General features: G+C 60.2%; 86 protein-coding genes, 3 tRNA genes and 17 pseudogenes (2 of these 106 running past the window's edge). 54 read left to right on the forward strand and 52 right to left on the reverse strand.

All coding sequences use genetic code 11. The features are described 5' to 3' along the window. A protein-coding gene (gene recN, locus ACZZZP_RS02260) for a DNA repair protein RecN (protein WP_463381669.1) crosses the window boundary here: on the reverse strand, positions 1-1035 show its 5' portion. Its footprint begins 645 nt before the window's first position; 1035 of the gene's 1680 nt are visible here — the first part of the coding sequence; the start codon lies at positions 1033-1035; its stop codon lies beyond the left edge, outside the window. Positions 1036-1171: 136 nt separating this feature from the next. Here recN and grpE point away from each other — a divergent pair, with 136 nt between their 5' ends. The 8 genes and pseudogenes from grpE (at position 1172) to ACZZZP_RS02300 (ending at position 11437) form a co-directional block, all read left to right on the forward strand. After that, positions 1172-1801: a nucleotide exchange factor GrpE gene (grpE, locus tag ACZZZP_RS02265; protein ID WP_277342729.1), complete on the forward strand. Its 630-nt coding sequence runs from the start codon at positions 1172-1174 to the stop codon at positions 1799-1801. Between the two features lie 100 nt (positions 1802-1901). After that, complete coding sequence (dnaK, locus tag ACZZZP_RS02270) at positions 1902-3818, forward strand: molecular chaperone DnaK (RefSeq protein WP_122493075.1); 1917 nt, start codon at positions 1902-1904, stop codon at positions 3816-3818. Positions 3819-3941: 123 nt separating this feature from the next. After that, positions 3942-5075: pseudogene (dnaJ, locus tag ACZZZP_RS02275) on the forward strand (molecular chaperone DnaJ). A 61-nt stretch (positions 5076-5136) separates the two neighbouring features. Continuing rightward, positions 5137-5940, forward strand: coding sequence for a 4-hydroxy-tetrahydrodipicolinate reductase (gene dapB / locus ACZZZP_RS02280; RefSeq protein ID WP_463381671.1), 804 nt, complete (start codon positions 5137-5139; stop codon positions 5938-5940). Between the two features lie 197 nt (positions 5941-6137). Further along, a complete protein-coding gene (gene carA, locus ACZZZP_RS02285) occupies positions 6138-7274 on the forward strand; it encodes a glutamine-hydrolyzing carbamoyl-phosphate synthase small subunit (protein WP_122493073.1) in 1137 nt (378 codons plus the stop codon). A 35-nt stretch (positions 7275-7309) separates the two neighbouring features. Continuing rightward, entirely contained in the window at positions 7310-10531 is a 3222-nt protein-coding gene (gene carB, locus ACZZZP_RS02290) for a carbamoyl-phosphate synthase large subunit (RefSeq protein ID WP_463381672.1), read from the forward strand. Beyond that, positions 10528-11004: a transcription elongation factor GreA gene (gene greA, locus ACZZZP_RS02295; RefSeq protein ID WP_463381673.1), complete on the forward strand. Its 477-nt coding sequence runs from the start codon at positions 10528-10530 to the stop codon at positions 11002-11004. The genes carB and greA overlap by 4 nt, the downstream gene beginning before the upstream one ends. A 70-nt stretch (positions 11005-11074) precedes the next feature. After that, the gene (locus ACZZZP_RS02300) at positions 11075-11437 is read left to right on the forward strand and encodes an MFS transporter (protein WP_463381674.1); all 363 of its coding nucleotides are present in this window, start codon (positions 11075-11077) and stop codon (positions 11435-11437) included. 13 nt (positions 11438-11450) lie between these two features. Here the strand turns inward: ACZZZP_RS02300 and yhbY are convergent, their stop codons facing one another. Beyond that, on the reverse strand, positions 11451-11759 hold the full coding sequence (gene yhbY, locus ACZZZP_RS02305; protein ID WP_122493069.1) for a ribosome assembly RNA-binding protein YhbY: 309 nt from the start codon (positions 11757-11759) through the stop codon (positions 11451-11453). A gap of 103 nt (positions 11760-11862) precedes the next feature. Here yhbY and rlmE point away from each other — a divergent pair, with 103 nt between their 5' ends. From rlmE to ACZZZP_RS02390, 17 genes and pseudogenes are all read left to right on the forward strand, one after another. Further along, positions 11863-12492, forward strand: a complete 630-nt coding sequence (gene rlmE, locus ACZZZP_RS02310; RefSeq protein WP_463381675.1) for a 23S rRNA (uridine(2552)-2'-O)-methyltransferase RlmE — start codon at positions 11863-11865, stop codon at positions 12490-12492. A 201-nt stretch (positions 12493-12693) separates the two neighbouring features. Beyond that, positions 12694-14608: pseudogene (gene ftsH / locus ACZZZP_RS02315) on the forward strand (ATP-dependent zinc metalloprotease FtsH). A gap of 27 nt (positions 14609-14635) precedes the next feature. Then, a pseudogene (folP, locus tag ACZZZP_RS02320) lies at positions 14636-15470 on the forward strand (dihydropteroate synthase); the annotation flags it as partial. Positions 15471-15486: 16 nt separating this feature from the next. Continuing rightward, positions 15487-16825, forward strand: a pseudogene (gene glmM / locus ACZZZP_RS02325) (phosphoglucosamine mutase). Between the two features lie 65 nt (positions 16826-16890). Further along, positions 16891-17647 (forward strand): annotated as a pseudogene (gene tpiA / locus ACZZZP_RS02330) (triose-phosphate isomerase). Positions 17648-17650: 3 nt separating this feature from the next. After that, positions 17651-18034 (forward strand): preprotein translocase subunit SecG, encoded by a 384-nt coding sequence (gene secG, locus ACZZZP_RS02335; RefSeq protein ID WP_122493063.1) that lies wholly within the window; start codon positions 17651-17653, stop codon positions 18032-18034. A gap of 11 nt (positions 18035-18045) precedes the next feature. Next, a tRNA-Leu gene (locus ACZZZP_RS02340) sits at positions 18046-18131 on the forward strand. 324 nt (positions 18132-18455) lie between these two features. Then, positions 18456-18914, forward strand: a complete 459-nt coding sequence (gene rimP, locus ACZZZP_RS02345; protein WP_108098208.1) for a ribosome maturation factor RimP — start codon at positions 18456-18458, stop codon at positions 18912-18914. 47 nt (positions 18915-18961) lie between these two features. Further along, a complete protein-coding gene (nusA, locus tag ACZZZP_RS02350; RefSeq protein WP_463381678.1) occupies positions 18962-20443 on the forward strand; it encodes a transcription termination factor NusA in 1482 nt (493 codons plus the stop codon). Between the two features lie 25 nt (positions 20444-20468). Then, the gene (gene infB / locus ACZZZP_RS02355) at positions 20469-22973 is read left to right on the forward strand and encodes a translation initiation factor IF-2 (protein ID WP_122493061.1); all 2505 of its coding nucleotides are present in this window, start codon (positions 20469-20471) and stop codon (positions 22971-22973) included. A gap of 108 nt (positions 22974-23081) precedes the next feature. Further along, the gene (rbfA, locus tag ACZZZP_RS02360; RefSeq protein WP_122454051.1) at positions 23082-23480 is read left to right on the forward strand and encodes a 30S ribosome-binding factor RbfA; all 399 of its coding nucleotides are present in this window, start codon (positions 23082-23084) and stop codon (positions 23478-23480) included. A gap of 4 nt (positions 23481-23484) precedes the next feature. Continuing rightward, positions 23485-24402 (forward strand): tRNA pseudouridine(55) synthase TruB, encoded by a 918-nt coding sequence (truB, locus tag ACZZZP_RS02365; RefSeq protein ID WP_122493059.1) that lies wholly within the window; start codon positions 23485-23487, stop codon positions 24400-24402. A 143-nt stretch (positions 24403-24545) separates the two neighbouring features. Then, the gene (rpsO, locus tag ACZZZP_RS02370; protein WP_010447232.1) at positions 24546-24815 is read left to right on the forward strand and encodes a 30S ribosomal protein S15; all 270 of its coding nucleotides are present in this window, start codon (positions 24546-24548) and stop codon (positions 24813-24815) included. Positions 24816-25040: 225 nt separating this feature from the next. Beyond that, positions 25041-27143, forward strand: coding sequence for a polyribonucleotide nucleotidyltransferase (pnp, locus tag ACZZZP_RS02375; protein WP_122493058.1), 2103 nt, complete (start codon positions 25041-25043; stop codon positions 27141-27143). A gap of 128 nt (positions 27144-27271) precedes the next feature. Further along, positions 27272-28687 (forward strand): hypothetical protein, encoded by a 1416-nt coding sequence (locus ACZZZP_RS02380; protein WP_463381679.1) that lies wholly within the window; start codon positions 27272-27274, stop codon positions 28685-28687. A gap of 198 nt (positions 28688-28885) precedes the next feature. Beyond that, positions 28886-29257, forward strand: coding sequence for a BON domain-containing protein (locus ACZZZP_RS02385; RefSeq protein WP_122454056.1), 372 nt, complete (start codon positions 28886-28888; stop codon positions 29255-29257). Between the two features lie 93 nt (positions 29258-29350). Continuing rightward, positions 29351-29548 carry a CsbD family protein gene (locus tag ACZZZP_RS02390; protein ID WP_122454057.1) on the forward strand — a complete coding sequence of 66 codons (198 nt, stop codon included), beginning with the start codon at positions 29351-29353 and terminating at the stop codon, positions 29546-29548. A 400-nt stretch (positions 29549-29948) separates the two neighbouring features. Here ACZZZP_RS02390 and ACZZZP_RS02395 read toward each other — a convergent pair whose 3' ends face one another. The 19 genes from ACZZZP_RS02395 to dksA all read right to left on the reverse strand — a co-directional run bounded on the left by ACZZZP_RS02395 (position 29949) and on the right by dksA (position 53836). After that, positions 29949-31397 (reverse strand): rhomboid family intramembrane serine protease, encoded by a 1449-nt coding sequence (locus tag ACZZZP_RS02395; protein WP_463381680.1) that lies wholly within the window; start codon positions 31395-31397, stop codon positions 29949-29951. Positions 31398-31474: 77 nt separating this feature from the next. Beyond that, positions 31475-31771: a DUF2845 domain-containing protein gene (locus ACZZZP_RS02400; protein WP_122493055.1), complete on the reverse strand. Its 297-nt coding sequence runs from the start codon at positions 31769-31771 to the stop codon at positions 31475-31477. 37 nt (positions 31772-31808) lie between these two features. Further along, the gene (locus ACZZZP_RS02405) at positions 31809-32120 is read right to left on the reverse strand and encodes a DUF2845 domain-containing protein (RefSeq protein WP_463381681.1); all 312 of its coding nucleotides are present in this window, start codon (positions 32118-32120) and stop codon (positions 31809-31811) included. A gap of 108 nt (positions 32121-32228) precedes the next feature. After that, positions 32229-35213, reverse strand: coding sequence for a DUF748 domain-containing protein (locus ACZZZP_RS02410; RefSeq protein ID WP_463381682.1), 2985 nt, complete (start codon positions 35211-35213; stop codon positions 32229-32231). 162 nt (positions 35214-35375) lie between these two features. Then, on the reverse strand, positions 35376-36392 hold the full coding sequence (locus ACZZZP_RS02415; protein WP_463381683.1) for a class I SAM-dependent rRNA methyltransferase: 1017 nt from the start codon (positions 36390-36392) through the stop codon (positions 35376-35378). A 165-nt stretch (positions 36393-36557) separates the two neighbouring features. After that, positions 36558-37739 carry an acetyl-CoA C-acetyltransferase gene (locus ACZZZP_RS02420; protein ID WP_463381684.1) on the reverse strand — a complete coding sequence of 394 codons (1182 nt, stop codon included), beginning with the start codon at positions 37737-37739 and terminating at the stop codon, positions 36558-36560. Between the two features lie 101 nt (positions 37740-37840). Beyond that, complete coding sequence (locus tag ACZZZP_RS02425; protein WP_463381685.1) at positions 37841-38719, reverse strand: oxygenase MpaB family protein; 879 nt, start codon at positions 38717-38719, stop codon at positions 37841-37843. Positions 38720-38774: 55 nt separating this feature from the next. Then, a complete protein-coding gene (gene acs, locus ACZZZP_RS02430; RefSeq protein ID WP_463536228.1) occupies positions 38775-40712 on the reverse strand; it encodes an acetate--CoA ligase in 1938 nt (645 codons plus the stop codon). A gap of 267 nt (positions 40713-40979) precedes the next feature. Next, positions 40980-42644, reverse strand: coding sequence for a glucose-6-phosphate isomerase (pgi, locus tag ACZZZP_RS02435; RefSeq protein WP_463381686.1), 1665 nt, complete (start codon positions 42642-42644; stop codon positions 40980-40982). 178 nt (positions 42645-42822) lie between these two features. After that, positions 42823-43203: an aspartate 1-decarboxylase gene (gene panD / locus ACZZZP_RS02440; RefSeq protein ID WP_122454067.1), complete on the reverse strand. Its 381-nt coding sequence runs from the start codon at positions 43201-43203 to the stop codon at positions 42823-42825. Between the two features lie 93 nt (positions 43204-43296). Then, positions 43297-44157, reverse strand: a complete 861-nt coding sequence (gene panC / locus ACZZZP_RS02445; RefSeq protein WP_463381687.1) for a pantoate--beta-alanine ligase — start codon at positions 44155-44157, stop codon at positions 43297-43299. Then, the gene (panB, locus tag ACZZZP_RS02450; protein WP_122493146.1) at positions 44154-44954 is read right to left on the reverse strand and encodes a 3-methyl-2-oxobutanoate hydroxymethyltransferase; all 801 of its coding nucleotides are present in this window, start codon (positions 44952-44954) and stop codon (positions 44154-44156) included. Before panB ends, panC begins: the two co-directional genes overlap by 4 nt. A 167-nt stretch (positions 44955-45121) precedes the next feature. Next, positions 45122-45613 carry a 2-amino-4-hydroxy-6-hydroxymethyldihydropteridine diphosphokinase gene (gene folK, locus ACZZZP_RS02455; RefSeq protein WP_463381688.1) on the reverse strand — a complete coding sequence of 164 codons (492 nt, stop codon included), beginning with the start codon at positions 45611-45613 and terminating at the stop codon, positions 45122-45124. Next, the gene (locus tag ACZZZP_RS02460) at positions 45613-47013 is read right to left on the reverse strand and encodes a polynucleotide adenylyltransferase PcnB (protein ID WP_122454070.1); all 1401 of its coding nucleotides are present in this window, start codon (positions 47011-47013) and stop codon (positions 45613-45615) included. Before ACZZZP_RS02460 ends, folK begins: the two co-directional genes overlap by 1 nt. Before the next feature lie 720 nt (positions 47014-47733). Continuing rightward, the gene (locus tag ACZZZP_RS02465) at positions 47734-49161 is read right to left on the reverse strand and encodes a sigma-54-dependent transcriptional regulator (protein ID WP_463381689.1); all 1428 of its coding nucleotides are present in this window, start codon (positions 49159-49161) and stop codon (positions 47734-47736) included. A 4-nt stretch (positions 49162-49165) separates the two neighbouring features. Continuing rightward, complete coding sequence (locus ACZZZP_RS02470; RefSeq protein WP_463381690.1) at positions 49166-52138, reverse strand: sensor histidine kinase; 2973 nt, start codon at positions 52136-52138, stop codon at positions 49166-49168. After that, on the reverse strand, positions 52122-52298 hold the full coding sequence (locus ACZZZP_RS02475; RefSeq protein ID WP_122454073.1) for a hypothetical protein: 177 nt from the start codon (positions 52296-52298) through the stop codon (positions 52122-52124). The genes ACZZZP_RS02470 and ACZZZP_RS02475 overlap by 17 nt, the downstream gene beginning before the upstream one ends. 148 nt (positions 52299-52446) lie before the next feature. After that, on the reverse strand, positions 52447-53334 hold the full coding sequence (gene gluQRS, locus ACZZZP_RS02480) for a tRNA glutamyl-Q(34) synthetase GluQRS (RefSeq protein ID WP_463381691.1): 888 nt from the start codon (positions 53332-53334) through the stop codon (positions 52447-52449). 58 nt (positions 53335-53392) lie between these two features. After that, entirely contained in the window at positions 53393-53836 is a 444-nt protein-coding gene (dksA, locus tag ACZZZP_RS02485) for an RNA polymerase-binding protein DksA (protein ID WP_122454075.1), read from the reverse strand. A gap of 199 nt (positions 53837-54035) precedes the next feature. Here dksA and ACZZZP_RS02490 point away from each other — a divergent pair, with 199 nt between their 5' ends. Together ACZZZP_RS02490 and sfsA are read left to right on the forward strand one after the other, a co-directional pair. Further along, positions 54036-55208, forward strand: coding sequence for a pyridoxal phosphate-dependent aminotransferase (locus ACZZZP_RS02490; RefSeq protein ID WP_122493041.1), 1173 nt, complete (start codon positions 54036-54038; stop codon positions 55206-55208). Continuing rightward, positions 55208-55915 (forward strand): DNA/RNA nuclease SfsA, encoded by a 708-nt coding sequence (gene sfsA, locus ACZZZP_RS02495; protein WP_463536229.1) that lies wholly within the window; start codon positions 55208-55210, stop codon positions 55913-55915. Before ACZZZP_RS02490 ends, sfsA begins: the two co-directional genes overlap by 1 nt. Before the next feature lie 3 nt (positions 55916-55918). Here sfsA and ACZZZP_RS02500 read toward each other — a convergent pair. Then, positions 55919-56241, reverse strand: a pseudogene (locus ACZZZP_RS02500) (Rieske (2Fe-2S) protein). 52 nt (positions 56242-56293) lie between these two features. Continuing rightward, complete coding sequence (locus tag ACZZZP_RS02505) at positions 56294-58525, reverse strand: TonB-dependent hemoglobin/transferrin/lactoferrin family receptor (protein ID WP_463381694.1); 2232 nt, start codon at positions 58523-58525, stop codon at positions 56294-56296. 135 nt (positions 58526-58660) lie between these two features. On the opposite strand from ACZZZP_RS02505, the gene ACZZZP_RS02510 reads away from it, so the two are divergent. The 11 genes and pseudogenes from ACZZZP_RS02510 to ACZZZP_RS02560 all read left to right on the forward strand — a co-directional run bounded on the left by ACZZZP_RS02510 (position 58661) and on the right by ACZZZP_RS02560 (position 68801). Beyond that, positions 58661-59383 carry an energy transducer TonB gene (locus ACZZZP_RS02510; protein ID WP_463381695.1) on the forward strand — a complete coding sequence of 241 codons (723 nt, stop codon included), beginning with the start codon at positions 58661-58663 and terminating at the stop codon, positions 59381-59383. A gap of 18 nt (positions 59384-59401) precedes the next feature. Further along, on the forward strand, positions 59402-60481 hold the full coding sequence (locus tag ACZZZP_RS02515; protein ID WP_463381696.1) for a hemin-degrading factor: 1080 nt from the start codon (positions 59402-59404) through the stop codon (positions 60479-60481). A gap of 108 nt (positions 60482-60589) precedes the next feature. Next, positions 60590-61489 carry a heme/hemin ABC transporter substrate-binding protein gene (locus ACZZZP_RS02520; RefSeq protein WP_463381697.1) on the forward strand — a complete coding sequence of 300 codons (900 nt, stop codon included), beginning with the start codon at positions 60590-60592 and terminating at the stop codon, positions 61487-61489. After that, positions 61486-62522, forward strand: a pseudogene (locus tag ACZZZP_RS02525) (FecCD family ABC transporter permease). Before ACZZZP_RS02520 ends, ACZZZP_RS02525 begins: the two are co-directional and overlap by 4 nt. After that, a complete protein-coding gene (locus ACZZZP_RS02530) occupies positions 62522-63289 on the forward strand; it encodes a heme ABC transporter ATP-binding protein (RefSeq protein ID WP_463381699.1) in 768 nt (255 codons plus the stop codon). The pseudogene ACZZZP_RS02525 and the gene ACZZZP_RS02530 overlap by 1 nt, the downstream one beginning before the upstream one ends. 22 nt (positions 63290-63311) lie before the next feature. Then, positions 63312-64184: a ChaN family lipoprotein gene (locus ACZZZP_RS02535; RefSeq protein WP_463381700.1), complete on the forward strand. Its 873-nt coding sequence runs from the start codon at positions 63312-63314 to the stop codon at positions 64182-64184. A gap of 119 nt (positions 64185-64303) precedes the next feature. Next, complete coding sequence (locus ACZZZP_RS02540) at positions 64304-65125, forward strand: energy transducer TonB (protein ID WP_463381701.1); 822 nt, start codon at positions 64304-64306, stop codon at positions 65123-65125. Next, a complete protein-coding gene (rimI, locus tag ACZZZP_RS02545) occupies positions 65118-65591 on the forward strand; it encodes a ribosomal protein S18-alanine N-acetyltransferase (protein ID WP_463536230.1) in 474 nt (157 codons plus the stop codon). The genes ACZZZP_RS02540 and rimI overlap by 8 nt, the downstream gene beginning before the upstream one ends. A 109-nt stretch (positions 65592-65700) precedes the next feature. Next, positions 65701-67638: a bifunctional metallophosphatase/5'-nucleotidase gene (locus ACZZZP_RS02550; protein WP_463536231.1), complete on the forward strand. Its 1938-nt coding sequence runs from the start codon at positions 65701-65703 to the stop codon at positions 67636-67638. Between the two features lie 83 nt (positions 67639-67721). Next, positions 67722-68366 (forward strand): carbonate dehydratase, encoded by a 645-nt coding sequence (can, locus tag ACZZZP_RS02555; protein WP_122493028.1) that lies wholly within the window; start codon positions 67722-67724, stop codon positions 68364-68366. Between the two features lie 39 nt (positions 68367-68405). After that, on the forward strand, positions 68406-68801 hold the full coding sequence (locus ACZZZP_RS02560; protein ID WP_463536232.1) for a hypothetical protein: 396 nt from the start codon (positions 68406-68408) through the stop codon (positions 68799-68801). An 11-nt stretch (positions 68802-68812) separates the two neighbouring features. On the opposite strand, the gene osmE is transcribed toward ACZZZP_RS02560, so the two are convergent. After that, entirely contained in the window at positions 68813-69202 is a 390-nt protein-coding gene (osmE, locus tag ACZZZP_RS02565; protein ID WP_463536233.1) for an osmotically-inducible lipoprotein OsmE, read from the reverse strand. Positions 69203-69320: 118 nt separating this feature from the next. Between osmE and ACZZZP_RS02570 the strand changes: the two genes are divergently transcribed. The 3 genes from ACZZZP_RS02570 to ACZZZP_RS02580 all read left to right on the forward strand — a co-directional run bounded on the left by ACZZZP_RS02570 (position 69321) and on the right by ACZZZP_RS02580 (position 70816). After that, positions 69321-69677, forward strand: a complete 357-nt coding sequence (locus ACZZZP_RS02570) for a hypothetical protein (RefSeq protein ID WP_122493027.1) — start codon at positions 69321-69323, stop codon at positions 69675-69677. Positions 69678-69735: 58 nt separating this feature from the next. Next, entirely contained in the window at positions 69736-70017 is a 282-nt protein-coding gene (locus ACZZZP_RS02575; protein WP_122493026.1) for a PsiF family protein, read from the forward strand. A 370-nt stretch (positions 70018-70387) separates the two neighbouring features. After that, positions 70388-70816, forward strand: coding sequence for a GreA/GreB family elongation factor (locus tag ACZZZP_RS02580; protein ID WP_463536234.1), 429 nt, complete (start codon positions 70388-70390; stop codon positions 70814-70816). Positions 70817-70918: 102 nt separating this feature from the next. Here ACZZZP_RS02580 and ACZZZP_RS02585 read toward each other — a convergent pair whose 3' ends face one another. The 17 genes and pseudogenes from ACZZZP_RS02585 to ACZZZP_RS02665 all read right to left on the reverse strand — a co-directional run. Further along, complete coding sequence (locus tag ACZZZP_RS02585; RefSeq protein WP_463381705.1) at positions 70919-72184, reverse strand: Hsp70 family protein; 1266 nt, start codon at positions 72182-72184, stop codon at positions 70919-70921. Positions 72185-72394: 210 nt separating this feature from the next. Next, positions 72395-72994, reverse strand: coding sequence for a MarC family protein (locus tag ACZZZP_RS02590; protein ID WP_122454095.1), 600 nt, complete (start codon positions 72992-72994; stop codon positions 72395-72397). Positions 72995-73027: 33 nt separating this feature from the next. Beyond that, positions 73028-75814 (reverse strand): hybrid sensor histidine kinase/response regulator, encoded by a 2787-nt coding sequence (locus ACZZZP_RS02595; RefSeq protein ID WP_463381706.1) that lies wholly within the window; start codon positions 75812-75814, stop codon positions 73028-73030. Between the two features lie 125 nt (positions 75815-75939). Continuing rightward, on the reverse strand, positions 75940-77229 hold the full coding sequence (purD, locus tag ACZZZP_RS02600; RefSeq protein ID WP_463381707.1) for a phosphoribosylamine--glycine ligase: 1290 nt from the start codon (positions 77227-77229) through the stop codon (positions 75940-75942). Positions 77230-77412: 183 nt separating this feature from the next. Next, positions 77413-79020 carry a bifunctional phosphoribosylaminoimidazolecarboxamide formyltransferase/IMP cyclohydrolase gene (gene purH, locus ACZZZP_RS02605; protein WP_463381708.1) on the reverse strand — a complete coding sequence of 536 codons (1608 nt, stop codon included), beginning with the start codon at positions 79018-79020 and terminating at the stop codon, positions 77413-77415. An 82-nt stretch (positions 79021-79102) separates the two neighbouring features. After that, a complete protein-coding gene (gene fis / locus ACZZZP_RS02610) occupies positions 79103-79423 on the reverse strand; it encodes a DNA-binding transcriptional regulator Fis (RefSeq protein WP_108098422.1) in 321 nt (106 codons plus the stop codon). Next, positions 79420-80418, reverse strand: coding sequence for a tRNA dihydrouridine synthase DusB (gene dusB / locus ACZZZP_RS02615; protein WP_463381709.1), 999 nt, complete (start codon positions 80416-80418; stop codon positions 79420-79422). Before dusB ends, fis begins: the two co-directional genes overlap by 4 nt. A 168-nt stretch (positions 80419-80586) precedes the next feature. After that, positions 80587-81948, reverse strand: a complete 1362-nt coding sequence (locus ACZZZP_RS02620; protein ID WP_463381710.1) for a DUF3426 domain-containing protein — start codon at positions 81946-81948, stop codon at positions 80587-80589. 68 nt (positions 81949-82016) lie between these two features. Then, positions 82017-82895: a 50S ribosomal protein L11 methyltransferase gene (gene prmA, locus ACZZZP_RS02625; protein WP_122493017.1), complete on the reverse strand. Its 879-nt coding sequence runs from the start codon at positions 82893-82895 to the stop codon at positions 82017-82019. 53 nt (positions 82896-82948) lie between these two features. Next, positions 82949-83800 (reverse strand): EI24 domain-containing protein, encoded by an 852-nt coding sequence (locus ACZZZP_RS02630; protein ID WP_463381711.1) that lies wholly within the window; start codon positions 83798-83800, stop codon positions 82949-82951. 204 nt (positions 83801-84004) lie between these two features. Next, positions 84005-85347: pseudogene (gene accC, locus ACZZZP_RS02635) on the reverse strand (acetyl-CoA carboxylase biotin carboxylase subunit). A 17-nt stretch (positions 85348-85364) separates the two neighbouring features. Beyond that, positions 85365-85823 (reverse strand): acetyl-CoA carboxylase biotin carboxyl carrier protein, encoded by a 459-nt coding sequence (gene accB / locus ACZZZP_RS02640; RefSeq protein ID WP_463381712.1) that lies wholly within the window; start codon positions 85821-85823, stop codon positions 85365-85367. Positions 85824-85847: 24 nt separating this feature from the next. Further along, positions 85848-86293: pseudogene (gene aroQ, locus ACZZZP_RS02645) on the reverse strand (type II 3-dehydroquinate dehydratase). 128 nt (positions 86294-86421) lie between these two features. Continuing rightward, the gene (locus ACZZZP_RS02650; protein ID WP_463536926.1) at positions 86422-86988 is read right to left on the reverse strand and encodes a thioredoxin family protein; all 567 of its coding nucleotides are present in this window, start codon (positions 86986-86988) and stop codon (positions 86422-86424) included. 13 nt (positions 86989-87001) lie between these two features. Beyond that, a pseudogene (gene dsbD / locus ACZZZP_RS02655) lies at positions 87002-88351 on the reverse strand (protein-disulfide reductase DsbD); the annotation flags it as partial. A gap of 180 nt (positions 88352-88531) precedes the next feature. Further along, a complete protein-coding gene (locus ACZZZP_RS02660) occupies positions 88532-90496 on the reverse strand; it encodes a methyl-accepting chemotaxis protein (RefSeq protein ID WP_463381714.1) in 1965 nt (654 codons plus the stop codon). Between the two features lie 145 nt (positions 90497-90641). Further along, positions 90642-92236, reverse strand: a pseudogene (locus ACZZZP_RS02665) (diguanylate cyclase); the annotation flags it as partial. A 348-nt stretch (positions 92237-92584) separates the two neighbouring features. Between ACZZZP_RS02665 and ACZZZP_RS02670 the strand changes: the two are divergent. The 6 genes and pseudogenes from ACZZZP_RS02670 (at position 92585) to ACZZZP_RS02695 (ending at position 97806) form a co-directional block, all read left to right on the forward strand. Further along, positions 92585-93658, forward strand: a complete 1074-nt coding sequence (locus ACZZZP_RS02670) for a DUF2333 family protein (RefSeq protein WP_463536235.1) — start codon at positions 92585-92587, stop codon at positions 93656-93658. After that, positions 93658-94239, forward strand: coding sequence for an NUDIX hydrolase (locus tag ACZZZP_RS02675; protein ID WP_463536236.1), 582 nt, complete (start codon positions 93658-93660; stop codon positions 94237-94239). The genes ACZZZP_RS02670 and ACZZZP_RS02675 overlap by 1 nt, the downstream gene beginning before the upstream one ends. A gap of 169 nt (positions 94240-94408) precedes the next feature. Beyond that, positions 94409-94594 carry an SUI1 family translation initiation factor gene (locus ACZZZP_RS02680; protein ID WP_463536237.1) on the forward strand — a complete coding sequence of 62 codons (186 nt, stop codon included), beginning with the start codon at positions 94409-94411 and terminating at the stop codon, positions 94592-94594. Between the two features lie 14 nt (positions 94595-94608). Beyond that, the gene (locus ACZZZP_RS02685) at positions 94609-94833 is read left to right on the forward strand and encodes an SUI1 family translation initiation factor (protein ID WP_463536238.1); all 225 of its coding nucleotides are present in this window, start codon (positions 94609-94611) and stop codon (positions 94831-94833) included. An 88-nt stretch (positions 94834-94921) separates the two neighbouring features. Then, a pseudogene (speA, locus tag ACZZZP_RS02690) lies at positions 94922-96836 on the forward strand (arginine decarboxylase). Positions 96837-96936: 100 nt separating this feature from the next. Then, complete coding sequence (locus ACZZZP_RS02695) at positions 96937-97806, forward strand: alpha/beta hydrolase (RefSeq protein ID WP_122493006.1); 870 nt, start codon at positions 96937-96939, stop codon at positions 97804-97806. Positions 97807-98380: 574 nt separating this feature from the next. Here the strand turns inward: ACZZZP_RS02695 and ACZZZP_RS02700 are convergent. Further along, positions 98381-98741: pseudogene (locus ACZZZP_RS02700) on the reverse strand (YdcA family protein). Between the two features lie 118 nt (positions 98742-98859). Here ACZZZP_RS02700 and ACZZZP_RS02705 point away from each other — a divergent pair. Continuing rightward, positions 98860-99165 carry a HigA family addiction module antitoxin gene (locus ACZZZP_RS02705; protein WP_463381720.1) on the forward strand — a complete coding sequence of 102 codons (306 nt, stop codon included), beginning with the start codon at positions 98860-98862 and terminating at the stop codon, positions 99163-99165. A 175-nt stretch (positions 99166-99340) separates the two neighbouring features. Here ACZZZP_RS02705 and ACZZZP_RS02710 read toward each other — a convergent pair. Further along, positions 99341-99417: transfer RNA gene (locus tag ACZZZP_RS02710), tRNA-Met, on the reverse strand. Between the two features lie 86 nt (positions 99418-99503). Next, positions 99504-102371, reverse strand: coding sequence for a bifunctional diguanylate cyclase/phosphodiesterase (locus ACZZZP_RS02715; protein WP_463536239.1), 2868 nt, complete (start codon positions 102369-102371; stop codon positions 99504-99506). Between the two features lie 404 nt (positions 102372-102775). Here ACZZZP_RS02715 and tssB point away from each other — a divergent pair, with 404 nt between their 5' ends. From tssB to ACZZZP_RS02735, 4 genes and pseudogenes are all read left to right on the forward strand, one after another. Continuing rightward, on the forward strand, positions 102776-103270 hold the full coding sequence (gene tssB, locus ACZZZP_RS02720; RefSeq protein ID WP_463381721.1) for a type VI secretion system contractile sheath small subunit: 495 nt from the start codon (positions 102776-102778) through the stop codon (positions 103268-103270). A 25-nt stretch (positions 103271-103295) separates the two neighbouring features. Beyond that, positions 103296-104206, forward strand: a pseudogene (gene tssC / locus ACZZZP_RS02725) (type VI secretion system contractile sheath large subunit); the annotation flags it as partial. A gap of 272 nt (positions 104207-104478) precedes the next feature. Beyond that, on the forward strand, positions 104479-105618 hold the full coding sequence (locus ACZZZP_RS02730) for an OmpA family protein (RefSeq protein WP_463536240.1): 1140 nt from the start codon (positions 104479-104481) through the stop codon (positions 105616-105618). Positions 105619-105717: 99 nt separating this feature from the next. Continuing rightward, positions 105718-106440 (forward strand): acid phosphatase, encoded by a 723-nt coding sequence (locus ACZZZP_RS02735; protein ID WP_463381724.1) that lies wholly within the window; start codon positions 105718-105720, stop codon positions 106438-106440. 96 nt (positions 106441-106536) lie between these two features. Here ACZZZP_RS02735 and ychF read toward each other — a convergent pair. From ychF to ACZZZP_RS02775, 8 genes and pseudogenes are all read right to left on the reverse strand, one after another. Then, positions 106537-107636, reverse strand: a pseudogene (gene ychF, locus ACZZZP_RS02740) (redox-regulated ATPase YchF). Positions 107637-107676: 40 nt separating this feature from the next. Beyond that, positions 107677-108261: an aminoacyl-tRNA hydrolase gene (gene pth, locus ACZZZP_RS02745; protein ID WP_122492981.1), complete on the reverse strand. Its 585-nt coding sequence runs from the start codon at positions 108259-108261 to the stop codon at positions 107677-107679. A 31-nt stretch (positions 108262-108292) separates the two neighbouring features. Further along, positions 108293-108904, reverse strand: a complete 612-nt coding sequence (locus tag ACZZZP_RS02750) for a 50S ribosomal protein L25/general stress protein Ctc (RefSeq protein ID WP_463381725.1) — start codon at positions 108902-108904, stop codon at positions 108293-108295. A 127-nt stretch (positions 108905-109031) separates the two neighbouring features. Then, a complete protein-coding gene (locus ACZZZP_RS02755; protein ID WP_108098481.1) occupies positions 109032-109973 on the reverse strand; it encodes a ribose-phosphate pyrophosphokinase in 942 nt (313 codons plus the stop codon). A 46-nt stretch (positions 109974-110019) separates the two neighbouring features. Further along, positions 110020-110094 (reverse strand) — tRNA-Gln (locus ACZZZP_RS02760). Positions 110095-110127: 33 nt separating this feature from the next. Then, positions 110128-110980, reverse strand: a pseudogene (gene ispE, locus ACZZZP_RS02765) (4-(cytidine 5'-diphospho)-2-C-methyl-D-erythritol kinase). Continuing rightward, positions 110980-111597 carry a lipoprotein insertase outer membrane protein LolB gene (gene lolB / locus ACZZZP_RS02770; protein WP_463381727.1) on the reverse strand — a complete coding sequence of 206 codons (618 nt, stop codon included), beginning with the start codon at positions 111595-111597 and terminating at the stop codon, positions 110980-110982. Before lolB ends, ispE begins: the two are co-directional and overlap by 1 nt. Beyond that, positions 111598-113326, reverse strand: a pseudogene (locus ACZZZP_RS02775) (tetratricopeptide repeat protein). Positions 113327-113523: 197 nt separating this feature from the next. On the opposite strand from ACZZZP_RS02775, the gene hemA reads away from it, so the two are divergent. After that, the gene (gene hemA, locus ACZZZP_RS02780; protein WP_463536241.1) at positions 113524-114801 is read left to right on the forward strand and encodes a glutamyl-tRNA reductase; all 1278 of its coding nucleotides are present in this window, start codon (positions 113524-113526) and stop codon (positions 114799-114801) included. After that, on the forward strand, positions 114798-115343 hold the 5' portion of the coding sequence (gene prfA, locus ACZZZP_RS02785; protein WP_463381728.1) for a peptide chain release factor 1. 537 nt of this gene lie beyond the right edge of the window; only the first 546 of its 1083 coding nucleotides appear in the window; its start codon is at positions 114798-114800; its stop codon lies off the right edge, out of view. Before hemA ends, prfA begins: the two co-directional genes overlap by 4 nt.

Here is a 115343-nt window from a genome sequence, read left to right on the forward strand (position 1 = left end):
TCGCTCGGTGGCTTGGTCGTCTGCATTGAGGCTTTCCAGCTCCTCGAACAACTGCTGCTGCAGGTTCGCCAGTTCGCTGGGCAGAATGCGGTGCTTGCGCGCCAAGGTATAAATAGTATCGAGGCGTTCTTCCAAGAGCTGGAGACGCTCGGGGTCGGCGTCGAAGTGGTCAAGGAAGCGATTCAGTTCGCCAACCGCTTCTTCCACTTGAATCTGCGCGCTGGCGAGCAGGTTTACCGCTTCACCCAGCGAGCCCGGTTGGCTGCGGAAATTGCTCAGGCGGCTCACGCTGCCGGTCAGCGCAGACAGCACGTTGCCACCGTCATTTTCGCTGCATTGCTCAATGACCAGCCGGCAGGCGCTCAGAAGGCCCTCCGCATTTGTCAGGGTTTTGTGTTCCTGCTCAAGCTGTTCCAACTCATTTTCGCCGAGGCCCAGGTTGTCCAGTTCCTCTAGCTGATAGCTGAGCAACTGATGGCGCGCGCGTTGCTCATCGCTGGCGCTGGACAGTCGCTCCAGCTCGTTTCGAGTTTGTTTCCAGCGCTGCGCAGCTAGTTGCACCTGGCGCGCCAGCTCCTGGCTACCGGCGAATTCATCCAGCAGGCGGCGGTGTGTTTCCGGCTTTAGCAGGGATTGGTGTTCGTGCTGGTTGTGGATATCGATGAGCAATTCACCGATGGCTTTCAGGTCGCCTTGCGGGCACGGCGAGCCGTTGATGTAACCGCGTGACCGGCCTTCGGCAGTGATAACGCGGCGCAGGATGCACGGGCCGTCATTGTCCAGGTCGCGCTCGGCCAGCCAGGCCTTGGCTTCGGGAATGTCGGCGAGATCGAAGCTGGCGAGAATGTCGGCTTTATCGGCGCCGGGGCGCACCACGCCGCTGTCTGCGCGGTCGCCGAGCGTGAGGCCGAGGGCGTCGAGCATGATGGATTTGCCGGCGCCGGTTTCGCCGGTGATCACGCTCATTCCGCCATTCAGCTCGAGGTCGAGGTGCTCGACGATGGCGTAGTTGTGTACGGAAAGATGTACCAGCATGGCGGAGGCTCCAGGCATAAAGTCTGGTTATTTATACAGTGTTTGTTTTATGCCTGACAATCCTCTCCTGCTCTTGAATCGTCAGATTGTGGCCCCATATAAGCGGCAGAACCGTGAGTTGAGGCTCGCGACGTGAATACTCACCGCTCGGAACGGTTTAGCCCGAGCAGGCAAGCGATATAAAGAGGAGAACCGCATGGCCGACGAACAGACCCAGAACGCCCAGAATCCAGACATTGAAAATGCTGCCGAGTCGGCAGTGGGCGAAGACCTGGCGGCCCGCGTGCAAACGTTGGAAGAGCAGCTCGCTGCTGCTCAAGACCAAGCGTTGCGCGTTGCGGCTGACATGCAGAACGTGCGCCGCCGCGCCGAGCAGGATATTGAAAAGGCGCACAAGTTTGCGCTGGAAAAATTCGCCAACGACCTGCTGCCGGTTGTCGACAGCCTTGAGCGTGGCCTTGAACTGTCCAACCCCAACGACGAGGCGATCAAGCCTGTACGTGAGGGCATCGAGCTGACGCTCAAGCTGTTCCAGGACACGCTCAAGCGTTACAACCTCGAAGCCATTGACCCGCACGGCGCGCCGTTCAACGCCGAGCATCATCAGGCGATGGCAATGCAAGAGGCCACCAACGTTGAGCCCAATAGCGTGCTCAAAGTGTTCCAGAAAGGTTATCTGCTCAATGGCCGTTTGCTGCGCCCCGCGATGGTGGTGGTCAGCAAGGCGCCAGCCGAGCCGCAACCTTCGATTGACGAGCAGGCTTGAAATTCGCCGTAAGGCCCCCATTTATCAGTCAAGCGTTTAAGTGCTACCGCAGTTAGCCACCACTGCTGCGGCAACCAAATTCAGTTTCAGGAGAGCAAACATGGGCAGAATTATCGGTATCGACCTGGGGACCACCAACTCCTGCGTCTCGATCCTCGAAAACGGCAGCGTCAAGGTGTTGGAAAACGCCGAGGGCGCGCGTACCACTCCTTCGATCATTGCTTACACCAACGACGGCGAAATCCTTGTTGGTCAGTCGGCCAAGCGTCAGGCAGTCACCAACCCGCACAACACCTTGTATGCGGTGAAGCGTCTGATCGGTCGTCGTTTTGAAGAAAACGTCGTACAGAAAGACATCGAGATGGTGCCGTACAAAATTGTCAAAGCTGACAACGGCGACGCTTGGGTAGAAGTGAAAGGCCAGAAGATGGCACCGCCACAGATTTCCGCCGAAGTGCTGAAGAAAATGAAGAAAACCGCCGAAGACTACCTCGGCGAGCCAGTGACCGAAGCGGTAATCACCGTTCCGGCCTACTTCAACGACAGCCAGCGCCAGGCCACCAAAGACGCCGGCCGCATTGCTGGTCTGGAAGTTAAGCGCATCATCAACGAACCAACCGCAGCCGCTCTGGCTTACGGTATGGACAAGGCTAAGGGCGATCACACTGTGATCGTTTACGACCTGGGTGGGGGTACCTTCGATATCTCGGTAATCGAAATTGCCGAAGTCGACGGCGAGCACCAGTTCGAAGTGTTGGCCACTAACGGCGACACTTTCCTGGGTGGTGAAGACTTCGATATTCGTCTGATCGACTACCTCGTTGACGAATTCAAGAAAGAAAGCGGCATCAACCTCAAAGGTGATCCGCTGGCCATGCAGCGTCTGAAAGAAGCTGCTGAAAAAGCCAAGATCGAGCTGTCGTCCGCTCAGCAGACTGACGTCAACCTGCCGTACATCACTGCAGACGCTAGCGGTCCTAAGCACTTGAACGTGAAGATTTCGCGCGCCAAGCTGGAGTCGCTGGTTGAAGACCTGGTGCAGCGCACCATCGAGCCTTGCCGTATTGCGTTGAAAGACGCCGGTATCGACGTCGGCGCGATCCACGACGTGATTCTCGTCGGTGGTCAAACCCGTATGCCGCTGGTGCAGAAGCTGGTTACCGATTTCTTCGGTAAAGAAGCGCGTAAAGACGTCAACCCGGACGAAGCCGTGGCCATGGGTGCTGCGATTCAAGGCGCCGTGTTGGCTGGCGACGTGAAAGACGTGTTGCTGCTTGACGTTAGCCCGCTGACCCTGGGTATCGAAACTATGGGCGGCGTGATGACCGCGCTGATCGAGAAAAACACCACGATTCCTACCAAGAAATCTCAAGTGTTCTCGACCGCTGACGACAATCAGGGCGCAGTGACCATTCACGTGCTGCAGGGCGAGCGTAAGCAAGCCGCGCAGAACAAGTCGCTGGGCAAGTTCGACCTGGCCGAGATTCCGCCAGCACCGCGTGGCGTGCCGCAAATTGAAGTGACGTTCGATATCGACGCCAACGGCATCCTGCACGTGTCGGCGAAAGACAAGGCCACTGGCAAGCAGCAGTCCATCGTGATCAAGGCCAACTCCGGTCTGTCCGAGGAAGAAATCGAACAAATGGTGCGTGATGCCGAGGCCAATGCCGAGGAAGATCGCAAGTTTGAAGAGCTGGCTGGTGCTCGTAACCAAGGCGACGCATTGGTTCACGCCACCCGTAAGATGATCACCGAAGCGGGCGACAAAGCCACTGCGGATGAGAAGGCTGCGATTGAAAAGGCGCTGGGTGAACTTGAAGTCGCGATCAAAGGCGACAGCAAGGAAACCATCGACGCCAAAGTGGCTGCGCTCTCCGAAGCGACCGCTCCGCTGGCTCAGAAAATGTACGCCGAGCAGCCTCAGGCTGGCGAAGCGGCACCTGGCCAGGAAGAAGCCAAAGGCGGCGCTGACGATGTAGTCGACGCCGAGTTTGAAGAGGTCAAGGAAAACAAGTAAGCGTCCATTTGCTTGCTCTCCAGCCCGGCCAACTCACCAGTTGGCCGGGCGTTATCCGCCACGCGGGAGCTTGCTCCCGCGTTGGCGTGTCTGGAGAAGCCGATTTAAGAGTGTTGAAGAATTATGGCTAAGCGTGACTTTTACGAAGTGTTGGGTGTTGAGCGTGGCGCGAGCGAAGCCGAGCTGAAAAAGGCTTACCGACGCCTGGCGATGAAGCACCACCCGGACCGCAACCCTGGCGATAAAGAGGCTGAGGAGCGCTTTAAAGAGGCCAATGAGGCCTATGAAGTGCTGTCGGACGCCAACAAGCGCGCAGCGTTTGACCAGTATGGTCACGCCGGCGTCGACCCGAGCATGGGTGGCGCAGGTGCTGGCGGTGCCGGCTTTGGCGGCGCGAACTTCTCCGATATCTTCGGTGACGTATTCAGCGATTTCTTCGGCGGCGCCCGTGGCGGTTCGCGCGGCGGTGCGCAGCGCGGCAGCGATTTGCGCTACACCCTGGAACTCGATCTGGAAGAAGCCGTACGCGGCACTACCGTCACCATTCGCGTGCCGACGCTGGTCAACTGCAAAACCTGCGATGGTTCGGGTGCCAAGAAGGCACCAGTCCGGTTACCTGTACGACCTGTGGCGGTATTGGTCAGGTGCGCATGCAGCAGGGCTTCTTCTCGGTGCAGCAAACCTGCCCGCGTTGCCATGGTAACGGCAAGATGATCGCTGACCCGTGCGGCACCTGCCATGGTCATGGTCGTGTTGAAGAACACAAAACCTTGTCGGTTAAAGTGCCGCCGGGCGTGGACACTGGCGACCGCATTCGCCTGTCTGGCGAAGGTGGAGGCGGGCGCTATGGGCGGGCCGGCTGGCGACCTGTATGTCGTGGTGAATGTGCGCGAGCACGCGATTTTCCAGCGTGACGGCAAGCACCTGTACTGCGACGTGCCAATCAGCTTTGCCGACGCGGCGCTGGGTGGCGAACTGGAAGTGCCGACCCTTGATGGTCGCGTGAAGTTGAAGATTCCGGAAGGTACGCAAACCGGCAAGCTGTTCCGTCTGCGCGGCAAGGGCGTTGCACCGGTTCGAGGTGGTGGTGCTGGGGACTTGATGTGCCGGGTTGCGGTGGAAACGCCGGTGAATCTGGACAAACGTCAGCGCGAGTTGCTGGAGGAATTCCGCAAATCGCTTGCCACCGACGACAGCCATTCGCCCAAGGCGAGCGGTTGGTTTGAAGGCGTGAAGCGTTTCTTCGGCGACGTGTAAACGGAGCTGGCGAGGTCTGAGTGCTTCGCCGGTTGCAAGTTATTAGCTGGGAGCTGAATGAATGCAACGTATAGCCGTAGTGGGCGCCGCCGGGCGCATGGGCAAAACCCTGATTGAGGCGATTCAGCAGGCCGATGGCGCCAAGCTGACAGCCGCAATTGATCGCCCGGACAGCAGTCTGATCGGTGCTGATGTCGGCGAGTTGGCTGGCATGGGCAAGTTAGGCGTAATTCTGGTGGGCGACCTCGCCGAGGTGGTTGAGCAGTTCGATGTGCTTATCGACTTCACGCATCCCACCGTAACCCTGAAAAACCTGGAAGTCTGCCGCAAGGCTGGCAAATCCATGGTGATCGGCACTACCGGTTTCAGCGTTGAGGAAAAACAGCGGCTGGCCGACGCGGGCAAGGACATCTCGATCGTCTTCGCCGCCAACTTCAGCGTCGGCGTCAATTTATGCTTGAAGTTGCTCGATACCGCCGCGCGCGTGTTGGGCGACGACGTGGATATTGAAATCCTCGAAGCGCACCACCGGCATAAAGTCGACGCGCCCTCTGGCACAGCCGTGCGCATGGGCGAAGTGGTCGCGCAGGCGCTTGGGCGTGATCTGCAGAAAGTGGCGGTATACGGTCGTGAAGGTCAGACCGGAGCCCGTGACCGCGAAACTATCGGCTTTGCTACCGTGCGCGCTGGCGACATCGTTGGCGACCACACGGTGCTGTTTGCGGCCGACGGCGAGCGCGTTGAGATCACGCACAAAGCATCAAGTCGCATGACCTTTGCCCGCGGTGCGGTGCGTTCGGCGCTGTGGCTGAATGAGAAGCCGGCGGGGCTTTACGATATGCAGGATGTGCTTGATCTGCACTGAGGCGACTAAACGGTTGTCATCGTGGGTAGACCAAAAATGCCTTTTTCTGTAAGCTACAGCTTTAGTGTGTCCACTAAAAGCGCGCAGTTAACTTGAAAAAGTGATTCTCAAAAAAGCGGGGTGACGTGTCTAAGCGTCATCCCGCTTTTTTTACAACCTGCGTACGCCCCGTCAGGCTTGATTTACCGGAGGTCTTCTTGACTAAGCCAGCCATACTCGCCCTTGCTGATGGCAGCATTTTTCGCGGCGAAGCCATTGGAATCGACGGTCAAACCGTCGGAGAGGTGGTGTTCAATACTGCTATGACCGGCTATCAGGAAATCCTCACCGATCCTTCCTATGCCCAACAAATCGTTACCCTGACTTATCCCCATATCGGCAACACCGGCACCACGCCGGAAGACGCCGAGTCGAACCGCGTCTGGTCCGCCGGCCTGGTGATACGCGATCTCCCATTGGTGGCAAGCAACTGGCGTAACACCATGTCGCTGTCGGATTACCTGAAAGCCAACAACGTTGTGGCTATCGCCGGTATCGACACGCGCCGCCTGACCCGCATCCTGCGTGAGAAAGGCGCCCAGAACGGCTGCATCTTGGCTGGCGACAACATCTCCGACGAGCAAGCCTTGGCAGCCGCGCGTGGCTTCCCCGGTTTGAAAGGCATGGACTTGGCCAAAGTGGTCAGCTCCACCGAGCGCTACGAATGGCGCTCCAGTGTCTGGAACCTGAAGACCGACAGCCACCCGGATATCGACGCCAGCGAGCTGCCGCACCATGTCGTCGCCTTCGACTACGGCGTGAAATTGAACATTCTGCGCATGCTGGTTGAACGCGGCTGCCGCGTCACCGTGGTGCCGGCGCAAACGCCAGCCAGCGAAGTGCTAGCCCTTCAACCGGACGGCGTATTCCTGTCTAACGGCCCTGGCGATCCGGAGCCGTGCGACTACGCGATTCAGGCGATTAAAGAAGTGCTGGAAACCGAGATTCCGGTATTCGGCATCTGCCTCGGCCACCAATTGCTGGCGCTGGCCTCGGGCGCCAAGACCGTGAAAATGGGTCATGGTCACCACGGTGCCAACCACCCGGTTCAAGACCTCGATACCGGCGTGGTGATGATCACCAGCCAGAACCACGGTTTCGCAGTGGACGAAGCAACCTTGCCGTCCAACCTGCGCGCTACGCACAAGTCGCTGTTCGACGGCACCCTTCAAGGCATTGAGCGCACCGACAAGGTTGCCTTCAGCTTCCAGGGCCACCCTGAAGCGAGCCCGGGTCCGCTGGACGTTGCTCCTTTGTTTGACCGATTCATCGAAGCCATGGCCGCGCGCCGTTAAGCCTGCCGACTGACCAAAGGATTCGAGAGTAGAAAATGCCAAAACGTACAGACCTTAAAAGCATCCTGATCCTCGGCGCCGGCCCCATCGTTATCGGCCAGGCGTGCGAGTTCGATTACTCCGGCGCCCAGGCCTGCAAGGCCCTGCGCGAAGAGGGTTACCGGGTCATTCTGGTGAACTCCAACCCGGCCACCATCATGACCGACCCGGCCATGGCCGACGCCACGTACATCGAACCGATCAAGTGGCAAACCGTTGCCAAGATCATCGAAAAAGAGCGTCCAGACGCACTGCTGCCAACCATGGGTGGCCAGACCGCACTGAACTGCGCCCTGGACCTGGAGCGCCACGGCGTTCTGGAAAAGTTCGGCGTGGAAATGATCGGCGCCAATGCCGACACCATCGACAAAGCCGAAGACCGCTCGCGTTTTGACAAGGCCATGAAAGACATCGGCCTGGCCTGTCCGCGCTCCGGTATTGCCCACAACATGGAAGAGGCCAACGCGGTGCTCGAGAAGCTCGGCTTCCCGTGCATTATCCGTCCGTCCTTCACCATGGGCGGCACGGGCGGCGGTATCGCCTACAACCGTGAAGAATTCGAAGAAATCTGCGCCCGTGGTCTGGATCTGTCGCCGACCAAAGAGCTGCTGATCGACGAGTCGTTGATCGGCTGGAAAGAGTACGAGATGGAAGTGGTCCGCGACAAAAAGGACAACTGCATCATCGTTTGCTCCATCGAGAACTTCGACCCGATGGGCGTGCACACCGGTGACTCCATCACCGTGGCTCCGGCGCAAACCCTGACCGACAAGGAATACCAGATTCTGCGCAACGCCTCGCTGGCAGTGCTGCGTGAAATCGGCGTTGAAACTGGCGGCTCGAACGTGCAGTTCGGTATTTGCCCGGACACCGGTCGTATGGTCGTGATCGAGATGAACCCACGGGTTTCTCGCTCCTCCGCGCTGGCCTCGAAAGCCACCGGCTTCCCGATTGCCAAGGTCGCCGCCAAGCTGGCAGTTGGTTACACCCTCGACGAGCTGCAGAACGACATCACTGGCGGTAAAACCCCGGCCTCGTTCGAGCCGGCTATCGACTACGTCGTTACCAAGATTCCTCGTTTCGCCTTTGAGAAATTCCCGAAAGCCGACGCCCGCCTGACTACGCAAATGAAATCGGTCGGTGAGGTGATGGCCATCGGTCGCACCTTCCAAGAGTCCGTACAGAAAGCTCTGCGCGGTCTTGAAGTGGGTGTGAACGGCTTTGATCCGAAGCTCGACCTGAGTAATCCGGAAGCCAAGGGCATTCTCAAGCGTGAGCTGACCGTGCCGGGCGCTGAGCGCATCTGGTATGTGGCCGACGCCTTCCGCGCTGGCATGAGCTGCGACGACATTTTTGCGCTGACCAAAATCGATCACTGGTTCCTGGTGCAGATCGAGGACCTGATCAAAGACGAAGAGCGCATCAAGACCATGGGCTTGTCGTCCATTGATCGCGACGTGATGTACAAGCTCAAGCGCAAGGGCTTCTCCGACGCCCGTTTGGCCAAGCTGCTGGGTGTGACCGAGAAAAACCTGCGCAGCCACCGTCACAAGTTGAAGGTGCTGCCGGTCTACAAGCGCGTGGACACCTGTGCGGCCGAGTTCTCCACCGACACCGCTTACATGTATTCGACCTACGAGGAAGAGTGCGAAGCGAATCCGTCGACCCGCGACAAGATCATGATTCTGGGCGGTGGTCCGAACCGTATCGGTCAAGGGATCGAGTTCGACTACTGCTGCGTCCACGCCGCCTTGGCGATGCGCGACGATGGTTACGAAACCATCATGGTTAACTGCAACCCGGAAACCGTTTCGACTGACTACGACACCTCGGACCGCCTGTATTTTGAGTCGGTAACCCTGGAAGACGTGCTTGAAATCGTCCGTGTAGAACAGCCGAAAGGCGTGATCGTGCAGTACGGCGGTCAGACTCCGCTGAAACTGGCTCGCGCGCTGGAAGAGGCTGGTGTTCCAATCATCGGCACGTCGCCAGACGCCATCGACCGTGCTGAAGACCGCGAGCGCTTCCAGCAGATGGTTGAACGCCTGAACCTGCGCCAGCCGCCAAACGCTACCGTGCGCAGCGAAGACGAAGCCATTCGCGCTGCCAACAAGATTGGTTACCCGCTGGTGGTGCGTCCGTCCTACGTGCTGGGCGGTCGGGCGATGGAAATCGTCTACGAAGAAGAAGAGCTCAAGCGCTATCTGCGTGAGGCCGTGCAGGTCTCGAATGACAGCCCTGTGCTGCTTGATCACTTCCTTAACTGCGCCATCGAAGTCGACATCGACGCGGTGTGCGACGGCGAGACAGTAGTTATCGGCGCCATCATGCAGCACATCGAACAGGCCGGCGTTCACTCCGGTGACTCGGCTTGCTCGCTGCCGCCGTATTCGCTGCCAGCCCACATCCAGAACGAGATCCGCGAACAGGTCAAAAAGATGGCCTTGGAGCTCGGTGTGGTGGGTTTGATGAACGTGCAGATGGCCGTGCAGGGCGAGGACATCTTCGTTATTGAAGTGAACCCGCGTGCTTCGCGTACCGTGCCGTTCGTGTCCAAGTGCATCGGCGTTTCCCTGGCGATGATCGCGGCTCGCGTCATGGCCGGCAAAACCCTGAAAGAAGTCGGTCTGACCGAAGAGATCATTCCGAACTTCTACAGCGTGAAAGAAGCCGTGTTCCCGTTCGCCAAGTTCCCAGGCGTAGACCCGATCCTCGGCCCAGAAATGAAGTCGACCGGTGAAGTGATGGGCGTGGGCGACACGTTCGGCGAGGCGTTCGCTAAAGCTCAGATGGGCGCCAGCGAAATCTTGCCAACGGGCGGCACCGCCTTTATTAGCGTGCGCGACGATGACAAACCGCTGGTTGCAGGCGTCGCTCGCGACCTGATTAGCTTGGGTTTTGAAATCGTCGCTACTGCTGGCACTGCCAAGCTGATCGAAGCGGCTGGCCTGAAAGTGCGTCGTGTGAACAAGGTGACCGAAGGCCGTCCGCACGTGGTCGACATGATCAAAAATGACGAAGTCACGCTGATCATCAACACCACCGAAGGTCGTCAGTCGATCGCTGACTCTTACTCCATTCGCCGCAACGCGCTGCAGCACAAGATTTACTGCACCACCACGATTGCAGCGGGCGAGGCTATCTGTGAAGCGCTGAAGTTTGGTCCCGAGAAGACCGTTCGCCGCTTGCAGGATCTGCATGCAGGATTGAAAGCATGATCAAGTACCCAATGACCGTCCAGGGCGCTCGCGCCCTGGAAGAAGAACACGCCCACTTGACCAAGGTCGTGCGTCCGAAGCTCAGCCAGGACATCGGCACGGCCCGCGAATTGGGTGACCTGAAGGAAAACGCTGAATACCATGCCGCGCGTGAACAGCAGGGTATGGTTGAGGCGCGCATTCGCGATATCGAAGGTCGGCTGCAAAACGCTCAGGTCATCGACGTGACCGCCATCGCGCCAACCGGCAAGGTGATTTTCGGCACCACGGTGGAAATTGCGAACGTTGAAACTGACGAGCGCGTGACCTACCAGATCGTTGGTGAGGACGAAGCGGACATCAAGCTCGGGAAAATTTCCGTAGGCTCACCAATCGCTCGCGCATTGATCGCCAAGGAAGAAGGCGATGTGGTTCCAGTGCGTACGCCGAGCGGGTTGATTGAGTACGAGATTGTCGAGGTTCGTCATATCTAAAGCCCGTCCACTCGATGTTGGGGTAGTCACCTGGCGGCTGGCTCAGACTTTCTGGGTTGGCGGCCTGTGGTTGCTTCACTTCGTGGTATTGCCTGCGCTGGAGCGGATCGGTCTTGCACCGATGCTCGTCGAGGAAATCGCCAACACGCTGAGTCCGCTGCTGGTGTTACTGGCAGCGGGTGGGCTGGTGCTGCAGATGCTTGTATTGCTGCAGGCCGAGCGCATTTCATCGTTGTGGCGCGATGTTCGCGGTCAGCTTCTGGTCGCGAGTTTGCTCGTGGCGCTGGTGTATGGTGCTCTGCATCGCTGGCAGCCGGACGCCCTGCGGTTGCAGTTGTTCTCGTTTTTGGTTTTAGCGTTATGCGGTGCGCTGTTGGTTCTACAGCCAGTGCCGGACGGCGAGGCAGCCAGGGCACGCACGGCGCGCCACTGACGAGTGATGGCAATCAGCTAAAACGGGTGACGTTCGACAGCTGTTTGTTCACTTTCGGATTCTTGCGGTAGATAAGCGCCATCTTGCCGATGACCTGCACCAAATCGCTTTTCGCGGTTTTGCACAGTTCTTCAATAGCAGCCAAGCGACTTTCGCGTTCGGTGATTCTTAGTTGAATCTTGATCAGTTCGTGATCAGTCAGCGCGCGCTCCAATTCGGCGAGCACACCTTCGGTCAAACCATTGTCAGCAACAATCAATACCGGTTTTAGATGGTGACCGATAGATTTGTACTGTTTCTTCTGCTCCTGAGTGAGCGGCATAATCTGACCCCTGCGTCTGATCTTGTAAAAAGCGGCGGCTAGTTTAACCGAGCGCCCTCGGTACCGCCCAGTTAATCACGCCCCGTTAATGTTGAGGTGCCCAGTGGCACGTTCCAAAACAAGCCAAGGTTGGTTGAAAGAGCATTTCAACGACCCGTACGTAAAAATGGCGCAGAAGGACGGCTACCGTTCCCGTGCCAGCTACAAATTGTTAGAGATCCAGGAAAAAGATCGCATTTTGCGGCCCGGCAACACAGTGATTGACCTTGGCGCTGCTCCTGGTGGTTGGTCGCAGGTGACCAGTCGGGTGCTCGGGGATAAAGGTCGGCTGATAGCCTCCGATATCCTTGAAATGGACAGCATTCCTGACGTCACCTTTATTCAAGGCGATTTCACGGAAGAGTCCGTCCTCGCGCAGATACTTGAGGCGGTCGGCGATCATCCGGTGGACCTTGTGATTTCGGATATGGCCCCCAATATGAGTGGGGTGAAGATGGCGGATCAAGCGCGTGCGATGTATCTATGCGAGTTAGCGCTGGATTTGGCAGGTCAGGTCTTACGTCCAGGTGGCGACTTCCTGATCAAAATCTTCCAGGGTGAAGGCTTCGATATGTATCACAAGCAAGTGCGAACCATGTTCGAGAAGGTGCAGATGCGTAAGCCGCTGTCTTCTCGTGACCGGTCCCGCGAGCAATATCTGCTAGCTCGCGGCTTTCGCGGGGCGCAAGATTGAACCCCTGAATGCAGGGCTCAGTCGAACGTTGTAAGAGTCGAGCGTTGTTTTGCCGTTTCACGGCAATGCCTCATAAAGGGTTACAGACGCTTCCTGCCTAGGTTCGGAAGTTGTGTAGTAAGTTAGGCGGATCAATATCCAGCCGTAATGCGAGGTTCGTCCCGCGTGGGGCCTGCTTCAGAGGGTAGCTAATTGAACGACATGGCAAAGAACCTGATCTTGTGGCTGATCATCGCTGCCGTCCTGGTGACGGTGATGAACAATTTCTCCAGTCCGAGCGAGCCCCAGACCCTGAACTACTCGCAATTTATCGAGCAGGTCAAAGACGGCGGCGTGCAAAAAGTCACCATCGAAGGCTTCACCATTACGGGCATTGGCACTGACGGCAAGCCTTTCACCACAGTGCGGCCGATGATCGAAGACCGCGGGCTGATCGGTGATCTGATCAACAACAACGTCACCGTCGAAGGCAAGAAGCCTGAGCAGCAGAGCATCTGGACTCAGTTGCTGGTTGCTAGCTTTCCGATTCTGGTGATCATCGCCGTGTTCATGTTCTTCATGCGCCAGATGCAAGGCGGCGCGGGCGGCAAGGGCGGCCCGATGAGCTTCGGCAAAAGCAAGGCGCGCCTGCTTTCCGAAGACCAGGTTAAAACCACTCTGGCTGACGTAGCGGGCTGCGACGAGGCTAAAGAAGAAGTGGGCGAGCTCGTCGAGTTCCTGCGTGATCCGGGTAAATTCCAGCGTCTGGGCGGCCGTATTCCCCCGTGGCGTATTGATGGTGGGCCCACCGGGGACGGGTAAAACTCTGCTGGCTAAAGCCATTGCTGGTGAGGCGAAGGTTCCGTTCTTCACCATTTCCGGTTCCGACTTCGTTGAAATGTTCGTCGGCGTTGGCGCCAGTCGCGTACGCGACATGTTCGAGCAGGCCAAGAAACACGCTCCTTGCATCATCTTCATCGACGAAATCGACGCCGTCGGCCGCCACCGTGGCGCCGGCATGGGCGGTGGTCACGATGAGCGCGAGCAGACACTGAACCAGTTGCTGGTTGAGATGGACGGCTTCGAAATGAATGACGGCATCATCGTCATTGCCGCCACTAACCGTCCGGACGTGCTGGACCCTGCCTTGCTGCGTCCCGGTCGTTTCGACCGTCAGGTTGTGGTCGGTCTGCCAGACATTCGCGGTCGCGAACAAATTCTGAAAGTGCACATGCGCAAAGTGCCGATGGGCGACAACGTTAAGCCTGCCGTCATTGCTCGTGGCACGCCGGGTTTCTCCGGTGCCGATCTGGCGAATCTGGTCAACGAGGCTTCGCTGTTTGCGGCTCGTGCTGGCAAGCGCATCGTCGAAATGAAAGAGTTTGAACTGGCGAAAGACAAAATCATGATGGGCGCTGAGCGCAAATCCATGGTCATGTCGGAGAAAGAGAAACTCAATACTGCGTTCCATGAGGCAGGCCACGCCATCGTTGGTCGCCTGGTTCCTGAGCATGACCCGGTTTACAAAGTGTCGATCATTCCTCGTGGTCGGGCGCTAGGCGTCACCATGTTTCTGCCTGAAGAAGATCGCTACAGCCTGTCGAAGCGCGCGCTGATCAGCCAGATCTGCTCGTTGTATGGCGGTCGTATTGCTGAAGAAATGACGCTGGGTTTTGACGGTGTTACCACCGGCGCTTCCAACGACATCATGCGTGCGAGCCAGATTGCGCGAAACATGGTTACCAAGTGGGGCTTGTCGGAAAAACTCGGCCCGCTTATGTATGCCGAAGAAGATGGCGAAGTGTTCCTCGGTCGCGGGGGCGGTGGTCAGCAGAGCAGCATGTCGGCTGATACGTCGCGACTGATTGATCTGGAAGTGCGTAGCATCATTGACGAGTGCTACGGCACCGCGAAACGTTTGCTCGAAGAGAACCGCGACAAGCTGAACGCCATGTGCGACGCGCTGATGAAGTACGAAACCATTGATGCTGATCAGATCGACGACATCATGAATGGCCGCACACCACGCGAGCCCCGCGACTGGCAGGATGATGGCGATTCCGGTTCTACGATCAGCAAACAAGATCCTGCTGAAGTGCCTGAAAAACCTATCGGTGGTCCAGCCGCTGAGCATTAAGGCCTGACATGTCTCTGACGCAACACTCCGAACCGGCTACCTTGTGGTAGCCGGTTTCTTGATTTAAGCCGCCCGCACGTGATGGGCATTCTTAACGTGACCCCCGACTCTTTCTCTGACGGCGGGCGCTTCAGTCGCGTCGATCTGGCGTTGCGTCACGCCGCCGACATGGTGGCTGCAGGCGCTACGCTTATCGACGTCGGCGGGGAGTCAACGCGCCCGGGAGCACGGGCCGTATCGCCGGTTGAGGAGTTGGAGCGCGTGGCGCCGGTGGTCGAGGCGATAGCGCGCGAGTTGGATGTGATCATCTCTGTCGATACGTCCACACCCGCTGTGATTCGCGAGTCAGCGCGGCTGGGTGCCGGGCTGATCAACGACGTCCGCTCGTTGCAGCGTGACGGCGCGCTAGAAGCTGCAGCGGCCACCCGCTTGCCGGTGTGTCTGATGCACATGCGCGGCGAGCCGGGCACCATGCAAGACAATCCGGTGTATGCAGATATCGTGGCTGAGGTGCGAGACTTCCTGGCTGAGCGCACGGCCGCTTGTGTAGCGGCTGGGATTGGCTCCGAGCGTGTAGTGCTGGATCCTGGTTTCGGCTTTGCCAAAACGTTTGAGCATAATCTGTCGCTGTTTAAGCACTTGGACGCCTTGCACGCGCTCGGCCGGCCTTTGTTGGTCGGCGTCTCGCGTAAAAGCATGATTGGTCGGGCGCTGGGTCGAGAAGTCGGCGACCGACTGCACGGCAGTCTTGGCATTGGCCGCTTTGGCAGTAGCGAAGGGCGCACATATTTTGCGTGTGCATGACGTGGCGGAAACCGTCGACGTGGTGCGCATGATTGCTGCTGTGCAAGCAGCAGATTAAGGAGCTCGGAGAGCAAATGGGCAAAAAATATTTCGGCACCGACGGCATCCGTGGGCGCGTAGGTCCGTTCCCGATCACTCCAGATTTCATGCTTAAGCTCGGCTGGGCGGCGGGCATGGCGTTTCGTAAGCAGGGTGCCTGCCGTGTGCTTATCGGTAAAGACACGCGAATTTCCGGTTATATGTTTGAGTCTGCCTTGGAGGCGGGTTTGTCTGCTGCGGGCGCCGACGTGATGTTGCTCGGCCCGATGCCGACCCCAGCCATCGCCTACCTGACTCGCACCTTCCACGCTGAAGCGGGCATCGTTATCAGCGCCTCGCACAACCCGCACGACGACAACGGCATCAAATTCTTCTCCGGCCAGGGCACCAAATTGCCCGACGAGTTGGAGCTGATGATTGAAGAGCTGCTCGACGCGCCGATGACGGTGGTGGAGTCGGCGAAGCTCGGGAAAGTGTCGCGTATCAATGACGCCGCTGGCCGGTACATCGAATTCTGTGAAGAACAGCGTGCCAACCAGCACCGATTTCGCCGGTTTAAAACTGGTGGTGGACTGTGCTCATGGCGCTGCTTACAAAATTGCGCCTAGCGTATTTCGCGAACTAGGCGCCAACGTCACGGTGCTGTCCGCTTCCCCTAACGGCCTGAATATCAACGATGACTGCGGCTCCACGCACATGGGCGCGCTGCAGGCAGCCGTTGTGGAGCATGGTGCGGATCTTGGCATCGGCTTCGATGGAGATGCCGACCGCGTGCTGATGGTTGATCACACGGGGGCTCTGGTCGATGGCGATGAGCTGCTGTACATCATTGCTCGAGATCTCCAAGAACTTGGCAAGCTGCAGGGCGGCGTCGTTGGGACGCTGATGAGCAATTTGGGGCTTGAGTTGGCGCTGGCCGATCTGAACATCCCCTTCGTGCGCGCCAATGTCGGCGACCGCTACGTAATCAGCGAACTGCTCGAGCGTAACTGGCAGATTGGCGGCGAAAACTCCGGGCATATCGTGTGCTTCCAACACACTACTACCGGGGACGCCATCATTGCCGCGTTGCAGGTGCTGTTGGCGTTGCGTCGTTGGGGTAAGAGTCTGGCAGAGGCCCGGCAGGGCCTGCGTAAATGTCCGCAGGTGTTGGTTAACGTGCGGTTTGCTGGTGGCGTCGACCCGGTTTCTCACCCGTCAGTTACCGATGCCTGCGCCCGCGTGACCGAGCGTATGGGCGGGCGTGGGCGCGTGTTGTTGCGTAAGTCCGGCACAGAGCCGTTGGTTCGTGTGATGGTCGAGGGTGACGACGAAGCCCAAGTGCGTAGCTATGCTGATGAATTAGCTAAAATAGTTACCGAAGTCTGTGCCTGATTCGGCTTGCTAATCCTTAATGTCTTGGGTAGCATCTGCGCCCACTTTGATCGACGAGGTAGAGCATGCGTCGCCCTTTGGTAGCTGGTAACTGGAAAATGCACGGTACCCGCGCCAGCGTCGCTGAGTTGATCAATGGCCTGCACGCGCTGGCTTTGCCGGGTGGTGTAGAGGTAGCGGTTTTTCCGCCAAGCCTTCTATATCAACGACGTGTTGGCTGGCGTGAAAGGCAAGTCCATCGCCGTAGGCGCGCAGAATTGCGCTGCTGTTCCCGAGCAGGGAGCGCTGACAGGCGAAATCGCCTCAAGTCAGCTGGCAGATGCAGGATGTGAGTTTGTACTTGTAGGTCATTCCGAGCGCCGTCAGGTGCTGGGCGAAACAGATGACCTGCTTGTTCGTAAGTTCGCCGCGGTACAAGCCTCTGGTTTGAAGCCCGTGTTGTGCATAGGGGAAACCCTGGAGCAGCGCGAAGCAGGTCAGACCATCGAGGTGGTGAATCGCCAGGTGAGCTGCGTGATAGAAGCGCTCGGTGTTGAAGTGTTTGCTCGTGCGGTCATTGCGTACGAGCCGGTCTGGGCCATTGGCACGGGCCTAACCGCAACGCCAGAGCAGGCGCAGGACGTGCACGCAGCTATTCGTGCGCAACTGAGCGCTAGCGATGCTGAAGTGGCTCGCGGTGTACGAATTCTTTATGGCGGCAGTGTTAAGGCGGCCAATGCGATTGAATTGTTCGGCATGCCGGATATCGATGGGGGGCTCATTGGTGGAGCCTCTCTGAATGCGGATGAGTTTGGTGCGATCTGTCGCGCCGCAGGAAACTAAGAAATGCTGGAAACTATCGTTGTAGTTCTGCATCTGCTGGCGGCTTTGGGCGTAGTTGCGCTCGTATTGCTGCAGCAGGGTAAAGGTGCCGATGCCGGTGCCTCGTTTGGTTCGGGTGCTTCGGCCACTGTTTTTGGTAGCCAAGGTTCCTCTACCTTTCTTAGTCGTTTTACTGCTATACTTGCAGCCGCTTTTTTCATTACTAGCTTGGGCTTAGGCTTCTTTGCTAAGGAAAAAGCTCACATGTTGGGTCAGGCAGGTTTGCCAGATCCAGCGGTGTTGGAAGTGCCGCAGCAAAAACCGGTCGCAGAAGATGTGCCGGTGCTCGAAGAGCAAAAGCCAGCGTCTAACGCTAGCGACGTACCTCAAGCTCCAGAGCAGAAGTAAGTGCGTTAATTGCCGAGGTGGTGGAATTGGTAGACACGCTACCTTGAGGTGGTAGTGGCCATAGGCTGTAGGGGTTCGAGTCCCCTTCTCGGTACCAATTAAACAGCAAAGCCCGCTTCATGCGGGCTTTGCTGTTGCTGGGGATTGGATTGACCATCGCGCTAATTCGGTCGTATACTTCGGCCCCAGCTTTAACGTGGGGTTCGGCCGTTTGATAGCCCGATGGGCTCATGGCTAAGAAGGTGTGGTTTAACCTTTCTTCCCCTGCAATCGATTGTAGCGGAGCCCCTTTTTAGGGGCTTTTTGTTAGCCGGTTGCTTTGTTGGTTTGGCTGTTTTGTCGTTGAGCGTAACGTTCAGCGGCTTCAAGGGATGGGCGTTTCGCCCATTTTTTATTTGTACGACATGCACGAGGGGTTCAAGTGTCGAGCAAGCTAGAAGAGTTGCAGGCCTTGCTGGCCCCGGTAGTCGAGGCCCTTGGCTATCAATGCTGGGGTATCGAGTTCCTGTCCCAGGGGCGGCATTCCCTGCTTCGCGTCTATATCGATCATGCCAACGGCATTCTTGTCGAAGATTGCGAAAAGGTCAGTCGCCAGTTGAGCGGTGTCCTGGATGTCGAAGACCCGGTAGCTAGCGAATACACCTTGGAGGTGTCTTCGCCAGGCATGGACCGGCCGCTGTTCACGATTGAGCAGTTCGCCGCGCACGCCGGTGAGCAAGTAAAGATCAAACTGCGTTCTCCCTTTGATGGGCGGCGTAACTTTCAGGGCCTCCTTCGCGGAGTAGAGGAACAGGACGTTGTGGTGCTGGTTGATGACCATGAATACCTGTTGCCGATCGATTCGATCGACAAGGCCAATATTGTTCCCAGTTTTGACTGAGACGCGGATCCCGCGGATCCAATGGATTGCGAAAGGCGAGGCGTACGATGAGCAAAGAAGTACTGCTGGTTGTTGAGTCGGTATCCAACGAAAAGGGTGTACCGGCCGGCGTGATTTTTGAGGCGTTGGAGTTGGCGTTGGCCACTGCAACGAAAAAACGTTTCGACGTAGAAGTTGAGCTTCGCGTAGAGATCAATCGTGTAACGGGCAGCTATGAAACGTTCCGTTGCTGGACCGTGGTTGATGATCAATCGCTGTTCAACCTGGCATCCGAGCTGACGCTCGACGAGGCACGAGAAATCAAGCCTGATGCCCAGCTTGGCGAGACCATCGAAGAAAAAATCGAGTCGATCGAATTTGGTCGTATCGCGGCGCAAACCGCCAAGCAAGTTATCGTGCAGAAAGTTCGTGAAGCTGAGCGCGCCCAAGTGGTCGAAGCTTACCGTGAACGTCTGGGCGAAATTATCTCCGGCACCGTGAAGAAAGTTACCCGCGACAACGTCATCGTTGACCTGGGCAACAACGCTGAAGCGCTGCTGGCTCGCGAGGACATCATCTCCCGCGAAACCTTCCGCGTTGGCGCTCGCCTGCGTGCATTGTTGAAAGAAATTCGCACCGAGAACCGTGGTCCTCAGCTGATCCTGTCGCGCACCGCGCCGGAAATGCTGATCGAACTGTTCCGTATCGAAGTGCCAGAAATCGCTGAAGAGCTTATTGAAGTGATGGCCGCTTCCCGTGATCCGGGTTCGCGGGCCAAAATTGCCGTGCGCTCCAAAGACAAACGTATTGACCCGCAAGGCGCCTGCATCGGTATGCGCGGCTCGCGTGTACAAGCGGTGTCGGGTGAGTTGGGCGGCGAGCGTGTCGATATCGTGCTGTGGGATGACAACCCTGCTCAGTTCGTGATCAACGCCATGTCACCGGCCGAAGTTGCCGCCATCATCGTTGACGAAGATGCCCATGCCATGGACATCGCCGTCGGTGAAGACAATCTGGCACAAGCAATCGGCCGTGGCGGTCAGAACGTTCGTTTGGCTAGTCAGTTGACCGGCTGGACACTGAATGTAATGACCGAAGCGGATATTCAGGCCAAGCAGCAAGCTGAAACTGGCGACATCCTGCAGAACTTCATCGACGAGCTGGAAGTCGACGAAGATATTGCTCAGGTGTTGGTAGAAGAAGGCTTCACCAGCCTGGAAGAAATCGCCTATGTCCCAATGGAAGAGATGCTCAGCATCGATGGCTTCGACGAGGAAATCGTCACCGAGCTTCGCGCTCGCGCCAAAGATCGCCTGCTGACCAAGGCCATTGCGACGGAAGAAAAGCTGGCAGACGCGCAACCAGCCGAAGACCTGCTCTCGCTTGAGGGTATGGACAAAGGGTTGGCGCAAGAACTGGCAGTACGCGGCGTGATTAACCGCGAAGACCTGGCCGAGCAGTCGATTGACGACCTGCTCGACATCGACGGTATCGACGCAGAGCGTGCCGGCAAGTTGATCATGGCCGCCCGAGCCCATTGGTTCGAGTAAGTTGGCGGCCTGAGGAGAGAAGTGCATGACGCAAGTCACGGTCAAAGAACTGGCCCAAGTGGTCGCCACCCCGGTAGAGCGTCTGTTGCTGCAGATGCGCGAAGCGGGTTTGCCGCACACGGGTGCCGATCAAGTTGTGACTGACAGCGAGAAGCAAGCCCTGTTGGCGCATCTCAAAAGCAGTCACGGCGAGAAAGTGGAAGAGCCGCGCAAGATTACCTTGCAGCGTAAAACCACCAGCACCCTGCGTGTAGCAGGAAGCAAAACCATCAGCGTTGAAGTGCGCAAGAAGAAAACCTTCGTTAAGCGCAGTTCCGAAGAGATCGAAGCCGAGCAGAAGCGCGAGCAAGAAGAGCGCGCGGCTGAAGAGGCGCGTCTGAAAGCGGCTGAAGAAGCCAAGCGTCAGGCCGAAGAAGAAGCGCGTAAGAACAGCGCTTCGAACAACGAGCCTGCTGCCGAGGCGGCGCCTGCCGCACCTGCTCCTCAGCCCGTTGTTGCCGATATCGAGCTGCCGCCTGTTGTTGCGCCGGTTGAAGAGCGCAAGAAAGACGAACAGCGTCGTCCGGACAAACCGCGCAACGACGACGACCGTCGTGGCGGCGATCGCAAGAACACCGCGCACCGTCCTTCGGTTAAAGAGAAGGAAAAGGTTCCGGCGCCTCGCGTTGCTCCACGGACCACCGACGAAGAAAGCGACAGCTTCCGTCGCGGCGGTCGTGGCAAAGCCAAGCTGAAAAAGCGCAATGCCCATGGTTTCCAGAGCCCGACCGGTCCGGTTGTGCGCGACGTATCCATCGGCGAGACCATCACTGTGGGCGAGTTGGCTCAGCAGATGTCGGTTAAAGCGGCTGAAGTGATCAAGTTCATGTTCAAGATGGGCACTCCGGTGACCATCAACCAAGTGCTCGATCAGGAAACCGCTCAGTTGATCGCCGAAGAGCTTGGCCACAAGGTCAAGCTGGTGAGCGACAACGCGCTTGAAGAGCAATTGGCCGAGTCCCTGAAGTTTGAAGGCGAAGCGATTTCCCGTGCTCCGGTTGTGACCGTAATGGGCCACGTTGACCACGGTAAAACTTCGCTGCTCGACTACATCCGTCGCGCCAAAGTGGCGGCCGGCGAAGCGGGCGGTATCACCCAGCACATCGGCGCCTACCACGTAGAAACCGAGCGCGGCATGGTGACCTTCCTCGATACCCCTGGTCACGCCGCGTTTACCGCCATGCGTGCTCGTGGTGCCAAGGCGACCGACATCGTGATTCTGGTAGTCGCAGCCGACGACGGCGTGATGCCACAAACCATCGAAGCCGTTCAGCATGCGAAAGCCGCTGGTGTGCCGTTGGTTGTTGCGGTGAACAAAATCGACAAGCCTGGCGCTGACCTGGAACGCATCAAAAGCGAACTGGCTGCTCAGGGCGTGACGCCGGAAGAGTGGGGCGGTGACAACCCGTTCGTGAACGTGTCGGCGAAGATGGGTACCGGCGTAGACGAGCTGCTTGAAGCCGTCTTGCTGCAAGCCGAAGTACTGGAACTCACTGCAACGCCGTCGGCTCCTGGCCGTGGTGTGGTGGTTGAGTCCCGTCTGGACAAAGGCCGTGGCCCGGTTGCCACCGTGCTGGTTCAGGACGGTACTTTGCGTCAAGGCGACATGGTGCTGGTCGGCTCGAACTACGGCCGCGTTCGCGCCATGCTCGACGAGAACGGCAAGTCCATCAAGGAAGCGGGTCCTTCGATTCCGGTCGAAATCCTCGGCCTCGACGGCACGCCGGATGCTGGCGACGAGATGAGCGTTGTGGCTGACGAGAAGAAAGCTCGTGAAGTCGCCCTGTTCCGCCAAGGCAAGTTCCGCGAAGTGAAACTGGCTCGTGCCCACGCTGGCAAGCTGGAAAACATCTTCGAGAACATGGGCCAGGAAGAGAAGAAAACCCTCAACATCGTGCTCAAGTCCGATGTACGTGGTTCGTTGGAAGCCCTTCAAGGTGCGCTCAACGGTCTGGGTAACGACGAAGTGCAAGTGCGCGTAGTCGGTGGCGGTGTCGGTGGTATCACCGAATCCGACGCCAACCTGGCACTCGCCTCCAACGCTGTTCTGTTTGGCTTCAACGTGCGTGCCGATGCCGGCGCTCGCAAGATCGTCGAGCAGGAAAGCCTGGACATGCGTTACTACAACGTCATCTACGACATCATCGAAGACGTCAAGAAAGCCCTCACCGGCATGCTTGGCAGCGATGTTCGCGAGAACATTCTCGGTATCGCCGAAGTTCGTGACGTGTTCCGTTCGCCGAAGTTTGGTGCGATCGCCGGTTGCATGGTTATCGAAGGAACGGTCTTCCGTAACCGTCCGATCCGTGTACTGCGTGAAGACATCGTTATCTTCGAAGGCGAGCTGGAATCCCTGCGTCGCTTCAAAGACGACGCGTCCGAAGTTCGTGCCGGCATGGAATGCGGTATTGGCGTCAAGAGCTACAACGACGTCAAGGTCGGCGACAAGATCGAAGTGTTCGAGAAGATCCAAGTGGCTCGCAGCCTTTAAGCTCGAGTCGTTATACGCAACGCCCGGTCCGGCTAACGCCTGGCCGGGCGTTTGCCGCTTTCAGACCGTCAGGGTTTTGCGCCGTGGCGGGAGGTAACAGGTAGTTAGATGGCCAAAGAATATAGCCGTACCCAACGCATCGGCGATCAGATGCAGCGCGAACTGGCGCAACTGATTCGTCGTGAAGTGAAAGACCCGCGTGTCGGTCTGGTGACCGTTACCGCCGTTGATGTAAGCCGTGACGTCGGTCACGCGAAGATTTTCATCACCGTGATGGGCCAGGACACCGCCGAAGAAATCGCGCAAAACGTCAAAGCCCTGAACGACGCCGCTGGTTTCCTGCGCATGCAATTGGCTCGCGCCATGAAGCTTCGCAGCGTGCCGCAGCTGCATTTCCATTACGACGAAAGCGTTATGCGTGGCGCGCATCTGTCGGCGCTGATTGAGCGTGCCGTGGCCGAAGACGGTCAGCATGTCGACGACGCCCCCGCTTCCGAGAAGGAGTAAGGGCTTGGTTCAGGTCAAGCGCATTCGCCGGAACGTCAGCGGCATTATCTTGCTCGACAAGCCCAAGGGCTTCAGCTCCAACGCGGCGCTGCAAAAGGTGCGCTGGTTGCTCAATGCCGAGAAAGCCGGGCACACCGGCAGCCTCGACCCGTTAGCCACTGGCGTGTTGCCGCTGTGCTTTGGTGAAGCCACCAAGTTTTCCCAGTACTTGCTCGATGCCGACAAGGGCTACGAGACGGTCATGCAGATGGGCGTCACCACCACCACGGCCGATGCCGAGGGCGAGGTGATTGAGCGTCGCGATGTAACCGTTGGTCGTGACGATATCGAAGCCGTGCTGCCGCGTTTTCGCGGGCAAATCAGCCAGATACCGCCGATGTACTCTGCCCTCAAACGAGACGGCCAGCCGCTTTACAAACTGGCGCGTGCGGGCGAGGTAGTGGAGCGTGAAGCGCGTTCTGTTACTATTGCGCGCCTGGAAATGCTGGGCTGCGAAGGCGAGCAGGCACGTTTGTCAGTGGCTTGCAGCAAAGGCACCTACATCCGGACCCTGGTGGAAGACATCGGCCAGGCGTTGGGATGTGGCGCTCATGTCGCAGAGCTGCGGCGTACGCAGGCCGGTCCTTTCGTGTTGGCGCAAACCGTCACGCTGGACGAGCTGGAACAGGTGCACGCCGATGGCGGTAACGAAGCGGTTGACCGCTTTTTGCTGCCCTCCGACAGCGGCCTCGAACACTGGGCTCGCGTGCAGTTCTCCGAGCACAGCGCGTTTTATTGGTTACATGGGCAGGCGGTACGTGCCCCGGACTCGCCGCAAAGTGGCATGGTCCGCGTATACGATCACACGGCTCGCTTTATCGGGATTGGCGAAGTGAGTGAAGACGGGCGCATCGCGCCGCGTCGTTTGATTCGGTCAGAATGACCGAACCATTCCGGGAAACCGGGGTGGGCGAGGGTGGCTGTTAATAGGCACGGTCACATCTCATTTTTAATACGAGGATTTGTCCTCGGCCTATTGGAACTGCCTTCACTGGAATGCAGTTTCTCAATTGAGAGGAAGCCCACATGGCACTCAGCGTTGAAGAAAAAGCTCAAATCGTCACCGACTACCAACAAGCCGTTGGTGATACTGGTTCGCCAGAAGTGCAAGTTGCACTGCTGACCGCCAACATCAACAAGCTGCAAGGTCACTTCAAAGCCAACGGTAAAGATCACCACTCCCGTCGTGGTCTGATCCGCATGGTAAACCAGCGTCGTAAGCTGCTGGACTACCTCAAAGGCAAAGACGTTACCCGCTACAGCACCTTGATCGGTCGTCTGGGCCTGCGTCGCTAATTTAGCGAAGCTGCTAGAGGTTGGTTGTTTGTCGTTATTGATTGGGTATGCTCACGCAGCCCAGTGATTAACGGCAGGCTTCCAGCCTCAAGTTTTATCTGCACCCTGCGTTTTGTTTGAGCTGTAGGCGTTACCCCTGGACAGGTGACGGGTCCGAATCCCGTGGTTGCCCAAGAATTCTGCAAGAAAACGATTTCCCCAAGGCAAAAAGAAGGTAAATACACCGTGAACCCGGTAATCAAGAAATTTCAGTTCGGTCAATCGACCGTCACTCTCGAGACTGGCCGCATTGCCCGTCAGGCCTCCGGCGCAGTATTGGTCACCGTTGACGACGACGTCAGCGTATTGGTGACCGTGGTTGGCGCCAAGCAAGCCGACCCAAGCAAAGGCTTCTTCCCGCTGTCCGTTCACTACCAAGAAAAAACCTACGCTGCCGGTAAAATCCCAGGCGGCTTCTTCAAGCGTGAAGCGCGTCCTTCGGAAAAAGAAACCCTGACTTCGCGTCTGATCGACCGTCCGATCCGCCCACTCTTCCCTGAAGGTTTCCTGAACGAAGTTCAGGTGATCTGCACTGTGGTTTCCACCAGCAAGAAAACCGATCCGGACATCGCTGCCATGATCGGCACCTCGGCTGCTCTGGCTATCTCCGGCATCCCGTTCGAAGGCCCGATTGGCGCCGCGCGCGTTGCCTTCCACGAAAGCACTGGCTACCTGCTGAACCCGACTTACGAGCAACTCAAGGCCTCAAGCCTGGACATGGTTGTAGCCGGTACCAAAGACGCCGTGCTGATGGTTGAATCCGAAGCCAAAGAGCTGACCGAAGACCAGATGTTGGGCGCCGTACTGTTCGCCCACGACGAGTTCCAATCGGTAATCAAAGCCGTTGGCGAACTGGCTGCCGAATGCGGCAAGCCGACCTGGGCTTGGGCTCCTGCTGCCAAGAACACTGCCCTGCTGGACGCAATCCGCAGCGAATTCGGTGAGGCCATTTCCCAGGCTTACACCATCACCATCAAGCACGAGCGTTATGGCCGTCTGGGTGAGCTGAAAGACCAGATTGTTGCCAAGTTCGCCGTTGAAGGCGGTCCTACCGCTGGCGAAGTGAAAGACGCGTTCGGCGAAATCGAATACCGCACCGTTCGCGAAAACATCGTTAACGGTAAGCCACGTATCGATGGTCGCGACACCCGCACCGTTCGCCCGCTGGCCATCGAAGTTGGCGTTCTGGATCGCACCCACGGTTCGGCCCTGTTCACCCGTGGCGAAACCCAGGCGCTGGTCGTTGCCACCCTCGGCACCGCGCGTGACGCACAACTGCTCGACACCCTCGAAGGCGAGCGCAAAGACCCCTTCATGCTGCACTACAACTTCCCTCCGTACTCGGTGGGCGAGTGTGGTCGTATGGGCGCCACTGGCCGTCGCGAAATCGGTCACGGCCGTCTGGCGCGTCGTTCGGTTCAGGCCATGCTGCCTGCTGCTGATGCGTTCCCGTACACCATCCGTGTGGTGTCGGAAATCACCGAGTCCAACGGTTCCAGCTCCATGGCTTCCGTGTGCGGTGCTTCCCTGGCCCTGATGGACGCTGGTGTGCCGATGAAAGCGCCGGTTGCCGGTATCGCCATGGGTCTGGTTAAAGAAGGCGAGAAATTCGCCATCCTCACCGACATCCTCGGTGACGAAGACCACCTGGGCGACATGGACTTCAAAGTGGCCGGTACCGCCAAAGGTGTTACCGCGCTGCAGATGGACATCAAGATCAACGGCATCACCGAAGAAATCATGGAGATCGCCCTGGGCCAAGCCCTGGAAGCTCGCCTGAACATCCTCGGTCAGATGAACCAGGTTATTTCGACCTCGCGTAGCGAACTGTCGGCCAACGCGCCGACCATGATCGCGATGAAAATTGACCAAGACAAAATTCGCGACGTTATCGGCAAAGGTGGTGCAACCATCCGCGCGATCTGCGAAGAAACCAAAGCCTCGATCGACATCGAAGACGACGGCTCGATCAAAATCTTCGGCGAAACCAAAGAAGCGGCTGAAGCTGCACGTCAGCGCGTTCTGGGTATCACCGCAGAGGCTGAAATCGGCAAGATCTACGTCGGTAAGGTTGAGCGCATCGTCGACTTCGGCGCATTCGTGAACATCCTGCCGGGCAAAGACGGTCTGGTGCACATCTCGATGCTGAGCGACGCGCGCGTTGAGAAAGTGACCGACATCTTGAAAGAAGGTCAGGAAGTTGAAGTGCTGGTACTGGACGTCGACAACCGTGGCCGTATCAAACTGTCGATCAAAGACGTAGCAGCGGCGAAAGCTTCTGGCGTTTAACCCGAACGGGTTCGCAGTTTGAAGAGAGGGCCCTAACCGGCCCTCTTTTTTTGCCCTGAAAATCTTTTTTCAACACATCATGCGGCCGAGACGCCGAACGCCGAGACGCAACAAGGAACGCTGCCTCCATGGAAAAAAGTCTTTGCCACTATCACCCGACGCAGCCCGCCACCTGGCTGTGCCACACGTGTCCCCGGCATTACGGCGATTGCTGTACGCCGCTTAATGACGACGCACCGGAAGAAACCCCAACCTGTCCGCTGTGCGCGGGCCGCCTGGAATTTCTTGGTGCTGCTAATACGGCGCAACCCTTTTGGGAGCGCATCCCCCAGTTTTTCGCTTACGGGCTGCAAACCGGCCCCTTGGCCTTTAGCGGTCTGATCGCCCTGGCGAGCCTGTTTATGCCGGCTTCGGTGATTTTATGGACGGTGCTGTTCAGCATCGCCACCAAATACTTCTACAGCGTTATCGAAGCCAGCAGCGAAGCGCAAAAAGCCGCCCCCTCGCTCGCCAGCGCCTTTACTGGCTCGGGCTTCAGCCTGTTTTTCAAACAGATGGCGGTGTTCATTTTGTGCTTCGTGGCGCTGTGGATCGCGGCGGACTTCGAGAGCGAGGCGGTCTATTGGGCCGTTAACATTTCACTGCTACTGGTCATGCCCGCCAGCATTATTCGCCTGGCGCTGGATAAAACACTGGGCGCGGCGCTGAGCCCCGAGGAAGTCGGCCAGGTCATCAAAGCCATGGGCTGGCGTTACCTGATTCTCTGCGCGTTTTTATTCATCCTCTGGCAGTCGCCCAGCTGGGTAACAATGATGTTGTCCCACGGCTTGCCGCGGGTCGTGCTGTTCCCCATCGCAGCCTTTCTGTTCAGTTATTTCACCGTGGTGATGTGCGCCATGATGGGCTACGCGGTTTTCCAGTATCAGGGCGCCTTGGGTTACGTAATGGCCGAGGAAGACAGCCATAACGGTTTTCCCGCCGCTGAATACCTGCGCCGCCGCGCCATGGCCGAGGCGGAAATCCGCATAAAAGAAGGTCAAAGTCAGCACGCGTTAGAAACGCTTACGCTGGCGCTGGAGCGCACGCCCGACGACCTCAAGCTCAACGAGCGTTTCCATCAGTTGCTGTTCAACCTCAACGCCCGCGAGCGCTGCCTGCGCCACCTGGCTCACTACCTGCCGCTGGCGACCCGCAGCAGTCCGGCCTTGGCCTCCACCGCGCTGCTTAACGCGCGAAAGATTCAGCCCGACTACATGCCGGACGATCCGCTGGTATGCGAGCGCATTGCCGGCGCTTTGCTCGATCGCCACCGTACGCGCGAAGGCCTGAGCCTACTGCGCAACCTGCACCAACGCTTCCCCGACTATCCGCACATCCCTCGCGCCTATTTGCTCGCAGCACGCGGCTTTGCCGAAGGTCTTGGCCAAGTAGAACCGGCGCAGAAGCTGTTGGCCTTCGTGCGCGGCCGCTATCCGCAGTCACCCTTGATCACCGAAGTGAACAATTTGCAGGTGGTTCTCGATCGAATGGCTACCAAAGGCTGACAGTTCATGCAGTTTGCAAGTAAGCGAAGCGGCTAACTTGCAATCTGCACGATCCGCTTCGTTTTGAATGTTTACTAAGTGATTGATTTTAAAGGGTTAAATTATCTTTTAAAAACTGGCACAGCGCTTGCGATATGTACTGTGAAACCGCAGCCAGGACAGGCGGCGGAATTTTCAAATGAACAGGAGTGAGACGTTATGAACAAGCCATTCAATAAATTGGTTATTGCAGCTGCCACTGCCGGCGCACTGAGCCTGAGCATGACGCCTCTGGCGTTCGCCGACACCACCCACACCTCGACTGCGCCGCTGATGATGGCCGCCAGCGACACCGTGGACAACGCTGAAGAAGCGGTAACCGATACCTGGATCACCAGCAAAGTTAAATCCACCTTCGTGGCCGACAGCGCACTCAGCGCACTGGACATCAAGGTAGAAACCAACAAAGGCGTGGTTGCCCTGTCCGGCGTCGTTAAGAGCGAAGCCGAGCGTGACCTGGCCGTTGCCAAAGCCAAAGGCATCAAAGGCGTTAAGGCAGTTTCTGCCGACGGCCTGAAATCGGCTGATTAATTCCATCAACTGAACGATTCAGTTGATCGCCAGACAGCAATTCCCCAGGCGTCATCCTGACGCCTGGTTCGCCCCATCAAAGGAGGACTTCTCATGAATTCCGACGTGATCAAAGGCAAGTGGAAACAGCTCAACGGCAAGATTAAGGAACGTTGGGGTGACCTGACGGACGACGACTTGGATGTCGCCGAAGGGCATAGCGAGTACCTGGCAGGGAAACTTCAGGAGCGCTATGGGTGGAGCAAAGAAAAAGCTCAGGACGAGCTCCGCGACTTCTCTAGTAAGTTGTGAGCACACATTAAAAACCCCGGACTTGTCCGGGGTTTTTTTATGTGTGCGCACAACCGGACGGCTTCCGGGTCGTCGGCCGGGCGGCGTTGCTCCTCGCTTTTGATGCTCACGTAGTGGACTACGCTGCGCTCAAAAGCTGCGGGGCGCCTTGCCCGACCTTAGCCCCGAAACCCTCGACCGAGTAACGGCCACCTTCGCAAAGCAAGTATCACCTACCCACTGTAGGAGCGACTTCAGTCGCGATTGGCCGGGCCTGAAAGCGCAAAAACATCGCGGCTAAAGCCGCTCCCACAGTTTCAGGTCTCTGTAGGAGCGAGCTTGCTCGCGAATCTCTGCAAACGATGATCGCGACCGAGGTTTGCAGGGTTCGCCAGCAAGCTGGCTCCTACAAAAATGGGTGCTACCGGGCGATGTGCTGCTGATATACGCCCAACTGCTGCGTCTGCTCGGCATCGGGGTAAACCGCGCGCAGAAATTCGTGCAGTTCGGCCACGCTTCTTCGGTCGTCTTGTTGGCCGAGCTGTTTGGCCAGTTGCAGGGTCAGGGCGGGCAACTGCGGCGGGCGGTTGCGGGTTTGGATGAGTTTTCGCCAGGTCGATAGCGCACGCACGCCGTCCCGGGCTTGGAGCAGGCGTTGCAGCAGGTGCAGTTGCACGGCGGGGTGTTGCAGCAGGGCGAACTGCGCACTGTCGTCGGCCAGGCGTTGCAGTTGCGGCAGGTTGGCGGTGGCATGGGGCAGGGCGAAGAATTGTTTGAGCACGGCGCTGAGCAGCACTTTGTCTTCGCGGCTTTTGGCGACCGGATATAGGCGTTCAAGCAGTATCAGGCGATTGGGATAACGTGTAAGCAAATCGGGTCCGCGCGCGGCCGCCTGTTCCAGGTTGAATTGACCGATCAAGCTGTCGAGCGCCGCCACTTCGCGCTTGAACGGCGCGTCCGGGTCTTCCTTGTTGAGGTAAGCCTCGTCGACCTTCAGCTTGCCCACTTGCCGTGGCAACCACACGGCGAGGAACCCGGCGCCCATGCCGCCGAGGTGCGCGTAGTAGTTCACGTGGTCGTCAGCCAGCAGCACGCCGTAGAGTTCTTTGCCCATCCAGATCGGCAGAATCCACAATGCCGGCGCGCGGAAGTAGCCGAACATCGGCCCCAGCCAGTAGAAGAAGTTGATTCGCCGCAGCCCGTAAATACCCAGGTACATGCCCATCAATCCGGCGATGGCGCCGGACGCGCCAATACCCGTGGCCCATACCGGGTCCATGGCCCACCAGAGCAGGTGCGAAGCTAGGCCGCTCATTACGTACAAGCCCACGTAAACGGCTGGGCTTAGGGCGCGCTCCAGGGCGAAGCCGAAGATAAACAGGAACAACATGTTGCCCGCCAGGTGCCCGAAGTCGGCGTGTAGGAACATCGCGCCGAACAAACCTTGCACGGTGAACTTGGCTGGGATGAAGCCAAAGCGGTAGTTGCTCATGGTGTTGCGCGCGGCTTCGGCCCTGGCGCGGTCGGCTTGCCAGGCGGGATCGTCCTGATAGGCCGGCGTGTAGTGCAGGGTGTTTTCGAATTCGAGGTCGCCGAGGATCACTTGCGCCAGCTGCACGCGAGGCGCGGAGGTCAGCCATTTGCGCTGGTCGTCGTCGAGTTTATTGCGGCGGCTGAATGACTCAACGAACAGCGCCTTCTCGCGGTTGAGCAACCCGGCGTCCAGATATGCCTTCACCGCCACCTCTTGCCGCGCGCTGTCGCCGCTCTGGTAGCCGAAGTAAATCAGCACATTGAGCACGATCAGCAGCAGAGTAATGACGGGCGGTTTTTTCCAGTCCAGCGGGTGTTCGGCGGGGATGATGAGCACGGCGTCTTCCGATGACTTGATTGTTGGTCTCAGGCTCTCGACGCCGTATGGCCGGCGCCCGAAAGCCCGATGCGGTGCTAGCCGCGTTTGCTGTCGATCCGCACCAACCGCCCACCTTCGAAGCGCAGGAAATACATCATTCCGCCTTCACGCGGGCCGTACACCCACTCCTGGACTTCCACTTCGGTGCTGGTGATGCCCGTGCGGGTTTTCACGTACCCGATCACGCTGTTGCTCACCGGATCACCGCATTTGGTTTGCACTTCAATCGTACGGTCGCCTTCGCTCGCGATGCCTTTGGCGCAGCGTAGCGAGGCCTCGCTCTGGGTGGCGATAGCCAGTAACGGCAAACACAGTAAAAACAGTTTTTTCATGGCAGGGCTTCCTGTCCTGTTGGCTTGAGGGCGGCGACTAGCCGCCCCGTTTGGAGTCGATGCTCACCAGCCGATTACCTTCGAACCGCAGAAAGTAATACATGCCGTTGCGCGGGCCATAGGCCCACTCTTCCACCAGAACTTCGCTGCGTTCGCCGTAATAGCCGTACACCACTTTGTTGGCCACCACGTTGCGGGTCAGCGGTTCGCCGCATTTGCTTTGCACCTCGCCAGCGCGGTCGTCGAGGCTGATCAGGCCGCTTTCGCAGCGCAAGGTGGCCGAGGCGAATGCGTAGTTGCTAACGAGGAGGGCAAGGAGGGCGGCAGCGTTAAACGCGGAGGTTTTCACGGAAGGTGTCCGGTGGCGACGTAGGCAATAGGCTACACCCGTGTATCGGCACTGTCACACTGCCGATCGGCGCTGCACCCCCTGTTGCAAGGCGTGCAGCGCGACGGATTATTCGCTGTCGAGGTTAAGCGGCGAAGCTACCCGGCCGTTGCTTTCCGGTTCGCCCAGGCTGACGTCGACCATGTAGATGCGCTCGTCCGCCAGACCGCCTTTGCTCACCAGATAATGCTTGATGGTCGCCGCGCGGGCCTGGGCCAGCTTACGCAGTAACACCTCATTGTTGCTCCAGTGAGCTATCAGGTCGGCGCGCAATTTGGCCGAGCGTTCGTCGTCACTCAACTGCGCCCATTCAGCCGGCGGCTGCTTCTTCAGGCGAGTGCGATAGATGCCTTCAAGCATCGGCGCTTGCTCATCTTCCGGCACCTCAAGCAGGCCGGCTTTGGCGGGCACTTTGTCGCCACGGCGTTGCAGCATCTTGTAGTAGATGTACTGGTACTCGCGGTGCAAACGCTGTTCGGCCAGCAGCGGGCCGTCGGCTTTGGCGGCGCTCAGGCCTTCCACTTCCAGGCGCAGCAGCGGTCGTTCTTTCAACGCAGCAGACAGCGTGTTCAAGCCGCTTTCGGCGCTGCCATCAAGGCTGGCGCTGCCGGCGGCGAACTGCACGGTGCTGATGTCCACGTCCGAGCCGCCAGTAACCAAGCCGGCGATAAATTTGAACGGTGCCGATGCCGCGCGCAGCACCAGATTACGCAGGGTCTGCCACACAATCGGCATCACGCTGAATTGCGGATTGTTGAGATCGCCAGACACCGGCAATTCCAGCTGAATCTTGCCGCTGGTGTCTTTTAGCAGGGCCACCGCCAAGCGAATCGGCAGGTCCACCGCGTCCGGGCTGTCGACCTTCTCGCCCAGTTGCAGCTTCTCCACCACCAGCTTGTTCTCGGCGTTCAGCTGACCTTTTTCGATGCGGTAATGCAGGTCCAGATTGATCCGCCCTTTGCGGATGCGATAGCCCGCGAACTTGCCGGAGTAGGGCGTCAGCGTGGTCAGTTCGACGTGTTTGAAGCTGGTGGTCAGGTCCAACGCGTCAAGTGGTTCGAACGGGTTCAGGCTACCGACGATACTCACCGGCGCGTAGCGATCGACCTTGCCCTTGATATCCACATTGGCCGGTTGCGAGGTGCGGTTGTCGAGGGTGCCGATCTGGCCGTTGAGCTGCTGAATGGCGGTGCCGAAGTTGGGCGTCAGGCTGAAGTCGGCGAAGTTGGCCGAGCCGTTGTCGATGGCAATGCCGCCGATGTGAATGCCCAGCGGTTTGCCGGCCGGGGCCGGTTGTTTCTTCGCGGTGGTGCTTGGCGCGTCGGGTTGCTTGATCACCAGATCGCTGACGTTGGTGCTGCGGTCTTCGTTGATCATAAACCGCGCATAGGGCTGGGCCAGGCTGACTTTCTCGATGGAAAGCGCGTCGCCGTGTTTGTAGTTCAGGCCGTCCAGCGTGAGTTGTTTCCACTTCACAAAGTCGCGGCTTTTCAGGGTATCGAGGGTGTGCAGCTGGTTCACTTGCGCGCGGCCAGTGATGCTAAAGGCCAGCGGCTCGGTGCTTTTCAGGTCAACGGCCAGGTCGCTGCCCAGTAGGCCGCTACGCAGTTCGATGCGCACGAACGGGTCGAGGTAGGCCTGGGCCACGCGCAGGTCGATGTCTTGGGTGGTTACCTTCAGTTGCGCGTTAACCGGATTGAGGTTGACCTGCCCGGCGGCCGTGATCTTGCCTTGCTTGCCCACGCCCGTGTCGAGCTTGAGGGTGAAAGGCGAACCGTTGAGGCTGTCGAATTTTTGCAGGTCGAGGTTCAGCGGGCCGATGTCCAGCGCCACCGCTTCTTTCGGAACGCGGTCGGCCAGGTGGATGCGGTAACCGCGCAGTTGCGTGTCTTGCAACAGCACCTGCCACGGCTTTGGCGGCTCGCTGGAGGGCGGCACTTGCTTGGCGGCCACCACGTTCGGGTCGGTCGCTGGCGTGGGCGCTGGCGCTTCGGTGCCTTCCGGTTGCTCAACGGCGGCGGCCGGCGCGGGCTCGACTTTTTTGCTGACCGGTTTGCTGGCAAACAGCTTCTGCCAATCCAGCTCGCCGTCCTTTTCCCGCGTGGCCCAGGTTTCCAGATTCTGGCTGCGGATCTTGCCGATGGTGACCAGTTGTTTGGCCAGGTCCACCGAGGTTTCGCTGACTTCCAAACGCTCGAGATTGACCAGCGGGCGATTGTCGGTGGCTTTGATGGCGAAAGGTGCCACGGTGAGGGTGGCATTGGTGAGCAGCATCTTGGTGCCTTGGCTCAAATCCAACGTGTAATCGGTGCTCAGGCTCAGGGTGCCTTTCTCCAGCACCAACGGCACCGCGTCACGCACATAGGGCCAGAACGCCTGCATATTGCCGTCGGTGATCTTCAGCTGACCGCTGGAGGTGATGGGCGACAGGCTGACCTTGCCGGACCAGTCGACTTGCCCGCCGTACGGACCTTTGGCGAGCAGGGTCATTTCGGCGTTGTCTTCGGGCAGCGTACTCAGGTGCTTGAGCTCAAGGTTCATCGAGTCGTACACGAACTGCACGGGCTCGCTGGGGCGCAGATCGGCGAATTGCAACGCGCCTTCAATCAGTTGCAGACGGTCCAGGCGCAGCGGGAATGGCTTGGCGTCCGGGTCTTTGGCTGGCTCGGGGCTGGTGGGAAGTTTGAATAATTGGGTCAGATTTAGCGTGCCGTCTTTACTGAACTGCACGGCAGTTTGGGACTTTTCCAACTCAACGTCGGCCAGGTGCAGGGCGCCGGTCCATAGGCTGTCCAGTTGCAGGTTGGCGTACAGGCGTTGAAAGCCGATTTGGTCGGCGGCCGGTTCGCCGATGTGCAGGCCCCAGGCGCTGACTTCCAGGCTGAATGGGTTGAGCTCCAGACGCTCCAGTTTCGCCGGCACCGTGGCCATGGCCGCCAGTTGCTGGTTGGCGATACGCAGGGCAATGCCCGGCAAAATCAGAAAGCCGAGCAGGCTATATAAACCGACGGCAATCAGCAGGGCGCCAACGGCGCGTTTCAATCCTTTGGGCATGGCGACGCTTCAACTTTCCTGGCGAGAAGTGGCTTGGAGTATGGCACGGGCCTGCGGTTCGGCACGTGCGGCATGTTTCGTTTGTAGGACCGGAAAGCATCGCGGCTAAAGCCGCTCCCACGGTTCGCACACTCTGTAGGAGCGGCTTAAGCCGCGATGTTTTTAAAATTGCAAAATCAGTGTCTTCAGCGGCGGCTTACCATCGCTTGAAGGAAAGTCCGCAGCAGGCGGCATCACCTGCCAGTCGCGCACCGGCCGACCGGCTTTCTCGGCGCAACGCAGCACCTGCTCTCGCCAATCTTCCAGGGCAACCTTTGCCAGGTTGTTACAGCAGATCAGCACGCCGTCTTCGGCTGTAGTGAGAATCGCGGGCTTGAGCAGGCTTTGGTAATCGCGCAGCAAATCGACCGTACCAAACGCGCTTTTCGCCCAGGCCGGCGGATCGAGTAACACCAGGTCGTATTGGCGTTGTTCGAGGCGCGGGTAGCTCGGCAGTTTTTGCCCACGCCGCTGGCTGATCGGTAGGCCGGCGAGTTGGCGAATGGCGGGGAAATAATCGGACTGAATGAACTGCATCGGCGCCAGCGTCGGGTTGAGCGCGCCGTTTTCCTTGCCGACGGCCAGGTTGCCTTCGGCGAAATCCAGATTGCACACCTCGCTCGCCCCGCCTGCCGCCGCGCTAAGGCCGACGCCGCAGGTGTAGGCGAACAGGTTGAGCACGCTCTTGCCGGCGCTGTGGTCTTTTACCCAGCCGCGGGCGTTGCGCAGGTCGAGAAACAGCAGCGGGTCTTGCCCGGCGTGGCGGCCACGGACGCGGTAGTTCAGGCCCCATTCGTGACCCGCGCACGCTTCCAGCGCAGCGGGTTCTGCTGGGTAAACGGCGTCGCTGCGGTCGATGCGCGAGTTGCTGCCGGAACGGTCGTTGTAGACCAGCAGCAGGTCGAGGTTGAGTTCGCGACTGATCAATTCGTGGGCGGCCAGCAGTGTCTCGCGGTCCAGGGGATTGTGGAAGCTTTGAACCAGCAGTTGCGGACCGTAGCGGTCGATGGTCAGGCCGGATGCGCCTTCCTGACTGCCATGGAACAGGCGGTAGCAGTCGGTGCCTTGCCCGTGCAGCTCAGCGAGCAGGGCATGGCGGTTGACGAGAGCGGCGCGCAGCGCCTGATCGAGAGAAGACATGCGCCGCGGCTCGGGAAATTAAGGGCGCGCAGTTTACCAAGAAAGTCATGGGCAGATATCTGCACACCTGGATTCCCGCCTGCACGGGAATGACGGGAGTCTGTGTCCGATTAGTCGTCTCCCCCGCGAAGGCGGGGTCCAGGCGCGCAGATATCCGCCGTTGGGTTACTCGCGTTCCAGCGCCAACGCCACACCCTGCCCACCACCAATGCACAACGTGGCCAAGCCTTTCTTGGCGTCACGTTTGATCATTTCGTGCAGCAAGGTCACCAGCACGCGGCAGCCTGAGGCGCCGATGGGGTGGCCGATGGCGATGGCGCCGCCGTTGACGTTGACCTTGCTCGCATCCCAGCCCAGCTCTTTGCCGACCGACAACGCCTGCGCGGCGAAGGCTTCGTTGGCTTCGATCAGGTCGAGTTGGTCGAGCGTCCAGCCGGCTTTTTCCAGGCAGCGTTTGGTGGCCGAAACCGGGGCGATGCCCATGATGGCGGGGTCGACGCCGGCATTGGCGTAGGCGGCGATTTTTGCCAGTACGGGCAGGCCCAAAGCCTTGGCTTTGTCGGCGCTCATCAGAATCACGGCAGCGGCGCCGTCGTTGAGGCTGGAGGCGTTGCCGGCGGTCACGGTGCCGTCTTTTTTGAAAGCGGGTTTGAGTTTGCCCAGCGCTTCGGCGGTGGTGCCGGCGCGGGGTTGTTCGTCGGTGGCAAAAGCAACCGGGTCGCCCTTGCGCTGCGGAATCAGGATCGGCGTAATTTCGTCGCTGAAGCGCCCGCCTTGAATCGCGGCCACGGCTTTCTGTTGCGAGCCGGCGGCGAAGGCGTCTTGGGCTTCGCGAGTAATCTCGTATTTCTCCACCAGATTCTCGGCGGTGATGCCCATGTGGTAGTCGTTGAAGGCGTCCCACAGGCCGTCGGTGATCATGCTGTCTTTCACCTGCGCGTGGCCCATGCGCAAACCGGTGCGGGCGCCCGGCATTACGTACGGGGCCAGGCTCATGTTTTCCTGGCCGCCGGCGATGATCACGTCGGCATCGCCACAGCGGATGGCTTGGGCGCCGAGGTGCAGGGCTTTGAGGCCGGAGCCGCACACTTTGTTGAGCGTCAGTGCCGGAACGGCGACGGGCAAACCCGCCTTGATGGCGGCCTGACGCGCGGGGTTTTGCCCGGCACCGGCTGTGAGCACCTGGCCGAGGATTACTTCATCCACTTCGGTGCCATCCAGGCCGGTCTTTTCCAGCAGCGCGCGGATTACGGCAGCGCCCAAATCAACGGCGGGAATGTTCGCCAGCGAGCCTTGGAAACTGCCGACGGCGGTGCGGGTGGCGGCTACGATTACGACGTCTTGCATGGCGCGAATCCTCATGTGAGCAGGGCGCGGCCAGGCCGCGGCGGGCGGTTATGGTGGCATAGGCGGCAATGGCGCGGCCACCGGCTTGGCTGACTGGTGGGTCAGCGCAGAGGTGGCAAACCCATGCGCCGCCGGGCGCGCATCAAGGCGCTGCCGCGCACGGCCCACCGCAGCAATGGCGCACCGCGTTTGACGCCGCTGCGAATCAGCAGGCGTTGGCGTTCTGACAATTCGAGCCCCAGCATATCGGCGGCCCAACGCGGTAGCAGGTCGACACCGGCGCGCATCATCAGCGCCCCGAACGGCTTGGCGATGTGGCTGGGCGCCGGCGCGTTGAATAGCACGCGCATGATTTCCAGGCTGCGCTCATCGCAGCGTAATTGCGGACGAATCTGTTCCAAGTAATCGGCCGCTTCCTGGCAACTGCGCGGCACGTTTGTGGCGCCTAGTCGCTCGGCGATCAAGGCGATTTCGGCGTAGTAACGGTCTTGCTCGCTCACAGATAAATCCGGGTTGAAGTAGCGCAAATGGGCAGCCAGAAAGCTGCTCACTTCCGCCACGTGCACCCAGGTCAGTAACGCCGGATCGCTCGCTGCATACGGGCGGCCATCGGCGGCGGTGCCGGTCACTTGCAGGTGAATGGTGCGCACCTTGTCGATCAGCCAGTTGGCATCGCGGGTCGAGCCATAGGTGGTGCCGGAAATAAATTGCCCGGTGCGGCGCAGGCGACCGAGCAAGTCTTCGCGAAAGTTGGAGTGATCCCACACGCCGGCCAGCGCCAAGGGATGCAGCGCTTGCAACAGCAAGGCGCTGATGCCGCCGACCATCATGCTGGTGAAGTCACCGTGCACGCGCCAACACACGGCTTCCGGGCCGAATAGGCCGGGGTCGCCGGGCGGTTGTTCAAAGTCGATTTGGCCGAGCGCAAGGCCCGTCAGGCTGAAGATTTGTCGCTCGATGCGCTGGCGAATAAATTCCATGACTCACTTCATAAACGAACCCGGCACCGCGGTCGCGATGCCGGGGGACAGCGGGCTAACGGTTGAGGCGGTTGTCGATAAGGCTATCGACTACCGACGGGTCGGCCAGCGTTGAGGTGTCGCCCAGGCTGTCGAGTTCGTTGCAGGCGATCTTGCGCAGGATGCGGCGCATGATTTTGCCCGAACGGGTTTTCGGCAAGCCCGGTGCCCATTGCAGCAGTTCCGGTTTGGCGAAGCTGCCGATTTCCTTGCCGACCAGGGTCAGCAGTTCTTTCTGCAGCTCGTCGCTGACCTCGATGCCCTGCATCAGCGTCACAAACGCGTAAATGCCTTGGCCTTTAACGTCGTGGGGATAGCCGACCACTGCCGCTTCGGCCACGGCGTCGTGCAGCACCAAGGCGCTTTCTACTTCAGCGGTGCCGATGCGGTGGCCCGACACGTTGATCACGTCGTCGATACGCCCGGTAATCCAGTAGTCGCCGTCGGCATCGCGGCGCGCGCCGTCGCCGGCGAAGTAGTAACCGGGGTAGGGCTTGAAGTAGGTGTCGATCATGCGCTGGTGGTCGCCATACACGCTGCGGATCTGGCTGGGCCAACTGGCCTTGATCACCAGCACGCCTGAGCCGGGGCCGTCGATTTCCTTGCCGTGTTCATCCAGCAACGCCGGCTGCACGCCGAAGAACGGTTTGGTCGCCGCGCCCGGTTTCAACACGGTCGCACCCGGCAACGGCGTGAGCATGATGCCGCCGGTTTCGGTCTGCCACCAGGTATCGACGATGGGGCAGCGGCACTCGCCAACCACGTTGAAATACCATTCCCAGGCTTCCGGGTTGATCGGCTCGCCGACGCTGCCGAGCAGGCGCAAGCTGGCGCGCGAGGTCTTTTCCACAGGGCCGGTGCCTTCGCGCATCAAGGCGCGCAGGGCGGTGGGCGCGGTGTAGAAAATGTTCACCTCGTGCTTGTCGATGACCTGCCAGAAGCGCGAGCTGTCCGGGTAATTCGGCACGCCTTCAAACACCAGCGTGGTGGCGCCGTTGGCCAGCGGGCCGTAGACGATGTAGCTGTGGCCCGTAACCCAGCCGACGTCGGCGGTGCACCAATAGACGTCACCGTCGTGGTAGTCGAACACGTACTTGTGGGTCATGGCCGCCATGAGCAAGTAGCCGCCGGTGGTGTGCAGTACGCCTTTGGGTTTGCCGGTGGAGCCGGAGGTGTACAGGATGAACAGCGGGTCTTCGGCGTCCATCGGTTCTGGCGCGCATTCGCTGTCAGCGCCGCGCACGGCTTCGTGGTACCAGAGGTCGCGGCCGTCTTGCCATTGCACATCGCCTTCGGTGCGTTGCACCACGACGACGGTGGAAACGCCCGGGCAGCTTTCCAGGGCTTTATCCACGTTCTTCTTCAGCGGCACGTATTTACCGCCGCGCACGCCTTCGTCGGCGGTGATCACGGTGCGGCAATCGGCATCCAGAATGCGGTCGCGCAGGGCGTCGGGCGAGAAGCCGCCGAACACCACCGAATGCACCGCGCCGATGCGTGCGCAGGCGAGCATGGCGTAGGTGGCTTCCGGCACCATGGGCATGTAGATGCACACCCGGTCGCCTTTCTGCACGCCACGGCTTTTCAACACATTGGCCAGGCGGCAAACGTGGTGATGAAGTTTTTTGTAGGTGATATGCGCCGATTCGCTGGGGTTGTCGCCTTCCCAGATGATGGCCACCTGATCGCCGCGTTTTTCCAGGTGGCGGTCGATGCAGTTGTAGCTGACGTTGAGTTTGCCTTCCTTGAACCAGCTGGCGTGGCCGGTGGCCATGTCGCCGTGGTACACGCTGCGCCATGGTTGAAACCAGTCGAGAAAGGCTTTGGCCTGTTCGCCCCAGAACTGCTCGGGCTGCTCGATGGATTGCTTGTACAGGCGCTGGTAGCCCTCGTTGTCGAGCAGCGCGCGCTCACGCACGGCATCGGCAACCGGGTGGTCGGAGATCTTGAACATGGCGGAGTCCTTGTTTTTGTTGACCGCTAGTTTTGACCGCAGGATGTAGGAAAGCGTGAAGCTAAAGATAGACCGTAAGGGGTGCACTGGCGACGATGAAAGGTACAACCCCTCGAAATGCGGGCGTTTGCAGGAATCGCGGCTAAAGCCGCTCCCACAGATCGCTGAACCCCTGTGGGAGCGGCTTCAGCCGCGATGCTCTTATTCTGCACCCACAAAAAAAGCCGGCCTGTGTAAGCAGGCCGGCTTTGTGTTCTCGCTAACCCATCACCCGCGGTGACGGCCGCGGAAGTAATCGATCAGACCTTGAGTGGACGCATCCTCAGCCGGCTGTTCGTTACCGCCGGTAAGACGCTGGTACACGCCCTTGCCCAATTCCTTGCCCAGTTCCACGCCCCACTGGTCGAAGGCGTTGATGCCCCAGACCACGCTCTGCACAAACACCTTGTGTTCATACAGCGCTACCAGGCCGCCGAGGCGGCGAGGGCTGATGCGTTCCATGGCCAAGGTGTTGCTCGGGCGGTTGCCCGGAATGACTTTGTGGGGCGCCAGGCGCTGCACTTCTTCTTCCGGCAAGCCTTTGCTGCGCAGTTCGACTTCGGCTTCGTCGCGGGTTTTACCCAGCATCAGCGCCTGGCTCTGTGACAGGCAGTTGGCGTACAGCCATTGGTGGTGGTCGGCCACCGGGTTGTAGCTGACCACCGGCACGATAAAGTCGGCCGGAATCAGTTGGGTGCCTTGGTGCAGCAACTGGTGGTAGGCGTGCTGACCGTTACAGCCAACGCCACCCCAGATCACCGGGCCGGTGTCGCAGGTAGCGGCGCTGCCGTCCTGGCGCACGCTCTTGCCGTTGGATTCCATGTCCAACTGCTGCAAGTGCTTGGTGATGTTGCGCAGGTAATGGTCGTACGGAAGGATCGCGTGGCTTTGCGCGCTCCAGAAGTTGCCGTACCACACGCCGAGCAGGGCCAGCAGCACCGGCATGTTGCGTTCGAACGGCGCGGTCTGGAAGTGCTGGTCCATGCTATAGGCGCCGGAGAGCAGTTCCTTGAAGTTGGACATGCCGATGGCCAGCGCGATAGGCAAACCGATGGCGGACCACAGCGAGTAACGCCCACCGACCCAATCCCACATCGGGAAAATGTTTTCTTCGCGAATACCAAAGGCCACGGCGGCCTCACGGTTGCTGGAAACGGCGATGAAGTGTTTGTACAGATCGCCCTCCGAACCGCCTTGCGCCAGGTACCAGCTGCGTGCGGCCTGGGCGTTTTTCAGGGTTTCAAGGGTGTTGAACGATTTCGACGAGACGATAAACAGCGTGGTTTCGGCCTTCAGGCCATCGGACAGCTCGTGGAATTCACTGCCGTCGATGTTCGCCAGGTAGTGGCAGCGCACGCCTTGCTGGGCGTAGGGCAGCAGCGCTTCGGACACCAGTTGCGGGCCGAGGAACGAGCCGCCGATGCCGATGTTGACCACGTCGGTGATCGGCTTTTCGGTGTAACCGCGCCACAGGCCGTTATGAATGCGGGTGACCAGCTCGGTCATCTGGTTCAGCACGCGGTGCACGTCGGGCATCACGTTGGCGCCGTTGACCATCAGGCGCTCGCCAACCGGGCGACGCAGGGCGGTGTGCAGGGCCGGGCGGCCTTCCGAGGCGTTTACCAGGGTGCCGTCGAACAGCTGCTCAATCGCTTCTTTAAGCCCGACTTCTTCAGCCAGGGCGACGAGCAGGTCGCGGGTTTCGGTGGTGATCAGGTTTTTCGAGTAATCCAGAAACAGACCGCAGCTGCTCAGCGAGAATTCGGCGAAGCGCTTGTCATCGGAGTTGAAGGCTTCGCGCATGCTGAAGTTCTGCATGGCTTCGCGATGCTGGCGCAGTGCCTGCCAGGCCGGCAAGGTTGTAACGTCGTGAGGGTGTTGGTAGTACGCCATAGCCTGCAAATTCCTTTCTGACTAATCGTGAGAAACCTATGACCATTAAAAAGCCCGGACGGCTCCGGGCTTTTTCTTAGGGGCGTTACGGGGTTTAGCGGTTTTCATGCCAACCCCCGATCAGCGTCCGTAAACCGGGCTCCAGCGCGGAAAACAGGACGCATCATAGCCCCTGTGCTTACGCAACTTGTACCGGTATGGCATCGCTGGTGTGACTGAGTTCATTGCCCGGCGCCATATACAGCATGCGCGGTTTGAAATTCACCAGCTCGGCCTCGCTGTAGTGGGCGTAGGCGCAAATGATGACGCGGTGGCCGACATGGGCTTTGTGCGCGGCCGCGCCGTTGACCGAGATGATGCGCGAGCCTTCTTCGCCACGGATGGCGTAAGTGGTGAAGCGCTCACCGTTGTCGACGTTGTAAATCTGAATTTGCTCGTACTCGCGAATGCCGGCCAGGTCGAGCCACTCGCCGTCAATGGCGCATGAGCCTTCGTAATCGAGAACGGCGTGGGTCACTTCGGCGCGGTGCAGTTTGGCCTTGAGCATGATGGCGTGCATGGCGTGCTTCCTTTAAAGAGCCTCGGCAGGCTAAACAACGGCGCCTTTTGTTGTTGGAAGGGCGCCGGGGGTTAATAAGCGGTACGGGATGGGTCAGGCGCTTTCGGGCAACTCGAACACGACGTTGTCGATCAGGCGCGTGGTGCCAACGAATACGGCGACCAAAATGGCCAAGTGGCGATCGTCTTTAGTGGCCGGGCGCAGGTTGTCGGAGCGGCGCACTTCCAGGTAATCCATACGGAAACCGGCTGCTTCCAGCTGCTTCTGGCCTTGCTCGATCAGCGGGGCGAAATCGCGGGCGCCGGCTTTGATGGCGGTGGCCATTTGTTGCAGACATTGGTAGATGGCCGGAACGGCGGCGCGCTGGGTGTCGTCCAGATAACCGTTGCGTGAAGACAGCGCCAGGCCGTCTTCGGCGCGTACGGTGGGCTCGCCAATAATCTGGATGGGCATGTTCAGGTCGCGCACCAAGGTGCGGATCACGGCCAGTTGCTGGTAGTCCTTCTGGCCAAAGATGGCGATGTCCGGCTGCACCATCTGGAACAATTTGGTCACCACGGTCGACACACCATCGAAGTGCCCAGGGCGGCTGCCGCCACACAAGCCTTCGGAAACGCCGGACACATGCACGATGGTCTGCGCTGCCATGCCGTCGGGGTACATCTCTTCAACGCTTGGCGCGAACAGCAGTTGGCAGCCGGCTTGAATCAGGCGTTCTTTGTCGGCGGCGAGGGTGCGCGGGTAGTTTTCCAGGTCTTCCTTAGGCCCGAACTGCAACGGGTTAACGAAGATGCTGGCAACCACGAAGTCGACGCGCTGGGCGGCTTTTTCTACCAGCTTGGCGTGGCCGTCGTGCAGATTGCCCATGGTCGGCACCAGGCCGACGTCTTTGCCCTCGGCACGCGCTTGAGCAACAGCGGCGCGTAGTTCGCGGACGGTGGTAACCGTGTTCATGCAGAGAATCCGTGTTCAGCGGCAGGGAATGACGAATCTTTGACCGCCGCGACATAGGCGCGAATGGCGCCGTCGATGCTGGTCTGGTCTTGCATAAAGTTCTTCACGAACTTGGGCGTGCGGCCGGTGAGCGACAGGCCGAGCATGTCGTGCAGCACCAGAACCTGGCCGTCGGTGGCGTTACCGGCACCGATGCCAATGACCGGAATTTTTACCGCTTCGGTGATTTCGGCGGCCAGTTCGCTCGGTACGCATTCCAGCAGCAGCATGGCGGCGCCAGCTTGTTCCAGGGCGATGGCGTCGCTGCGCAGTTGGCGCGCCTGAGCTTCGCTGCGACCTTGCACTTTATAACCACCGAGCACGTTGACCGACTGCGGCGTCAGGCCCATGTGCATGCACACTGGCACGCCATTCTCAGCCAGGCGGCGCACGGTTTCAGCGAGGAAGCCGCCGCCTTCGAGCTTGACCATATGGGCGCCGGCTTGCATCAGCGCGCCGCTGTTGACCAGCGCTTGTTCAAGCGTGGCGTAGGCCATGAAGGGCAGGTCGGTAACGATGAGCGCACCGCTATTACCGCGTTTCACGCAGGCGGTGTGGTAAGCCATATCCGCAACGCTGACCGGCAGGGTGCTGTCATGGCCTTGCACAACCATGCCGAGGGAATCGCCCACCAGCAACACCTCGACGCCGGCCTTCGCGGCAACGGAGGCGAAGGTGGCATCGTAGGCAGTGAGCATGACGATTTTTTCGCCTTTTTGATTCAGCTCTTGCAGGGTGCTCAGGGTAACGTCAGGCATCATATTGGTCCTCTTAGCGCCTCGCGCGCACCGGCGCGGGGCAACGGGACGCCTATAGTCGTGATGCGAAAGGGCGAAGTCAATTGCAGGTGTTACCGACTTGTTACTGGCGTTACCGCCAATGCGGGGCTTGTAGTTTTACTACCTGAGCCCAGCAACGGCGGCGGTTACAGCGAGGCAGGCAGTTTTTCCAGGCCCTCGAAGGGGCAGGCCAGCAGTAGGTCGCTGAGGCGGCGACCATCGGCCAGGGTCAGTTCGGGGGCCAGTTCGGCGAGCGGGTAGAGGACGAACGGCCGGGCATGCATGTGGTAATGCGGCACCTGCAAACGGGGTTCATCAAGCACGAGTTTGCCAAAGGCGAGAATGTCCAGATCGAGGGTTCGCGGACCCCAGCGTTCGGCTTTGCGTTCGCGGCCCTGTTCCAGTTCGATGGCTTGCAACGCATCGAGCAGTGACAGGGGCCTGAGGGAAGTGTCCAGCGCTGCGACGGCATTGACGTAACGGGGCTGGTCGGCGGGGCCGAGCGGGTCGCTGCTATAGAAGGAAGAGCAATTCACCAACTGGGTATCGGGCAACTGCGCCAGCGCCGCGAGGGCGCCGCGCAATTGGTCCAGCGGTTCGGCCAGGTTGCTACCGAGGCCGATATACACCCGCTCCATCAGTCTTGCGCCGGGCTCGGGGCGGCGCCGCGTTTGCGACTGCTACCGCTGCGACGACGTTTGCGCGGTGCAGTGCTGGTGTCTTCACCAGTGGCGGCGAGGTCGCGAATCATCTGGCGGCGTTCGCTGTCAGTGCAATCCTGGTAATCGGTCCACCAGTCGCCCAGGCCATTGGTTTTCTCGCCGGCGCTCTCGCGCAGCAGCAGGAAATCGTAGCCGGCGCGGAAACGTGGGTTTTCCAGCAACAGGTCGGCACGCTTGCCGCTGCGCCGTGGCAGGCGCTCCTGCATGTCCCAGATTTCGCGAATCGGAATGGTGAAACGCTTGGGCACGGCGATGCGTTGGCATTGCTCGGCGATCAGTTCGTGAGCCGCTTCTTGCATCGCCGGAATCGGCGGCATGCCACGGTCTTGCAGCTTGATCACGCGGGCCGGCAGCGCCGGCCAGAGCAGGGCGGCGAACAGGAAGGCCGGGGTTACCGGCTTGCCGTCTTCAATGCGCTGATCGGTGTTGATCAAGGCCTGGCTGATCAGGTTGTACGTGTATTCCGGGCTCGCCTTGAGTGCGGCGGCACTGGCCGGGAACAACGGCTCGAACAGGTCGTACTCCAGCAGCAGCTCGAACACGTGCTCGGCGTAACCGGAGAGGAACAGTTTGAGCACTTCATCAAACAGGCGCGCCGAGGGAATGTCCCGCAGCATTTTTGCCAGACGCGGAATCGGCTCGGCGCTGTGGCTTTCGATATCGAAGTCGAGCTTGGCGGCAAAGCGCACCGCACGCAGCATGCGCACCGGGTCTTCGAGGTAACGCTTTTCCGGGTCGCCAATTAGGCGCACCTGACGGTTACGGATGTCGTGCATGCCACGGGCGTAATCGAGAATGCGCTCGCCGGTTACATCGAAATACAGGGCGTTGATGGTGAAGTCGCGGCGCTGGGCGTCGTCTTCCAGGCTGCCATACACGTTGTCGCGCAGAATGCGGCCGCTCTCGTGGCGAGAAGACTGATTGCTGTCTTCCTCTTCTTCGCTGACGGGGTGATTGGCGCGGAAGGTGGCCACTTCGATGATTTCGCGACCGAAGTGCACATGAACCAACTTGAAGCGGCGGCCGATGACCCGGGCGTTGCGGAACTCAGCACGCACTTGCTCGGGGGTGGCGCTGGTGGCGACGTCGAAGTCTTTTGGCTCGATATCCAACAGCAGGTCGCGCACGCAACCGCCAACCAGGTAGGCCTGGTAACCGGCGTTCTGCAGGCGCTCAACGATGCTTACCGCATAGCGACTGATGTGCGCGCGGCGCAACGGATGCTGGTGACTGGTCACCACTTCGGGGGTGCTGCGCGGGTGCTGCTTGGCGCGGCGCAATGGGGAGCGTAGGGACTGGAACAGCTTTTTCAGCATGGGATGCACTGTTTGACGGAATGACCGGCCAGAAAAGGAAATGACCGCATGAAGGCTGCGGATTCTAGCATTGTGTCGGGGAATGGTGTAGGACGCCGCGAGGTTGGGCGTAAAGCGCGATATAGAAGGGGAGAAGCGAGAGGGTGGTAGCGAAAGCTACTGGGGGAGCCGAGGCTCCCCCCAAGTAGGTGCGTGCTTTGTTTTTATTATTATGTCGGGCTTGTTGTTTTTGTTTGTTGACCCGTTCCGTCGGCCTAGTGGCTTTCAGGAAAAACCTCCAATGTGGAGGTTAATAGCAAACGGATTGCTTTGGATGCTGATGTAGCCATGATCATTCGATCCAACCAGTTCGGGCTCTGCCTGAAAGCAGTCTTGTTATTCTCAGCCTGGTCGCGGGGCGAACCCCAAAAGCCATTCCTCTCCAAAAGAATCAGTTAGCTGCGCCTCCCGCGATTTTGTTTTTATTGTGCTGGAGTCGTTACGTCTTATTTTTATTGTCTTGGGCGTTGCTTGTTATTGTTGTTGTACCAAACATATAGCAGATGCCGTGCCAGTTTTTGTGAATCCTTATAAAACAAGGACTTAGCTAAAATCACTGTGTCAGAACAGGCACAAAAAAGCCGGATTTCCGTTACCGTTAAACCCGGCTTTGTTACGCGATGTTGGAGCGGTAACAAAGTGTGGCGACCCGCGCGCGCATTCCTTGTTACCGCTCAGCTGTCAACCTTCCAATGCCGCGCCGGTTTTGCGCCGTGGAATGCCCAGGCGCTGACGACGTTCCCACAGACATTTGCGGCTGATGCCCAATTTGCGCGCCAGCTCGGTTTCGGTCATGTGGTCTTGGTGCTCGAGAACGAAGTGCTGGAAGTAGTCTTCCAGCGACAGGTCTTCGGTCGGCTCATGGGCGTTAGTGCTGTTGTGGGCAACGGGGGCGCCGAGGAAGTCGCCGTCTTCCAGATCATCCAGCTCGATATCGATACCCAGCAGTTCGGCTGAAATATCCGAGCCTTCGCACAGAATCACCGCGCGCTCGATGGCGTTTTCCAACTCGCGCACGTTACCTGGCCAGGTGTAATGGCGAATCGCCTGCTCGGCGTCGGGGGCGAAGCGCAGGTCGCTGCGGCCCATTTTGCTCGACTGGCGCGCCAGGAACAGCGCAGCGATTTCGCTGACGTCGGCACCGCGCTCGCGCAAAGCGGGCAGCTTCAGGGCGATAACGTGCAGGCGGTAGAAAAGGTCTTCACGGAATTGGCCGGTTTTGGCCAGGGTTTTCAGGTCGCGGTGGGTGGCGGCGATCAAACGCACATCGACCTTTTGCGACTGCACCGAACCCACACGGCGAATCTCGCCTTCCTGCAACACGCGCAGCAAGCGCGCTTGGGCTTCCAGCGGCAGCTCACCAATTTCATCGAGGAACAGCGTACCGCCGTCCGCCGCTTCCACCAGACCCGCGCGACCCGCGCTGGCGCCGGTGAACGCGCCTTTCTCGTGGCCGAACAATTCGGACTCGATCAGGGTTTCAGGAATGGCTGCGCAGTTCACCGAAATCATCGGCGCCTTGGCGCGTTTCGACAGGTTGTGCAGCGCACGCGCCACCAACTCCTTACCGGTGCCGGATTCGCCCTGAACCAGCACGGTGGAATCGGTGGGGGCGACTTTGCGGATTTTGCTGTACAGCTCTTGCATCGACGGGCTGGAGCCGATGATGCCGATTTCGCCGTTGGTGTTACCGGCTACGACTTTGTCACCGGCGCGGCTGCCATTGCTGGTGCTGGCGGCGAGTGCCGGTTTGTTGTCCTGGCGGTCGCGCAGAATGCGGGCCACGGCCTGAAGCATTTCGTCGTGGTCGAAGGGTTTGGCAATGTAGTCGACCGCGCCCATCTTCATGGAATCGACCGCTGAGCGCAGGCTGGCGTAGCTGGTCATGATCAGCACCGGAATGCCTTGGCCGAGCTTGATCAGCTCGGTGCCGGGCGCGCCGGGTAGACGCAAATCGCTGACGATCAGGTCAAAGCTGGGGATGCTGAAGCGTTCCTGGGCTTCCTGCACGGAGCCGGCTTCGCTGACTTCGTACTGGTTGCGCTCCAACAGGCGGCGCAGGGCGGAACGGATAATGGTCTCGTCTTCGACGATCAGAATATGTGGCATGAATTCAGCTCTCTCGACGATCTCTGGTCACTACGGACGTCGCTTCGACATGTCGCGGTAACGTTACCCGAATACGGGTTCCGCGTTGTAGCTCCGGGTCTGCCGGGCTGTCGATTGTAATTTGCCCATAATGCTCTTCAACGATGGAATAGACCAGAGCGAGGCCCAGGCCGGTTCCTTCACCGGGATCTTTGGTGGTAAAGAACGGTTCGAACAGGCGATCCATGATCGCCTTGGGAATGCCGGTACCTTCATCTTCGACGATCAAATCGACCGTCTGTTCGCTGGCTTCACTCTTCACGCGAATGGCGCCGCGCGGTGGCGAAGCGTCGCGGGCGTTGGAGAGCAAATTGATCAGCACCTGCGCCAAACGCTGCGGGTCGCCCACGGCCCAGTGGTCCGGGTCGCATAAATTGAAGAACTGCACTTCGATGCTGCGCCGGTTCAGCGCCAGCAAGCCGATGGCGTCCTGTGCCACTTCGGCCAGGCATACAGGTTCTTCGGGCTGCTGACGGCCGCCCGCGTGGGCAAAGCTCATCAGCGATTGCACGATGCGCGACACCCGCTTGGTTTGCTCGACGATCTGGCTGCTGATTTCCGCCAGCTCCGGGTCGGTTTCGCGTTCTTCGCGCAGGTTCTGCGCCAGGCAGGCGATGCCGGTAATCGGGTTGCCGATTTCATGGGCCACGCCCGCAGCCAGGCGGCCAATGCTCGCCAGGCGTTCGGAGTGCACCAGTTTGTCTTCGAGCATCTGCGTTTCGGTGAGGTCTTCAACCAATAACACCAGGCCGGTGTTACCCGGCGCCAAGGGCTCGTCGATGGCCGCTTTGTGCAGGTTCAGCCAGCGAATCTGACCGTCGAGGGCCAGGCGTTGTTTGTGCAAATGCTCGTCGGGCAGGTTGATAAAGCCTTCCAGCAGCGCCTTCCACGGCTCGCCAATGGTGGACAGCCGCGAGCCGACCACGCGGTGGGCGACGATGCCGGTGAGGTCTTCCATAGCCCGGTTCCACATCAGGATTTCCTGATCCTTGGCCAGCGAGCACACGCCCATCGGCAGCTCTTGCAAGGTCTGGCGGTGGTAACGGCGCAGGGCATCGAGCTCGGCGGCAAGGCCGGTCAGGCGCGAGTGGTAATCCTCAAGGCGGTTTTCGATGAAGTGAATGTCTTCGGTTACGTAGCTTTCGCTGCCGGACTTATAAGGAAGGAAGGTTTCGACAATGTCCTGCGCCACGCTCGGGCCCATCAAGCCGGACAGGTTCGCTTCGATGCGGTCGCGCAGGCGGCGCAGGGCGTAGGGGCGGTTTTCATCGAACGGCAGATGCAAGTCGCGTAGCGCTTGTTCCACTTCCCGTTGCGCCGTCTTCGCGCCGAGCGGTTTGGCCAATTGCGTGGCGAATTCCTGCGGCGAGGTGGCCAGCAGCTCACGCCGCTGTGGGCGACGCACGTTATCCACAGCACAGGCTTCGGCGGCGCTTTCTTCTTCGGCGCTGGACTCGGTGAACAGCGACACCAGCGTGAATACCAGCACGTTGGCCGCCAGCGAGGCGATGGCCGCCAAGTGCCAACTGGTGTCGTCCAGCACGTACACGAAATTGAACAGCGGAATATAAATGCCCTGCACGTTACCAATCAGCGGTAACAGCATGCTCGCGGTCCACACCGAAATGCCCACCAGCAGGCCGGCGATAAAGCCTTTGCGGTTGGCGGTCGGCCAGTACAGCACCGACAGCACGCCGGGCAGAAATTGCAGGGTGGCCACAAACGCGACGATGCCGAGGTTGGCCAGGTCTTGCTCGGCGCCGAGTAATAGATAGAAGCCATAACCGGCGGCAATGATGGCGATGATCAGCGCGCGGCGGGTCCACTTCAGCCAGCGGTAAATGTTGCCTTGCGCCGGCGGCTGATACAGCGGTAACACCAGGTGATTCAGCGCCATGCCCGACAGCGCCAAGGTGGTGACGATGATCAAACCACTGGAGGCCGACAACCCCCCGACATACGCCAGCAGCGCCAGCGTGTCGTTGTTCACCGAAATGCCGATGCCGAGGGTGAAATATTCGGGATTAGTGGTGGCGCCCAGTTTCAGTCCGGCCCAGAGAATCAGCGGCACGGTCAAACTCAGCAGCAGCAGAAACAACGGCAGACCCCAACTGGCGCTAACCATCGCGCGCGGGTTGAGGTTTTCCGTGAAGGTCATGTGATACATGTGCGGCATCACGATGGCCGAGGCGAAAAAGATCAGCAGCAGCGTGCGCCACGGGCCTTCTTGCAGCGGCGTGTGCAGCGCGGCGAGCGTCGCCTGGTTTTGCAGCAGCCATAGTTCCAATTCGTGTGGGCCGCCGAATACGCCGTACAGGGCATACAGCGCGATGCCGCCCAGGGCGACCATTTTCACGATGGACTCAAACGCGATGGCAAACACCAGGCCTTCATTCTTGCCGCGCGTGGCGATGTGGCGGGCGCCAAACAGAATGGTGAACAAGGTAATCAGCGCGCAGTAACTCAGCGCCACCCGCTCATGCACCGGTTCGCGAGTGAGAATGCCGATGGAGTCGGCCACCGCCTGAAATTGCAGGGCCAGCAGCGGTAACACGCCGATCAGCATAAACAGTGTGGTCAGCGCACCGGCCCAGGTGCTGCGAAAGCGGAAGGCAAACAGGTCTGCCAGCGACGACAGCTGATACGTGCGGGTGATGCGCAGAATCGGATACAGCAACACCGGTGCCAGCAAGAACGCGCCCGACACGCCTAAGTAGCTGGCGAGAAAACCGAAACCGTATTGATAGGCCAGCCCGACCGTGCCGTAGAACGCCCAGGCGCTGGCATAGACGCCGAGCGACAAGGTGTACGTCAGCGGGTGCGAGACGATCCAGCGCGGGATGATGCCGCGTTCGCTGATCCAGGCAACGCCGAACAGAACAAGGAGATAGGCAGCGCTGATCAGAATCAGCTGACTCAGGCTAAAGCTCGTCAGCATCACGTCCGCTCTGCAAGATAAAGGTCACCACGATAAGGATCAGCCACAGCAAGTACGGGCGATACCAGGCGCCGCTCGGGTCGATCCACCAGTCCATGATGGCGGGGGAGAAGAGGTAAATCCCCACCACCAGAAGTAAGACCAATCGGTAGATGTACATGCCGTTTCTCGTGGTTGGCGAGCGGCGATGGTAACGGATGGAAGGTCAGGGCTGGAAGCGGGGCGCAAAAGCTATCGCGGCTAAAGCCGCTCCCACAGGCGCCGCGATTGTGTAGGAGCGGCTTTAGCCGCGATGCCCTTAAGCACGGTCAACGCAGTTGCGATTCCGCCAACGTCAGCGTGCGCGGGATGCGCGCGACATCCCAGTGACGAATGCCCCACGCCAGCAATTCTGCCGGCGTGGCGTCATCCAGTTCCGGCACTACAGCTTGCCCCAGCGCACGCAAGGCCCGCAGCAGCAAGCGCGCCGCTTCGTGGGTTTCCAGCGGGGGCGAGCGATACGACTTTCCGAGCTTATGGCCATCGGGCTGAATAATCAGCGGCACATGCATATAACGCGGCTGCGACAGCCCGAGCAGTTCTTGCAGGTACAGCTGGCGCGGCGTGGAGTCCAGCAGGTCGGCGCCGCGAACGATGTCGGTCACCCCTTGCCAGGCGTCATCCAGCACCACGGCCAGCTGATAGGCGTACAAACCATCGCGTCGGCGAATCACAAAGTCGCCGACGTCGCGGCCCAAATGCTGGCGGTACTCGCCTTGCACGCGGTCGACAAAGTGGTACTCAAGTTCCGGCACGCGCAGGCGAATGGCGGCGCCTTCCTGCTCATGCCCGGCATTGCGGCAGAAGCCTGGATAAACGCCCTGGTAATTTTCCAGTTGTTTACGCGAACAGGTGCAGGCGTAGGCCAGACCGTGGCTGAACAGGCGCTGCACCACGCTTTCATACGCTGCGTGGCGCTCGCTCTGGCGCACCAGTTCGCCGTCCCATTCGAAGCCGTAGCTTTCCAGGGTCTGCAAAATGGCCGATTGGGCGCCGGGTACTTCGCGGGGAGGGTCGATGTCTTCCATGCGCAGCAGCCAGGTGCCGCCGCAGGCTTTGGCGTCGAGATAGGAAGCGAGGGCCGCCACCAGCGAGCCGAAGTGCAGGTAGCCGCTGGGCGTGGGGGCGAAGCGCCCGATGTAGGCTGGAGTGGTCATACGCGAGAAAAGGTCATGACAGAAATGAAGCGGGGCGCCTAAGCGCCCCGTTCTCAGATCAGGAACCGATCTGCTTTTCTTTGATTTCCGCCAGGGTTTTGCAATCGATGCAAAGGGTGGCGGTTGGGCGGGCTTCAAGACGGCGGATGCCGATCTCTACGCCGCAGGAATCGCACCAGCCATATTCGTTGTCTTCGATGAGTTGAAGAGTCTGGTCGATTTTCTTGATCAGCTTGCGTTCGCGATCACGGGCACGCAGTTCCAGGCTGAATTCTTCTTCCTGGCTGGCACGGTCGGCCGGATCAGGGAAGTTGGCCGCTTCGTCCTGCATGTGATGCACAGTCCGATCGACTTCCTGCATCAGCTCAAGCTTCCACTTGCCCAGAATATTGGTGAAGTGCGCACGCATTGGCTCACTCATGTACTCCTCACCCTTGGTTTCTTTATACGGTTCGAAACCACGGTTGAGCGGGTCGTTCTTTGCTTTTGCTTTGGTGGGCATGGATGACCGCCTCTTGAAAACTCTCTAATCCACTGCGCAGGATTACTGTCCATTGCCGTCATTTATTGCCGGCCCTGCGGCTGCAAGCGGGCGAACTTACCAGATCGCCTTCGCCTATGCCACTCCCGGTTGTCATCGTGCTGCTGTTTAGCCAACTGGTTGGGTAGAATCGCCGCCTGAACTTATATAAGGAAGGCCGATGACTTCGCCCTACAGTGCTCGCAGCCGCGCGATTGAGCCGTTTCACGTGATGGCGCTGCTGGCGCGGGCCAATCAGTTGCAGGCCGACGGCCATGATGTCATCCACCTGGAAATCGGCGAGCCGGACTTCACCACCGCCGCGCCCATCGTCGCTGCTGGCCAGGCCGCCTTGGCCGATGGCCATACGCGCTACACCGCCGCCCGTGGCTTGCCGGCCCTGCGCGAGGCCATTTCCAATTTCTACGCGCAACGTTACCGATTGAGCATAGACCCCGAACGCATCCTGATTACGCCCGGCGGTTCGGGTGCGTTGCTGCTGGCCAGCGCCTTGCTGGTCGACCCCGGCAAACACTGGCTGCTCGCCGACCCAGGCTACCCGTGCAATCGTCATTTCCTGCGCTTGGTGGAAGGCGCTGCGCAGTTGGTGCCGGTTGGCCCGGACGTGCGCTACCAACTGACGCCTGAACTGGTCGACCGCCACTGGGACCGCGACAGCGTCGGCGCCCTGGTGGCATCGCCGGCCAACCCGACCGGCACCTTGTTGTCGCGTGAAGAGTTGGGCGGTTTGTCCAAAGCCATCAAGGGTCACGGCGGCCATTTGGTGGTGGACGAGATCTACCACGGCCTGACCTACGGCGTGGATGCCGCCAGCGTGCTGGAAGTCGACAACGACGCCTTCGTGCTCAACAGTTTCTCGAAATACTTCGGCATGACCGGCTGGCGCCTGGGTTGGTTGGTGGCGCCGCCGCAAGCGGTGGGCGAACTGGAGAAACTGGCGCAGAACCTCTACATCAGCGCGCCGAGCATGGCCCAGCATGCGGCGCTGGCCTGCTTCGAACCCGCCACGCTGGAAATTCTCGAACAGCGCCGTGGCGAATTTGCGCGCCGGCGCGACTTTCTATTGCCAGCCCTGCGCGAACTTGGCTTCGGCATTGCCGTGGAGCCGGAAGGCGCCTTCTATTTATATGCAGACATCAGTGCGTTTGGCGGCGACGCCTTTGCCTTCTGTCAGCACTTCCTGGAAACCGAGCATGTGGCGTTTACGCCGGGCCTGGATTTCGGTCGCTATCAAGCCGGCCATCACGTGCGTTTTGCCTACACGCAAAGCCTGCCGCGCTTGCAGGAAGCGGTTGAGCGTATCGCCCGCGGCCTGAAAACCTGGCGGCCTTGATGCTGTTTTCGCCGCCCCTGGAAGAAGGCCGCCTGATCCGCCGCTACAAACGCTTCCTCGCCGACATCGAAACCGCCAGCGGCGAGCTGCCGACCATTCACTGCCCCAACACCGGCTCCATGTTCAACTGCATGGTCGAGGGCGGCGCCGTGTGGTTCAGCCGTTCCGGCGACCCCAAACGCAAGTTGCCCGGCACTTGGGAACTGGCGCAAACCCCGCAAGGCCGCTGGGCCTGCGTGAACACGGCGCGGGCCAATCCGTTGGTGGAAGAAGCGCTGCGCGAGGGCGTGATCAGCGAGCTGGCCGGCTTCACCACGCTCAAGCGTGAAGTGCCGTATGGGGAAGAAAACAGCCGCATCGATTTCCGCCTCGAATACCCTAGCGGCATGGCGTATGTGGAAGTGAAAAGCGTGACCCTGGGTTTCGACGGCACCCGCGTCGCCGCATTCCCCGACGCTAAAACCCAGCGCGGCGCCAAGCACCTGCGCGAACTGTCCAGCCTGGCGCGCCAGGGCATTCGCGCCGTGCAGTTGTACTGCGTGAACCTGTCGGACATCGACGCGGTTCGCCCGGCCGGAGAAATTGACGCGGCCTATGCCGAGGCGCTGAAGGAAGCCAAAGCGGCCGGCGTCGAAGTGCTCGCCTATGGCGCCGTGCTGACGCCAACCGAGATCAGGCTGACGCGCCGCCTCGACGTGCAGCTCTAACCGTTAAGCCGGCACCTCGACCCAAATGCCTGCGGCGTCTTCGCGGAGGGCGAGGGCGGTCAGCGCCTTGCCTTCACACGGGCCGGTAATGCATTCGCCCGACTCGATCAAAAACAGTGCGCCATGGCGTGCGCACTGAATCAGGCTCTGGCTGCTGTCGAGAAACTCATCCGCCTTCCATTCCAGCGACACAGCTTTGTGCGGGCAGCGGTTGATATAGATGTACACCTGGCTTGCTTGCGCACGGCCACCAGCTTTATCCCGCCCAACAAAAAGCCCCGGCTCTGGCCTTCAGCCAAAGATTCCGGGGCGCAGAGAAACTGCATAGACGCCTCCAGGTGAACGGGGATTATCCCGTGCACCCAGGGTGGGCGGTAGTCAGATTTCCCAGATGAAGTTGACTGCGGCGTGGCGGCCGGGTTGGGAGTAGCGGTCCAGGCCGGTGTTGAGGGAGGTCAGGCCGCGAACATCGCCCCATTGCCAGTACTCTTTGTCGCCAAGGTTATACAGGCCGGCATTGACCGAAAACGCTTCAGTCATCTGCCACCAGCCGTTCAGATCAAGCACGCCGTAACCGGAGGGCTCGTACTGGCTGGGTGTGCCGCCTTCATTGGTTGGACTGTTGTTGACCCGCTCCTTGGCCGCTACCAGTGTCCAGTTCAGGCTGCCGCCGAACTTGCCGGTTGGCGCGGCGTAGCCCAGGCCGAACACGCCTTTGAGCGGGTCGACACTATTAATAGGCTCGCCCGTTCCTTCGTCTTCGCCCCGGGCATAAGCCACCGTACCAATGGCTTTCCAGCCCGCTGGCAGCAGGCCAAGCTGGTCGAGGAAAAGCTCGCCTTTGGCCTCGGCACCACGGATGGTGACTCGGTCCATGTTGACGTACTGGAAGTCGGTAGTGAGCGCCGGCGCCAGCGCAGAGGTGCGGCTCTGCTGTTCGATAAAGTCTTTGTAACGGTTGTAGAACAGCGCGGCGCCGAAGCTGCCGACGCGGTACTGGCCGCGCAACCCGATCTCGTAGCTGTCGCTGGTTTCCGCTTTCAGACTGGTGTTGGCGATGGTGCGGTAGCGCGCGGTGCTGTTGACGAACTCGCCGAACATTTCCACCGCCTGCGGAGCGCGGAAGCCCGCTGCGTACTGACCGTACACGCTGTGTGCGTCGTCGACCTGGAAGGTCACGCCCAGCTTCGGCGAAATGTGTTCGTCTTTGGTGTCGTCAGGGCTGGCATCGGTGGCGCCGCTGTTGAGGTACTCATCGGTGACGTGGGGCTTCATTTCGAAACGGTCATAACGCACGCCCGGCAGAATGGTCCACGCGCCGATGGTCATTTCGTTCTGGGCAAACAGCGCGTATTCCTTGGTGGTTGGGTCCGGGAAGTCACTGATCGGGAAGGCGTCGCCGCCAGGTGCGACCGGCACCGCTGCGCCGGTCGCACGCACGGTTTCGGCGCCGCGACGCAAATCGCTGTTCTCCAAACGCTTTACGTCGAAGCCATAAATCAGCTGATGGTTAACCGGGCCGGTGGCGAACGCTTTGTCGAACTTGGCGTTAAGTACCCACAGTTTTTCTTCGTAGCTGGAATCGCGGTAACGGTCGCGCAGTGCGGACGCAACGAAACGCTCCTGCTCGGTACGCTGGCGAATCTGGCTGTCCTGGTAATCCAGATGCCAGTCCACTTTGTCCACCAACAAGCTATTCAACTCGAACTGGTGCTGAAGGCTGTAGCGCTCGCGGTCGGTGCTGTCGATGGCATCGGAGGTGCGGATGGTCGCGGTGTTGCTGTATTCGCTGAGCACCTGGGTGTCAGTGTCGACGGAATAGCGCTCGTAGGTCAGTTGCAGGCGGTCGTTGCCGTAGTAATTCCAGCCGCCTTTCACCAGCAGATTCTCTGCGCTGTAGTCCTGCGGGTTGGCTTCGCCACGGCTGGCGCCAATGCCGTCGCGGCCGCCGAAGGAGTCAACTTCCTGGCCATTGCGGTGACCGATATGCACCACGCCATCAACGCTGCCCAGGCGGCCGGCAACGGTGGCGCTGCGCATCCAGCTGTCGTCGGAGGTGTCGAAACCGGTCTTCAGGCGGGCGTAGGCATCGTCGCCGTCTTCCAGATAATCCGCCGCGTCTTTGGTGAGAAAACTCACCGCGCCGCCGATGGCATCGCTGCCGTACAGGGACGACGCCGGGCCGCGAATGATTTCGACCTGCTTCATGGTGTCGGGGTCGATGTAGTCGCGGCGCGCTTCCATAAAGGGACCGAAGGCGAAGGCGTCCGGCACGGCGACGCCATCCACTTGGGTCAATACGCGATTGCCGCCGATCCCGCGAATGGTAAAGCCCGACAAGCCGAACCGGCTGCCGCTGCCGCCCACCGAAACGCCTGGCTCGTAACGCACCAGATCCTTGATGTCTTTGACGTTGTTCTGGTCGATATCGCGCTCGGTCATCACCGACACGGTGCTCGGCACTTCATCAAGCTTTTGCTCGGTGCGGGTGGCGGTGACGGTAACGGTGTCGAACTGTGTCGGCGTTTTGTCGGCGGCGGCGGCCAGCGAGGGCGAAAGCAGCAGCAACACCAGCCAAGGCTTGCGGGCGAAGGGCGGACGAAGGGACATGGATCTACTCCTAGATCGTTAACGTCGGGCGGCTACTTTGGCCACCGGTTTGATATCGGGCCGCACGTTAACGATATTGACATGCAGATGCAAACAATTATCAAATAGATTAACTTTTGGTGATCGTGGCATCCGATGCGACGTTTCTCGGTGTATTTCCTGCTTTCGCTCGCGCTGCACGCAGCGGCGAGTTTGCTGCTGCGCGAATCGGTCGTAGAGCCCGGCCGCGCTCGCGATGTGGCTTCAAGCGAGCCGGCGGCCATGCTCATTCAACTGCCGCCAGCCCCGGCGCCGGCTGCGGTTGCCATGGCGCAGCCGGCCGTCCGGGAAGCGGAGAAAGCGTTGCCCGAACCCGCCGCCACACCGATTCCGCCGGTGGCAAAGGCGGCGATGGTGGAGCGCAAAGTCGAGCCGCGCGCCGTGGCCAAACACGTGGTCAAGCCGAGCAAGCCAGTAACCAAGCCGGCGCCACCTAAACCAGAAATAAACGAAACGGCCGAGGTTGCATTGCCGACTGCCGCCACCGCCGCCGGCCCCGTTTCCCCTACGCCGAAACCGGCGGTGAGCGAAGTGCTCAGCCGTCGCCCAAGTTATTTACAGGCGCCCAAGCAGCCGCGTTACCCGACTGTGGCCAAGCGCCGAAATCAGCAAGGCGTGGTGGTGCTGGAGGTGCGGCTGGATGAGCGCGGCCAGCAGCGCGCGCTGCAAATTGTGCGGTCTTCCGGCGTCGACAGCCTGGATGAAGCCGCACTGGAGGCCGTAGCCGACTGGCAGTTCCGCCCCGAAACTGTGGACGGCCGCGCTGTGCCGAGCCGCGTACAAATACCTATTGAGTTCGCCCTCACGGCGAGCCGTTGATTGATCGAGGAGTTGTCCATGACGAGCCATATTCAGGCTGCACGCCCATCCGCCGCCGCCCACGAGCTGTATCTGGCCTGGCAAACCTTGCGCGGTGAGCAGCCGAAACTGCGCGCCCGCGATGCCGCCGCGCATTTGGCGGTCAGCGAAGGCGAGCTGGTCGCCAGCCGCTTGGGTGTCGACACCGTGCGCCTGAACCCGCAGTGGGCCACGTTGTTACCGGCGCTCGGTGAGTTGGGTTACGTCATGGCGTTGACCCGCAATGAACATTGCGTGCATGAGCGCAAAGGTTATTACCGCGACGTCACCGTAATGGCGAACGGGCAGATGGGCCTGGTGGTTTCCCCCGACATCGACCTGCGCCTGTTCCTCGGCGGCTGGGCCAGTGTGTTCGCGGTCGCCGAAGAAACCGGCAAAGGCACGCAACGCAGCATTCAGGTGTTCGACCATCAAGGCATGGCCGTGCATAAAGTCTTCCTCACCGAAGACAGTGACGAAGCCGCCTGGGCACCGCTGATCGAGCGTTTCCGCGCCGAGGAGCAAAGCGCCACGCTGGAACTGCAGCCGATGCCGGAACCGGTCGTAGCCAAGCCAGACGCCGAGATTGATATCGACTCCCTGCGCGCCGGCTGGTCCACCCTGAAAGACACCCACCACTTTTTCGCGCTGCTGAAAAAGCACGAAGCCACCCGCACCCAGGCGCTGCGTCTGGCCGGAAGAGAGTGGGCCGAGCCGTTGGCCCCGGCCGAATTGCCGACACTGATGGAAGCAGCGGGCGCCACCGATGTGCCGCTGATGGTGTTTGTCGGCAACCGCCACTGCATTCAGATTCACAGCGGCCCGGTGAAAAACCTGCGCTGGATGGACACCTGGTTCAACGTGCTCGACCCGGCCTTCAACCTGCACCTGAAAACCCCCGCCGTGGCCGAGCTGTGGCGTGTGCGCAAACCCAGCAGCGATGGCGTGATCACCAGCTGGGAAGCCTTCGACGCGGACGGCGAGCTGATCGTGCAACTGTTCGGCGCGCGCAAACCCGGCGTGCCGGAACTCAGCGAATGGCGCGCGCTGGCCGAAGCGCCGCCGGTGCTCGCGGTTTAAACCCGGCGCCGCAGCGCTACACAACCAGCCTGTACCTTCTATATAGGGTACACGCTGGTTTTTTATGCCGTTCGTGCAAAGCAGTGCCCCGACTTCCTGGAGTTTTTTATGCGTGTGTCTGTCCGTCTCGCCAGCCTGTGCTGCGCCATTGTTCTGAGCCAAACGGTGCTCGCCGCCGACACCCTGCCGCAGCGCTGGGTCAGTGCGGGCGGCTCGATCACCGAGTGGGTGGTCACGCTCGGTGGGCAAAGCAAGCTGGTGGGCGTCGACACCACCAGCCTTAACCCGCCTGAACTGAAGCAGCTGCCGAGCATTGGCTACCAACGTCAGCTGGCCGCCGAAGGTATTTTGAGCCTTAAGCCGGACCTGCTCGTGGGCAGCGAAGAAATGGGCCCGCCGCCCGTATTGGCACAGGTTAAAAGTGCCGGCGTAACGGTGGAGTCGCTGTCGACCAAAGCCGACTTGCCGACCCTGGAACACAGCCTCCAGCGCATCGGCACGCTGCTGGGCGATCAACCGCGCGCCGCCACCGCGTTCGTTGCCTACCAACAGCGTTTGAAAAGCCAGGCCGACTGGGTGAGCGCCGCGCAAGCCAGCACGGCCGCCCCGAGCGTGCTGCTGTTGTTATCCCACGCCGGCAGCAGCCCCATGGCCGCTGGGCAAGACACCCTCGGCGCCTGGTTGATCGAGCGGGCCGGCGGGCGCAGCGTCACCACCCATTCCAGCTACAAAGCGCTGTCGACCGAAGCGTTGCTGGCGCTGGACCCGGAGGTGATTATCTTCGCCGACCGCAGCATTGCCGGCGCCGAAGCGAAAGCGGCGCTGCTCAAACAGAACCCGGCACTCGCCGCCACCCGCGCCGCGAAAAACGACCGCCTGCTGGCAATCGATCCGACGCTGTTGGTGGGCGGTTTGGGGCCGCGCGTTCCGGCCGCGCTGGCAACCCTGGGCGCAGGCTTCTATCCTGCCGCGCAACCCCTGACTGCCGACGCTAAGCCGCAACCATGAACCCAGTCGTACTGCCGCGCTCACTGTTTATTGCACTGGGGCTGTTGCTCGCGCTCGCCTTGCTGCTGTCGTTGGCGCTCGGGCCGGTGAGCTTGCCGCTGATGGACACGCTTAACGCCGCGCTGCGTGTGTTCGGCATTCCGGTAGGCGGCGCTGAGCTCGCCCAGGCCGAGCTGATCATCGGCCAGATTCGCATGCCGCGAACCTTGCTCGGCCTGGCGGTGGGCGCCGTGTTGGCGCTGGCCGGCGTGGCGATGCAGGGGCTGTTTCGCAACCCCTTGGCCGACCCCGGCCTGGTTGGCGTGTCCAGTGGTGCGGCGCTTGGCGCGGCCATTTCGATTGTCGGCGGCGCCTCGTTGGGCGGTGTGCCGGAAGCGTTCGCGCCGTATGTGTTGTCGGTCAGCGCCTTTGCCGGCGGGCTGGTAGTAACCGCGCTGGTGTATCGCCTCGGCAGCCGCAACGGCCAAACCAGCGTGTCGACCATGCTGCTCGCCGGCATCGCGCTCACCGCCTTGGCCGGTGCGGTGATCGGCCTGTTCACGTATTTGGCGGATGACGCCACGCTGCGCACCCTCACATTCTGGAACCTGGGCAGCCTCAACGGCGCCAGCTATGCGCGGCTGTGGCCTTTACTGGTGGTCACCGTGGCGGTCGGCCTGTGGCTGCCCAAGCGCGCCAAGGCACTGAATGCCTTGCTGCTCGGCGAATCGGAGGCGCGCCATCTGGGCTTCGACATCGAGCGGGTCAAACGTGAGCTGGTGTTCTGCACTGCCCTGGGCGTCGGCGCTGCCGTGGCGGCGGCCGGCATGATCGGCTTTATCGGTTTGGTGGTGCCGCACCTGGTGCGCCTGCTGGTCGGTCCGGACCACCGCGTGCTGCTGCCGGCCTCGGCGTTGGCGGGTGCTGCGTTGCTGCTGTTCGCCGACGTGGTCGCGCGGCTGGCGCTGGCGCCGGCTGAATTGCCGATCGGCATCGTGACTGCCCTGATCGGCGCGCCGTTCTTCTTTATCTGCTGCTGCGAGGACGCGCCTGATGTTGTGCGCCGAAAACCTGACCATCCAACGCGGCAGCAAGCGCGTGCTGACCGGCATTAATCTGGCCCTGCAGCCCGGCGAAATGCTCGGCGTGCTCGGCCCCAACGGCGCCGGCAAAAGCACCTTGCTCGACGCCCTGAGCGGCGAATTGAAACCCAGCGAAGGGCGCATCACCCTGGATGGCCGCCCGCTCAGCGAGTGGACCGGCCCGGAGCGCGCGCAGCGTCTGGCGATTCTGCCGCAGACCTCGACCCTCAACTTTGCCTTCCGCGTCGAAGACGTCGTCGGCATGGGCCGCTTGCCCCACGCCACCGGGCGCCTGCGTGATGAGCAAATAATCGGCGAAGCACTGGGCGCCGCCGACGCCGCGCATTTGGCCGGCCGTAATTACCTGGAATTGTCCGGCGGCGAGCGTCAGCGTGTGCACTTGGCGCGGGTGCTGGCGCAGCTCTGGCCCGGCGCCAACGGGCAAACCCTGCTGCTGGATGAGCCGACCTCCATGCTCGACCCGCTGCACCAACACATCACCCTGCAAGCCGCGCGCAACATCGCCGCGAACGGCGTGGCGGTGCTGGTGATCCTTCACGACCTGAACCTGGCCGCCCGCTACTGCGACCGCCTGTTACTGCTGCACAACGGCGGCGCTCATGCGCTGGGTACGCCTGATGAGGTGTTGCAAGCCGAACCGCTGCGCGCCGTGTTTGATTTGGAAGTGCTGGTGCAGCGCCACCCCGAGCGCGGCCATCCGCTGATCATTGCCCGTTAAGCCCCGCTATCAAGGAGCGACCATGCGTTTCGTTTTACTGCTGTGTGTGTTTCTGACGGGCTGCCAGGCCCTGCCGCCGCTGCCGGACTGGCAAGCGCCAAAAGACCGCGACCACGCCGACGTCGGCGTTATTCGCGACCTGCGTACCGGCGAGCAACTGAGCCCCGAGCAACTGGTGGAGCGCCTGGCACCGGCGCCGCGCGTGCTGGTTGGCGAGCAACACGACAATCCCGATCACCACGCCCTGGAACTCTGGCTGCTGCAAGCGCTGGAGCACAAACGCCCGCAAGGCAGTGTGCTGATGGAAATGCTCAACCCGGACCAACAAGCCAAGGTCGACGCCGCGCGCGGTCAGGCGCTGGCTGATGTGCCGAGCGCGCTGGCCTGGCAGAAAAACTGGGACTGGTCGATGTACGGTCCCCTCGTCCGCCACGCGCTGGCCCAGCCGTATCCCTTGCTGGCGGCCAATCTGGACCGCAGCGAAATCATGGGCATCTACAAAACCAAGCCGGTATTGAGCGGCACGGCCTCGACCGCGCCGAGCGTACAAGCGCCGTTGCTGGAACAGATTCGCGAGTCCCATTGCGGCTTGCTGCCGGAATCGCAATTGCCCGCCATGTTGGCGGTGCAGCAACAACGCGACCGACGCATGGCACAGCAACTATCAGCCGCCGCGCAACCGGCGCTGCTGTTTGCCGGCGCGTTTCATGTGCGCCGTGATGTCGGCGTGCCGCTGCACCTGACGGACCTGGGTACAGGGCAGGGCAGCGTCACGCTGGTACTGGCGGAAGTGGGCAAGACCGTGCCTGCAAGCTCAGCCGATTACGTCTGGTACACCCCGGCAGTTGCCGACATCGACCACTGCGCCGAGCTGCGCAAGTCCATGGGTCAGTAACGTCGCGCCTTCCCGCCACCGGCAATTCCGGCGACAATCGCGTTCCCTCGCGACAGTCACACCGGCCCTTCGCCGGTGTGTGGAGTTGACATGAATGCTTGCTTGCCCGAGGCGCTGCTGTGATCACTGAGCTACGCCGCCGCGCCTATTTGAATGCCATGCAGGTCGCCAACTGGCTGCCGCGCGTGGCCCTGCCGTTCGCCGCGCCTTCGCGCCCGGAACTGCTCGAACCGCTGGCCGACGAGCCTGCGGTTGCCGTTGCCGTTGCCGAAGCGCCGGTTGAGCGCGCGCCTGAGCCGGTCGCCGCGCCCGCTGCGCCGGTGGTCAATGAACGACCGAAAATTGAAGTGCCGCGCCCCAGCGCCCGCGTGGAAGCCAAGCGCGAGCCGGTCGCCGCTGAGGAAAAGGCGGCGGTTGCGCCAGCCAAAGTCGCCCCCGTTGCGCCGCCGCGCTTCAGCCTGCAACTGCTGCGTGCCGGCTCGTGCGTGATTCTCGCCGAGCTGTCGACCGGCGAACCGTTCGCTGCTCGCGACCCCGCTTACCTGCTGCTTAAAGACCTGCTGCGCGCCGCCGGCCTGCCCGACAGCCCGCAAATCATTGGCGAGCCCGTGCGCTGGCCATTGCTGGCGCGCGGCAACCTCGACCAAGGCCCGCAAGCCGCGCTGGAATATGTGCAAGGTTTCCTGATGGCACGCCTGGAAGAAGAGCCCGACTGCAAATGCCTGTGGCTGGTCGGTTTGCCGGCCATTCGCTTTGCCGGCGAGGCGGATGAGCAGGTGTACAACCGCGAACTTCAGGTTGAAGGCCTGGGCACGGCGTGGGCCTTGCCGAGCCTGGAACTGCTGATGGACGAGCCGGCGCGCAAGGCGCCGCTGTGGCAAGCCATGCAGCGCGTGATGCGGCGCTGGCAAACGCAAGAGGCCGGGTCGCTGCATGAATGACACCGTACTCATCCGTCCCATGACCGAGGCGGATCTCGACGAAGTGGTGCAAATCGAATGCGCCGCCTTCAGCCACCCGTGGTCGCGCAAGCTATTCAGCGACGGCCTCAGCAGCTACGACTGCTGGGTGATGTTCGAGGGCGAGCGCCAGGTTGGCCATGCCGTGCTCAGCGTGATCATCGACGAAGCCCATCTGCTCAACATCACCGTGGCCCCGCACTGCCAAGGCCGGGGTTTGGGGCTGCTGCTGCTGGAGCGCCTGATGCAGCGCGCGCTCGAACTGAAAGCCGGCGAATGCTTTCTGGAAGTGCGTGCCAGCAACCTGGCGGCGTATCGGCTTTACGAGCGTTATGGCTTCAACGAAATCGGCCGGCGCCGCGACTACTACCCGGCGCCAGGTGGCCGCGAAGACGCGCTGGTCATGGCCTGCACCTTGTTCGACTGGAGCGCCACGGTCCTGACTTGATTGGCTACAGCGCCCGGCGCGTTCGGTCGCTGTGACGGGCTTGGTGCTCGCCCATACTGCCGGCCACGTTTTCGGGCCGACGGTTGGGCCCATGAATAAGGACTCGTTCATGCTCGTTCGCCTGCTTTCACTGGCCTCGCTTCTGGGCCTAATGCTCACCGCCAGCGGCGCCCATGCTGCGCCGCGCGACTTCACCATTCTGCACACCAACGACTGGCAGTCGCGCCTGCTGGGCTTTGGGCCCAACAACGAATACACCCCGGCCACCGTCAACGACGACGGCACGGTGGGCGGCGTGGCGCGGCTGGCCACGCTGGTCAAAGCCCGTCGCGAGGCGGCCGGTGAGCAGCCCTTGCTGCTGCTCGATGCGGGCGACTTCACTATGGGCACGCTGTTTCACACCATCACCCGCGAAGCCGGCAGCGAGCTGCGCTTGATGAGCCAGATTGGCTACGACGCCACCACCCTGGGCAACCACGAATTCGACTTCCGCCCCATAGGCCTGGCCGCCATGCTCAACGCCGCCGCCAAGGCCGAAGGCGATGCGCTGGTGCCGGTGATTGCCAGCAACATTCAGTTCGACGCCAACAACCCCGCCGACGACAGCCTCAAAGCCCAGCAAGACGCCGGCCGCATCGTGCCGTACAAAATTGTCGAAAAAGGCGGCATCCGCTTTGGGCTGTTCGGCCTGCTTGGCTACAACGCCATTGCCGTGTCGCCGATGACCAAGCCGGTGACCTTCGCCGACCCCATCGAAACCGCAAAAACCATGGTCAAGAAGCTGCGCGAAGACGACAAGGTCGACGTGGTCATCCTGCTTTCGCACATGGGTGTCGCTCAGCAAGACGACGGCAGCTGGCGGGGGGAAGAAGTGGAAATGGTCGAGCAGGTGCCAGGCATCGACATCGTGGTGGGCGGCCATTCCCACGTCGCCTTGCCGCAGCCGGTGCTGGTCAACGGCCACACGCCCGTGGTGCAAGCTGGTTCGGAAATCCAGTACCTGGGCGAGTTGCACATGAGCCTTGGCGACGACGGCAAAACCCGTGTGCGCGACTACAGCCTGCACCCGATTAACGACCAGACCGCAGGCGACGGCGTCATCACCACCCTGGTCGACGACTTCAAACAGCACGTCAGCCAGCAGATGCTCGAACCCAAGGGCTACCGCTTCGACCAGCCGCTGGCGACCGTGGATAAAACCCTGACCCGCGAGCACGACGACCCGATTCTCGCCAACCTGGTGACCGACGCCCTGCGCGACGCCACGGGCAGCGACATTGCTTTCACCGGCAACGGCACCATCCGCGACGACATGATCAAAGGCCGCACTGGCATTCAGGCGGTGTCCGACCTGTTTCGTATCGCGCCGCTGGGCATCGGCCAACTGGACGACGCGCCGGGCTATCCGCTGGTCAAGGTGTACGTCACCGGCAAAGAACTGAAAGACATTCTGGAAGTGCTGCTGCTGGCCTACCAGATGCGCGACAGCGACAGCTACTTTCCCCGCGTGGCGGGCCTGCGCTTCAGCTACAACCCCTACCGCGTGCCGTTCGACCGGGTGAGCAAAGTTGAGCTGGGCGACGCAGTGGGCGGTTACCGCGACCTCGATCTCGACGATCCACGGCTCTACAGCATTGGTGCAAGCAGCTATGTCGGCGGTTTTACCTGGCTGATTTCCGACCTCAGCAAAGGCCTGATGACCGTCGTGCCCAAAGACGCCAACGGCCAGCCGCTGGCCGAGCTCAACGACGCCATTATCGACGCCGACCCCAACACCCCCGGCGTGCAGGAATACAAAGAATGGCAAGGCTTGCTCGACCACATCCGCCGCCTGCCCGACCTTAACGGCGATGGCCTGGCCGACATTCCCACCAGCGGCCCGGCGGCCGAGCCACGCACGCTGCGCGCGCCAAGCTTTGCCCCGGCAGCGATGTTTCGCTATGCCGGCACGCTGCAATGGGGCGTGAGCGTGGTGGTGGTGCTGGGCGTGCTGCTGATTCTGTGGCTGCTGCGCCAGGCGTTTCGCCGCAGGCCGCGTCGCGCTTAATGCTGTGACCCGGCTCGCAGGGCGCTTGTCAAAGGCACCAGGCACCCCGTAGGGTGCCCATCGGACTTTCTGGGAGAACTGACATGAGCGATCTGCAGCAGCTGTTTGACAACAACGAGCGGTGGGCCGAATCCATCAAGCAGGAAGACCCTGAGTTCTTCGAAAAGCTGGCGCGCCAGCAAGTGCCGGAATACCTCTGGATCGGCTGCTCCGACGCCCGCGTGCCAGCCAACGAAATCGTCGGCATGTTGCCTGGCGATCTGTTCGTGCACCGCAACGTCGCCAACGTGGTGCTGCACACCGACCTCAACTGCATGTCGGTCATCCAGTACGCCGTCGACGTACTCAAGGTCAAACACATCCTCGTCACCGGCCATTACGGCTGCGGCGGCGTTCGTGCCTCGATGAACGATGCACAGCTGGGCTTGATCGACGGCTGGATCCGCACCATCCGCGACCTCTACTACGAACAGCGCGATCACCTGGCGCAGTTGCCCACCGAAGAAGAGCGCGTCGACCGCTTGTGTGAACTGAACGTCATCCAGCAAGTGGCCAACGTCAGCCACACCACCATCGTTCAAAACGCCTGGCACCGCGGCCAAAGCCTCTCCGTACACGGCTGCATCTACGGCATCAAAGACGGCCGCTGGAAAAACCTCAACGTCACCGTCAGCGGCATGGAACAACTTCCGCCCCAATACCGCCTGCGGCCGCTGGGCGAGAGCTGAGCCAAAAAGCATTGCGGCTAAAGCGCACAAGAATGGAGTGTGGCCTGCCGCGACGCGCTGGATTGGCGATTCTGGATTCCCGCCTTCGCGGGAATGACGAGTGATTTCCAGACCACACCCGTCATCCTCGCGCACGCGGGGATCCAGAATCGTGAAGGGAATGCCGATTGTGGGAAGGTCGAGATCAAAGGCATCGTTCCTACAAACCGCAGCTCCTGTAGGAGCGGCTTCAGCCGCGAGCTTTTGATCTCAAGATTCCAGCCAAACAAAAAGCAGCGCGAGCAAGCTCGCTCCTACAAAAGCCGAAGCATCCGTAGGAGCGAGCTTGCTCGCGAAGCCCTTGATCCAAAAAAAATATCAGCCGCGCCGCCAATCCAGATCGAGCGAGCTAGAGCAGTGCAGGCGGAATGTGTTTTGAAGCGCAGTTGGCTGTAGCCAATGAGCATTCAAAAACACATTTCAACGCAGCAATGCCGACGCGCAGCCGATCGAAGTCCTGCTCGAACCCGCTCGTTGTGCTCCATTTGCTCGCAGGTCATAAAGCCCTTGCCGTCCACGCGATCATTGGCATCAAAACTCACGTAATAAACCTGCTTGGCGCCGTCTTTTTCCATCACGTAGTTATTGCAGGTACCCGGACGCACGGTGCGGTTCAGTTCGGTGGAGGGTGGGCCGCCAACGGTGAGCACTTCTGACTTGGTCATGCCTACATCTACCTGCTTGGCCAGGGGCTCGTTGCGGTAGGTAACGTAGTCGACCGGGTTTTCCACTTTGCTGGCGCAACCTGTAACCGCTGCCAGTGCACAGGCAGCCGCGAGGAGTTTGGTCTTGGACATGGTGTCTTTCCTTGTGAGGAGCCGTTGTCGGCTTGCAACTTTTTGAGCCGCCTCGCTGGAACTAAGTTCGAGTTTTTTGCCCCTTAGCTATTCCATAACAAGAACCAAGGGACTTCCCATGCGCGCCAACCGCTTACGTTTTCTGTTGCCCCTGCTGGGCGCCCTGTTGCTCAACGCCTGCTCCGAAACGCCGGAGCCTGCCAGCTTCGTCAACCGGGTGTGGAGCGTTAGCGAATCGACCACCGTGAGCAAAGGCATGCTTTACGTGTTCCTGTCCGACGGCACGCTGGTGCTGGCCTCGGCGGGGAACAAGCCAGCGTTCGGCCAGTGGCAGCAAGACGGCACGGATCTGGTAATGATCGAAGAAGGGCAGCGCTACAAAACCGAAGTGCTGATGGCCACCAAAGACATTCTGCAACTGCGCCAATTCAACCCCGGCGAGCCGGTGGAAATGACCCTGGTGCCGGCCAACTGAGCAAAGTGCACGGCAGTGGCTACGCTCAAGCGCAGCGCTTTAACCCAGGAGAACTGCCATGCACCGTCTCGCCACTGCCTTGTTGCTGTTGTCTGCCCTGAATGCGTCGGCCTTCGCCACCACCCCGCAAGAACGGATGAAAAGTTGCAATGCCGACGCCACCACCAAAGCGCTCAAAGGTGATGAACGCAAAGCCTTTATGAGCACCTGCCTCAAAGCCGAGACCAAGCCCACCACGCCACAGGAACGGATGAAAACCTGCAACGCCGACGCCACCAGCAAAACGCTGAAAGGCGACGAGCGCAAAGCCTTTATGAGCGAATGCCTGAAGAAAAAATAAGCGGTAATTACTGCTCGGTCGCCTGCTTCAAGCGCTCGTTGTTTACGGCATTAGCGGCGTCGATCTGCTTTTGCATGTCTTGCATTTGCTGCTGAGCCTGCTGCGCCTGTTTGGCCTGCAGCTCTGCCGTGGCGGCGGTTTCGCCGAGGGCCGCAGGCGCTGAGCAGGGTGGCGCAAACGATGACGGCCGACGCTTTGAAAAGGGACATGCTGCACTCCAATGAGGTGGGCCGAGGCCGGTGGAGGGACTCTAGCAAAAGGCGTTTATAAACACTGCGTGGGGCGACACAATGGCGGCCGGCTGATCCCACACAAGTTGCTTTTCCCATGACCAAAAACCGACCTGCACCGCCTGTTCATCGAGCGGCTATTGGCCGACCTGCACAATGCCCAGTTAGCGTTGCAAACCGCCCACGAAGCGGCCACCCACGAAGAAAACGTCGCCGAAAACAAATACGACACCCTCGGGTTGGAAGCGGGCTACCTGGCCCACGGTCAGGCGCGGCGGGTGGCGGAAATCGAACAAGCATTAATCGCCTTCCGCGCCCTGCCACTGCGCGAATTCAACGCCGAGAGCGGCATTCAACTCAGCGCGCTGGTGCTGCTCGAAAACGACGCTGGCCAGCAGCGCCGCCTGTACCTCGTGCCCGACGGCGCCGGGCTGAAAGTGCAGACGGATGAAGGCGAAGTGATGAGCATCACCCCCCAGTCACCCATGGGCAAAAGCCTGATCGGCAAGCTGGCGGGGGAGGTGGTTGTGGTGAATGGGCAGGAGTCGGAGATTGTGGACGTCAGCTGAATCGCGATTTTGTAGGAGCGGCTTTAGCCGCGATTCTTGGAGACCTCGTTTGCAGGCCAGGACAATCGAGGCTGAAGCCTCTCCTACAGAGATCAAAAGCGCTTAGCCGTACCTTTTCTTTGCCTCAATCGCCAGGCCACTGCCGATGCTTCCGAACGTATCCCCTTCGGCATGCCGAGCATTCGGCAACAGCCGCTGAATATTCCCCCGCAGCGCCGGAATGCCACTCGAACCGCCGGTGAAAAACACCGTGTCGATGTCTTCAGTGCTCACGCCCGCATCAGCCAGCAGCTGCAACACGCTGCCGTTCACTTTGCCCAGCAGCACGTCGATGGACTCGTCGAACAACTCCCGATTCAGCTCCGCCACCAGACCCGGCTCGACGCGTTCGAGCGAGATATTGCGGCTGTCCATTTCGGTCAGTTCGATTTTGCTCTGCTCAACTTGCATCGCCAGCCAGTGCCCGGCGCGCTGTTCGATGAGTTTGAAGAAGCGGTCCAGGCCGTCGGTGTCCAGTGCGTCGTAGCGCATGTTCTTCAGCGCGTTTTGCGCTTGCTGGGAATACACGGCGTTGATGGTGTGCCAGGTCACCATGTTCAGGTGGTGACTGGTGGGCATATACGCCTGGTTTTTCATGCGGCTGCCGTAGCCAAACAGTGGCATCACGCCGGCCAGGCTCAGCTGTTTATCGAAGTCGGTACCGCCAATGTGCACGCCGCCGGTGGCGAGGATGTCGCTTTGCCGTTCGGCCACCATGTGCCGTTCAGGCGCCAGACGAATGAGGGAGAAGTCCGACGTACCGCCGCCGATGTCGACGATCAGCACCAGCTCTTCGCGGGTCAGCGTGCTTTCGTAATCGAAGGCGGCGGCAATGGGTTCGAACTGGAACGACACGTCGCTGAAGCCGAGCTTTTTCGCCACGGCGACCAGGGTGTCTTCGGCTTCTTTGTCGGCTTTTTCGTCGTCGTCAACGAAGAACACCGGACGGCCCAGAACTACCTGCTCGAACGGCCGACCCGCGACCGCTTCGGCGCGGGTTTTCAGCTCGCCGATGAAATAGCCGAGGATGTCTTTGAACGGCAGGCTGCTGCCCAGCACCGCGGTTTCGCTTTTCAGCAACTTGGAGCCCAGCAGGCTTTTCAGCGAGCGCATCAGGCGGCCTTCGTAGCCTTCCAGATACTCGTGCAGCGCCTGGCGGCCATACACAGGGCGACGTTCCTCGAAGTTGAAAAACACCACCGACGGCAGGGTGATTTTTCCGTCTTCCAGCACAATCAACGATTCCTCGCCGGGGCGCAGCCAGCCGACGGTGGAATTGGACGTGCCGAAATCGATGCCACAGGCACGAGCAGGTTGCGTGTTGGTCATGGTCGGTTCCGAGGGCAAAAACGGCCGCGCAGTTTACGCGAGAGAGTGAGGAGATGCGCGGTGAGGTTGGCGAAAACGATGAAGGGTTTTGGGGATGCGCACGGACGAACTGTAGGAGCCAGCTTGCTGGCGAACCCTGAAAACGTCGTTCGAGACTTTCGTTTCCAGGGTTCGCGACCAAGGTCGCTCCTACAAAAAGCGGGAGCGTTTTTACGGCGTAATCAGGTAACCCTTAATCCCCGTAAAAATAATCTGCGCCGCCAGCGCACACACGAACAGGCCCATCAGCCGGCCAATAATCTCCAGCCCCTGATCGCCTAGAATCCGTTCGAATTTATCGCTGAGGTACAGCACCAACCCTACGGTCACGCTGGCAAGAAAGATGGCCACCAGCGCCACAAGTTTGCTGTCCCAGTGCGGCTGACCGGCGCCCATCACCAGCATGGCGCCGATGGTGCCGGGGCCGACGGTGAGGGGGATGGTCAGCGGCACGATGGTCACGTCTTGCTGTTGGTTGTCGCTCTGCACCACCGGCCGACCTTGTGCCATGCCCAACGCGGAGATAAACAGCACGCTGCCGGCGCCGATGCGGAAGGCGTCGATGGTGATGCCAAACACGGTAAAAATGCTCTGCCCAAACAGGTACAACACGCTACTGGCCACCACCACGCCGGTGGCGACCTTCCAAGCCAGGCGTTTGCGTTCTTTCACCGTGTAACCACGGGTCATGCCGATAAAAACCGACAGCACGAAGAACGGGCTGTAGAGCACTAGCATCTTCAGATACAGGCTGAACAAGGTGGACAACATCGGCAGGCTCGCAGGCGAAAAGGCGGAGAAACGTTAGTGGGGTAGCGCCGGGTCGGATTCATTCTGACGGCGGGCGTCGCGCTCGGCTACCCAGTGCTCCACCAGCTCACGCAGGTTCGACAGCTCCACCGGTTTGGCCATGTGACCATCCATGCCGACTTGCCGCGCACGCTCTTTGTGTTCGGACAAAATGTGCGCAGTCAATGCCACCACCGGGGTGCGCTGGCGTTGCTCCCGGGCTTCCCAGGCGCGCAGTTGTTCGGTGGCGGAGAAACCATCCATCACCGGCATCTCGCAGTCCATTAGCACCAAGTCGTATTGCTGCGCTTTCATGGCGCTGAGGGCTTCTTCGCCGTTGCTGGCGGTGTCCGGTTGCAGGTTAAGTTTGCCCAGCATGCCGCGGATCACTTTGGTGGAAATGGTGTTGTCTTCGGCCACCAGAATGCGGAAGTCTTCTGGGAACTCCTGCGGCGCCGGCATTGGCGCATAGTGGCGCGGTTCCAGCCCCGGCTTGCGCTGCGCCAGCTCGTCGGCAAGGGTGGTTTTCAGTGTGTAGCCGGCCACCGGTTTGGCCAGGATGCGTTTGATACCAGCGTTGCGGGCGATGATTTTGCTCGGCGCGTTGCTGATACCGGTGAGCATGATCAGCAGCACGTCGTGGTTCAGGCTTGGGTCTTCTTTGATCTTGGCCGCCAGCTGCATGCCGGTCATGCCGGGCATTTCCTGGTCCAGAAGCACCACGTCGAAGTATTCGCGGATGTTGGCTTTGGTACGCAGCAACGCCAGCGCTTCCTTGCCGGACGGCACGGCGCTGACGGTCAGGCCCCAGGCGCTGCACTGTTGCAGCAGTACTTTGCGGCAGGTTTCGTTGTCGTCCACCACCAACAGCCGCGCGCCTTGCAGCGGGCCGTCGAGGTCGGCGGTGGGGTTTTCCAGGCGCTCGGCGTCCAGCGGCAGGGTCAGCCACAAGGTATTGCCCTGGTTGCCGCCGCTTTGAATGCCAAAGGTGCCGTTCATCAACCGCACCAATTGGCGGGCGATGATCAGGCCCAGGCGGGCGCCAACGCCGGTGGCGGCGAGGAAGTCTTTGCTGTGTAGCTCGGCGTTGAGCAGGGCGTCGCGCTCGTTGCTGTCCAGCGAGCGGCCGCTGTCTTGCACGGCAATGCGCAGGCGCGGTTCGTCGCCGCTGGTGTCCACGGCCACGACCAACAGAATTTCGCCTTCGTCGGTCTGTTTGAAGGCGTTATCGAGCAGGCTCAGCAGCGTTTGGCGCAGGCGCGTTGGATCGCCGCTGACTACACGCGGCACTTGCGGCTGCATAAAGCTGATGAGTTCGACCTTTTGCTGCTCGGCTTTGGCGCGGAAGATGTCGAGGCAGTCGTCGATCAGTGCGTTGAGGTCGAACTGCACGTCGTCCAGCTCGATCTGCCCGGACTCCAGCTTGGAGATGTCGAGAATCTCGTTGATCAGCGTGAGCAGCTCGTTGCCCGAGCTGTGGATGGTTTGCACGTAGTCGCGCTGTTTGGTCGACAGCTGAGTGCCGAGCAGCAGTTCGGTCATGCCCAGCACGCCATTCATAGGCGTGCGAATTTCGTGGCTGATCTTGGCCAGAAACTCGGCCTTGGCGCGCAACTCGGCCGAACTCGCCGCTTGCTCGCGGCTGTAGTTGAAGTGTTCGTGCTGCAAACGCAACTGCCGTTCGGCCAGCGCCTGGCTTTGCAGAAAGCCGCTGACGGCGGCGAAGCACAGCAGGTTGAAAGCCAGCCAGTCGGAATCGTAAGACCAATAGCCGAACAGCGAGGGCAGGGCGCCGACAAACGCCAGATTGAAGATCAACTGCGCCAGGGTGAACAGGCGCGCCGGTTTGTAGCCGTGCATCCAGTGATACGCCGCTACGGCCATCACGCTCAGGCTGCTGATGGCGGCGAATAGATACACCACGCGGTTGAACTGTACGTGGCTGGCGGCCAGCAATAGCAAAATGAGCAGACCGATGGCAGCGCACTCGGCCAGCAGCAAGCGTCGCCAAACCGCAACGGGCTGCACGCGCTGGAAGAAGTTGAGGGTGAACGCCAGGCTGCAAAGAATCGCCAGCAGAATCGAGATATTCCCCGCTTGCACCTGCAAGCCTGGCCAGCCCACCAGCCACGAGGCGTTGATGCCGAGCAGCGTACTGGTGGTGCCCAGCAGGCTCAGTTGCGCCAGCGCCAGCCACAAACTGCTGCGAATGCGCGTGTAGGCAAAGCGCACCAGGTTGTAAAGCAGCAGCAAGCCAAACGCGGCGAGCAACATGCCGTAAAACAGCGCGCGGCTGTCATCGGCGGCGAAGGCGCTGGTGTCGTCAATGGTGATGGCCGGCCGCAGCGCGTGGCTGCTGGATAGGCGGAGGTAAATATCGAGGGTGTCGTTGCTCACTGGCAGGGGAAGCAGAAAGTCGCGGCTTGGCAGGGGGCGTTCGGCGAGCGGCGTCTGGCTGCCGGTGCGCGTGCTGGCCAGCAGTTCGTCGCCGCGCAGCACGTAGAGATCAAGGTGGCCGAGGTAAGGAGCAAATACCCGCAGCAGGCGTTCGCGGTCTTTGCCTGGCAAGCGCGTGTGCAGCCATTGCGCCACGTTGCCGCCCGGGGTGACCAGTTGTTGGATGTCGACAGGAGAAAAACGGCTGACGCTGTTATCGGCGCGGATGTCGTTGAGTTGCAGGCTGGCGTCGCTGTCCAGCAGCGCAGACCATTGGCCTTGCTCCGCTGCCAGCGCGGGCAGTGGTGAGAGCGCAGCCAGTAGCAGGCTGGCAACAAGTCCTATGGCAATCCTGAGCCCACGCACAATGAAATCCCTTCAACTTTAAGTGCTCGGATTATAGCCAACCTGGCTTGGCCGGTAATACGCAAAAGGCAGCTCAATGAGCTGCCTTTTGTGTGTAATTGCCTACTAATTGGGTAAATAATTCGTCAATCTTCGCCGCGTTCCCGCGCAATGGCCCGATAACCGATGTCGGTGCGGTAGAAACAGCCGTCCCAGTCGATTTTTTTCGCCAGCTCGTAGGCATGTGCCTGCGCGGCGCCAACCGTTTCGCCCAGCGCGGTTGCGCACAGCACGCGACCCCCTGCGGTCACGACCTTGCCATCTTCCAGCGCAGTGCCGGCGTGGAACACTTTGCCCTGCTCGGACACCGCGTCGGCCAAGCCATTGATGGCCACGCCTTTGGCGTAGTCGCCAGGATAACCGCCAGCGGCCAGCACCACGCCCAGGCTCGGACGCGGGTCCCACTGCGCTTCGATTTTATCCAGCGCTTCGGCCAGCGCGCCTTCAATCAGCAGCACCAGGCTCGACTGCAAACGCAGCATGATCGGCTGGGTTTCCGGGTCGCCGAAGCGGCAGTTGAATTCGATGACTTTCGGCTTGCCGGCCTTGTCGATCATCAAACCGGCGTACAGGAAGCCGGTGTACACGTTGCCTTCGGCAGCCATGCCACGCACGGTCGGCCAGATCACTTCGTCCATGGCGCGCTGATGCACCTCGGCGGTGACCACCGGCGCCGGCGAATACGCGCCCATGCCGCCGGTGTTCGGGCCGGTGTCGGCATCGCCTACGCGTTTGTGGTCCTGGCTGGTGGCCATTGGCAGCACGTTCTTACCGTCGACCATGACGATAAAGCTGGCTTCTTCGCCTTCCAGAAACTCTTCGATCACCACGCGCGAGCCGGCGTCGCCAAAGGCGTTGCCTGCGAGCATGTCGCGCACGGCGTCTTCGGCATCTTCCAGCGTCATGGCCACGATCACGCCTTTGCCAGCGGCCAGGCCGTCGGCCTTGATCACGATCGGTGCGCCTTTTTCACGCAGGTAAGCCAGGGCTGGCTCCACTTCGGTGAAGTTCTGGTACTCGGCGGTCGGAATGTTGTGGCGGGCGAGGAAGTCTTTGGTGAACGCTTTCGAACCTTCCAGCTGCGCCGCGCCTGCGGTTGGGCCGAAGCAGCGCAGGTTACGGCTGCGGAACAGATCGACCACGCCCTTCACCAGCGGCGCTTCCGGGCCAACGATGGTCAGGCTGACATTCTTCTCAGCGAAGTCCGCCAATTGCTCCAGCGCCAATACGTCGATGGCCACGTTTTCGCACTTGGCTTCGGTGGCGGTGCCGGCGTTGCCGGGGGCAACGAATACTTTTTCCACACGCGGATCTTGTGCGACTTTCCACGCCAGGGCGTGTTCACGACCGCCACTGCCAATGATCAATACATTCATGCTGCAAGCCTCTATGGTGCGCCGAAGCGCGGGGGGCTAAAAATCAGGCGACGCCTATCGAGGGTGCGATGACGTAGGTAGATGCAAGGCGGATTGGGCTTTTGCGAGCGGAGTTGCCGCCTGGCAATGAGCATCGCAAAAGTCCAATCCAACGCAGCAGATGCCTGCGTCAGCGCAGCCGTCTTAATGTCTAAAGTGGCGCATACCGGTGAAGACCATGGCGATGCCGGCTTCATCGGCCGCTGCAATCACTTCGTTATCGCGCATCGAACCACCTGGCTGGATAACGGCGGTAATACCGTTTTTCGCCGCGTTATCAATGCCATCCCGGAACGGGAAAAACGCGTCGGAGGCCATCACCGCACCCTGCACTTGCAGGCCAGCGTGTTCGGCTTTGATGGCGGCAATGCGGGCGGAGTTAACGCGGCTCATCTGGCCGGCGCCGACACCGATGGTCTGGCGATTCTTGGCGTAGATGATGGCGTTGGATTTCACGTACTTGGCCACTTTCCAGGCGAAGATCAGGTCGTGAATTTCCTGCTCGGTCGGGGCGCGCTGGGTGACCACTTTCAGGTCGTCGGCGGTGATCATGCCGATGTCGCGGCTCTGTACCAGCAGGCCACCGTTAACGCGTTTGTAGTCCCAGGCAGCGGCGCGCTCGGCGTTCCACTGGCCGCACGCCAGCAGGCGCACGTTGGCTTTGGCGGCGACCACTTCACGGGCCTCGGCGCTGACGCTCGGGGCGATGATAACTTCCACGAACTGACGGTCGACGATGGCTTTGGCGGTCGCTGCGTCCAGCTCACGGTTGAAGGCGATGATGCCGCCGAAGGCCGATTCGGTGTCGGTGGCGTAGGCCAGCTCATAGGCCTGACGGATGCCGCCTTCGCTGTCCAGCGCCACGGCCACGCCGCATGGGTTGGCGTGCTTGACGATCACGCAGGCCGGTTTCACGAAGCTCTTCACGCATTCCAGCGCGGCGTCGGTATCGGCCACGTTGTTGAACGACAGCTCTTTACCTTGCAGCTGGGTGGCGGTGGCCACGCTGACTTCGGCTGGCTTGGCTTCCACGTAGAACGCCGCGCTTTGGTGCGGGTTCTCGCCGTAGCGCATTTCCTGGGCCTTGATGAACTGGCTGTTGAAGGTGCGCGGGAATTCGCTGCGGCCTTCTGTGCTCAGGGTTTCAGCGGCCTGGTTAACGGTGCCCATGTAGTTGGCGATCATGCCGTCGTAGGCGGCGGTGTGCTCGAAGGCTTTGAGCATCAGGTCGAAGCGCTGCGCGTAGGTCAGGCCGCCGGCTTTGAGGTTGTCCAGCACGTTGGCGTAGTCGCTGGCGTTCACCACGATGGCCACGTCTTTATGGTTTTTCGCTGCTGAGCGGACCATGGTCGGGCCGCCGATGTCGATGTTCTCGATGGCGGTCGGCAGGTCGCAGCCGGGCTTGGAAATGGTCGCTTCGAAGGGGTAGAGATTGACCGCTACCAGGTCGATCGGCTTGATGCCGTGCTCGGCCATGATGGCGTCGTCGGTGCCGCGACGGCCCAGGATGCCGCCGTGGATTTTCGGGTGCAGGGTCTTAACCCGGCCATCCATCATTTCCGCGAAGCCGGTGTAGTCGGCGACTTCGACAGCAGCTACGCCGTTGTCCTTGAGCAGTTTGAAGGTACCGCCGGTGGACAGAATTTCCACGCCAAGGGCGGACAGCTCACGGGCGAACTCGAGAATGCCGGTCTTGTCGGAAACGCTGATCAAGGCACGGCGAACGGGTAGGCGGGTGGTTTGGTCGGTCATCTCGGTTTCCATCTAAAGCGAAGAAATCAGCAAAAAAGGGCGGCTGTTTGATCAGTCCGCCCTTTTTCTATTGAGTACATGCTTACAAAAGATCGTATTGCTTAAGCTTTTTACGCAGGGTTCCGCGGTTCAGGCCGAGCAATTCGGAAGCCTTGGTCTGGTTGCCCTTGACGTAATTCATCACGGTTTCCAGCAGCGGTGCTTCGACTTCGGAAAGCACCAGGTTGTAGACATCACACACATCTTGCCCATCGAGGTGGGCGAAGTAGTTGTGCAGCGCCTTTTCCACATTGCCGCGCAAGGTCTGGCCTTCGTCGCTGGGTGTGTTGAGGTGCTGTTTCAAATTGACGTTATCGGTCACGGGTGCAATTCCACTCACTAAAGTCTCAGTCATCATCGTCATGCGGCCACCTCTTCTCCATCGTTGTGACGTTCGGCGAAGAACTGCCGAACGCTGGCGCATTGCACGTCCGTGTTTTCCAGACGATTGAATTGGGCGCGAAACTCCCTGGCGCCCGGCAGGGTGGCGAGGTACCAGCCAACGTGCTTGCGCGCGATTCGCGGGCCCATCACGTCACCGTAGAAACTGTGCAATTCGGCCAGATGCTCTAGCAGAATGCGTTCCACCTCATACAGCGTTGGCGCCGGCAGGTGAGTGCCGGTGCGCAGGTAATGCTCGATCTCGCGAAAGATCCACGGCCGGCCCTGAGCAGCGCGACCAATCAACAAACCATCGGCGCCGGTGCTGTCGAGCACCTCACGGGCCTTTTCTGGCGAGGTGATATCGCCATTGGCGAACACCGGAATCGAGACCGCCTGTTTGATCGCGGCGATGGTCTCGTACTCGGCCTCACCGGTGTACAGATCGGCGCGGGTACGACCATGAACGGCGAGGGCGGTGATGCCGGATGCTTCGGCAATACGCGCGACGGTGATGCCATTTTTGTTGTCGCGGTCCCAACCGGTGCGAATTTTCAGGGTTACCGGTACGTCTACCGCGGCCACCACTGCCTGCAAAATCGCACTCACCAACGCTTCGTCTTTTAGCAGCGCAGACCCCGCTGCCTTGTTGCACACCTTCTTGGCTGGGCAACCCATATTGATGTCGATAATTTGCGCGCCCAGCTCCACGTTCGCCCGTGCGGCATCGGCCAGCATCTGCGGGTCGCCACCGGCGATCTGCACCGAGCGCGGCTCGGGATCGTCGGCATGGATCAGGCGCAAACTGGATTTGCGCGTGTTCCACAAACTCATGTCGCTGGTGACCATCTCCGATACCACCATGCCAGCTCCGAGGCGCCGGCACAGCTGGCGAAACGGGCGATCAGTGACGCCCGCCATCGGGGCGAGGATCAACTGATTAGGCAATGTGTATGGGCCGATGCGTACCGCCGACATGGGGCTTCCCTGCTGAGAAAGGCGGATCTGAGACTGCGAAAAAGGGTGGGCATGATACCCGCTCTCGATGACTGGATAAAGGCTGTTTTGGATAAATTATGAACAGTTTTGGCCGGTCAAAAAGTCGCCCAAAGAAAGCCAAAATGGCAAAAAATGTCGTGTGGAAAACTACTCGGGTGAGTGAAAACTCAAGCTGTAATTCACGGCTTTATTGCCTGGATCGAGGATATCCAGAGAGATGTGAATCGGCGTTTGCGGTGGCATTTCGGCCTGGCCCGCCAACTCGCCCGCGAGGTATTCACTGGGTTTGAAGCGACGACTGGCAAGCAGTTGACCGTTGAGGTCGGCGAAGCGAATTTCCAGCAGCGGGAATGGCTGAGCGAAGGTGGCGCGGTTGTAGATAATCGCGTCCACCACCAGCGCGCCATTGAAGTCCGGGTGGCTGCGCACCACCAGGTTGCTGCTTTTGATCAGGCTGATTTCCACCTTGGACGGCAGCTCGCAACCAATGTTGGGGCACATGGCTTCGAACCATGGGCGGTACTGGTCCTGACGGGCCAATTCGTTGAAGTGGTAGGCCACATACTGCGTCGCCAGGGCGGCTGCGCCGATCAGATTGAGCAAGCCCCAGCCGATCCAGCGGCCCCAAGGTTTGCGCTGTTCCTGCCAGTCCAGTTGCAGCGGGTCGTCGGCCAGGTGGAACAGGCTGTCGTCGCGCAAAGCGGGCTCGGCGCGGGACGGTTTGTTCAGGTTCTTAACGGCAGAAAAATCCCGCTCAGGCTCGTGCTCGCGGTCTTCGTCTTCATCGACGGCGCGGTCCAGCTCACGGTCAGCGCTAAGGCGGAAAGCGGGGTCGAGATCGTCGTCTTCATCATCGATATGACCATTGCCGAGCGCTGGTTCGTCTTCGATTGGCGCTGGCGCTACAACCGGAGCAGCGGCCGCTACCGGCTTGGCACGGAAAACCGGAGGTGGCGGAGCGAGGCTCGGCGCCGGCGGTTCGATGCCGTCTTGGCTCGGGCGCGGAGCCGTTTCCTTGCGCAGCAAGGCCTCGGCCCAGCCTTCATCGTGCTGGTCGTCGATGCGATCCGGCGCTTTGAGGAAATCGTCTTTCGCTTTATTGGCGGCGGCGGGAGCCAGGGACAAAAACTCTTGGGACAGCTGAAATTCCTGCTGCTCCAGCTTGGCCAGCTCTTCGTCGAGGCTGTCCAGGTCGAGGTCGTCGTGAATCCACAGCGTTTCGCTGGTGGCTTTGCCTGCGGTGGGAATCGTTGTCGCCGCTGGAGCGGGCGGAGCGGGTGTCGGAGCGGGGGCGGCTACGGCGGCGGCCACTGGCTTGACCGGCGTGGCGACAGCGGGCGCAGGCGCTTTAGGCTGAAGCGGGTTGTCGTCGAGAATCTGCTGCGCGGCATTGAATACATGCAAACACGCCCCGCAACGCACAGCGCCATGCGCGGCACCCAGCTGCGTGCTGCTAACGCGAAAGCTGGTGCGGCAATGTGGGCATTGGGTGACGAAGCTGGCGGTCATGCAGTATTCCGAGGGTGCGCAAAACAAAACGGGGGCTAGTTTAACTCAAGGTTCGCAGCAGGCGAGCCTCAGCGGCGGCGGCCACTGATGCGCACCCAGCCGTCTTTCTCGGCCGTGGGGTCGAGCTCGAACGCATCGGCGTAGGCGGCGCGAACCTCTTCGGCTTGTTCGGCCAGAATGCCCGACAAGGCCAGACGGCCACCTGGCTGCACGAGGGCGGTAATCTGCCCCGCGAGTTGGACCAGTGGACCGGCCAGAATGTTCGCCACGACCACTTCGGCCGGGATGCGCGGCAAATCTTCCGGCAAGTAGAGCGGGAACAACGCCGGGTCAATGCCATTGCGCCCGGCGTTATCGCGCGAGGCTTCGAGCGCTTGCGGGTCGATGTCGGTGCCCACCGCATGTTTGGCGCCCAGTAGCAGCGCAGCGATGGCGAGAATGCCCGAGCCGCAGCCGAAATCCAGGACTTCAACGCCTTGCATGTCCTGGCCATCCAGCCATTCCAGGCACAGCGCCGTGGTCGGGTGCGTGCCGGTGCCAAAGGCCAGGCCTGGGTCGAGCAGCAGGTTCACGGCGTCCGGTTCCGGCGCCGCGTGCCAGCTCGGCACAATCCACAGGCGCTGACCGAAGCGCATGGGCTGGAAGTTGTCCATCCAGCTGCGTTCCCAATCCTGGTCTTCGATGCGCTCGACCTGATGGTCCGGCAGCGTGCCGCCGGTGAGTAACGTCAAATGCGCCAGCAGGTTGGCTTCATCGACATCCGCCTCGAACAACGCCAGCAAGTGCGTGCGCGACCACAGCGGGGTGGTGCCCAGGTCCGGCTCGTAAATCGGCTGGTCTTCGGCGTCCATAAAGGTCACCGAAACAGCGCCTACCGAGAGCAGCGCGTCTTCGTAGGTTTCTGCCTGTTCCGGGCTGATGGCGAGACGGACTTGTAACCACGGCATAACAACAACCTCGAAGCGATACGTAAGAAAACTGGACTGTAGACGACGGGCGTTTAACAGGGCGGCAAGCTTACTTGAGGTGCCGACGCCGCACCAGCCGGGCTTTGCGTGCGATTTAGCCCACGGTAGCCCAGGTGGCAGGCGCCGCCCGCGAGCAGTGCCGGCAACAACAGATTGAGCACCGGCACCAGCGCGATCAGAAAAATCAGCAAGCCGTACGCCAGAATTGCGCCGCGTCGATCGGCGAGCGCGCCCAACTGTTCGTTCGACGTCGCCAGACTGGAAAATGCCGCCGGAATCAGAAAACGCACGTTCAAGTACGCCAGCAGCCCCACCAGCAACACGCCATTGAGCAGAGGAATCAGCAGACAAACCAGCGTGCCCAGCGTAATGCCAAGCCACGGCCCAAGCACGTATCGCACGCCGTGCAGCAGGTTGCTGTCGCGCTCGGCGCGCTGTTGCAACTGCGGATAATGACGAATACAGCGCTCGCGCACCTTGCCCATCAGCACCCAGCGCAGCGCCAGGCGAATGGTCGCGACGATGGCGACGGTATACAGCAGCACAAACAGGATCAGCGCCAGCGCCGCGACATACATCACCAGCATCGCCAGCGGCCCGGCCATGCCGCCCATGCTGCCACCGCCGCCGCCACTCAAACTCGGCAAAAAGCCCAGCACAACGCCGCCGTAAATGATGAACAACGACAGGGCGCCACAGCCGATGCCGATCTGCTCGTAATACTCGAAAAACACCCATGTCCACAGCCCGAACGCCAGGGCGCACAGGCCCGCCGAGCGCAACAGAATGCCAGGGCGAAGGCTGTCGCGAAGGGCCAGTCCCAAGCATTTGAAGGCTTCGGCGAAGGCGGCGAGGGTGTTATCGGCGGCGGCTTTTAGGCCCATGAATCATGTCCTTATGAAACGAGAAAAGGCCGCGGGAAGCGGCCTTTCTGGTGAAGCATTTGAGTCTAACCACCGGGCTCTCGGTTTAAGGGGCTAAGGCCAGGCAAGGCGAAATGTCGCCGACAAGCGCAGCGTACTTAAGTACGTGAGCATTGGCGGTGGCATTTCAACGCAGCATGGCCGACGACCCTTAAACCGACGCGATTAATGGATGCCGAGTTTCTTTTCGAGATAGTGAATGTTTACCCCACCTTTACAGAAACCCTTGTCCCTCACCAGATCACGGTGCAACGGGATGTTGGTCTTGATGCCGTCGACCACAATCTCGTCCAGCGCATTGCGCATGCGCGCCATGGCTTCGTCGCGGGTCGCCCCGTAGGTGATCAGCTTGCCGATCAACGAGTCATAGTTCGGCGGAACGCTGTAGCCGCTGTACAGGTGCGAATCCACGCGCACGCCATTGCCGCCAGGGGCATGGAAGTGCTTGACCTTGCCGGGGCTCGGCATAAAGGTCGACGGGTCTTCGGCGTTGATGCGGCATTCCAGGGCGTGCCCACGGATGACCACATCTTCCTGCTTGATCGTCAACTTGTTGCCAGCGGCGATGCTGAGCATCTCCTTGACGATGTCGATGCCGGTGACCATTTCCGATACCGGATGCTCCACCTGAACGCGGGTGTTCATCTCGATAAAGTAGAAGCGGCCATTTTCGTACAGGAACTCGAAGGTGCCGGCGCCACGGTAGCCAATGTCGATACAGGCTTTAACGCAACGGGCGAACACTTCCTGGCGAGCGGTTTCGTCGATGCCCGGAGCCGGCGCTTCTTCCAATACCTTCTGGTGACGGCGCTGCAGCGAGCAGTCGCGGTCACCCAGGTGAATGGCGTTGCCCTGACCGTCGGACAGCACCTGCACTTCCACGTGACGTGGGTTGGTGAGGAACTGCTCCAGATAGACCATCGGATTGCCGAACGCAGCACCGGCTTCAGTGCGGGTCAGCTTGGCCGATTTGATCAGGTCGTCTTCGTCGTGAACCACGCGCATACCACGACCACCACCGCCGCCAGCGGCTTTGATGATCACCGGATAGCCGACTTCACGGCCGATACGCAGTGCAGTTTCTTCGTCTTCCGGCAGCGGGCCGTCGGAGCCCGGAACGGTCGGAACGCCGGCGGCGATCATGGCGTGCTTGGCCGAAACCTTGTCGCCCATCAGGCGAATGGTGTCGGCTTTCGGGCCGATGAAGGCAAAACCGGATTTCTCGACCTGCTCGGCAAAGTCGGCGTTTTCCGCAAGGAAACCGTAGCCGGGGTGAATGGCGGTAGCGCCGGTCACTTCGGCGGCGGCGATGATCGCCGGAATATGCAGGTAGGATTTGTTAGCGGGGCCAGACCGATGCACACCGTCTCGTCTGCCAGGCCCAAGTGCATCAGTTCGCGGTCGGCGGTGGAGTACACCGCGACAGTCTTGATGCCCAGTTCCTTGCAAGCGCGCAGGATGCGCAAGGCAATTTCGCCGCGGTTGGCGATCAGCACTTTTTCCAACATCGCAGGCTCTCCGCGGTTCAAACGATGGTGAACAGCGGTTGGTCGTACTCAACCGGCTGGCCGTTTTCCACCAAGATGGATTCGATGACGCCGCTGGTTTCAGCTTCGATGTGGTTCATCATTTTCATGGCTTCGACGATGCACAAAATGTCGCCTTTCTTCACCGTCTGGCCCACTTCAACGAAGGCTGGCGAGGTTGGCGCCGGGGTGCGGTAGAAGGTGCCGACCATTGGCGAGCGAACCACGTTGCCATTGAGCTTGGCGGCAACCGGAGCAGCGTCGGCCACCGCAGCGACAGGCGCGACGGGTGCGGCAGCAGGAGCGGGGGCGGCGAACATTTGTGGGGCGGGGGCGTATTGCGGCTGTTTGCCATGACGGCTGATGCGTACGGACTCTTCGCCCTCACGAATCTCCAGCTCATCTATGCCGGATTCTTCCAGCAGCTCGATCAATTTCTTAACTTTACGAATATCCATTAAAAGCAACTCCCAAGGAAAAGGTCAGGGGCGTTCAAGTTGTTCCAGGGCAGCCTCCAGGGCCAGCCGGTAACCGCTGGCGCCAAGGCCGCAGATCACACCTACATGCAACATCCGAAAAGTAGGAGTGATGGCGGAAAGGGTTCGCGCTTGTGCACGTTTGACAGGTGCACTTCGATGAATGGGATGCTCACCGCTAGCAGCGCGTCACGTAATGCGACACTTGTGTGTGTAAAAGCCGCGGGATTGATAAGAATGAAGTCCACCGCCTCGTTGCGAGCGGCGTGAATACGCTCGATCAGCTCGTACTCGGCATTGCTCTGCAAGTACATCAGGTGGTGACCGGCGTCGCGGGCGCGGCGCTCAAGGTCGAGGTTGATCTGTTCCAGCGTGGTGGCGCCATAGACGCCTGGTTCGCGCGTGCCCAACAAATTCAGGTTGGGGCCATGCAGCACCAGCAAGGTGGCCATGTGGAGTTTTCCTTATTGTTTTGCCATTCAACGCTGCGCCGGACTATGCCGCAGGCAGATTGCGCATGTCCAGTTCTACGCAGTACCAAGCACGATAGCAGCAGATTGCTGCAAATATGTGCAGCTCGTCAGCGCGTGGCGGCGCTGCGCAGGCGTTCGGCGAATTGCGCCGCATCAATCTCGCCTACGACACGGATATCCGCCCATTCGTCACCGTTAGGTGCGAAAAACAAAATGGCGGGCGGGCCGAACAGCTTGTAGCGGTTGAGCAGCGTGCGTTGTTCTTCGGTGCTGTCGGTGATGTCGAAACGCACCAGGCGGTAGCGGCCGAGCTGGCTGGTAACTTCCGGCGCGTGCAGCACTTCGCGCTCGATCACTTTGCAGCTGATGCACCAATCGGCATACCAATCGAGCAGCAAGGGTTGATTTGCCGCTTTGGCCGCAGCGAGTGCAGCGTCCAGCTCGGCGGGCGTTTTCACTGTCTGCCAGGTTGTGGCAACGGGTGCAGCGCCGGTAGTGGCGACGGTTTGCGAGGCTCTGCCCAGCGGGCGCAGCGGATCGCTTTCGCCCTGCAGCGCACCGACCCACGCGCTCACGCCATACACCAACAACACTAGGCCGAGCAGTTGCGCCAGCCGAGCGCGCGGCGCTTTGTAGGTGAACTCCAGCGCGCCAAGAAACAGCGCCACGCCCACCGCCAGCAGCCCCCACAACGCCAGCGCGAGGCTTTGGAGGCAGCACGCGTTCGAGCATCCACACCGACACCGCGAGCAGCAACACGCCAAAGGCGTTACGCACTGTCACCATCCAATTGCCGCCTTTGGGCAGCAAGGTGCCGCCGCCAACCGCAAACAACACCAGCGGCGCGCCCATGCCCAGTCCCAAGGCGAACAATTTCAAACCGCCGCCCAACGCATCGCCACTGGCGCTTATATAAAGAAGCGCGCCTGCCAGCGGCGCCGATACACATGGCGATACCAACAAGCTCGACACCACACCCAGCAGCGCGGCACCCCACAACGACCCGCCTTTGGCATTACCGGCCATGCGGTCCAGCGGCTCGCTGATAAAACGCGGCAGGCGAAGCTCGAAGACGCCAAACATGGCCAGGGCGAACACGCCGAAGAACAATGCAAAAGGCACCAGTACCCAGGCAGATTGCAACCGCGCCTGCAAATTCAGCTCGGCGCCGAATATGCCCATTAGCGCGCCCAACACGGCGAAACAGGCGGCCATCGGCAGCACGTAGGCCAGCGACAAGCTCAACCCGCGCAGGCCGCCAATCTGCCCGCGCAGCACCACGCCGGAAAGAATCGGCAGCATCGGCAATACACACGGGGTAAAGGTCAGGCCCAGGCCGGCGACGAAAAACAGCAGCAGCTCATGCCAGCTCCAGCCGTTCGCGGTGGCGCTCGCCGGGGCACTGCTGGCAGCGGCGACGTTCAGCGGCGCAGCTTCGCCGTCCAGTTCCAGTCGCTCGGTTTCCGGCGGATAGCAAAGGCCTTTATCGGCGCAGCCTTGGTAGGTAACAAACAGGGTGTAGGGCAGGTTGTAACTGTTCTTCAGCGGCAGATCGACATCGACGATGGCGTGGTACACCTCCACGTCGCCGAAATACTGATCGTGCTTTTTCTCACCGGGCGGCAATTGTGCCGGACCATTGCCAACGTCGGCCGGCTCGATGCGGAATTTGAATTGGTGGCGATACAGGTAATAGCCGTCGGTGGCGACGAAGCGCAGCGTGACTTTGTCCGCCGTGTTTTGCACCACGCTCAGCTTGAACGCCTCGCGTACGGGCAGAAAGTCGGCGCTGTTATTCAGCGCAGCGCCGAGGGTGGCGCTGGGGCGGCTGTCCAGAAGACTGGCGCTGACCGGCAGGGCGAGCAACAGCAAAAACAGGCTGAGCAGGCGGCGCATGGAAATCTCACTGCAAAGAAAGTGCGCGCAATCATAGCGGAAAGCGTTGGCGCGTGGCCTTGGGCGAATCGACACGGGGAAACGACTGGGTTGGTCGACTGCGCCGCCATCCGTGCTAGCCGGCGTTAAGTTCGCAAGCATAGTCAAATCCGAAACTCTGGATCCCCGCCTGCGCGAGGATGACGGTGGTTGGGTCAGAACACTCCGTCATCCCCGCGAAGGCGGGTATCCAGAATGGCGGGGCGATAGGTGAAAAATAAGGCCGCCCTTAATCGCGTAGTGTCGGTTCGACGGTCCAGAATTGCGGGCGCAACGCCAACGCTAAACCCGAAACCGTTGCACCGCCGTATGCAACTGCCCACCCAACGCCTGCAACTGTTCCCCCTGATTACGCCCATGCCCAATGCGTTCAAGGTTACTGCCGCCCAACTGATGAATCCGCTCGCTATGCCCACGAATCTCACTCACCGCGCCGCTCTGTTGCGCGGTGGCGTCGGCGATGCGTTCGGCCATGGTGGCGATGGTGCGGATGGCGGTGACGATTTCATCCAGCGCGCCATCCGCCGCCTCTGCCTGGCTGGCCGTGGCTTCGGCATGCCCCACTTGCGCACGCATCGCTTCCAGCGAGTGCCCGGCTGCCTGCTGCAAGCGGCCGATCAGTTGCTGAATTTCCCCCGTGGCGCCGGCCGTGCGTTGGGCCAGTGAGCGCACCTCTTCGGCCACCACGGCAAATCCACGGCCACTTTCGCCAGCCCGCGCGGCTTCGATGGCGGCGTTTAAGGCCAACAAGTTGGTTTGCTCGGCAATCGAGCGAATCACGGTGAGTACGCTGCCAATGGTGGCGGTTTCTTCAGCGAGCCGTTCAATTGCCTGGGCGTTGCCTTGCACCTCGCTGACCAGCATGTGCATGCCGGTCAGACTTTGGCCGATTACGGTTTGCCCTTGCTCCAGCGCCCGGCCGGCTTCGCGACTGGCGTCTGCGGCCTGGCTGGCGTCGCCGGCGACTTGTTGAATGGTCGACTCCAAATCGCCCAGCGCATCGCGAATCTGCTCGGTATCACCGGCCTGGCGTTCGGCACCGCTGTGCAAGCCATTGCTCAGCTCGGCCAGCGCACGGCTGCTGCCGGCCACTTGCTCGGCGTGCTGGCGAATGGTGCCCACCAAATCGACCAAGTAGGCGCGAAGGCGATTGAGCGACTCTTCAATGTCGCGCAGCTCGCGGGTTTTCGAGTCCAGCACAATGGCATCGGCAAAGTTGCCTTGCGCCCAGGCCGACAGCGACGGCGCCAGGCGGCTCAATACCGTGCTGAGGCGCCGCTGGATACGGTCGATGACCAGCGCAATCAGCAGAATCAAGCCGATCATGGCGCCCTGCAACGCGCGCACTTGCAGCTGGATGCGGCCGTATTCCGCGCGCACCGCAGGCGCCACGGCGTCCAGCGCTTGCTGGGTGGCGGCCAGCGTGTCGCGAGTTTTGCTCATCAGCGCGCCACGGTTTTTGATCAGTTCACGGGTGCGCGTCAATTCCGCCGGGTAGCGTTTGATCAGGCTAGCCAGGTCGCGCTTGAGGGCAATGCCACGGTCCTCGGCTTGAGTGGCGCTGGTGTCCGAGGCAATGCCCATCATCGCCGCGAAGTCGTCGGCACCGGAATTGCTGGCATCGGCTACGCCCAGCAGCGGCAGCGCTTGCAGGGCATCGGCTTGCTGACTGAGCACCGTCACTTCGCGCTCTACGTCGCCGGCCAGTTCGTCGCGACCGCTGCTCACCAGTTTGCCGCGCGCATGGCTCAGGCGCGTGAGGTGCACGGCGGCGTTGAACAGCGGCGCGCGGTAGGCAGCGCTAGCCTCGGCCGGCGCGCTGTCGGCATAGGCACTGAGTTGTTCCAACGCGCCGGAAATTTCCCGCTCGGCTTGCAGCAACAGCCCTTGGGGGTCGCCGGCCAGTTTGCCCGCCGCCAGCAGTTCGGTGCCGGTGAAACGCTGCAAATCACTGAGGCTGGGGCGCAGATTGGCAGCCAGTTCGTCTGGCAGCGCGTCGGTAGCTTGTTGCAGGGCGCCGATGGCCTGGCTGGCGCTGCTGTGGCGCAGGGCATCGCCGCTGCCGAGGTAGTCCTGAATATTGGTCGCCACCTCAGACTGGAAGCGCTGCGACAGGCTCAGGTACTGCTCCATTAACTGATAGGGCTTTTCCAGCGCCCGCTGCGACCACCACAGCGTGGCGCCCAACGCCAGGCAAACGGCGACGAGCAGGGCGGTGTTGAGGTTGGTTAGTTGCTTCAGGCGCATAGGGAGGACTCGACTGATAACCCATGGCGTCAAAACGCCATGACTGGCTGTAAAGTCCTGAATTTATTGCTCTTTCATTGCAAGCTGATGACAGCGTGACGGGCGTCACGCTTTTTCCTGAGCCGGTTGTCAGCTTTTTGAAAATGTCGACCCGATTGCGGCCGCCGTGCTTGGCCACATACAGCGCTTGGTCGGCACGTTTGGACAGCTCGTTACTGTCCACATCATCGATCAGTTGAGCGATGCCGCAACTGAAGGTGCAGGACAAATCCTGCGGCGAGGCCGGGTAGTGAATTTCGGCGAAGCGCTGACGAATGCCATCGAGCACTTTCGCAGCGGTAGCGGCGTCGGTATTGGGCAGCACCACGGCGAATTCTTCGCCGCCATAACGGCCGATATGATCGGTTTTGCGCAGACGCTGTTTGAGGAACAGGGCCAGGCTTTTGATCACGCGGTCGCCCATGGGGTGGCCGTATACGTCGTTCACTTTTTTGAAGTGATCGATGTCGAGCATGGCAAACGTCACCGGCTGGTTGTCGCGGCGCGCGCGGATGCGGGTGTCGTCGAGCAACTGCAAAATGTGCGTGTGGTTGTACAGGCCGGTGAGGCTGTCGCGGACCATGCGCGATTTCAGATTGCGCGCTCGTTCAGCGCGGTTGCGCACGGTGGCGATCAGGTGGCGCGGTTTGATCGGTTTGGTGAGGAAATCGTCGCCGCCCTCGCTCATGGCATCGAGCTGCTTGTCCAGATCATCTTCGGCGGACAGGTAAACAATCGGCACGCTGACGTAACGGTCGTTGTGGCGAATCACCTGGGCCAACTCGGTGCCGTTGCACTCAGGCATGTACATGTCGAGGATGATCAGGTCCGGCTGGAATTCGGCCAGCACGCTCATGGTTTTGATCGGATCGGTCAGCGTGTGGGTGATGATGCCGGCGCTGTTGAGCACGCGTTCGGTGTGGGTGGCCTGGGCGCGGGAGTCGTCGATGACCAGCACGCGGAAGGGCTCGTACTGGCTCACATGGGTGAGCACTTCAATACGCTCCAGCAGCGTGGAGGCATCCAGCGCTGCCGGTGAAGAATTCTTGCCCGCCGGCACGCACGGCGGCGAGGCGGGTAGGGGTGTCGGTTTCTTCTTCGCTATAAAAAAGCAGCGGCAGTTTTTGTTCGAGGTCTTGCTGAATTTCGTTGGCCAACTCCAAGCGCCCTGGCCGGGGCCGGCGAAGTCGACTTCCATAGAATGGCGGCCGGGTGGCGTTCGCGCATGGCCGCGCGAAAGGCGCTGACGCTGCCGAACGACTGCGCGCTCAGACCAAAGAATTCCAACTGCTGGGCCAAGCGCTCGGCGCGCTCGCGATCCTGCAAACCGACATAAACGGGTTTGCGCAGCGGCGGCAGGAAAGTTTGTTCGTATTGATCGCCATGGCGCAGCCCGGTGCGCGACAGGCGCTGCATCAATTGATTGAGTTCGGTGATCAGCGCGCTATTCAGGCGGCCTTTGTTGGCGCCGCTGGCTTCCAGGCACTGGCCGATCCTGCGGGCCAATTGCGCGTGATCTTCCTGCCCGAAACGCTCGGCATAACGCAGCAAACGCAGGTTGGCTTCGGCCAGTTCCGTGTCATTCCATTCGCGCTCTTGCAGCCGCTGCCACACTTCGAGCACTTGCCGCGCCTGGTGAATTACGCGCTGGGCAAAGTGATGCTTGAGGCGGTCACTGCTGAGATCTTCTTGCTCGGACATGGCCGGACGTCTTCTGTGATACGGCGGTGCCGCATGGGCGGCTCGGAATGGTGGCGCTATGCTACCAGTGGCACTCTTACAGGCTAGTACCGTCGATCATTTGACGCCAGTCGTACATCGATTCTTTGACGGGCGGCAGAAACGTCTGATAGGTGACAAACCTGTTACACAACCGGCGCTAGGTTTGCGTCGGCGCCCTGCGCATCCGCAAGCGCTTCCCTTATAGTGCCCGGCGGGCCGTAGAAGAACAGTGCCCCGCCGCGCACTCCGAGAAAGAGGCGCCAATCAGGCGGCACCCTCCGTAGAGGCTGTGGTCGAACTGCTGACTTCGATTGAAAGGACAAAGCCATGTTGAATTGGAAGAACCGCGCAAGCACCGTGCGCGACGGCGTCGGGAACTCGGTAGACGGCGCCCGCAGTTATTTTGGCGGCCTGTGGGTCAGCCGCGCCCTCGGCACTTTGCTGGCGCTGTATTTGATAGTGGCGGGCCTGATCGGCTGGTGGTGGAGCCAAGAGCCCGGCTTGTTCCAGGTTCAGCAAAACGCCCAACAGGCGGCGCAACAAGCCAATCGCCAGCTGGTCAGCGGTTACACCACGGTAGAAACTCTGAAGAAAGTCGTGTCGACTCTGCTCGACAAACCAGGCGGCTACCTCTCCAACGACCTCGCCCCGCCAGGCCTCTGGCTCGACAACATGCCGAGCTTCGAATACGGCGCCCTGGTGCAGGTTCGCGACCTTTCCCGCGCGCTGCGTAAAGACTTCGCTCGCTCGCAAACCCAGTCCACCGAAGACCCGGATCTGGCCAAGGCCGAGCCGCGTTTCAACTTCGACAACAAAAGCTGGGCGCTGCCGGCCTCCGAAGCCGAATACCGCGAAGGCGTCAAATCTCTCGACCGTTACCTCGCCCGTCTGGCCGATCCGAACCAGCCGAGCGCGCAGTTCTACACCCGCGCCGACAACCTCAATAACTGGCTGGGCGACACCGCCACGCGCCTGGGCTCGTTGTCGCAACGCTTGTCTGCCAGCGTCGGTCAGGTTCGCCTGAACAGCGGCACCAAAGAACCGGTGCAAACCGTGACGGCGGGCGACGTGCCGGCTGTGCGTGAAGAAGTCTACGAAACGCCGTGGATGCAGATCGACAACGTGTTCTATGAAGCGCGCGGCCAGGCCTGGGCGCTGTCGCACATCTTGCGGGCTATTGAAGTGGACTTCGCCGACGTGCTGGCGAAAAAGAACGCCACCGTTAGCGTGCGTCAGATCATTCGTGAGCTGGAAGCGTGCCAGGAACTGCTGTGGAGCCTGATGGTGCTCAACGGCAGCGGCTACGGCATTCTCGCCAACCACTCGTTGGTGATGGCCAACTACATCTCCCGCGCCAACGCCGCCATCATCGACCTGCGTCAACTGCTGAGTCAGGGTTGATGGTCCAAGCACCTGCCAACGAGGTGGCCCACCGGGCCGCCTCCGACGCCGAGCACATCGCTTGGGTGGACGAAGCCGACAACGAACTCGGCAGCCTGCCGCGTGCCGAGCTTCGCGAGCGCGGCCTGATCGGTCGCGGAACGTTCATCCTGCTGTTCAACTCGGCCGGCGAGCTGCGCATTCACCGTCGCACCCTGAGCAAAGCGGTGTATCCCGGTTACTGGGACGTGGCCGCTGGCGGCATGGTGCAGCACGGCGAAAGCCACGCCGAGTCGGCGGCCCGCGAGTTGGAAGAAGAGCTGGGTGTTGGCGGTGTAGCGCTGCGTGAGCACGGGCGATTTTTCTTCGAGCAGCCCGGCAATCGTCTCTGGGGCGCGGTGTTTTCTGCCGTGTCGGATGCGCCGTTGCGCCTGCAACCGGAAGAGGTGCTGGAGGCCCGTTTCGTCACCATCGAAGCCGCCTTGGTCGCCGCTGAAAACCAGCCGTTTTGTCCCGATTCCCTGGAAGCCTTCAAGCGTTACTTTACGCAGCGGCGCAGCAGGTCGCGAATTCAGCGTTTAATGGCGCAAATTGGCTATTAGCAACAGCGAAAATTATCGGTACACTGCGCCGCCTTTCAAGCCTGAGCCTCCCGGCCCAGGTGCGCTGCCCCTGCCAGAGTGGGGCTTCGCGGCTGACACCTCGTCAGCCAGTCGCTTTCAGGTCCACCTACTAACGCTGCGCTGGACCTTCCTGACCGAGGACAACCCGGTGGTCAAGAAAGCTTCGTCCTTTTCCGCCCTGGGCGGTTTGGTGTTTTCCACCGATGCAGGCCGGCATTGCCCCGACTGCAGCAAACCGGTGGGCGCCTGCATCTGCAAACAGACCGCCATTCCCGACGGGGATGGCATCGCCCGTGTGCGCCGCGAAACCAAAGGTCGCGGCGGCAAACGGTAACCGCGATCACCGGCGTGCCCCTGGCCGAAGAGCCGCTGAAGAATTGGCCAGCCAACTTAAACGGCGCTGCGGTTGCGGCGGGTCAGGTGAAAGACGGCGTTATCGAAATCCAGGGCGACCACGTGCAATTGCTGCTTGATGAGTTGATCAAGCAAGGCTTCCAAAGCGAAGAAATCCGGCGGCTGATCCGTCGCCTCCCAAACTTTCGCTGTGCCTTTGTTCGTCATCGATGCGGCTGAACACCTCAGTAATCGTCATGTCCACTGCTTACCTTGCTCGAGTCGGGGCTGCCCGGCGCTTTTGAATTCTTCCAAAAAGGGAACCTGAATGTCCGTACGACGCACACGTAAAGATGACGGCAGCCAATGGACCGTTGCGGACAGCCGCAGCGTTTACGGCATTCGCCATTGGGGCGCCGGCTATTTCGCCATCAACGAAGCGGGCCGCGTCGAAGTGCGCCCCAGCGGCCCGAACAGCGCGCCGATCGACCTGTTCGAGCAAGTTGAAGAATTGCGTCAGAGCGGCTTGTCGCTGCCCCTGCTGGTGCGTTTCCCCGACATTCTGCAAGACCGCGTGCGCCAGCTGACCGGCGCCTTCGACGCCAACATCGCGCGCCTCGAATACAAGAGCCAATACACCGCGCTGTACCCGATCAAGGTCAACCAGCAGGAAGCGGTGGTGGAAAACATCATCGCCACGCAGAACGTGTCCATCGGCCTGGAAGCCGGCTCCAAGCCGGAGCTGCTGGCCGTGCTGGCGCTGGCCCCGAAGGGCGGCACCATCGTGTGCAACGGCTACAAAGACCGTGAATTCATCCGCCTGGCGCTGATGGGCCAGAAGCTCGGCCACAACGTCTTCATCGTCATCGAAAAAGAATCTGAAGTTCAGCTGGTGATCGAAGAAGCGGCCGAGCTTAAAGTCGCGCCGCAGGTAGGTTTGCGCGTTCGGCTGTCGTCGCTGGCCTCAAGCAAATGGGCAGACACCGGCGGCGAGAAATCCAAGTTCGGCCTGTCGGCGGCGCAACTGTTGTCCGTGGTCGAGCGCTTCCGTGCCGCCAACCTGGACCAAGGCATTCGCCTGCTGCACTTCCACATGGGCTCGCAAATCGCCAACTTGGCCGACTACCAGCACGGCTTCAAAGAAGCCATCCGCTACTACGGCGAACTGCGCGGCCTCGGCCTGCCGGTGGACCACATCGACGTCGGCGGCGGTCTGGGCGTGGACTACGACGGCACCCACTCGCGCAACGCCAGCTCCATCAACTACGACATGGACGACTACGCCGGCGTCGTGGTTGGCATGCTCAAGGAATTCTGCGACGCGCAGGAACTGCCGCACCCGCACATCTTCTCGGAGAGCGGCCGCTCGCTTCACCGCGCACCACGCCATGCTGGTGGTGCAAGTGACCGACGTAGAGAAACACAACGACGAAGTGCCGGCCATCGACGACAAGGAAACCTTGCCCGAAACCGTGCAATGGCTGGTTGACCTGCTGGGCCCGACGGACCTGGAAATGGTCACCGAAACCTACTGGCGCGCCACCCACTACATGAGCGACGTGGCCAGCCAGTACGCCGACGGCAAAATCAGCCTCACCCAGAAAGCCCTGGCCGAACAATGCTACTTCGCCGTGTGCCGCCGCCTGCACAACTCCCTCAAAGCGCGCCAGCGCTCGCACCGCCAAGTGCTCGACGAGCTCAACGACAAGCTTGCCGACAAATACATCTGCAACTTCTCGGTATTTCAGAGCCTGCCGGACACCTGGGCCATCGGGCAGGTAGTTGCCGATTCTGCCGCTGCACCGTCTCGGCGAAGAACCGCTGCGTCGCGCCGTGCTGCAGGACCTGACCTGCGACTCCGACGGCAAAATCAAGCAATACGTCGACGAGCAGAGCATCGAAACCAGCCTGCCGGTGCACGAAGTTCGCGAAGGTGAAGACTACTTGCTCGGCATCTTCCTGGTCGGCGCCTACCAGGAAATTCTCGGCGACATGCACAACCTGTTCGGCGACACCGACTCGGTGAACATCTACCAGAACCCGGATGGCACCGCGTACCACGCCGGTATCGAAACCCACGACACCATCGAAGACATGCTGCGTTACGTGCACCTGTCGCCCGAGGAGCTGATGACTCTACTATCGCGACAAAGTCGCCAGCGCGAAGATCAGCCCACGGGAACGCACCCAACCTCGACGCATTGCGTTTGGGGCTGACACGGTCTTCGTACTTGTCCTCGTAATCATTGCTTGTTTCCCCTCTCCCGCCTGCGGGGAGAGGGGCTAGGGGAGAGGGCAAGGCGTTCACTCCTGCTGCAGTCCAACTCAAGAGCAACTTCCTCTATGCGCCGACTGCTCACCCCGCTTTTCCTCGCCCTCAGCACCTTCCTCAGCGCCTGCTCCCCCGTGGGCCTGCTCAACGCTATCAGCCCCACCGACAGCTACAACAAAACCAGCGCCATTGCCTACGGCAGCGACCCCCGTCAGCGCCTGGACATCTACGTGCCCACCGCCAAAAAAGCCGGCCCAACGCCGGTCGTGCTGTTCTTCTACGGCGGCAGCTGGAACAGCGGCGAGCGCAACGACTACCGCTTCGTCGGAGAAGCCCTGGCCAGCAAAGGCTACGTTGCAGTCATCGCCGACTACCGCCTGTACCCGCAGGTGCGCTACCCCGACTTCCTCAAAGACGGCGCCCACGCCTTCGCCTGGGTACACCAGCACATCGCCGTTTATGGCGGCGATCCCGAACACATGTTCGTCATGGGCCACAGCGCCGGCGGCTACAACGCCGCCATGCTCGCGCTCGACCCGCGCCTGCTGGCCGAAGTGAACCTCAGCGCCAGCGACATGCGCGGCTGGATCGGCCTGGCTGGCCCATACGATTTTCTCCCCATCGAAAACCCCGACGTGCGCCCCGTGTTCTTCCACCCCAACAGCCCGCCGGACTCGCAACCCATCAACCACGTCACCGCCAGCGCGCCGCCAGCGTTATTGATGGCCGCGGAAAAAGACGACCTCGTCAACCCGAAACGCAACACCGGCGGCCTGGCTAAGCGCCTGCGAGAAGCCGGCGTGCCGGTGAGCGAGCACTACTACGACAACGTCAGTCATATCAGCCTCGTCGCCGCGCTGTCACGCCCCCTGCGCTACAAAGCCCCCGCCCTGGACGAAATCGCCCGCTTCATCGACAGCGACGGCGGCCGCACCCCCTAAAACAAAAAAGCCCGAGCCCAAAGCCCCTCCCACCGGACCAGATCCTGTAGGAGAGGCTTCAGCCTCGAGCTCTTAAATTTTCTATCTAGTGCCAACCCCGTCGCCCTCGCTCAACCCCTGAGCCGCCCATCAACACCTCGACTACGGCGCCCCAAACTTCAACGTACCCAACGCTAGATGTCCAAACACCGTCCAACCCAACACGCTTAAAACCGCAATTACCACCCACCCCACGACAAGCCCCAGCGCGATCTGCTTCCACAGCCCTGCATGAGGATTGCTATGGGTCGAGCTACCGGAACGGACAGGGCGGTCGCGCTCGGCGCGGATGTCGTCGAAATCGTCTCTCATGTTTTCTCCGCTCGCCTCAAGGCGCGCTTTAACGAAATTTAGTCTGGCTCGATGCCGTCTGGACTTTGATGTTCAGTTGCTGGCCTGGTTCGCCCCAATATCAGCCACAACGCGTACTCGGGAAACGCCTGCGAAAGGATGTTCTGCATTAGGCCTGCCCGCTTCCAGCGCGCGCGATTATAGGATGCCTGGACCAGTGCGGAGCGAAGGATTGGTCGCGTGACTACTTACGCCGATAACTCTTCTTCCCCGACGGCGTCACACAAAACTCCCCACCCCCGCGGCCCGACACACAACTTCCCGCCACCACACGGACATTCCCCACCCGCCGCCTTTAACGGCGCAGAATTCATCCCGTACAACGCCGCACAATTCTTCTTCGAGCCACTGATTGAACCATCACGACAAACAAACAGCTCGCCATCGCAACGCGCTACGCCGCCTTTGGCGCCGGAACAGGGTGTGTTGGCGAGGGTGGATTGGGCGAAACCAAGGCACAGGAGGAGGGCGGTTATCTGAACAAGTCGGGACTGCACGGCGAAATCCTTTTTGCGTGAAGTGGGGAGTTGTGTCGGGCGAACCATCCGAGTTTGGCACGGAAGCCGGCGAGCATTCATTAATGCGTGCCAGCAGCCACGTAGTCACAAGTACCCTAACGGCCAGCTTGGCTAGAGCTGCCAAATGCCACTCAGGAGATTTCACATGGTCGCCATCGGGATGCGTCCTATCCATCCAGGGGAGATCCTGCGAAAGGAGTTTCTCGAACCGCTGGGCATCACACGTACCGCCGTTGCTCGTGCTTTGCACGTCCCAGCAACAACGGTTTCTAAGATCGTTCGCGAAAGGCGAGGAGTGACCGCAGACATAGCGATTCGCTTAGGCCGCTATTTTGATACGTCACCGCAGTTCTGGATGAATCTGCAAGGCGAGTACGCATTGATCATCGCTTTTGCAGCGGTTGGCACAGAGATTGAGCAGGAAGTTAAACCGCTCCTCGCCCAAACTTGAGTGGTCGCAGATTAAGAAAGGGAGAAGCGAGCTTATTGAAGCGAGCTTATTGTCGCGGCTGATGCCTTCGAGAGGTTTCGCAGTTAAGAAAATTTCGATTTGTCTGAGGCAGACCAAAGATCATCAGAAGCCAGAAACAACAAAGGCCTACCCGAAGGTAAGCCTTTGTTTTGTTTGGTGGCTACACAGGGACTTGAACCCCGGACCCCAGCATTATGAATGCTATGCTCTAACCAACTGAGCTATGTAGCCAAGTGGCGCGCATTATTCTTGGCTGGGGCTTAGCTGTCAAGCTGAAATTTCCGTAAATTTGCACGCATGATCAAGCGCTTACAGAGTTAGTGGGTGTCGCTTTGGGCGATGCTGCTGGGTTGCATGAGCGGGTTTTGCGTGAGCTGTTCCAGGGCCAGAGGTTTGGCGAAGAAGTAGCCTTGCGCTTGCCCTGCGCCGATCTCGCGTAACAGCTGCAATGTCGCTTCGTCTTCTACGCCTTCCGCTACCACCGATAACCCCAACGACTCGGCCATGCGCACGATGGCGCGCACAATCGCGCGGCTGCGTGAGCTGGTGGTAAGTTCGAAGATGAAAGATTTGTCGATTTTCACGCCGCTGAATTGGTACTGATGCACGTAGCTCAGGGACGAAAAACCGGAGCCGAAGTCGTCGAGCACCACGCTCATGCCTTGTTCGGATAACTGCTGCATGGTCAGTCGCGCTTGCGCCGGTTCGGCCACCAGGGCGCCTTCGGTGAGTTCCAGGCAGATGCGCGCCGGGGCGATGTTGTGGCGGGCCAGCAGGCTCAGCACTTCTTCGGCGAATTCGGGGCGGGTGATGCTGTAGCTGGAGCAGTTCACGTGCACGGTCGGCCAGTTGGCGTGCTGCGGCTGGGCGAGAATTTCGGCCACGCAGTTGAGCATGTACAAGTCCAGCCGGCCAATCAGGCGCAGGCCTTCAAGCGCGGGCAGGAAATAACCGGGTGCGATGACGGTGCCGTCGGGCTGATGCCAGTGAATCAATGCTTCCAGCGATACCAACTCACCTGTACGAACGTTGACGATGGGCTGGAAGTACGGCACCAATTCATCGCTGCGTTTTAGTGCATTTCGTAGTGCGCCTTCGCGCTCCATTTGGTCGGACACTTCGCGGCGCAGTTCCTGGTTGAACACGGCGAAGCTGTCGCGCCCGGCATTTTTAACCCGATACATGGCCGTGTCGGCGTCACGCAGCAGGTCTGCCGGTTCCTGATGGAATTGCTGGTCGGCGCTGACGATGCCGATGCTGCACGAGGAAAACAGCGTGTGGCCGTCGATGGCGAACGGCAGGTCAAATTCCGTGAGGATGCGATCGGCAATACCGATGGCGACGTCGAGCGGGGCGCCCGGAGCGAGTACGGCAAACTCGTCCCCGCCCAATCGCGCCAGCAGGTCGCCGCCACGCAGGCAGGCGCGCAGGCGGGAGGCGGCTTCGGTGAGCAGTAGGTCGCCGAAGTGGTGGCCGAGGCTGTCGTTGATCAGCTTGAAACGGTCGAGGTCGATAAACATCACCACCAGCTGTTTGCCGTGGTCGCGGAAGTCATTCCAGGCGAGGTTCAACCGGTGCTGCAAGTGGCTGCGGTTGGGCAGGCCGGTCAGGGAGTCATGGGTGTTTTCGTGTTGCAGCTTGGCGTTGGCGAAGTCGAGTTCCCGAGTTCGGCTTTGCACGCGTTCTTCCAGTTGCAGGTTGGCAGCCTGCACCGCTTCGGCGGCGTTGCGACGGGAAAACGCGGTATCGATATGCCGCGATACAAAGGTCAGCAATTCCTGATCGCGGAGCGTGTAGCGCACATTGGGTTCGTAACTTTGCACCACCAGTACACCGCGTACTTCGTTGTCGGCAAACAGCGGGATGCCCAGCCACGACTGCGAGCGCACTGGTTCTTTGCTGCGCTCGATTTCGCCGATGTCCATCAATCGTGAGGCTTCGTCGTAGTCGATCAGGCATGGGCGCCGTTGCCGAATCACGTACTCGGTCAGGCCGCGCTGGCCGCGACGCGACGGTGGCGGATCGCTGCGTTGTTCATCGACGAAATACGGAAAGCTGACTTCGTTGGTCTGCCTGTCGAACTGCGCAATATAGAAGTTGAGGGCGAACAGCAGCTCGCCAACGATGCTGTGTAGGCCGCGAAACAGATCGACCATTTCCCCAGGCTGACTGGACAATTCGGTGATCTGAAACAGTGCGCTCTGAAGATGTTCGGCCCTTTCTCGGTCGGCCACTTCCTGGCGCAGCGTGTGATTGAGCTCCGACAGCTGCAGGGTTCGCCGCGAAACGGTTTCCTCCAGGTCGGCACGGTGAAGAATGCGATCCAGCGCCATGGCCACATGACGCACCACGACGAGAAACAATGCGCGGTCTTCCGAGTTGTAGACCCGCGATTTTTCGTAAACCTGCATGGCGAGCATGCCGAAAACTTCGTCAGAAGCGTTCTTCAGCGGCGCGCCCATCCAGAATTCCGGCTTGTGCCCGACGCAAAAAAAACGCCCTTCGGCTTCGGCAGCGTAGATACCCGCTGCGTCGATTAGTAGGGGTTGGCCGCTGGTGAGCACCGTGCCGGTAAGCGACAGATGGTCCGGCTTCAAGTACTCGTAGGTCTCGGACTCCAGGGCCTCGGTGTCGATGATATCGACGTAGTACGGGTAGGTGATCTTGCGCGTGTCGCTGTCGTACAGCGCCAGGTAAAAATTCTCCGCGTCGATCAGGCTCGCCAGTTGCTTGTGCACGCCCATCAAAAATTCGGAGCGTTCGCGTGTGGAGGTGGCCAGATAGGTAATTTCATACAGCACGCGCTGGGTCAGTTGTGCACGAGCTAGCGTGATGCCCTGGGTTTGAAGCGCGAGCTGCTGGGCCAGCTCCGCAAGAGCGCCGGCATCGTCGGTACCGCACTGTTGCGGCGCAAGCAGCCAGCCCAACACGCTTTCGCCGCTGCCAGTGGCCCAGCGCTGCAATTGGTGACGCTCACAGAACTCATCGAGTTGATCCGGCGAAAGGCTTGGCGGCCAGTCAGCGCCCGGTTCGCCCTGGCCGCTGAGGTGCAAATGATCGTTAACCCGATACCAGGCCCAGGCATGTGTGTGTGGCCATTTCGCGGCGGAGGCGAGCAGCGCGGTGATGGCGCTGGCAAAGGCCGCCGCGTGTGGCGAGCCGTGGGGCAGGGTGGACGAATTCATTGGCGCTCCAGGCCTGATGCTTATCGGTCTCATCTTCGGGCTTATACCCGGGCGCTGGCAAGGGAGCAGTTTAATTAATGTCAGACGGATCTTTAGGGTTGGGAAACTCTTCTTTGTGTGTGGGAAGTTTAAAGTGAATGGGTGTAGAGAAAATTAGAACAACTACGGTAGTTATGAGGTTTGTAATTTTTTTAATTTTTGGCCTGTCGTTCATTTTTTGTTTTGTGGTTGGGCGGACGTTTGCTGGCTTTTTTCGCTTCTTTAAGTAGGTTCCGTCTTCCCTGATGTTTTCGTATAGCAATTACTTTTAAAAGTAGGCAAAGTTTTTTGAACGAGTCCATTGAGTGCGGTTGCATTGATGAACTGTTTCATTAAGCGCGTGAACGGCACAGCGAATTCCTATGATGAGTAGTTTTCAGGATGAAGTCCCCAAAGCCAGGGTTAATATAAGGCTTGATCTCCATACTGGCGGCGCAAGTAAAAATGTTGAGCTGCCGTTGAAATTGATGGTGCTCGGCGATTTCAGCAATGGAAGAGAACAGCGCGCGCTTTCGCAGCGAAGCAAAGTCAATGTCGACAAAAACAATTTCGACCAGGTTTTAGGCGAGTATTGCCCCAGGTTGAACATCGCCGTGGCCGATACGCTGTCATCTGGCGGCGAAGAAGCCAGTGTTCAGCTCGTATTCCAGAAAATGAAAGACTTTGAGCCTGAACAGGTGGCGCGGCAGATTCCGCAGTTGCGCGCTTTGCTGGCGATGCGAAATCTGCTACGCGACTTGAAGTCCAACTTGCTGGATAACGCGACATTCCGCTACGAGCTAGAACAAATTCTTAAAAGCGAACAGTTGAGCGGCGAACTGCGGTTAGAGTTATCCGCATTAAGTAGTGATGCTCACTAACTAGTCAGTTTTCAGGAAATAACTAATGCCACGTGAACATACACCCGCCTCTGCGCTGGGGGCTGAAGTACTGTCCTCAGAAAATAGAAGCGTATATGCCGACTTATTCGGCAAGATCAATCTCAGCACCGTTTCGTCCCTGGGTGCATTGGAGCCGTATCAGAATAATGATGTGTTGTCCGAAGTCTCCGTCGACGAACGGGTAACGGCGGCGGTCGATGTCTTTATGCGTTTGCTTGAACAGGCTGCGCAAAAGGTCGAGCGGCTCGATAGAACATTGCTTGATGAACACATCGCCGCCCTTGATCAGAAAATCAGCCGTCAGCTCGATGCGGTCCTGCATCATCCAGAATTCCAGCGCGTGGAATCGGCGTGGCGGGGCGTGAAGTCCTTGGTCGATCAAACCGATTTTCGTCAGAACGTGCGTATCGAGTTGCTGGATATCAGCAAAGAGCATTTGGTTCAGGACTTCGAAGACGCACCGGAAATCGCCCAAAGCGGCCTTTATCTGCATAGCTACATTCAGGAATACGACACGCCCGGCGGTGAGCCGATAGCGGCGGTTGTTTCCGACTACGAGTTCGATCGCAGCCCGCAAGACATCGCCCTGCTGCGCAATATTTCCAAAGTTTCGGCTGCGGCCCATATGCCTTTCGTGGGGGCGGTGGGTCCAGCCTTTTTGGGAAAAATTCGATGGAAGAAGTCGCCGCCATCAAGGATATCGGCAACTACTTTGACCGCGCTGAATACATCAAATGGAAGTCTTTCCGCGAAAGCGACGATGCCCGTTATATCGGCCTGACCTTGCCACGCGTATTAGGTCGCTTGCCTTACGGGCCCGACACCGTGCCGGTGCGCAATTTCAATTACGTCGAACATGTCAAAGGGCCCGATCACAATAAATACCTGTGGACCAACGCCTCGTTCGCTTTCGCCGATTATGGCGTTCCGGATCTGGAACGGGTTCTACACGGCGTGACCGGCACGGCGCATGCCATGGTGGGGCGATTGCAGGCGATGTTGATCAAGTACGAGCCGCGCCTGGACACCGTGGTCATGCGTTTGCTGCCGGCCACACGGCCGGGGCATCTCGATTACGCTTTGGATGTGCGGTTGAAATCGGGCCAGCACGCCACCTTTGGTGCGGCGCTGGCGCCAGAAGGGAAGGTGTTGCTGCGGCATTTGAAGCAGCACTTTGCGGCGGTGCAATGAGAGAAGTGGACGCGACGCTCTCGGACATCGCGTTGCGCCTGGGCGGCGACCCTCATGTCTGCGCCGAATTCGGCAGGCTGCGCGAGGAGCTGAACAAGCTCAACCATCCGGCGCGCCCTGATGTGAACTGGGCGGAGGTTGAGCGGTTATGCACGGCGTTGCTGCAACGCAACGGTGTCGACCTTCAGACGATGGCGTGCTTGGCATTGGCGCGCAGTCAGCGCTTCGGTGTCGCGGGGACGATTGAAGGTGTGGCGCTGATGGACGGCGTGGTGCGCCTGCACGATGCGCGCGCCTGGCCCCCTGGCAGTCAGGCGAAACTGGAAATTTTTACCTGGGTGTTCACTCAGTTGCAGGGGCCGCTGCGCGCTGGGAATTTTCACGCCCACGACTTGCCGCTGCTGGCCGAGCTGGAAACTGCACTGGGCAATTTTCATGAGCGCCTGGACAGCCAGCTGCGCCTTCCCGTGGTGGCGCTGCACAGCCTGCGCCAATTGGTGCGCAGCGCCATACACCGTGGGCAGCGACAGATGCTCGCGGCGCCTTCCCCGCCGGTTCGTGACTGTGTGTCGCCGATGCGCTTTCAACCGGAGGCTTCGCGCCTGCCGCGGTTTTTTGCACTGGCTGGCGCGCTCTGCATCCTCGGGTTAGGGGCGTGGGGCAGTGTCTGGGTTGGGCAGCGCAGCGGGTATGAATTGAGCAGCGTTTTTCCGCTGGCCGCAGATGCGCCGGCGGTTTCTGCTCATGTGGCGACGCTGACGATATTCGCGGCCGGCAGCGCTGAGCTGGGGCCCGACTCGACCAAAGCGCTTATTGGCGCGTTGGCGCGCCTTGCGGCCCAGCCGGGCAGGCTGATCATGATCTCTGGCCACACCGACGCATCGGGCGATGCGCACGTCAATCAGCGCCTGTCTTTGGCCCGGGCCGCCGCTGTGCGCGACTGGTTGCAGCGCATGGCGGGAATCGCTGACGAGTGCGTGGCCATTCAGGGACTCGCCGCCAGCCAGCCCGTAAACGCTGATGAAACAACGAGCGGGCGGACGGCCAATCGCCGGGTTGAAATCCGCTGGGTGTCTGGGCCTGGAACCTGCACTTCTGTTCGGCCAGACGAGGCAGCGAGCGCGTCGGGTGTTTGATGCTGGGCATCGCGCTTATCGCCAACGCGATGTTCAAGCTGGGTTAGCTGCCGCGCAGGCGGCGGCGTTTTTCTAATCGGCTAAGTTGGGACGCAGTTTATGAAGTTTACGTTGATGACATCCGCCGCCATTTTCAGCGCTCTTTTTTGGGCGTTTAACGTATCAGCCAGCGAACAGGCTGGATTCCTCAGCGCGGAAACGGCGCCCGATAGCTTGGCCGTCTTGCCCGCACCGCCTGGGGAGAACACGGTCGCTTTCCAGGCTGACAAAGCCGCTTATGAAACGGGACGTGTATTGCGCGACGCTGCACGCGTGGAGCTCGCCAGCCGCGATGCGAGTTATGAAAATTTCGGGCCTGGATTTAGCGAGGCATTTGGCGTGGAAATCTCCCAAGCGCATACACCAAAGCTGTATGCGCTTTTGCAGGGAGTGCTGCAGGACAGTCAAGATTACGCGGTAAGCACTGCCAAAGACGGCTACCAAAGAGTTCGTCCCTTTGTGGTTTACAAAGAGGCTTCGTGTACGCCGGAGCGTGATAAAAAGATGGCGACTACCGGCTCGTATCCATCCGGGCATGCCTCGTTCGGATGGGCAATTGCCTTGGTGCTGGCCGAGATCAATCCTGCCCGTCAGGTTGCGCTGCTGCGGCGCGGGCATGAGTTTGGCGTCAGTCGGGTCGTGTGCGGCGCGCATTGGCAGAGCGACGTACAAGCCGGGCAGCTCATGGGCGCAGCCATAGTCGCGGCCTTACATGCCAACGGTGAGTTCACTCGCGCATTGAGTGCGGCAAAAAATGAATTTGCCACGCTTAAGGTGAAGTAGGGGAAGTGGGGCGTTTGGTGCCGGCAAGGAACAACCCGGCGCGCGTAGTGAACACAAAACCTCTGAGGCGAGCCCCCAGAGGTTTTGTTCAGCGGATTAGACGTTGAAGCGGAAGTGCATGACGTCACCGTCTTTAACGATGTACTCCTTGCCTTCCAGGCGCCATTTACCGGCTTCTTTCGCGCCAGCTTCGCCTTTGAACTGGATGAAGTCGTCGTAGGCGATGACTTCGGCGCGGATAAAGCCTTTTTCGAAGTCGGTGTGAATCACGCCAGCGGCTTGCGGTGCGGTGGCACCGACGCGCACGGTCCAGGCGCGCACTTCTTCAACGCCGGCGGTGAAGTAGGTTTGCAGGTGCAGCATTTCGTAGCCGGCACGAATCACGCGGTTCAGACCAGGCTCTTCGAGGCCGAGGGCTTCGAGGAACATGTCTTTTTCTTCGCCGTCATCAAGCTCGGCAATTTCCGCTTCGATCTTGTTGCAGACAGGTACCACGATCGCGCCTTCTTCGTCGGCGATGGTCTTGACCACGTCGAGCAGCGGGTTGTTCTCGAAGCCGTCTTCGGCGACGTTGGCGATGTACATCACCGGCTTGGTGGTCAGCAGGTGGAAGCCACGGATGATCAGCTTTTCTTCGCTGCTCATGTTCTTCATCAGGCTGCGTGCCGGCTTGCCTTCGGTGAAGTGGTTGATCAGTTGTTCCAGCAAGGCTTTCTGAGCCACGGCGTCTTTGTCGCCGCCCTTGGCGTTGCGGGTGACTTTCTGCAGTTGTTTTTCACAGCTGTCGAGGTCGGCGAAGATCAGTTCCAGGTCGATGATTTCGATGTCGCGCTTGGGGTCGACGCTGTTGGAAACGTGGATAACGTTGTCGTCTTCGAAGCAACGCACCACGTGGGCAATGGCGTCAGTCTCGCGAATGTTGGCGAGGAATTTGTTGCCCAGGCCTTCACCTTTGGACGCGCCGGCTACCAGGCCTGCGATGTCGACGAATTCCATTGTGGTCGGCAGGATGCGCTTGGGATTGACGATGGCCGCCAGGGCGTCGAGACGCGGGTCCGGCATGGGCACGATGCCGCTGTTCGGCTCGATGGTGCAGAAAGGAAGTTCTCCGCCGCGATACCGGATTTGGTCAGGGCGTTGAACAGGGTGGACTTGCCGACGTTGGGCAGGCCGACGATGCCGCAGTTAAATCCCATGGTGTAATCCTCGCGGAAGTGAATTCGCTAAAAAGAAGGGTCAAGCCTTTTGGCTGTGCAGAAGTTTCATCGCCCGGTTCCATTCCCCGGCGTAAACCTCTGGCATCACGCCGAGGGCAAAATCGATGCTGGCGTCCAGTTTGTCCTGCTCGGCGCGAGGCGCACGACCCAGTACAAAGCCGGATACCTTGCTGGCTTCACCGGGGTGGCCAATGCCAAGCCGCAAACGGTGAAAGGTATTTTGATTGCCGAGTTGCGCAATGATGTCGCGCAAGCCGTTGTGCCCGCCGTGTCCGCCGCCTTGCTTGAATTTGGCGACGCCGGGAGGCATGTCGAGTTCGTCGTGGGCTACCAGAATGGCGTCTACCGGAACGCGGTAGAAACCGGCCATGGCGGCAACAGCCTGGCCGCTGCGGTTCATATAGGTAGTGGGAATCAACAGACGAATATCGTGACCTTGATGGCTGAAACGCGCCGTCAGGCCGAAAAATTTGCGCTCTGCTACCAGATTGACCCGTTGGGCCGCAGCGAGACGCTCAACAAAAAGGGCCCCTGCGTTATGCCGGGTCTGTTCGTATTCAGCGCCTGGATTACCCAGGCCGACGATCAGTTGTACGGCAGTCACGACAGGAGCCCTTCCTTAGACGAGGCGAGAATTACTCGGCTGCGCCTTCTGCTTCATCTTCTTTCGGTACGCGCGAAGCGTGGATGTTGGCAACTGGCAAGTCTTTGCCGTGTGCCAGAGCAACCAGTTCAACGCCAGCTGGCAGAGTCAGGTCCGACAGGTGAACGATCTGACCGATTTCTACTTTAGCCATGTCGACGTTGATGAATTCCGGCAGGTCTTTAGCCTCGCAGGACACTTCAACTTCAGCAGCGGTGTGGGAAACTTCGCCACCTTGCTGCTTCACGCCAACTGCAGTTTCCTGGTTGATGAAGTGCAATGGAACGAGGACGGTCAGTTTTTGGCCAGCAACAACGCGGACGAAGTCAGCGTGCATCACGTGACCTTTAGCCGGGTGACGTTGCAGGGCTTTGATCACTACGGTTTCAGCAGCGCCGCCAACGGTCAGGGTGATGACGTGGCTGTAGGCAGCTTCGTTTTCCAGCAGTTTGGCGATTTCTTTAGCCAGCAAGGTGATGGAAACAGGCGCTTTGTCGCCACCGTAAACTACGGCAGGAATTTGGGCGGCGAGACGACGCAGGCGGCGGCTCGCACCTTTCCCCAGGTCGGAACGCACTTCAGCATTCAGGGCAAAATCAGTCATGGTGAATCTCCAAAATAAACTTCACCGCGCTGTTGCTTGCGACCGGCAACGGTAAGCGGTGAGGCAAAAAAGCCCCGCACGAGGCGGGGCACTTTCGTTCTGCGTCATGCTGCCAGGGAATTAGCCCTTAGCGGAACATCGCGCTGATCGATTCTTCATTGCTGATGCGGCGTACCGCCTCAGCGACTACCGGCGCGATATCCAATTGACGGATACGTTTGCAGGCTTGAGCAGCTGCCGACAACGGGATGGTGTTGGTCACCACCAGTTCGTCGAGCATGGAATTTTCGATGTTCTCGATGGCGCGACCGGAGAGAACGGCGTGCGTTGCGTAGGCAAACACCTTGGCAGCGCCGTGTTCTTTCAGAGCCTTTGCCGCGTGGCAGAGTGTGCCAGCGGTGTCGACCATGTCATCCACCAGGATGCAGGTACGGCCTTCAACATCACCAATGATGTGCATCACTTCGGAGTGGTTGGCCTTCTCACGACGTTTGTCGATGATGGCCAGATCCACGCCCAAGGATTTGGCGACAGCGCGAGCACGCACTACACCGCCAATGTCCGGAGACACGATCATCAGATTTTCGAAACGTTGGTCTTCGATGTCGTCCACCAGTACTGGCGAACCGTAGATGTTATCTACCGGAATATCGAAGAAGCCCTGAATCTGGTCGGCGTGCAAATCAACAGTCAGAACGCGGTCGATACCGACGACGGTCAGCATGTCAGCCACCACTTTGGCGCTGATTGCCACGCGAGCGGAGCGCGGACGGCGATCCTGGCGGGCGTAACCGAAGTAGGGGATCACGGCTGTGATTCGAGTAGCCGAGGAGCGGCGGAAGGCGTCGGCCATTACCACCAGTTCCATCAGGTTATCGTTGGTTGGCGCGCATGTCGGCTGGATCAGGAAGACGTCTTTACCGCGAACGTTTTCGTTGATTTCAATGCTGATTTCGCCATCGGAAAATTTTCCAACGGAGGCATCGCCGAGTGGGATATGCAGCTGACGTACGATACGTCGCGCCAGATCGGGGTTAGCATTCCCCGTAAAGACCATCATCTTGGACACGCGCAGTACCTGCCGGCTGAGGGTATACCTGGATGAGTATAGAAAATGGCAGGGGCGGCTGGATTCGAACCAACGCATGGCAGGATCAAAACCTGCTGCCTTACCGCTTGGCGACGCCCCTGTAGTGTGCAACTGGATGCTTAGCATCCGCTTCTCAGGACAGTGCTTGTAACCGCTGGTGCAACATCGAAACGTTACAACCTTTAGCAACAAACCCTGGCAGGGAGGCTGGAAGTTGGGCCGCGACTTTATCAGCTTCGGCTTTGTTAGGGAAGCTCCCAAAAAACACAACAACCAGTGCCGGTTAATCTAACTGAAACAAATTTGTTTAGCAAGATCAAAGCGTTACGAACATCTGGGTAACGCCTCTCGACCACCGACTGACAGTCATTACGACCGCCCCGCTCGAGAACGGCCGACAATGTAATCGCGGGAGTATCGCGTGTCAACTCCGGGTCTGAGAAAATTTCTGCTGTGCTGACAGATACTTGCGGTATCGCCACCAGAAACCACGCTTCGTCCAATTCCACTGGGGTCAGCACCTCGCCAACGCCTTCTGCAAATGCCGCATGACCCTTCACAAATACGGGCACATCGGCGCCCAGATTCACGCCCAATTCGGCGAGTTGGTCGAGGCTCCAGCCGAGCTGCCAAATATGATTGAGGCCCAGCAATGTAGTGGCGGCATCGGAACTGCCGCCGCCAATACCGCCGCCCATGGGCAGACGTTTTTCCAGCCAGATATCGGCACCCAGCGAGCACGCGCTTTTGCTTTGCAGTTGGCGTGCGGCTTTGACGATCAAGTTGCTGTCGTGGGGGACGCCTTCGATGTCGCTGTGCAGGCGAATCTCGCCGTCTTCGCGCAGCGCGAAGGTCAGCTCATCGCTGTAGTCGAGAAACTGAAACAGGGTTTGCAACTGGTGGTAGCCGTCGGCGCGGCGGCCGAGGATGTGCAGCATAAGGTTGAGTTTTGCCGGGGCCGGCAAGGTCAAACGAGCAGCCGGCATCACTGGCCCAACTGGCGCGGTTGCCAGTCCTTGATCACCAGGGTGAGGTCGAGGTCGCGGCCGTGCAGCTTCATGCGCTCGGGCAGCCAATAACCGTTTTGCTCGGCATAGCTGAGGTACTCAACCTGCCAACCGTCCTGACTCAGACGTTGCAAGTGGCTCTCGCTGTCGAGCGTGAGACTGCTTTTGCTGTCTGGCGCGGGAAGGCCGCGCACCCACCAGGTCAGGTGTGAAATCGGCAGCTTCCAACCGAGTTGCTCTTCCAGCAGCGCCTCGGGCGTTTCTGCTTGGTAGCGTCCCTGATTGGCTACCTCCAGCGTGACGTCGCCGGCGTGGCCAGTCAGTCGTGCGGCGCCGCGACCCAGTGGGCCGGAGAGGCGAATGTCGAAATAATCTTGGCGCTGCAGCCAGAACAGCGTGCCGCTACCTGAATCTTTTGGCGCGCGTATCCCGACCTTGCCGCTGATCTGCCAGCCGTTCAGGGCAGCCGTGCGCGTTTTATGCGCCTGCCATTTGGCCGGGTGGCCCTGGCCGTCCAACGATTCATGGGAGGTGAGGCCGGCACAGCCGCTGAGGGCGGCAAGCAGGCCGATAACAATGAGGTGGCGCAAACGCATTTAAAGCTTCTCGGAACCGGTCAGGCGCAACAGGGTTTCGCGCAGGATGGAGTTGTCAGGCTGTTCTTTTTGAGCCGCTGCCCACACTTTTTTAGCTTCGGACTGCTTGCCGTTGGCCCACAGCACTTCGCCCAAATGTGCCGCCACTTCGGCGTCGGGGAAACGCTCCAACGCCTGACGCAATAGGCGCTCAGCTTCGTCGAGATTGCCGGTGCGGTAGTTGGCCCAACCCAGGCTGTCGAGAATCGCCGGATCGTCGGGGCTCAGTTTGTGGGCTTTTTGAATCAGGTCTCGGCCTTCGGCATAGCGCGTGGTGCGGTCGACCAGCGTGTAGCCCAGCGCGTTAAGCGCCATGGAGTTGTCCGGCTCGCGGCTGAGGATGGTGCGCAGGTCCGCTTCGAGCTGCTTCAGGTCGTTGCGCTTTTCGGCGAGCATCGAGCGGGTGTAAAGCAGGTTGAGATCGTCCGGGTACTGCTTTAGTGCGCGCTGAATCACCGCCCAGGCTTGGTCGTAATGCTGCCGGCTGGACTGCGCTTCGGCTTCGATCAGGTACAGCTGAATGGCGTAATCCGGCTGGGTTTCGCGGGCTTCGGCGAGCACCTTCGAGGCTTCGCTGCTGCGGCCGGTGTCGAACAGAATGTTGGCCTGACGCAGCTGCGCCGGCAGATAATCGTTACCTGGGCCGACTTGGCTGAACTCCTGAACGGCATTGTTCGGGTCTTTCAGTTCTTCATAGGCGCGGCCGAGGTTGAAGTGCGCGGCGTCAACATGACTCTCGCGTTCAACCAAGTCCTGCAGATAGCCGATCGCTTCCTGCCAAGCCCCGGCTTCCAGGCACACCAACGCAAGCGAGAAACGCAGGTCATCGTCATCGGGAAACTGTTGAACCAGGGACGCGAACTCGACCTTGGCGTCATCGAGGCGGTTCTGTTCGACTAGAAGGCGCGCATAAGCCAAGCGCAGGCGCTTGTCGTCCGGGTGTTGCTTGATGCCTTTTTCCAACAGCGGAATGGCTTCGTCGCTGCGCTTCATGCTTTGCAGCAGGCGAGCGCGTAGCAGCAGCGGGGCGACGTCATGGGTCGCGGCTTTCTGATCTTCCAGCAACTGAAGGGCGGCGTCGGGGGTGTCCGTCTTGCTGCAGTAACAGCGCTTTGCCGAACAGCAGCTGACCGTTGTCCGGGTATTTCACCAGCAGACGGTCGAAGCTTTGTTGCAAGCCGGCGCGGGTGTCGGGATCGGTTTCGGCAGCGGAGAGGGCAAGGAAATCGAAGTGCGTGTCGCCTTGGCCTTGCAGCACTTTTTCCATGTACACCATGGATTCGTCGTAGCGGCCGGCGCGGGCCAACTGAATGGCGGCGGCACGTTGCGCTTCAAGGTTCTCTGGCGCGTTCTTGGCCCAGATCAGCGACATTTCCAGCGCGGGTTCGTCGGCGCCGAGGTACTCAGCGATGCGAAACCCTCGCTCGGCGACTGCGGCGTCTTGGGTTTCGTTGGCCTGCTGAATGTAATTTTCCAGGGCAATGTCGAAGCGGTTACGTTGCCCGGCAAGCTCGGCGGTGAGCAAGGAAAGCAGCGTTTCTTCGCTAAACGAACCGTACACCTGAGGCTTGGCAACGGCGACCGGCGCGGTGTCTTCCACCGGCGGTACGCCATCCTGCTTGGATGGGCTCAGGCTGGCGCAGCCCCCGAGAAACAAGACGGCGGCGAACAATGGCAACGATTTATTCATATATAGGAAAGGGCGACTTACCTGCGGTGCGGGCATCATGACACAAGCCGTGGGGCAAAACCCATGGGGCAAGCGCCTATCTATGGTTGGCTGTGCGAGACAGGCTACCGGCTATTAGGACAATAGTGAGCGGTGGTTGTTCTCACTCTAGTGAAGTAGGACAATTGGCGGCTTCCCGTTTCTGTCAGCGACCCTGCATGACCTTTCTTGCCCTCGGTATCAACCACAAGACCGCCTCGGTGGACGTCCGCGAACGTGTGGCGTTCACCCCGGAGCAGTTGGTTGAGGCATTGCAGCAATTGTGTGCGCGCACCGCGAGCCGCGAGGCGGCCATTCTGTCTACCTGTAACCGCAGCGAGTTGTACATCGAGCAAGACAGCCTGACCGCCGATAGCGTGCTGGCCTGGCTGGCCGATTACCACAACCTCAGCCTCGACGAACTGCGAGCCTGCGCCTATGTGCACCAGGATGACTCTGCCGTGCGGCACATGATGCGCGTGGCCTCGGGCCTTGATTCCATGGTGCTCGGCGAGCCACAGATCCTCGGTCAGATGAAATCTGCCTACGCCGTTGCCCGTGAAGCCGGCACCGTCGGCCCGCTGCTTGGGCGCCTGTTTCAAGCCACTTTTAGCACCGCCAAACAAGTGCGCACCGACACCGCCATTGGCGAGAACCCGGTGTCCGTGGCCTTCGCTGCCGTCAGCCTGGCCAAGCAGATTTTCAGCAACCTCAATAACAGTCAGGCCCTGCTAATCGGTGCCGGCGAAACCATTACGTTGGTGGCCCGGCATTTATATGAGCAGGGCGTGAAACGCATTGTAGTGGCCAACCGCACCCTTGAGCGCGCCAGTCAACTGGCCGAGCAGTTCGGCGCCCACGCGGTGTTGCTGTCGGAGATTCCTCAAGAGCTGATCAGCAGCGATATCGTCATCAGCTCTACCGCCAGCCAGTTGCCGATTCTCGGCAAAGGTGCGGTGGAAAGTGCGCTGAAGCAGCGCAAGCACAAACCGATCTTTATGGTCGACATCGCCGTGCCGCGCGACATCGAGCCCGAAGTGGGCGAGCTGGACGACGTGTACCTCTATACCGTCGACGACCTCCACGATGTAATCGCCGAAAACCTCAAAAGCCGCCAAGGCGCTGCCCAGGCCGCTGAAGAATTGGTCGCCGTCGGCACCAGCGACTTCATGTCGCGTCTGCGTGAATTGGCTGCCGTCGATGTGCTCAAGGCGTACCGCCAGCAAGCCGAACGGCTGCGCGATGACGAGCTGGCCAAGGCGCAGCGTCTGCTCGCCAATGGCACCTCGGCCGAAGAAGCGCTGGCGCAACTGGCCCGTGGCCTGACCAATAAGTTGCTGCACGCGCCGAGCGTGCAATTGAAAAAACTCTCGGCTGACGGGCGCATCGATGCGTTGACCGTGGCCCAGGAACTCTTTGCGCTCGACGAGAGCACCACGGATAAAACCCCGCAATGAAAGCGTCACTGCTGAATAAACTGGACATGATCCACGACCGCTACGAAGAACTGACGGCGCTGCTGGGCGACGCCGAGGTGATCAGCGATCAGAGCAAGTTCCGCGCGTATTCCAAGGAGTACGCCGAGGTCGAGCCGGTGGTGCAGCTGTTGCAGGAATTCCGCAAAGTCACTGCCGACATGCAGGGCGCCCAGGCGCTGCTCAAAGACAGCGACCCGGACATGCGCGAAATGGCCGAGCAAGAAGTGGCCGACAGCAAAGAGTTGCTGGCCGATCTGGAAGCCCGCCTGCAACGCATGCTTTTGCCCAAAGACCCTAACGACGGCCGCAACGTGTTCCTCGAAGTGCGCGCTGGCACTGGCGGCGACGAGGCGGCGATTTTTTCTGGCGACCTGTTTCGCATGTACTCGCGTTACGCCGAAAAACGCGGCTGGCGGGTGGAAATTTTGTCGGAAAACATCGGCGAGCACGGCGGCTATAAAGAAGTGATCGCTCGCGTGGAAGGCGACAACGTGTACGCCAAACTCAAATTCGAATCCGGC

Source organism: Pseudomonas sp. AC211 (genome assembly GCF_979258055.1).

Excerpts from the sequence above, each read along its gene's own strand:
- ACZZZP_RS02715 (WP_463536239.1), bottom strand. The coding sequence starts at position 102,371 with ATGAATTCGTCCACCCTGCCCCACGGCTCGCCACACGCGGCGGCCTTT.
- accB (WP_463381712.1), bottom strand. The coding sequence starts at position 85,823 with ATGGATATTCGTAAAGTTAAGAAATTGATCGAGCTGCTGGAAGAATCC.
- ACZZZP_RS02550 (WP_463536231.1), top strand. The coding sequence starts at position 65,701 with ATGCTCGTTCGCCTGCTTTCACTGGCCTCGCTTCTGGGCCTAATGCTC.
- ACZZZP_RS02475 (WP_122454073.1), bottom strand. The coding sequence starts at position 52,298 with ATGTACATCTACCGATTGGTCTTACTTCTGGTGGTGGGGATTTACCTC.
- pgi (WP_463381686.1), bottom strand. The coding sequence starts at position 42,644 with ATGGCGTACTACCAACACCCTCACGACGTTACAACCTTGCCGGCCTGG.
- can (WP_122493028.1), top strand. The coding sequence starts at position 67,722 with ATGAGCGATCTGCAGCAGCTGTTTGACAACAACGAGCGGTGGGCCGAA.
- panD (WP_122454067.1), bottom strand. The coding sequence starts at position 43,203 with ATGCACGCCATCATGCTCAAGGCCAAACTGCACCGCGCCGAAGTGACC.
- ACZZZP_RS02425 (WP_463381685.1), bottom strand. The coding sequence starts at position 38,719 with ATGGAATTTATTCGCCAGCGCATCGAGCGACAAATCTTCAGCCTGACG.
- ACZZZP_RS02570 (WP_122493027.1), top strand. The coding sequence starts at position 69,321 with ATGCGCGCCAACCGCTTACGTTTTCTGTTGCCCCTGCTGGGCGCCCTG.
- rbfA (WP_122454051.1), top strand. The coding sequence starts at position 23,082 with ATGGCCAAAGAATATAGCCGTACCCAACGCATCGGCGATCAGATGCAG.
- osmE (WP_463536233.1), bottom strand. The coding sequence starts at position 69,202 with ATGTCCAAGACCAAACTCCTCGCGGCTGCCTGTGCACTGGCAGCGGTT.
- ACZZZP_RS02515 (WP_463381696.1), top strand. The coding sequence starts at position 59,402 with ATGACGAGCCATATTCAGGCTGCACGCCCATCCGCCGCCGCCCACGAG.
- ACZZZP_RS02460 (WP_122454070.1), bottom strand. The coding sequence starts at position 47,013 with ATGCTGAAAAAGCTGTTCCAGTCCCTACGCTCCCCATTGCGCCGCGCC.
- ACZZZP_RS02705 (WP_463381720.1), top strand. The coding sequence starts at position 98,860 with ATGGTCGCCATCGGGATGCGTCCTATCCATCCAGGGGAGATCCTGCGA.
- ACZZZP_RS02575 (WP_122493026.1), top strand. The coding sequence starts at position 69,736 with ATGCACCGTCTCGCCACTGCCTTGTTGCTGTTGTCTGCCCTGAATGCG.
- panB (WP_122493146.1), bottom strand. The coding sequence starts at position 44,954 with ATGCCTGACGTTACCCTGAGCACCCTGCAAGAGCTGAATCAAAAAGGC.
- rpsO (WP_010447232.1), top strand. The coding sequence starts at position 24,546 with ATGGCACTCAGCGTTGAAGAAAAAGCTCAAATCGTCACCGACTACCAA.
- dusB (WP_463381709.1), bottom strand. The coding sequence starts at position 80,418 with ATGTCGGCGGTACGCATCGGCCCATACACATTGCCTAATCAGTTGATC.
- purH (WP_463381708.1), bottom strand. The coding sequence starts at position 79,020 with ATGACCGACCAAACCACCCGCCTACCCGTTCGCCGTGCCTTGATCAGC.
- ACZZZP_RS02510 (WP_463381695.1), top strand. The coding sequence starts at position 58,661 with ATGCGACGTTTCTCGGTGTATTTCCTGCTTTCGCTCGCGCTGCACGCA.
- ACZZZP_RS02490 (WP_122493041.1), top strand. The coding sequence starts at position 54,036 with ATGACTTCGCCCTACAGTGCTCGCAGCCGCGCGATTGAGCCGTTTCAC.
- dksA (WP_122454075.1), bottom strand. The coding sequence starts at position 53,836 with ATGCCCACCAAAGCAAAAGCAAAGAACGACCCGCTCAACCGTGGTTTC.
- lolB (WP_463381727.1), bottom strand. The coding sequence starts at position 111,597 with ATGCGTTTGCGCCACCTCATTGTTATCGGCCTGCTTGCCGCCCTCAGC.
- prmA (WP_122493017.1), bottom strand. The coding sequence starts at position 82,895 with ATGCCGTGGTTACAAGTCCGTCTCGCCATCAGCCCGGAACAGGCAGAA.
- ACZZZP_RS02420 (WP_463381684.1), bottom strand. The coding sequence starts at position 37,739 with ATGCAAGACGTCGTAATCGTAGCCGCCACCCGCACCGCCGTCGGCAGT.
- ACZZZP_RS02410 (WP_463381682.1), bottom strand. The coding sequence starts at position 35,213 with ATGCCCAAAGGATTGAAACGCGCCGTTGGCGCCCTGCTGATTGCCGTC.
- ACZZZP_RS02520 (WP_463381697.1), top strand. The coding sequence starts at position 60,590 with ATGCGTGTGTCTGTCCGTCTCGCCAGCCTGTGCTGCGCCATTGTTCTG.
- panC (WP_463381687.1), bottom strand. The coding sequence starts at position 44,157 with ATGAACACGGTTACCACCGTCCGCGAACTACGCGCCGCTGTTGCTCAA.
- ACZZZP_RS02735 (WP_463381724.1), top strand. The coding sequence starts at position 105,718 with ATGAAGTTTACGTTGATGACATCCGCCGCCATTTTCAGCGCTCTTTTT.
- ACZZZP_RS02400 (WP_122493055.1), bottom strand. The coding sequence starts at position 31,771 with ATGAAAAAACTGTTTTTACTGTGTTTGCCGTTACTGGCTATCGCCACC.
- ACZZZP_RS02390 (WP_122454057.1), top strand. The coding sequence starts at position 29,351 with ATGAATTCCGACGTGATCAAAGGCAAGTGGAAACAGCTCAACGGCAAG.
- dapB (WP_463381671.1), top strand. The coding sequence starts at position 5,137 with ATGCAACGTATAGCCGTAGTGGGCGCCGCCGGGCGCATGGGCAAAACC.
- nusA (WP_463381678.1), top strand. The coding sequence starts at position 18,962 with ATGAGCAAAGAAGTACTGCTGGTTGTTGAGTCGGTATCCAACGAAAAG.
- folK (WP_463381688.1), bottom strand. The coding sequence starts at position 45,613 with ATGGAGCGGGTGTATATCGGCCTCGGTAGCAACCTGGCCGAACCGCTG.
- ACZZZP_RS02620 (WP_463381710.1), bottom strand. The coding sequence starts at position 81,948 with ATGACCGCCAGCTTCGTCACCCAATGCCCACATTGCCGCACCAGCTTT.
- ACZZZP_RS02530 (WP_463381699.1), top strand. The coding sequence starts at position 62,522 with ATGTTGTGCGCCGAAAACCTGACCATCCAACGCGGCAGCAAGCGCGTG.
- ACZZZP_RS02670 (WP_463536235.1), top strand. The coding sequence starts at position 92,585 with ATGTTGAATTGGAAGAACCGCGCAAGCACCGTGCGCGACGGCGTCGGG.
- tssB (WP_463381721.1), top strand. The coding sequence starts at position 102,776 with ATGAGTAGTTTTCAGGATGAAGTCCCCAAAGCCAGGGTTAATATAAGG.
- dnaK (WP_122493075.1), top strand. The coding sequence starts at position 1,902 with ATGGGCAGAATTATCGGTATCGACCTGGGGACCACCAACTCCTGCGTC.
- ACZZZP_RS02585 (WP_463381705.1), bottom strand. The coding sequence starts at position 72,184 with ATGACCAACACGCAACCTGCTCGTGCCTGTGGCATCGATTTCGGCACG.
- ACZZZP_RS02590 (WP_122454095.1), bottom strand. The coding sequence starts at position 72,994 with ATGTTGTCCACCTTGTTCAGCCTGTATCTGAAGATGCTAGTGCTCTAC.
- greA (WP_463381673.1), top strand. The coding sequence starts at position 10,528 with ATGATCAAGTACCCAATGACCGTCCAGGGCGCTCGCGCCCTGGAAGAA.
- acs (WP_463536228.1), bottom strand. The coding sequence starts at position 40,712 with ATGTTCAAGATCTCCGACCACCCGGTTGCCGATGCCGTGCGTGAGCGC.
- ACZZZP_RS02470 (WP_463381690.1), bottom strand. The coding sequence starts at position 52,138 with ATGCTGACGAGCTTTAGCCTGAGTCAGCTGATTCTGATCAGCGCTGCC.
- ACZZZP_RS02415 (WP_463381683.1), bottom strand. The coding sequence starts at position 36,392 with ATGTCTTCTCTCGATCAGGCGCTGCGCGCCGCTCTCGTCAACCGCCAT.
- ACZZZP_RS02695 (WP_122493006.1), top strand. The coding sequence starts at position 96,937 with ATGCGCCGACTGCTCACCCCGCTTTTCCTCGCCCTCAGCACCTTCCTC.
- ACZZZP_RS02630 (WP_463381711.1), bottom strand. The coding sequence starts at position 83,800 with ATGGGCCTAAAAGCCGCCGCCGATAACACCCTCGCCGCCTTCGCCGAA.
- ACZZZP_RS02465 (WP_463381689.1), bottom strand. The coding sequence starts at position 49,161 with ATGCCACATATTCTGATCGTCGAAGACGAGACCATTATCCGTTCCGCC.
- ACZZZP_RS02505 (WP_463381694.1), bottom strand. The coding sequence starts at position 58,525 with ATGTCCCTTCGTCCGCCCTTCGCCCGCAAGCCTTGGCTGGTGTTGCTG.
- fis (WP_108098422.1), bottom strand. The coding sequence starts at position 79,423 with ATGACGATGATGACTGAGACTTTAGTGAGTGGAATTGCACCCGTGACC.
- sfsA (WP_463536229.1), top strand. The coding sequence starts at position 55,208 with ATGCTGTTTTCGCCGCCCCTGGAAGAAGGCCGCCTGATCCGCCGCTAC.
- hemA (WP_463536241.1), top strand. The coding sequence starts at position 113,524 with ATGACCTTTCTTGCCCTCGGTATCAACCACAAGACCGCCTCGGTGGAC.
- gluQRS (WP_463381691.1), bottom strand. The coding sequence starts at position 53,334 with ATGACCACTCCAGCCTACATCGGGCGCTTCGCCCCCACGCCCAGCGGC.
- yhbY (WP_122493069.1), bottom strand. The coding sequence starts at position 11,759 with ATGCCGCTCACTCAGGAGCAGAAGAAACAGTACAAATCTATCGGTCAC.
- infB (WP_122493061.1), top strand. The coding sequence starts at position 20,469 with ATGACGCAAGTCACGGTCAAAGAACTGGCCCAAGTGGTCGCCACCCCG.
- carB (WP_463381672.1), top strand. The coding sequence starts at position 7,310 with ATGCCAAAACGTACAGACCTTAAAAGCATCCTGATCCTCGGCGCCGGC.
- ACZZZP_RS02750 (WP_463381725.1), bottom strand. The coding sequence starts at position 108,904 with ATGACTGATTTTGCCCTGAATGCTGAAGTGCGTTCCGACCTGGGGAAA.
- ACZZZP_RS02535 (WP_463381700.1), top strand. The coding sequence starts at position 63,312 with ATGCGTTTCGTTTTACTGCTGTGTGTGTTTCTGACGGGCTGCCAGGCC.
- purD (WP_463381707.1), bottom strand. The coding sequence starts at position 77,229 with ATGAATGTATTGATCATTGGCAGTGGCGGTCGTGAACACGCCCTGGCG.
- ACZZZP_RS02675 (WP_463536236.1), top strand. The coding sequence starts at position 93,658 with ATGGTCCAAGCACCTGCCAACGAGGTGGCCCACCGGGCCGCCTCCGAC.
- ACZZZP_RS02385 (WP_122454056.1), top strand. The coding sequence starts at position 28,886 with ATGAACAAGCCATTCAATAAATTGGTTATTGCAGCTGCCACTGCCGGC.
- ACZZZP_RS02730 (WP_463536240.1), top strand. The coding sequence starts at position 104,479 with ATGAGAGAAGTGGACGCGACGCTCTCGGACATCGCGTTGCGCCTGGGC.
- rimI (WP_463536230.1), top strand. The coding sequence starts at position 65,118 with ATGAATGACACCGTACTCATCCGTCCCATGACCGAGGCGGATCTCGAC.
- ACZZZP_RS02380 (WP_463381679.1), top strand. The coding sequence starts at position 27,272 with ATGGAAAAAAGTCTTTGCCACTATCACCCGACGCAGCCCGCCACCTGG.
- secG (WP_122493063.1), top strand. The coding sequence starts at position 17,651 with ATGCTGGAAACTATCGTTGTAGTTCTGCATCTGCTGGCGGCTTTGGGC.
- ACZZZP_RS02660 (WP_463381714.1), bottom strand. The coding sequence starts at position 90,496 with ATGCGCCTGAAGCAACTAACCAACCTCAACACCGCCCTGCTCGTCGCC.